Here is a 115,343-nt window from a genome sequence, read left to right as displayed (position 1 = left end):
ATCCCGGCGATGGCCCGCTTCACGGCCGGGTCCATCCGAACGGTCACGGACACCCCGGCCCCGCCGGCCAGTGCCGCGGAAACCGGGGCATGGCCGTAGTGGGCCGAAACGAACCGGCAGAGCACCCGCCCGCCGGCCTGGACACGCTTGAGGGTGGACAGGGCGTCGGTGATCAGGCGTTTGGCGCCGCGGGCCGAGTTCGCGGCACCCTTGCGCAACCGCTGGGTCAGGATGACCGGGGCGGTGTGTCCTTCGTGGAGGCGGTGGCCAGCAGGGCGTTCAGCCTGCGGACCCCGGAATACCCGAAGCCGGAGCCCTGCTTGGCGTAGCCGTGGACCTCGATGATCGTTTCGTCAACATCGACGAACACGAAGTCCTCCGCGCCAGGGGTTCCCAGCAGCGGGGCCCGGGTGGCCAGGTTTCCCAGGAAGCGGGACGCGACCGCGTCCAGCTGCCGCACGTGCCCAAACGTGACCTGCGCCGGCCAGCTCGTGCACACCGGCGTCCCGGGCCAACGTCATCACCGGCAGCAGCCCGGCAGCCGACACGAGATTCGGCTCGTCAAAAGAAACTGACACCGCGGACGGCTTGGGAGAACCTTGCATCTACGAGATGCCCTCTTTTCGGTCGTCAATGTGCTCTAGACAAGCTCCATTTTCCGTGAAAAGACGGGCATTCTCGGTTTATAACGCCGAGGACGATCCAACCATCATCGGTGGATCAAGGCTAAGGCCGAAGCCAAGCACGTCAGGGCCGACCCGCGGGGACCCGCCGGGTTTTAGGGTGCCGCGGTGCCGGACGCCTGGGCCCCGGCCTGGGCTTGGGCTTGGGCCCCGGCCTGGACTTGGGCTTGGGCTTGGGCTTGGGCTTGGGCTTGGGCTTGGGCTTGGGCTTGGGCTTGGGCCAGGGCATCTTCGGCCGCAACCCAGGAGATCATGGCGCACTTCACCCGGGCGGCGTATTTGGAAACACCTTCAAAGGCAGAAGCGTCGCCGAGGATTTCGGGATCCGCGTCGAGCTTCCCCCGGGACCGCAGGACGTCCCGGAAATGGTCAATAACCGCAGTAAAGCTCCCGACGTCCATCCCTTCGGCAAGATCGGCGAGCACCGAGGCCGAGGCCATGGAAATCGAACAACCCTCGCCGTCCCAGCGCAACTGGGCGACCTTCCCGCCAGACACCGCCACGCGGACCGTGATCTCATCCCCGCAGACGGGATTGAGCTGGTGGGACTGCCCGGACAACGCCCCGGCGGGAACCGGCGTCTCCGCCAGCCCGCTGCCGGTACGCAGTTTCGCGTGTTCCAGAATGATCTGCTGGTACAGCTGTTCAAGGCTCATGCGGAAAAGTCCTTAGGCTCCAAAGTAGGCTCGGACCCCGGCGACAGCCTCAAGGAACGTATCCACTTCAGACGTTGTGTTGTACAGGTAGGTGCTGGCCCTGGTGCTGGCCGTCAGGCCCAGCCGCCGGTGAAGCGGCTGTGCGCAGTGGTGGCCCACCCGGACGGCAATTCCCTTGCTGTCCAGGAACTGTCCGACGTCGTGCGCGTGCACACCGGCGACGTCGAAGGACGCGAGGCCGATCCGCTCCTCCCCGGGAGCCGGCCCGAGGACGCGGATGCCGGGAATCGACGAGAGGCCTTCGACGAGGCGCTGCCCGAGCTGGGATTCCCAGGCGTGGATGCGGTCCATGCCCGTCTCGGTGAGGTAGTTCGCCGCCGCGGCGAGTGCGATGGCCTGGGAAACCTTCTGGGTCCCCGCTTCGAAGCGCTGCGGGGCAGGCAGGAAGGCGGCACGCTCCATCGTCACCGTGGTGATCATCGATCCCCCGGTGAGGAACGGCGGCAGCGCATTCAACAGTTCTGACCGGCCATACAGCACGCCGATTCCGGTGGGCCCCAGCATCTTGTGGCCCGAGAGGACCGCGAAGTCGACGCCCAGGTCCTTCACGTCCAGGGGCAGGTGCGGCGCGGACTGGCAGGCGTCCAGCACGGTCAGGGCACCGACCCTGCGGGCCATTGCCACGAGGGTCCTGACCGGGTTGATGGTGCCCAGGACATTCGAGGCGTGGCTGAAGGCGAGGACCCTGGTGGCCGGGCCGATTATGCCGGCGGCAGCGTCGAGGTCCAGCACCCCGGCATCGTCGACGGGGATGAACCGAAGGGTCGCACCGGTACGCTCCGCGAGCTGCTGCCACGGGATGAGGTTCGCGTGGTGCTCCATCTCGGTGACGACAATCTCGTCGCCGGCTCCCAGAGCGAACCGTGCCGCCGGCCCGGCGGCGCCGGGCAGGGACGAGTTCAGGAATGCGTAGCTGAGCAGGTTCAGGCCCTCGGTGGCGTTGGAGGTCCAGATGATCTCGTCGGCGCCCGCGCCCACGAAGGCAGCCAGGGTCTCGCGGGCGTCCTCGAAGGACTCCGTGGCTTCCACGGCCAGCAGGTGCGCGCCGCGGTGAACGGCGGCGTTCCGCTGCTCATAGAACTCCTGCTCGGCCTCAATGACGCTGATCGGATTCTGCGAGGTGGCCCCGGAGTCGAGGTAGATCAGCGGGTGCCCGCCCATGGTCCTGGAGAGGATGGGGAAGTCGTTGCGTATCCGCAACACCTCGCCCTCGGTCAGGGCAGGCGAGAGCAGGGCCCGGGACTCTGACGTCGGCACAAAAGCCACGCTGGCCTCCTCGGATAGGGTGAAATGGACGAATTCCCATCATCCCACGGAACGGAGTACCCGATTCTGCCGGGGGTTCCGCCCGCCCCCGGGGTATCCCGGGGTGTCTCCCGTTGTCCCCGTTGTCCCCGTTGTCCTCGTTGTCCTCGTTGTCCGCGTGGTCCCTCCGGGGGGCTCAGTGCTCGTGCGAATCGCCGCCGGTTTCGATGAGGTCGACCCGCCGGCTGACGCCCAGTTTGGCGAACACCCGGTAAAGGTGTCCTTCCACGGTCCGCTGGGACACGCAGAGCTGCCTGGCTATCTCCGCGTTGGTGGCTCCGCCGGACACCAGATCCAGGATTTCGGTTTCCCGGGCGGTGAGTTCCGCATCCTGTTCAGGACGGACCAGGTCGATGTGGGCAGACATGCCGGCAGCGGTCATCCGGTTCTGGATCTTGCGCTGGACAGCCAGCAGTTTCCGCTTGTCGGTGCTTTCGACGAGGCATCGTTCCGCTTCCTGCGCCGCTTCGAGAGCCAGCAGCACATAGCCGGCCCGCAACGCCCTGTCACTGATCCTCACGAGTTCGGCGTCGTCAGCATGGAGCACCGCGAGCGCGTAGTCGTGCAGCATGCCGGCCTCCCGCCCCTCAACCGCGAGGCTGCTCCGTGCAAGACCGTCAGCGGCGGCAGTGTCCCCGCGGCGCACGGACAGTCGCCTGATGTCCGTCTCAGTCCCCCGCAAACCCTGCCGTCTGGCCTCCTCCGCCAGGCCGCCAAGCCTCTTGCTGACCTCGGCAACACCGCCCGGAGCCCCGTCGGCCGCGGTCGAGTACGCCTCGGCGAGCAACGGGAGTGCCCCCGGCCCGCGGTACCGGGACAGCCGGAAAGCGGTCGCGTGCTCCTCGGCCTCCCGCGCGTGACCCACCGCGGAGGCGGCGTATGCTGCGACCGAATGGGCGAAGGGCAGTAATTCCCAGGGATCGGCAATCGTGAGATCCTCGACGCCGAGAACGAGTTCGGCAATTCCCTCCGGCATGCGCCCCTGGCGGACACGGGCGAGGCCCCTCATCAGGTGCAGGATGCCGCCGCTGAGCGGCAGCCGCGAGGGATAGTCCGACTCATACTCGTCGAGGGCCGCGGCGAGAGATTCCCATTCCCCTGCCCAGTTCAGGCTCAGGCTGTAGCGCACCAGGAGGTCTTCATACACCAGGGGCAGCGCCTCGCTGGCGCTTCGCGCCCCCTGCCAGGCCTCGCGGGCCAGCCCCAGTCCGTCCACCACCCGGCCCTTGGCACAAAGCAACTCGGCGAGCAGCGACTCAGCCGGGATCTTGATCTCCTGCCGATCCCCGGCGGCCACCACCAGCCGGCTCAGCCCGCCCTCACGGTCCTCCTGGCCGTCGTTAAGGTGGCACGCGGTCGGCGGACTGGCGGCGGTCCCCGCCGCCAGTTCGATCGCGGCCAGATCCAGCCACGACGGCCCCGCCCCGGCGTCGCTGCGGAAAGCCCGTTGGCCGATGGCCGGACGCCCGACGTCGGACGGTCCGGCGGAAGTTGCGGCTCGGTCCGTTCCGGCCCGGTCTGCTGCGGCGGGTTCTGTTCCTGCAGCGTAAGTTCTCGGGGCGTCTGTTCCGGCAGTGCCTGTTGCGGCGGGAGCACCCCTGCGGTCCGGCGCCACGCCGGTCCCCGGCGCCGTTGTCCGTCCCGTCAGCCGGGCTGAGAGCAGCGCGGCCAGATAGCGGGTGTTTTCGTTCGGCATGGGATCCGCGAGCTGCAGGAGTTTTGCGGACTGCTGGCGGTCGCCCAGCAGGTACCGCGCGTAGGCCATCTGCAGCCGGGCCTCGGGCAGCTTCGCGTCATCGGAAACGGCTTCCGCGGTCCGCATCGCGGCGCCTGCATCGAGGGCGGCGTTGGCGGTGCACGCCGCTTTGAGCAGCTCCTCCGGCGGCACGGCGGCTCCGCAGTCCAGCGCCCACCGAACCCGGTTCAGGAATGCAGCCGCCGGCACGGGCCCTCCCGGAGGAAGTGCGACAAAGCTGGCACGCAATCCGGCGCTTTTTCCCGCCGGGACCCAGCGGCGAATGATTTCTCCGATCAGCGGACTCGCGGGACGGACCGTCCGGTCGGCGCCTCGTGAGACGCTGATGATCCCGGCCCGTTCCAGTGCATCGACAGCCTTCGGGCCACCGAACCCCAATAATTGGCCCAGCGGCAGCGGTCCCGCCAGGGCCACTATCGCGGCGGCCGTCCTTTCCTCGGGTGACATCGACCGGAGTTCATGGCCGATCAGGTCAGCTACGGGAATATCGGCCAGGCCGGGAGATGAGACGAGAAACCAGATGCCGTGACGCAGCGCCAGCGCCCCTGTGTTGCGGGCGTGTTCGATGAGGGACAGCAGCATGAACGGGTTTCCGGCGGAAGCATCGGCGAACAGCGCGCTGGCCCACGGCGAGACATCGGCGCGGAGCACTTGCTCGCAGAGCTGGTGCACCTCGGTTCGGGTGAGCGCCTCGAGGTCAAACTTCGCAACGATCCCGTCATCCCAGAGGGCCAGGAATTCCTCGGGAATAAGCAAACCCGGCCGGCATGTGGCCAGGATGCTGGCAGCACCTGTCGCGACCGCTTGCGCAACAAGCTGCGTCGTCCCGCGGTCCAGGAACTGGGCGTCATCGATCACGAAGAGCGGCTTGCTGGTCTGGGACTTGATGCTGTCTGTCACGGCTTTAACAACGGCGGCAAAGGAATCCAGGTCGCGGGCGGGCAGTTCGCCAAGGTAGGGCGAGAGCGCGCCGAAGGGCACGGCAGACAGGGCCGGTGTTGCCGTGAGCCGGATCATGGCGGTGTGGGGCCGGAGTTCCCGGATGACCGCCCGGGAGACGGCGGTCTTCCCGGTGCCCGGGTTCCCGACGATGAGGGCGCCGGACATCCCGCCGTCGCGAAGGCATCTGATGATGTCCTTGACGACGCCGGTCCGGCCAACCAGGGTGGCGGACTCAGTCAGGCCTTCCACCCGTTGTCCTCCCTGCGGCCGCACGTCGGCTCCCGGGCCGACCGGAGACGAGGGCGCCGGGTCCGCCCGGACCGCCCCGACCGCTCAATAGTGAGAGCGCCGGGTCGGTCAGCCCAGGCGGGCGTGTTCGACGGGTCCGGAGATGACATCTTTGAGTTCCGACCTGCTCGCGACGTGGAGTTTCGCATACACCTGGTAGAGGTGCCCCTCAACGGTGCGGACGGAAACGTGCATCTCGTCAGCGATCTTGCGATTGGACGTACCTGTGGCCGCCCTGACCGCCACCTCCGATTCCCGGGCGGTCAAGGTGGAGGTCAGCAGTGAGAGCACGCCGTTCCTGGGGTTGCCGAACCGGTCTTCCAGGGACTGCTGCGTGCGCTGGGCCATCCGGAGGGAGATGCGGTTACCGGCGTCGTTGGCACAGCTGACTGCTTTTCTGGTCACGTCCCTGGCGAAGACCGCGTGGCCTGCCGCGTCGGCGTCCTTGGACGTCGCCAGCAGTTCCTCGCTGTCGGCATCCGCCAGCCCTTCCGCCAGCCGCGAGCACAGACCGGCGAAGTGCCCGGTGACCTGTCCCGCAAGATCACTGAGTTTCTGGCTGGCCTGGCGGTCTCCCAGCCGGGCTACCGCTGAGAGGAACTGCAGGCCGGTGGCAAGCGCCGACGCGTCCGTGTCAATGTCCGCTTCCAGCTTCAGCGCGCGGAGGGCCTCGGTCTTCTGGCCGATTTCCGCCTTGGCGGACAGCTCAAAGTACCGGGTGATGCGGTTCACGAGCCACGATGCCCGGGGCTGCTGCTCCTCGACTTCTACCAGCAGGGCGCCAGCCTTTTCCTCATCGCCCTGAAGCGCGAATGCATAGGCACAGGCTGCGGTTGCGAGTCCGGAAACAGCATCCGGATCGTGCATGCTGAGCTGCCAGACCCCGGACTGCAGCCGCTGGAGTGCCCCCGTGAGGTCACCACGATGGAGGTCCACGATCCCCTGGCCGATCTCAAACATGCCGCCCAGCCGGGCTTGCTGGTCCGAGGATTCCGAGGTCTCGGAGAGGAAGCCTGCTGCCTCCCGGAACTTCGCGGACAGCAGCAAAAGCATCAGGAACCGCCCGCGGATTTCCCGGATCGAAGCGTCGGGAAGGTCGAGGGCGCCAGCGGCAAGAATGGCTTGCCTGCCGAGCCCCACCGCTCCCAGGATGTCGCCGGTGACGGCCTTCGCCTCACACAGCAGGCTCGCGGCGATGACCTTTGCTTCGCTGCCGAGGTCGGTGGAATCCGCGTCCTCGAACATTTGCAGAACATCGCCATACCGGCCTTCGAAGGCGGCCAACTGGGCATAAGCCAGGCGCACCCGCTCGGCCAGCGGACCTGGCGCCGCCCCGGCGTCCCCGGTCACCGTGAGCCGCAGTTCAATCTCCTGCAGCCTTGCCAGTGCGCTGGCCGGGGCTGCGGGGCTGCGCCTGTCCAGTTCAGCCCACAGCAGCTGCAACGAGGCCCACTCATCCAGTGCCAGCCCGTCACCGGCCCGCCGTTCAACGTCAGCCAGGATGCGGCGGGCGGCGTCGTCATTGTGCAGGGCGATGAACGCCCGGGCAGATTCGAGAGCCACTTCCGCCAGTTTCTCCCCGCCCGCGATTTCCCGGGTAAACCTCAGGGCGGACTGCGGGTCGGATGCCTTGTTCGCCATGCGGGCCGCCGCCAGGGCCAGCCTGGGGTCCACCTCTTCCCCGCAGTCCAGTGCCCACGAGACCGCCGTGGACCCCGTGAATTCGTCGATATCCTGGTCCTGGAGTACAGCTCCCAGCCGGCGGCGAAGCTCAGCACTGCGACCGGGCGGCACCACGCTGGCCACGATTCCGGCCGTGACCGGGTTGGTGATGCTCACCATGGGTGGATGGTCATGGCTGACGCGGATCAGCGCCCGCTCCTGCAGCGTGTCAATGTCTTGCGCCCGCGACACGCTCATCAGGGTCTGCAGGGGCAACGCTCCGGCGAGTGACAAGAGCTCGAACACATCGCGCTGCCCGGGGCTAAGCCGGTTCAGGCGGGCCTTGAGCACATCCCGGATCTCACCGGCCAGAGCCACCGGTTTGTCCCCCAAAACCCAGGAATCCTCGTGGCGGACAATTGTTCCGACCCTGATCTGCTCCCGTGCCAGAGAATGCAGGAAGAGCGCGTTGCCGCCGCTGGCGTTCCAGAGGGCGCGTGCCGCGGTGTGAGAGAAGTGCCCGCCGTACTCCAGGGCAAGACTGTCGGCCGTTTCGCGGAAATCGAACGGGCCAAGGTCCACACGGCGCAGCAGATCGTCCTTCCAGAGTCCCATGATGTCGCTGCCCAGATTGGGCAGGTCAACGCACGCTGCAAGCAGCAGGACGTGTCCGCCGGCGCAGAGCTGGGCAACCATCATGGTGGAGAGCTCATCGAGGTCATGGGCGTTATCGACGAAGAGTACAACGCTGCGGCCCTGGGCCCGGGTATGAAGGAGCTGGGTCAAACCCCGCAGCACCATCAGCGGGTGTTCAAGGTGGGAGGCATCGAGTTCGTTGAGCAGGACGCTCAGGGCCCCGTACGGGAGTTTGGAGGAAATGGAGCTGCCCCGGACCTGGACGACCAGGTACTCATCCCCCAGCTGTTCGAGGGCCCGCTGGGCAACAAAGGACTTTCCAGCCCCGTGTTCCCCCACAAGTACTGCCCCGCAACCCGATCCCGACGTCAGAGACGCGACCACGTCGTCGACGGTTTTGCGCCGTATGTAGCGCTTCTCGAGCCGCCCCTTCCCCGGACGTTGGACGACTGACATGACATCTGATCTGCCGCTGCCCGCAGGCGGGCCGGCTTCTTGCTGAAACATGAGAGAGACCTTCGCAATCAAAGTTATGACTACCGATACGTCCAACTTATTGACGAAAGGAAAGTTCCGGATGCGTAAGCACTACTCGACTACCAGTGCGGGGGCGGGCCCTGGGCTACGTGGATGTACTCAGGATGCGCGGGCCGGAATGCTGTCTTAACCAAGTAGTCGGCGCCGGCCCGGCAGTCCGGTGGCGCGGGCCGCTGCCACTCGGGCATACGTACGGCCGAGGAACTGGGAGGGCTTCCGCGCCAAGGCGTGATCCTGCTCCCTACCGTCACAGTCCTGGCACGGCCGCCCGGTGAACGGGCGGCCGAGCCAGGACTGGGGCCACTGCCAATCTTAGGGGAGCCGACGGCGGCTGGGGGGAGGAACCTCGGTCTCAGAAGGTTCCGACGCCGTCGGCTCCGTCAAAGGGGTTCACGCAGAATGCGCGAACCATTCGGGAGACCATTTCGGAGGGTTTTTAGGGTGTACTGCACCAGTGCGGACCATCATTCCCCACGCGGGCGATCCTGGCTGCTTCTTCGGAGTGCCCGGGCCGCTTCCGCGTTGATGGCTTCACGTTCAAAGTCCTTCGTTGTGTGGTTTTGTCGGGTGGTTCCTGGTGCCTGATTACAATTTAGCGAACCGGACACCGACCGCGCACCGGTAGTCCGTACTCGAATTCGTGGTGGGTTCGGATCGGGCCCGTGGTCGAGGGTACTTGTCACGGCGGCCGGTTGGGGACGCTTGTGCGGTCCGGCTACGCGGTCCCGATACCCAAGCGGTCGGGTGCCTACTTGCAGGCCCGCCCGGAGCCACGCGCCGCGGCAGGGTGAAAGGGAGTGATGCCTGCCCCGCGCCGGGCCACCACGGGCAACAGGGGCTGGGGTCCGGCAAAGGGCCGGGCCGGAGAAAGCCCGGGACCAGCTAGGAGGTGGATACTCCCGGGAGCTGGTCCCTGCCTTTGACGTTGAGTTTGGCGTAGCTGCGGTAAAGGTGGCCTTCGACTGTTCGGATGGACACCTGCAACTCGGCGGCAATCTGTCGGTCGCTCAGTCCGCGCACCGCCAGTGCGACGATGTCGCGCTCCCGGCGCGTCAACAGGCCAAGGGCGTCGGCGTCGGCTTCCTGTTCCTGGCCGGCGATGCTGTCTGCCCGGGCCAGGCACCGCTTCCGCTGGGACGTCGCCATGCGTTCCCGCAGGGTGTCGCCGGCCGCCCGGTACCCGGTCGCAGCGGCATCGTAGGCGAGCGCCGCGAAGCCCCACAGCTGGGCGTCTTCGCAGCTCTTGCCCGCTTCCAGATAGTCGGGAGCCAGGTCGGCGCGGACCGCCGCGGCATAGTGGCAGACCGCGGCGGGCCTGGGGCCTTCCAGCTGGGGTTGCAGTTCAAGCAGCCGGGTGGCCGCGTCCCGGTCTCCGAGGGCCAGGCAGAAAGCAAGCGAGTCGAACTCCAGGCCTGCTGTGGAATCGTCGCCGTGGGGCCGGCCCAGCGCCCTCAACTCGTCGACGGCGCCCGGGTAATTGCCCAGGCGGGCCTTTCCGTAGTTGACCGCCATCTGCGAGAGGATGCGCAGGTAGCGTGACACCGCGGGCGGAGCGGCTTCGTAGTCGGCGAGGAACGCCGCAGCCTTGTCCTTGGCGCCGACTTCGGCGGCGGCGGCGAAGGCCATCGACGACGTCAGGGCGAAGAGCTGCTGGGGATCCGCGAGCCGCAGTGATTCCAGGGCCACGCTGAGGGTCTTCAGGGCCTGGGCTGCCCTGCCCTGGTACAGCAGGATGATCCCGTGTGCGGCATGGAATCCGCCGCCGAACGAGGTGGGGTTTGGTCCCGGTCCGGCGGCTACACCGGCCAGGAGGCTTTCGGCGGCTTCCCAGTCGCCGCCGTGGATCAGGGCCGCTGCTGCCCGCCCCACGAGGAAATCGGCGAGGAAGTACAGTTCTTCGGATCCGGCGCCCGCGCTTTCCAGAGCCTCGGCCACCGCAGCGAACGACTGGACCGCTTTGCCCTGCACAAGAAGCCGTTCCGATGTCAGCGCCAGCCTGAACGCAGTCTCCAGGGCGTTGGCCGGCGGAGGCTGCGCGCCAGCCCCCGATTGGGCCTCCGTGCCCGCACTGTCCGGGTATTCCCCCGCCAGCGCGAACACCATGGCGTGAATGGTCGCGTAGCGTTCCCGGGTTGCCGCGAGGATTCGCTCGGCATCATCCGGGTTGTTCCGGGCCAGCTGCTCCCCTGCCTCCAGGAGGGCTCCGGCGCGGTCCATGATGTCGGCCGGCGCCTGGCCCAGTGCAGCCTGCACGGCAGCCCACATCATCGTTCCCGTGAGAAGGACCGCCACGCTGAGGCCCTTGGCGAAGTCGGCGTCGAGGATGTCCCGGGCGGACGCGTAGTCCGAGGTATTGAAGTAGGTCCGTGCCATCACGGCCCGCGCAGCCACCTGCAATTCGGGGTCCTTGACCAGTGCGGCGGCTTTGCGTGCCAGTTCATCCTTGTGAAGCCGGCTGGCCAGGACGGCGGCGCGCAGCAGCTGCCGGTCCTCGACCTCCGCTCCACATTCCATCGACCAGCTCACCTGGCGCAGGAGGCCTTCTGCCGACGTCGGTTCGTTGTCCATGAGCCGCAGGAGGCTCTGCCGGAGCTGGAGGCTGCGGGCCGGTGAAATCAGGTTGCGCAGCGTGTCGCCGAAGATGGAGTGCCAGAGCCTCAATTGCGGGTGCGGTGCCGGCGTAACCCGGATCATCTCGTGTTCGATGAGGGCCGCCACCGGGTCTTCGCCTACCGTGGCCTCAATCAAGTCGCGGGACACCGGCTCGGCCAAGGCAATGAGGTTCAGGGCCTGGCGCTCTTGCGGGGAACGCCGAAGCAACTTCCGGCGCACGACGTCGGTCAAGCTTTCCCCGTGGCTGTTAAGCGGACGGGCGAGAAGCCACACTCCGTTGCGTGGCAGCAGCGTGCCGTCGTTCTTCGCGTCGTCGATGAGACAGCTGAGCAGCAGCGGGTTGCCCTCGGAAGCTTCCCAGAGGATTTCGGCAACGCTCGGCAGGACCTGGGGACCCAGCACACTTTCGAGGATGTCGTAGGTCTGCTGCTGGGTCAGTGGACGGAGGTCAAGGCGTTCCGCCATGCCCTCAAACCACAGCTGCAGCAGCGGTTCCGGCAGCCCCGGCCGGGTGGACGAGGCAACCAGCAGTTTCGCCCAGCCGGCCGCGGCGAGTTCCACCAGGATTCCGGCGGTCGATTCGTCAAGGTCATGGGCGTCGTCGACAACCAGCAGCAGGGGCTTCTGCGAAGCGCGGCGCTCTTCCTCCAGCCCCGACCAGAAGGTCCTGAGCACCGCCAGCTGCGAGGTGGCCTCCTGTGCGGGCAGCCCGACAATAAAGGGACCCAGCACCCCGTACGGCACATTCGCCAGCGACGGGCTGCCGTGGATGCGGACGGGCGTCACGGCCGACTGCAGTTCGTTCACCACAGCGTCCAGAAGGGTGGATTTGCCGATCCCGCTGTCACCGAGCACCAGTACCGCAACGTGGGTGTTCCCCAGGATGGCCTCCACCGCCGACCGCAGGTCCTCCGCCCGCCCGGCCAGGGCCCTGGGTGCTTCCGCCGCCGCGGGGGCGGCCGCGCGGTTCCTAGATGAGTCCAAGCAGATCACTTCGCGAAGAAACTCCCAGCTTGGTGAACACCTGGTAAAGGTGGCCTTCCACTGTCCGCACAGAAATGCCGATGGCCAGGGCAATGTCCTTGTTGGAGACCCCGTTGCCGGCGAGGGTGGCAATCTGCCGCTCCCTGTCCGTGAGCAGAGGCCCCTTGTTCCGGGGGATGATCGGCAGCGCAGGCAAGGAATCCGCGAGGCCCTCAAGGATGGCATGGGCGGCGCTGGCCTTCCCGCTCAGCCCGCAGGCCTTGGCGAAGTCGAAAGCGAGGGCGGCGCATCTGGCCTGGACTGCGTCGAGTTCCATGGCCGCGGCCTGGCTGGCGGCCTCCAGCATAACGGTGGGATCCTTCTTGCGGCTGCCCACGGCAATGGTCCGGGACAGCTCCGCGAGGGGCCCCTGCCGCAAAGCCGCGATGTCCTCCAGGAACTGGAAGTCCTTGGTGGTGCCGTTGACCGTCGCGCCGAGCATGAAGATGCCGGCCAGGGTGTACCGGCCCGACCGGTAATGATCCTCGGCCGCGCGCACCAGCCGGTCCTTGGCCTCCGGATCCCCCAGCCACCGCGAGGCCATGTCCATGCAGAAGTCCGCGGAGCTTCGGACCGCGAAACGGGCGGGGCCGTCCGCTGACCGGGCGCGGTCCAGATAGACCGTGGCCTGCACGGAATTCCCGGTCTGGGCGTAGGCAAAGGCGGCGGCTGCGTAGGCCTGCCGCAGAGAGTGCAGGCTGGCCCGGACTTCGAGCTGCGCGATCGCGGCCAGGAGGGGGTCCAGGGCCATGTAGCCGCGGCCCGCGTACACGTAGGCAAGGCCGACAGCCAAATCAGTGGGCGCGCTGCCGGAATGCAGACCGTGGCCGGCCCGGCCGCTGGCATCCTTGAGCATGTCGATGCTCTGGCGCCAGTGTCCCGACAGGAGCAGCACGTTGAAGGATCGCCACGCGAAGTTTTCCCGGATCCGCGGAACGTTGGACCATTCCCCCAGCTGTCCGCCGATCTCCCGCATCAGCCTGCGGGCCTCCACCTCCTTGCCCGTCATGCAGAGGGCCTCCATCAGAATGATGCCGGACCTGAGCCGGTGCACCGGATCGACGTCGTCCACGTCCAAGGAGGCCGCGGCACGGAGCCGGTCCATCATGGGCGCGTAGTCGCCGACAAAGGACAGGTAGTTGAATTCGCAAAGGTCCAGGCAGAGCCCGGCACGGGTCAGCCCTTGCGGTGACGCCGCCGGCAGCTCCCCGGCGAGCTCACGGAGCCGCAACCGGGCCTGCCGGAGCAGCTCAGGGACCTCACCGGACCGGTCCTCGAGCCAGGACATGCAGTCCGCCTTCGCGGCAATCAGATCCGCGTAAGCCTCCGCGCCGAGGGCGCCGAGCTGTACCTCGGACACATCGTCCAGGGCCGCCATGGCCTGCAGGGGAAGCCCCAGCTGAAGGTACGCGGCGGATTTCTGCAGCTGGCCCTCGGCCCACTCCGGGTCCTTCGTACTCAGGCTGCCGGCGCATTTGAGCGCGAATTTCGGGTCAAAGAGTTTGACTGCGGCTCCGGCAGCCGCCACGGCGTGGGCAGGCGCCAGGGGCGCATCACAGTCGTGCGTCCACGCCGCGTAGGCCAGCAGGTCCTCCACGGCCAGGTCGTTGAGCTCGTCCTGATGATGCCCCGGCACCATGTCCCGCAACTCCAGCCTGCGCTCCACACTGAGCCAGTTGCGGACGATGTCGCCCAGATACCGGTCCCCGAGTGTAACGAGGTGCCGGCCCGTCCGGTCGACTACGATCTGACCCGCATCTTCCATGTCCGCGATGACGCCAGGGCTGTACATCCGCGCGAGCCGGGCCAGCGGCAGGCTCCGGGCACAGGAGAGTACCTCGATGAGTTCCCGTGCCACCGGCGTCTCGCGGGCGTACCTGGCCCGGACGATGTCTTCCAGCGCAGTGCGCCCGTCAAGCTCCACCTCATCGACCAGGGTCCAGACGGATCCTGAGAGCACGAGGTTTCCCCGTTCGATCTGCTCCGAGACCACGGCCTGCAGCAGGGTCGGGCTGCCGCCCACCAGATGGTGCAACTGGCTGGCCAGGGCGGTGGACACCCTGTGCCCCAGCGCTGCCTGGAGCACGTCGAGGGTTTCGACCTCCGTGAGGTTGGCGAGCGGGACCTCCGCCAGCTGCCCGGAGGTAAGGAGCCAGTAGAAGTCCGGCGGAAGGTCCGTTGTGCGCTGGACGGTAGCGACGAGCCGCGCGGTCCCGGTCTGCACCAGGTTGAGCAGCACCCCCGTGCTCAGTTCGTCCAGGGCTCCGGCGTTGTCCAGCAGAATGACGCACTTGCGTCCGCCGGCGTCGTCGCGGATCAGGGACGTGATGCCGTGCAGGATGGCCGTCGGCGAGCCAAGGGAGCTTTGCGGCAGGCGGGCGAGCGTGAAGGCCAGGCAACCATAGGGCGTGGCCGAGCCCGGTCCCGAGCTGCGGAGCTGAAGCGTGTAGACGTCGGGTCCGAAGCCTGCGACCGCGGCGCGTCCCACCTGGGTTTTGCCCACCCCGCGCTCACCGGTGATGACGACGCCCACGCGGCCCTCCGCCAGCAGTGCGCTGCGGACCCGGTCGGCGTCGGCGCTGCGCGCGAGGCCTGACCACCTGTGCCGGTCCAACGGACCGGTTACAGTCCCTTCTTCGGCGGGTGCCAATGTAGTGGAAACATTCCCCCAGCCCAGCGATTCCCTCGACATCTTGTTTCCTTCATACCGCTTTGCGGACAGCAAACCTGAGACCGTCCGCTTAGAAGTTGCGTATCCCTATCCCCCGACATGAGAGTAGAGCGATCATATCCGCATTTCAGAAAGCGTGGAAGAAATTCGAAGGTCTGCCCCGGCGCATGGCGCGGGGCGCCGCGCCGGAAGCTCCCGGGTTTTGCCGGCTACGGCGTCTTCGCCGGGTGGAACTGCTGCTGCGCCGCCAGCAGGCCGTCGCGGACCAGGGCTTCCGCGGCGTCCGCCGCGGTGTCGATCAGGAAGGGCAGTTCCTTCTTCTCGGAACCGGAAAAGTCCTTCAGCACAAAGTCAGCGGTGTCCATCCTGCCCGGCGGGCGTCCCACGCCGACCCGGACCCGCAGGTACTCCTTGGTGGCGAGGGCCTTGGAGATGTCGCGCAGCCCGTTGTGGCCCCCTTCGCCGCCGCCCAGCTTCAACTTCACCGCGTTAAAAGGGATGTCGATCTCGTCGTGCACGGCGATGACGTGGCCGGGCTCGATGTCGTAGAACCTGCAAAGCGCCGAGACCGGGCCACCGGAGACGTTCATGTAGCTCAGCGGCTTCGCCAGCACCACGCGCGGGCCGCCGATGCCAAGGCGGCCTTCCAGCACCTGGGCCCGGGACTTGTGCGACTTGAAGCCGCTCCCGATCCGGGAAGCAAGTTCGTCGAGGACCATCTGTCCGACGTTGTGCCGGTTGTGGGCGTACTCGGCTCCGGGGTTCCCGAGGCCTACGATCAGCCAGGTGTCAGTCATGGATCAGTCCTTTTGTGGGGCAGTCCGGGTCGGGCGGCAGGTGGGCAGGCTGTGCAGACGACGGCGGCCGGGCCCCATTGGGACCCGGCCACCGAAAATCGCCGGAACTACTCGGCTGCGACTGAGACCGAAGAGCCTTCGGTGGTGTCGGCGGATGCTTCTTCCTCGGAGACCTCGGTGGCCTCGGAGATGTGCACAACGAGGGCCTCGGCGTCGGCCAGCAGGACGGCGCCCTTCGGCAGGACCAGGTCGGAAGCGTGGATGTGCTCGCCGGCGGTGCGGCCCTCGATGCTGACCTCGATGCCGGTCGGCAGGTGGGTCGCCTCGGCCTCGAGGGAGACGGTGGTCATTTCCTGGTTGAACACGCTGCCCGGGGCAAGTTCGCCGGTGACGTGCACGGGAACGTCGACGGTGACCTTTTCGCCGGTGCGGACGGTCAGGAGATCGAGGTGCTCGATGATCTGCTTGATCGGGTCGCGCTGGATGTCCTTGACCAGGGCGAGGTGCTGTTCGCCGTTGATGTCCAGGGTCAGCAGCGCGTTGGCAACGCGGACGGCCAGGGTGGTGGACTTGGACGGCAGGGTGATGTGGATCGGCTCGGCGCCGTGGCCGTAGATGACGGCCGGAATCAGGCCTTCCATGCGGGCGCGGCGGGCGAAGCCCTTGCCGAATTCGGTGCGTACTTCTGCTGCGAGCTTCTGCTCAGACATGGGTATCTCCTAGTGGACTAGCGGTTGATAGCAAGGGCGGAGGTCTGTTTGCGACCTTCAACGCCGGGTGGCCGAGCGGCCGCCCTTCCGAAGGGAGATTCAGACCCAGTCGATAACGGAGACCAGCAGTCCGGTTAGCCGTAAATACGGGTCACCGGTGCTCTCCCTCGCCAAGGTTTCGGTTCAAGGTTACCAGTGCGGGGCCGCAATCATAAAAACGGTCCCGCACTGGCGGACGGTGGAGCAGGCTCAACCGTCTTCAACAGGGGAGGTCAGGCGTTGCCGTCGAACAGGCTGGTGACGGAGCCGTCGTCGAACACTTCGCGGATGGCGCGGGCGATCAGCGGTGCGATGGACAGCACGGTCAGTTGCGGGAAGCGCTTGCCGGGGTCAATCGGCAGGGTGTTGGTGACGACGACCTCGCGGGCGCCGGACTCCGACAGCCGCTGGGCCGCGGGGTCGGAGAAGACGGCGTGCGTGGCGGCGATGATGACGTCCTTGGCCCCGGCGTTCTTGAGCACCTGGACCGCACCGGAAATGGTGCCGCCGGTGTCGATCATGTCGTCGATCAGCACGCAGGTGCGGCCTTCGACCTGGCCGACGACCGTCTTGGAGATGGCCTGGTTCGGAACGGTCAGGTCGCGGCTCTTGTGCACGAAGGCCAGCGGCGCGCCGCCAAGGCGCTCGGCCCACTGTTCGGCCACCCGGACACGGCCGGTGTCCGGGGATACGACCGTGATGTTGTCTGCCGCAACGCGGGTACGGATGTAGTCCGCCAGCAGCGGGATGGCCATGAGGTGGTCCACGGGACCGTCGAAGAAGCCCTGGATCTGCGAGGTGTGCAGGTCCACGCTCATGATGCGGTCGGCGCCGGCGGTCTTGTACAGATCGGCGATCAGGCGCGCGGAAATGGGCTCACGGCCGCGGCCCTTCTTGTCCTGACGGGCGTACGGGTAGAACGGCGACACCACGGTGATGCGCTTGGCGGAGGCCCGCTTGAGCGAATCGATCATGATGAGCTGTTCCATCAGCCAGTTGTTCAGCGGGGCGGGGTGCGCCTGGATGACGAAGGCGTCGGTGCCCCGCACGCTTTCCCCGGCCCGGACGTAGATCTCGCCGTTGGCGAAGTCATAGGCATCCAGGGGCAGCAGCTCGGTGCCGAGCTCCTTGGCGATTTCCCTCGCCAGCTCAGGATGCGCGCGCCCAGCGGCGAGCACCAGCTTCTTCTCGCCGCGTGCCGTAATTTCGCTCATTATTGCTAGCCCTCTTCTGTAGATGCCGGAGTACTGGAGGAAGTTGTGGTGGCGCCGGCGGCCGCGGCCACGGACGCGGAAATCGAGTCCGGGCGGTTCGCCAGGACCCAGCCTTCGGTGTTCTGCTGCCGGGCCAGGGAGAGGACCAGGGCGCCGGGGGGCACGTCGCGGCGGATCACGGCGCCGGCACCGCTGTAGGCGCCGTCACCAACCTGGACGGGAGCAACGAACACGGTGTTCGAACCGGTGCGGACGCCGGAACCGATGACCGTGCGGTGCTTCTTCTCGCCGTCGTAGTTCGCGGTGATGTTCCCGCAGCCGATGTTCGTGTCTTCACCGATCTCGGCGTCGCCGGCGTAGCCGAGATGGGACAGTTTGGAGCCGCGGCCGATGGTGACGTTCTTGGTCTCGTAGAAGGCGCCGATCTTGCCGGTCTCGCCGAGGACGGTGCCGGGGCGCAGGTAGGTGAACGGGCCGACGCTCGCTTTGGCGCCGATCGTGGCGCCGGAACCGTGCGTACGGATCACTTTGGCACCTTCCCCCACCTGGACGTCGGTGAGGGTGGTGTCGGGGCCGACGACGGCGTCGCGCGCCACCGTAGTGGCGCCGTGCAGCTGGGTGTTGGGCAGCAGCCGCACGTCCTCGTCGAGGGTGACGGTGGCGTCGATCCAGGTGGTGGCCGGGTCGACGACGGTGACACCGGCCCGCATCCAGGCTTCGACGGTGCGCCGGTTGAGTTCCGCCCCGAGTGCCGAGAGCTGGACCCGGTCGTTGGCGCCCTCGACCTGCCAGCGGTCTTCGGTCACGACGGCGGCAACGCGGCCTCCGGCGGCACGGGCCAGGGCCAGCACATCAGTGAGGTACTTCTCGCCCTGGGCGTTGTCGGTGGTGACGTGGGCCAGTGCATCGCGGAGAACTGCGGCGTTGAAGGCGTAGATGCCGGAGTTGACTTCCCGGATTTCACGTTCGGGGCCGGTGGCGTCCTTGTGCTCCCGGATCCCGGTGACCGTTCCGTCCGCAGCCCGCAGGATGCGGCCGTAGCCGGTGGCGTCGGCCAGGACGGCGGTCAGGACGGTGACGGCGTTGTGCCCGGCCTCATGGCTGGCGACGAGGCCGGCGAGCAGCCCGCCGGTGAGGAGCGGGACGTCTCCGTAGGTGACGACGACCGTTCCGCTGAGCTTGCCCTGGGGGTGGAGCGCGTCAAGGGCGTCAAGGGCAGCCTCGACGGCGCGGCCGGTGCCGGGCACCTCGTCCTGGTCGACGATCAGGGCGGCCGGGTCGACGGCGGCGATGTGGGCGGCAACGAGGTCGCGTTCATGCCGGACGACGAGGGCCAGCTCCTGCGGCCGGATAGTGCGGGCGGCATGCAGCGCGTGGCCGACGAGGGACCGGCCGCCGATCTCATGGAGGATTTTGGGCGTACGGGACTTCATCCGGGTACCGGCGCCTGCTGCCAGGACGATGACGGCGGCGGGGCCGGTCTTCTCGGGGCTCACGTACGGGCTCTCCTTGCTCAGCGGCTTGGCTCATGCCGCTGCTTGGTGGATCTGGGTGGCCGGCGGCTGAGGCCAGCTGGGCACCTCGGTTGCCGGATCCGCACGGCTTGGGCGGGCCAGACTTCGGTCACGGCACCGCATTCATCCTACTGGACTCCCACCGGGCCGCGCCTGGCGGGTGCCATGTCCCGGCCCCGCAACGCACGGCAGTTCCGCCCATAGGACTCGAACCTATACTCCACGGCTCCAAAGGCCGGGGTGCTGCCATTACACCAGGGCGGACCATGCCAAGGCATTGAGCCTGTGGCACGAGAATCAATTCTGCCATACTGCGTTGCCCCCATGTGCTGGCGTCGCGGACGGGGCCCGGCGGCACTCCCCGGTGGATGATGTGGGGCATGATGGAGCTGTGAGCAACAGCACGGGGGCGCCCGGAGCGGCGGCGGGGCGCAGCGGCAGGGCGCTGCGGTCCGCCGGCCACGTACCCCGGGTCCGGATGACGGGACCCCAGCGCCGCAGCCAGCTCATCGGCATCGGCCGGGGCCTGTTCGCCCTGCGCGGTCTGGACGGGACCACGATCGAGGAGATCGCGGCCGCCGCAGGCGTTTCCAAACCGGTGATCTACGAGCACTTCGGCTCCAAGGAGGGCCTGTACAGGCAGGTCGTTGACTGCGAGTTCCACATCCTGCTGGGCTCCATCAGTGACGCCCTGTCCGACGAAGCGAAGCCTCGCGTCCTGGTCGAGCGGGCCGCCCTGGCCCTGCTGAGCTACATCGAGGACCGCACCGATGGCTTCCGCATCCTTATGCGTGACGCCCCGCCGACGCAGCCCGAAGGCGCCTTCTCCACCCTGCTCTCCCACGTCACGGCCCGCGTGGAGTACATCCTGGCAGACGAGTTCGCCCGCCGCGGCTTCACCTCGGCCGACGGCGCCATGTACGCGCAGATGCTGGTCGGAATGGTGGCGATGACGGGCCAGTGGTGGCTGGACAGCCGAACCCCGGACAAACGCGAAGTCGCGGCCCACCTGGTCAACCTCGCCTGGAACGGCCTCACCGGCCTCCAAAAAGACCCCGGACTCCGCAGCGACGGCTAATGCCCGCGGGCTGGCCGGACTTCTCCTGCGGCACCGGGACGGGGCCTGGGGGCTCTGGCGCCCCCGGGGGGACATGCCCTCCCCCGGCACCAAAGAATGGGCACAACACCACCATGTCCAGCCAGCGCCTGCACGAATGAACATGTCCCGAGGAATCTGAGCCGGCCAAGGGACATGTCCAGAGGAATCTGAGCCGGCCGGGGGACATGTCCAGCCAGGGCCAGGTTCTGGGGAGATGACGAAGCTCGCCCGGCGGCGGATTAGCTAAGCGCCCCGGGGGACATGCCCTCCCCCGGCCCCAAAGAATGGGCACAACACCACCATGTCCAGCCATCGCCTGCACCAAGGGACATGTCCCGAGGAATCCGAGCCGGCCAAGGGACATGTCCAGCCGTGCCGCAACACACTGGGCATGTCCCCCGGGTCCAGGCGGTTACTCGCCGAGGACTTCGAGGGCTCCCAGCCATTCGAGTTCGAGGGCTTCGCGTTCGACGGCGAGGTCCTTGAGCTTCTTGTTGAGCCCGGCGAGTTCGCCGGTGGCGGAGGGGTCAGCGGCGGCCGCGGTCATCTGGGCGTGGATCTTGTCCTCCTGCTGCTTGAGCTTGCCCAGCTGGCGGTCGATCCGGTTCTTGGCCTTGCGGGCGTCCCGTTTCTCGGCTTCCGAGGCTCCCGCTGCGGCGGGGGCGGAAGGGCCGCTGGCGGCAGTGACCGGGTTGCCGCCGCCGGTGATGGTGGAGCCTGCAAGCGCCGCTTCGCGCAGTTCCAGGTACTGGTCCACACCGCGCGGCAGGGCACGGATCTTTCCGTCGCCCAGGAGCGCCATCTGGTGGTCGGTGACGCGTTCCAGCAGGTAGCGGTCGTGGCTGACGACGACGAGCGTGCCCGGCCAGCCGTCCAGCACGTCCTCGACGGCGGCCAGGGTGTCGGTGTCGAGGTCGTTCGTGGGCTCATCGAGCATCAGCACGTTGGGCTCCCCCACCAGCAGGCGCAGGAGCTGCAGGCGCCGGCGTTCACCACCGGAGAGGTCCTTGACCGGGGTCCACTGCTTCTCGTTGGTGAAGCCAAGCTGCTCCACGAGCTGGCCGGCGGTGAATTCCTTGCCGCCGACGTCGAAGGAGCGCTTTTCGCGCTCGATCACTTCGATCACGCGCAGGTCCGAGACGTCATCGAGTTCCTTGACCTCCTGGGTGAGGACCGCAGTGACAACCGTCTTGCCGCGCTTGACCTTGCCGGAGCTGGGCTGGATCTCGCCGTTGAGGAGCTTCAGCAGGGTGGTTTTGCCGGCGCCGTTGACGCCCACCAGGCCCAGCCGTTCACCCGGGGCGAGCCGCAGGGTGATGTTGTCGAAGAGTTTCTGCCCGGGCTCGCCGCCGAGGAAGTCGAGGGAGACGTTCTCCAGGTCCAGGACGTCCTTGCCGAGCCGGGCGGTGGCCATCTTGCTCAAGGCCGTCGAGTCGCGCGGCTCGGGGACATCCGCGATCAGGGCGTTGGCCGCCTCGATCCGGAATTTGGGCTTGGCGGTGCGGGCCGGGGCGCCGCGCCGGAGCCAGGCGAGCTCCTTCTTCACGAGCATCTGGCGCTTGCTTTCCACCACGGAAGCGGAGCGGTCACGTTCGGCGCGGGCCAGCACATAGGCGGCGTAACCGCCGTCGAACGGGTCCATGATGCCGTCGTGGATTTCCCAGGTCTTGGTGCAGACCTCGTCGAGGAACCAACGGTCGTGGGTGACCACGAGGAAGGCGCCCTGGTTGGCCCGCCAGCGGGTCTTCAGGTGCCGGGACAGCCACGCGACGCCTTCGACGTCGAGGTGGTTGGTGGGCTCGTCGAGCATGATGACGTCGTGGTCCTCGATCAGCAGCTTGGCCAGCGCCACACGCCGCTTCTGCCCGCCGGAGAGGGCGTGGACGTTGGCGTGCCAGTCGACGTCGGACACGAGTCCGCCCATCACTTCACGGATCTGGGGATTGCGCGCCCATTCGTAGTCGGCCTGGTCCCCGACGATCGCAGCGCCGACGGTGAGGTCGCCGTCGAGCACGTCGCTTTGGTCCAGGTAGCCGATGTTGACCTCGCTGCGTTTGGTCACCCGGCCGGAGTCCGGGGTGGCGCGCATTGCCAACAGGCGCATCAGCGTCGACTTGCCGTCGCCGTTGCGGCCGACCATGCCGATCCGGTCGCCCTCTTCGAGCCCGAGGGTGATGCCGTCAAGAACGGTACGGGTTGCATACGAGACTGTGAGGTTCTCGCCGCCGAGCAGGTGTGCCACTGGGAACTGCTTTCCTAGAGAAAAATTATGCCGTGCAAATGAGCTTAGGCTTGATCGACCCAAGCCCACTGACGTCGTGCTGATCACGACAGTCCTATTAAAGGAGCGTATCGGAGATGATGCGCGCCCCGTGAACCGGGCCGTGCACCGACATCGCATCGAGGCCGTGGTGCCGGAGGTCCTCGGCCAGTCCCTCGGCGGCCGCCGGGCTGTGCGCCAGCAGCGCGACTGTGGGTCCGGAGCCGGACACGATTCCGGCGATCGCCCCCAGGGATTCACCGAGCCCGAGGGTGTCCCGCAGGCTCGGCGCCAGCTCAATCGAGGCGCGCTGGAGGTCATTGACGAGCACCCGGCTCAAGGCATCGGCGTCGCCCGCCCGCAGGGCCTGGAGGATCATCGGGTCCACCGCCGAGGGTTCCCCGATCTCCGCTTCTTCGGCCGCGCGGAGCCGGTCCAGGGTCCGGTAGACCTCCGGGGTAGGCAGGCCGAAGTCCGCGGCCACCAGGACCCAGTCGGTCTGGGCCTTGACAAGTGCCGGAGAGAGTTCGTCGCCGAGACCAAGCCCGACAGCGGTGCCGCCAAGCAGGGAGAAGGGCACGTCGGCGCCCAGTTCCGTGGCCAGGTGCGCGAGCTCCTCGCGTGAGAGCCCGCTGTTCCACAGCGCGTCACAGGCCAGCAGGGTGGCGGCCGCGTCCGCCGAGCCGCCGCCCATGCCTCCGGCCACAGGCACCCGCTTCGTAATTTCGAGGTGGACGCCGGTGGAGTGTTCCGAGACATCAACCATGATCGCGGCGGCTTTGTAGGCCAGGTTGCGCTCATCCAGGGGAATGTCGGCGCCGTCGAGGTCCAGGGTGCTCGCCGGGCTGATGCTGACGGTTATTTCCCCGGTGTCCGTGCTGGTGGCGGCGACTTCCTCGTAGAGGGACACCGCGAGGTAGACGCTGGCGACCGAGTGGTAGCCGTCGGCGCGCAGTGGCCCGACATCCAGTGAGACGTTTACCTTGCCGGGAGCCTTGACCCGGACAGTCCTCGCGGAAAAGGGCCCTCTCACTGCGTTCATGGCTCCACGCTATGGCATGGCAGGGTCAGGCTCCAAGCACAGCCCCGGTCCGGCGCCATCGATCCGGGGTTGGAGCCGGGGTCAGGGAGCCGGCCGCGTTTGGGCTTCGGCGATCCGGGAAAACGCCGCGATGTCGATGACCTCGCCGCGGGCGGTGGGATCGACACCGGCGGCCCGCAGGCACCGCTCGGCCTCCGCAGCGCTGCCGGCCCATCCGGCCAGGGCGGCGCGCAGGGTCTTGCGGCGCTGGGCGAAGGCGGCATCGATGACGGCGAAAACCTGTTCGCGGGTGGCCATGGTGACGGGCGGCTCCCGGCGGGTGAACGCCACGAGGCCGGAGTGGATTTTGGGCGCGGGCCAGAAAACGTTCATACCGATGACCCCGGCCTTGCGCATGCTGCTGTACCAGGCGCCCTTGACCGAGGGAACGCCGTAGGTCTTGGACCCCGGCCCGGCGGCAAGCCGGTCCGCCACCTCATCCTGGACCATGACCAGGCCGTGGCGGAGGCTCGGGAAGTGCTGCAGCAGGTGCAGGACCACCGGCACGGCGACGTTGTACGGAAGATTCGCCACGAGCGCGGTGGGCTCCACGGGGAGTTCGGTGACCCGCATGGCGTCGGCGAGGACCAGGTGGAAGTTTCCGACAGCGTCCGGGCGCCACTCGGCGACGGTGGCAGGGAGTTTGCCGGCGAGAACCGGATCGATCTCCACGGCGACGACCGAGCGTGCGGCGTCGAGCAGGCCCAGGGTCAGGGACCCCAGCCCGGGCCCGACTTCCAGGACGGTCTCGTCCGGGTGGATATCCGCGGCGGCGACAATCCTGCGGATCGTGTTGCCGTCGATGACGAAGTTCTGGCCGAGGGTCTTCGTGGGACGGACCCCGATCTCCTCAGCCAGCCTGCGAATGTCGGAGGCCCCCATCAGGGGTGGGGGCGCGCTTGCCGGCGTGCTGCTTGGCGCACTGCCTGGCGCGGAGGGGGTCGGTTCAGTCACCTAGGTATCCTATCCCGCTGGCCAGCCCGGGCACGGCGAAGGCCGGGTCCGAAAACCGGACCCGGCCCTGGCCGGGCATCCGCTGCCGTGGTCAGCGGCTGCGGAAACCCTGCGATTTCATTGCCTCGCCACCTCACCCTCAGCCGGGGCTGGGGTTCCGGTGTGGCTGCCCTAGCGGGAGGCTGCCCAGCCGCAGCCCCAGGGCTGCAGGCCGCGCTGCGCGTAGACGCGGTTGGCGATGTCGATCTGCTGGGCCTTGGTGGCCAGGCTGGCGTTCGGGGCGTACGTGCCGCCGCCTGCTCCGAGCCAGGTCCGGATGTCGAACTGCAGTCCGCCGTAGTAGCCGTTGCCGTTGTTGATGGACCAGTTGCCGGTGGACTCGCACTGCGCGATCTTGTCCCACATGGCCTCGTTCATCATGGCGGGGGCGCCGGCGCCGGTGTTGGCACCGGCCTGGGCCGCCGGCTTCGGCTCCGGCTTCGGCTCCGGCTTCGGCTCGGACTTCGGCTTTTCTTTGGTGCCGACGGTGACCTTTTCGGTGACCGGCTGGGCGCTGACGGACTCGGACACCAGGGTGCGGGTGGCAACGCGACCGTCGACGAGGACGAGCTTGAAACTCTTGCGGATGGTTCCGGCCACGCCCGCCTGGGTGACCTTCTTTTCACCCTTGGCCAGGCCGGCGTCCTCTGTGGTGAGAGTTTCAAACGGCACGGCTTCGGCCGCTTCTGCGCTCTGGCTGGCGTCCACGCGGGACACCTTGATCACCATGTCGTTAACGACCGGCGCGTTGCCCGGCTGTGAGACCCGGTCGCTGGCCCCCGGCGTGATGCCGGCATCGGCGAGGAGCTGGCCGACGTTGGCTGCGGTCGTGGTGGTCTTGTCGGCCTTGCCGTCCGCGACGATACTCACGGTCTTCGGTGTGGAGATGGACACGAAGGAACCGGACACGGCAAGCTGCGCGTCTTTCGGAACGGACACCCCGGAGGCGCTGGCGACGCCGAGTTCGGTCACAAGAGCCTCGACCGTGGGCGAGGTGGTGCTGACGGTCCGCTCTGCACCGTCCAGGCTGACCTTGACGGCCTTGGCGAGGTTGACGTTGATAACGGAACCGTCCCGGACATGGGAATCAGCAGCCGGGGTGATCCGGTCGGAGGACTGGAGTTCAAGGCTGGCGCCCTTCACGACCTGGCCGACAGTGCCGCCGTAGGTCTGGACTGAACTCACTTTGCCGTCGACGTTGAGGGTGACTGTCTTGTTGTTGCCGACGAAGGCGACGAGCCCCAGCACCAGGGCCACGAGCACCACCAGTTGCGTCCCGACCTTGACGAAGCTGAACTTGCCATCCGATGTAAAGAACTTGACCACGATTGCCCATATCTTTTGGACCATCCGGGCACGGGGAAAAGCGCACAGTTTTACCCGCCGCGGACAGCCCTGAGGCCGCACCGGAAGGGTGCGTTGTGTCAGCGGATGCTGTGTGCACTGCCACACTCACAAACGAGAGCGCGCATATGGTTCGTTCGCCACAATGCGCGCCCTGCAGGAGTGAAATTATCCGAAGGCCTTCCCCGACCCCGGCTAACAGTTGTCCACTGTAACCGGAGCGTTATAAAGCAGCCAACAAATTGTGCATACCGGGTATCTATCCACGTGAGGGTATTTCCGCTCCCTCAGTCCCAGGATCCGTATGCCCGCAGGGTATTTGCGGCGATCCGGGAACACATTTCCGAGAGCTCCCATCCTGTCAATTCGGCCATGGCCCGGACGGTGTAGGGGACCATATAGCTCGCGTTGGGGCGGCCCCGGTGCGGGTGCGGGGTGAGGAACGGGGCATCGGTTTCAACAAGGATCCGCTCCGGCTCCGCGATGGCCAGGGCGGCCCGCAGATTGGCGGCGTTCTTGAAGGTCAGCGTCCCGGCGAAGGACATGTACCACCCCTCGGTGTTGCAGATCCGGGCCAGTTCCTCCCCGCCGGAGAAGCAGTGGAACACCACCCGATCCGGGGCGCCCTCCTCCCGCAGCACCTGGACGACGTCGTCGTGGGCGTCGCGGTCGTGGATCTGCAGTGTCAGCCCAAGGCGTTTGGCGATATCGATGTGGCGCCGGAAGGAATAGCGCTGATGGGCCAGGCCCTCACCCTCGGTGCGGTAGAAATCCAGGCCGGTCTCGCCGATGGCCCGGATCCGCGGGTGGGCTGCGAGGGTTTCGATCTCCGCCAGCGCCTCCTCCAGTTCGCCGCGGGCGGCGTAGGCAGGCGCGTCATTGGGATGGAGGGCGACGGCGCCCAGCAGCCGCGGATCCAGCTCGACCGCCTGCACGGTGAACCGGGAGGATTCCAGGTCGCACCCCACCTGCACGGCACCCTGGACCCCGACGGCTCCGGCGGCATCCAGGGCCTCAGCGATGCTGACTGTTACGTCGACGTTTGCGTGGGCGAAATCCAGGTGGGTGTGGTTGTCCATGACCGGCACCGGGAGAGGTTCCGGCGCCGGCGGATATCCCTGCCTGCCGGTGCCATCACTGCCGGGCGCACGGAACGGGAGGGGCGTCAGGGGGGTGATCATCTTCCAACCTTATCGGCGGTGCCGCGGCCGCATGAACCGGACCGGGCCGCGATTTAACGTGACCATGCTATCTCCGGGCCGCAGGACCGGCGGAGATTTCCACGGAACTCTCTGTCAGACGCGGCAGTTGTGTTAGTACTCTGTTGTAAAGACTGGCTTTTCCGACAACGAAATCATCACGGGCCAGGAACTGATGGCCAGGAACGAACGGCTGGGACTTACTGGGACTTAACGGCCAGGAACACAGGCATACACCCGACGAGTGGCCCGGCAGGGACCCTGCCGATCCGCCCCCGGCAACCACCAGGGCTGAAAGGCTACCGATGGACTACCACCGCATCTCCCTAGACGACGCCCTCCCCGACGGGCAGGACCGCAGGGAAGATTCCGCCGCGGCCGGGCTCCCGCTGACCCGCCGGCCGCCCCAGCCGCCCGCGGCGATGGACGCAGAAGCGTTCCGTTCCGCCAGCGGGCGCATCCTGACCGCCATCAACACCGTGATCGACGGCAAAGCCGAAGCGGCCAAGCTGGCCCTGACCGTGCTCCTGGCCCAGGGCCACCTGCTCCTTGAGGACGTCCCCGGGGTCGGCAAGACTCTGCTGGCAAAGACCCTGGCCCGCACCATCGACTGCTCGGTGAGCCGCATTCAGTTCACCCCCGATTTGCTCCCCTCCGATGTCACCGGGGTGTCCATCTTCAACCAGGCGTCGCGGTCCTTCGAGTTCCGGCCCGGGGCGGTGTTCGCCAACATCGTCATCGGAGACGAAATCAACCGCGCGTCGGCCAAGACCCAGTCGGCCCTGCTGGAGTGCATGGAGGAACACCAGGTCACGGTGGACGGCACGTCCTACCGGCTCGACGAGCCGTTTATGGTGGTGGCCACGCAGAATCCGATCGAAATGGAGGGGACCTATCCACTGCCGGAGGCGCAGCGGGACCGTTTTATGGCGCGGATCTCCATGGGCTACCCGGACAGGGAGGCCGAGATGGAAATGCTGGAAACCCATCAGGCCACGTCCCCGCTGGCAAAGGTCACCCCCGTCGTCACCGGCGGCGAGGTCGCGTCCATGATCGCCACAGTGCGGCAGGTCTACGTCTCCCAGTCGATCAAGGAATACACCGTGTCCCTGGGCCGCGCCACGCGGGAAAGCGGGATGCTCCGGCTCGGCGCGAGTCCCCGGTCCATGCTCCAGCTGCTGCGCGCGGCCAAGGCCACGGCCGCCCTGGACGGCCGGGACTTTGTGCTGCCGGACGACGTCGTCAGCGTGGCTGAATCCGTCCTGGCCCACCGGATCATCCTGGACCGCAAAGCCGCGAGCGCGGGCGAGACCGCCCAGAGTGTGGTCCGTGCCGTCCTGGCGAAGATCCCGGTCAGCCCGGACCTGGCGGCCGCCCCGGCTGCCGCGCTGCCGAATCGCCGCTAGGGGTGTCGCGGGCGTGGCGCTGACTGATCGGTTCCCGAGACACATCTTCACGACCCGCGGCTGGGGCCTGCTGGGTGCGGGCACGGTGTTCCTGCTGGCAGCGCAGGTGATGGGGCGCCGGGATGTGCTGGTGCTGGCCGTCCTGCTGATTGTCCTGCCGCTGCTCTCTTTGGCCGGGATCCGTGTGCTCAAGCCCAACTTCAGCGTCTACCGGGAATTCAGCCCTGCCAGCGTCGAAACGGGGGCAACGACGACGGTCCGGCTGGCGGTCGCCCACACCGGCACCGGGTCCGGCTACGCGCTGATGGAGGAGCGTCTGCCCTCCCGGTTCGGGGAATCCCCCGTCTTCGCGTTCCCGTCGCGTTCGGCCGCGGGCGGGACCAGCCGCTACGAATACCATCTGCGGTCCGGAAAACGCGGCCAGTTCCTGATCGGGCCGGTCACGGCTGAGTTCAGCGACCCCTTCGGGCTGTCCCTGCACCGCCACGCCATCGACGGCGGCGACGTCCTCACCGTGACGCCCGCCGCCGTCGGACTTCCCGCCACCGGCCTGGCCGGCGCCAGGGGGCACGACGGCGTCACCGCCACGCGCATCCGGGCCAACCCCAGCGACGACGACGTCATGACGCGGGAATACCGTCACGGTGATCCGATGCGCCGCGTGCATTGGGCGGCGACGGCGCGGCAAGGGGAACTGATGGTCCGCCAGGAGGAGTCCGTGACCACACCGGAGGCAACCATCATCCTGGACCAGCGGCTCGCGGCCTTCACCCGCGGAGCCTTTTCTGCCGGCTCAACGTCGCCCGCCCGCCGCCCCTTCGGCCCGGGAACCGATCACCGCGGCGACCCCGTTGCGGCCGGCCACGAACTCCAGACCAGCGACACCTTCGAATGGGCGGTGACGGCCGCGATGTCCATTGGTGCGCATCTCGCCGAGCGCAACTACGCGCTGCGATTCCTCGACGCCGCCGGCGAGCCGGCGTTCCGGCATTCGCCGTCCGCCCCGGAGCCGGAGGCCGACGAATACAGCGGGGCGTCCGGGCTGCAGTCCGTCGCCGAGAGCCTGGCCGCGATCCAGCTCGCCGGGCACCACCACCACCGCAGGGGGGAGGCGGTTACTGCAGGGGCGCCCGGCCGGCGGCACCCCCCAGGGGCGGAGACCGGCCCGCAGCCGTTCGACGACCGGCTCATGGACAAGCTGGCCGCCCACCGGATGCGGGGCCCCGTACTGGCCATCCTGGGACACCTTACGCGGGCCGAGGCCCGGGCACTGTCCCCGGCCGCCGGCTTTGCGGCCAACGCGTTTGCCCTGGTTGTCACGGAGCGGGCCGGGGAAGCCGATGAGGTGCTCGCAGCCCTCCAGCTCGGCGGCTGGCGGGCCGTAGCCGCCTCGCCCTCGACGCCGCTGCCCGCAGCCTGGAGGGCCTTCGACGGCGGCGGGACCGCACCGCTGGCAGCCGGAGACGATGTGCGGCGTGGATCGGGGGTCCGGCGATGACACTGACACCGCAGCGAAGCGCCGGCCGGTCCGGGGCGGCCGGGGACCCCGGCCCGGGCGCCCCCCGTCCGGGATCCCCGGGGACGCCGACTGCCCGGAAGAAGACCGGCGCACAGCCGTGGCTGATGGCCCTCGCGGTGGCAGTCGCCGTCGCCGGTGCGGCACTGGGCCTCAATGGTGTGCTGCGGGGATGGGCGTGGTACTCCCCCGTCCTCTCGACGGTCCTCACCGTGGCGTTCACCATGGCAGGACTCCGCGCGCTCCGGTGGCGCAGCTTCTTCGTGACGGCCGGCGCTGTGGCAGCGCTCGTGCTGATCCTGACGTTCACCTTTTTCCGTCCGAACGCCGTCCTGGGCTTCATTCCCTCCGGCGCCACCATGACGGCGTTGGGCCGTTACCTGCGCCGGGCCGGTGAGACGGTCCTGGCGGAAAGCGCCCCGGTGGCCCCCAATGCCGGCATCGTCCTGATGGTTTGCGCCGCCCTGGGGCTGCTGGTGATCCTGATCGATGCCCTCGCCTATCCTTTGGCCCTGCCGGCGACGAGCGGACTCGGGATCCTCGCCATCCTCATCGTTCCTGCCATGATCAAGCCCCAGAGCGTCGGCGTGCTGGGCTTCGCGGCGGCCACCGCGGGTTACCTCCTGATCCTCGGCTGCAGCCACCGGTTCGCGCCCGACCCGCGGACCGGAGCGGACACCGCACGCAACCCGGGCCGGTTCCGGCGCGGCGCCCTGACCGGCGCCGTGGCACTGACCGTTACCCTGCTGCTCCAACTCGTGATCCCGGGCTTCGAGCAGGGAACGTTCCCGCAGGGCTCGCGGCTGAATCCCTTCGGCCCGGCCTCCGGGCTCAACCCCATGATCAGCCTGGGCAACAGCCTGCGGAGCCCCACCGGTGACGGCCGGATCACCTTTGCCACCAACGCGGCCAGCACCCCGTACCTGCGCTCCGTCACGGTGGACAGTTTCAACGGGGACAGCTGGGCTCCGGATGATCGCAATAACACCCGCCGGCTGGGCACCGGAAGGATGGATGCGGGCTTCGAGTCCGCCGCCACCGAAGTCCGCGTGGTCACCGCCATCAACACCGGCCAGTTCACCAGCCCCTATCTGCCGGCGCCCTACGCCCCGGAGGCCGTCAACGGCCTCACCGGCCGCTGGAGCTGGGATCCTGCCACGCTGAGCATCAAGGGCGTCGACGCCAATTCCCGCAACCAGCAGTACGTGGTGCTCTCGGCCGCCCCCCAGCTCACCCCGGACCTGCTGGCCCGGGCCACGGGGCCGGCGCAGGACGTCCCCGAACAATTCATCCGGACACCGGACAACGTCCCGGAAATCGTGCGCAGCACCGCCGGGGCCGTGACCGAGGGAAGCACCACAGCCTACGCACGCGCCATGGCCATCCAGCAATACCTGCGCTCCGCCGCGTTCACGTACTCACTGCAGTCTCCGGTGCAGGGAGGCTACGACGGCAACGGCTTGTCCGTCCTGGCCGACTTCCTGAATGAGAAGAGCGGCTACTGCATTCATTTCGCTTCGGCCATGGCGGTGATGGCGCGGCTGGAAGGAATCCCCAGCCGCATTGCCGTCGGCTACGCCCCGGGCCGGCCCACCGGCGCGACGGTCTCGATCGGGGGCCAGGGTGCCCTGCCGGAGTTTGAGGTCGATGCCCGGGACGCGCACGCGTGGCCGGAACTGTATTTCCAGGGCCTGGGCTGGGTGCCCTTCGAGCCAACCCCCTCGCGCGGCGTGGTTCCGTCCTATGCCACGGAGGGCCAGGCCCGCAGCGGCGCCAGCACGAATGAAAACAACGAAGGGCTCATTCCGGGCAACAGCCCCCTCCCCACACCGCCGCCCAGTGGTGCGCCGCTGCCGCTCCCGGGCGCTGCAGCACAGCCGGATGCGGCAAGCGCGTTGCTGCCCGTGCTGTTCGGCGCCGGTGCAGTGCTGTTCCTCGGGCTGCTGCTGGCGTCACCGCACCTGGCGCGCAGTGCTCTGCGCCGCCGCCGGCTGAGTAGTTCCGGGGCCGGCAGCGCGGCGGCCTCGCAGGCCTGGGCGGAACTGCGCGACCTCGCCACGGATTACGGCGAAGCGCCGCAGGCCAGCGAGACGCCACGCCACTTCTCCGAACGGCTGCGCCTTGCGGGCGCCCTCGGGGAACCGCAGGGACCGGATGCGGACGGCCACCAGGCTGTGAGGTCCTTGACTGCGGACTTCGAGCGCCAGCAGTACGGCCGCCCGCCGTCCTGGCCCGGGGGCGACGGGGTCCCGTCCGGCGCCGCACGGGACGCGGGGAGTACCGCCGGTACCGGCAGTGCCGGAGCGCCGGCCGGGCCACTGATCGCGGCGGTCCGCAGTTCTCTTCGCGCCCATGCCGGCCCGCTCGTGAGGTTCCGCGCGGAGTGGCTGCCGCCGTCCATCCTGGCCGTCTGGCGGCGTGCGGCCACGGCGCCGTTCCGCGCCGCCCGCCGCGCAGCACAGCGCACCCGGCGCAGCCTCGCCACCGCCCGGTCAAGGGCCCGCGGGGCGCTGCGGCGGGTGCGCCGGGAGCGGTGGCTGCGCCGGAGCTGAGAGCGCTCCGGTGTGCCGGGCTTCTTCAGCCGGCGTACGGGTCGGCGATGCCGATGTACTGGGTGTAGAGGTATTCCTCGATGCCTTCGAGGCCGCCTTCACGGCCCAGGCCGGACTGCTTGACCCCGCCAAAGGGGGCCGCGGCGTTGGAGACCACACCGGCGTTCAGGCCCAGCATGCCGGTTTCCAGGCGTTCACCCATCCGGATGCCCCGGTTCAGGTCCCGGGTGAAGACATACGCAACCAGCCCGTACTCGGTGTTGTTCGCCAGCCGGATGGCCTCGTCTTCGGTGTCGAAGGTGATGATCGGCGCGACGGGCCCGAAGATTTCCTCGGACAGGATCCGGGTGCCCTCGGTGACGCCCTTGAGGATGGTGGGCTGGTAGAAGTAGCCCGGACCCTCGACGGCGGCGCCGCCGATCACCGCGACCGCACCGGCGGACACGGCGTCGGAGACCAGTTCGTGGACCTTGTCGCGGCTCTTCGCATCGATCAGCGGGCCGACCTTGGACTCGGCCTCGGTGCCGCGGGCGGTGGTCATGTCCGCCATCTTCGCGGCGAACTTCTCCGCGAACTCGTCCGCGACGGACTCGTGCACGATGAACCGGTTCGCGGCCGTGCAGGCTTCGCCCATGTTCCGCAGCTTCGCCAGCATCGCCCCGGCGACGGCGGCATCGACGTCGGCGTCCTCGAAGACCACGAACGGGGCGTTTCCGCCGAGCTCCATCGAGGTGCGCAGCACGTTTTCGGAGGCATCCGCGAGCAGCCGGCGGCCGACCTCGGTGGAACCGGTGAAGGAGAGCTTGCGCAGCCTCGAGTCCTTGATCAGCGGCCCCGTGGTGGCACCGGCGGTGGACGTCGGGATAACGTTCAGGACCCCGGCCGGCAGCCCGGCCTCCATCATCACGGCTGCGAAGAGCTGGGAGGTCAGCGGTGTCAGGTTCGCGGACTTCAGCACCATGGTGCAGCCTGCGGCGACGGCTGGGGCGACCTTGCGGGTCGCCATGGCCAGCGGGAAGTTCCACGGCGTGATCAGCAGGCACGGGCCCACCGGTTTCTTCGTCACCAGCAACCGGGACTTCCCGTCCGGGGACACCGAGTAGCGTCCGAAGGCCCGCACGGCTTCTTCGGAGAACCAGCGCAGGAATTCCGCGCCGTAGGTGACCTCGCCGCGGGCCTCGGCCAGCGGCTTGCCCATCTCCAGCGTCATCAGCAGCGCGAAGTCCTCCGCGCGGGCCGTGACCATCTCGAAGGCCCGGCGCAGGATCTCCCCGCGCTCACGGGCCGGGACCTTCGCCCAGGACTCCTGCGCGGCAGCCGCCGCGTCCAGGGCGGCCGCCCCGTCCTCGGGGCCTGCGTCGGCAAGCCTCAGCAGGACCTTGCCGGTCGAGGGGTCCTCCACCTCAAAGGTCTTCCCGGACACGGCCGGGCGCCACTGTCCGCCGATCAGCAGACCGGTGGGAACAGAGGCCAGCAGGGCGCTCTCGCGCTCCGCAGTAACAATGGGCAGGGCAGTTACAGTCACGGTTGACTCCCTCGTCAGCGATGCGGGGTGGATGGGATCGGGTTCAGCGCTGTCCCACAGCCGTTGGAAACGTGACTCGGAGACGCACCGGATTACTGCCACGGTACCGCCGCGTTCTCCGCACTGTCTACGCATCTCCGCACTACGTAGGGCGGGGTTCGCTGTGCAGCTGCACAGCGGCGGGTCGGCCCGGAGACCGCCGCCCTAACGGGCTGCGAGCACCGCGGAATACAGTTCCCGTTTGCTGACCCTGGCGTCCTCCGCCACGGCCGCGACGGCTTCCTTGAGCCGGATTCCCTGCGCAATGAGCGCGTTGACGGCGGCCACGTGGTCTTCCGGTGTGCCCGGCTCCCGCTCGGGGGCGCCGCCCACGACGACGGCAATCTCGCCGCGCACCTCGTTGGACTCGGCCCACTCCAGCAGTTCCCGCAGGGTGCCCCGGATGACTTCCTCATACGTCTTTGTCAGTTCCCGGCAGACGGCGGCGCGGCGGTCCGCGCCGAAGCGCTCACGCAGCGCGCGGAGCATCGGCTCCAGCCGGTGCGGGGCCTCGAAAAAGACCATGGTGCGCCGCTCGGCGTCGAGGTCTGCGAGGCGGGAGGCTCGTTCCCCCGCCTTGCGGGGCAGGAACCCCTCGAAGCAGAAACGGTCGGTGGGCAGGCCGGAGAGCGCGAGTGCGGTCAGCACCGCGGACGGTCCGGGGGCGGCGGTGACGGTCAGTCCGGCGGCCACGGCCCCTTCGACCAGGCGGAAGCCGGGGTCCGAGACGGACGGCATACCGGCGTCGGTCACCATCACGAGGATCTTTCCGGACCGGACCTGGTCCAGGAGCTCGCCGGTCCTGGCGGCCTCGTTGTGCTCGTGGTAGCTGATGATCCGGCCGGCGACGGTGATTCCCAGGTTCTGGACCAGCCGGTGCAGGCGCCGGGTGTCCTCGGCTGCGACGATGTCCGCCGTCGTCAGCAGCTCGACGAGCCGGTAGGTGGCGTCTCCGACGTTGCCGATCGGGGTTGCCGCCAGCACGATCCGGCCGGGTCCGCCACTCTGGGGAGCCGGCTCCGGGTTTCCGCCGGGTCCGGGACCTGCGCCACCCTCGAGGTCGTCCGCCAGGCCGGAGTCGTCGCCGGAAAGATTCGGGGAGGTGCTGAGTTTAGGGTCCACCTGACCAGCCTAACTGCTGGCACCGAGAGCGGGCCGACGGGCCGGGCCGGCAGGTCCGGGGACCACAGCCGCAAAAGGTAGCATGGGCATCGTGACGCAGACCCCCACGCGGCCCGCCGAAACCGGTTCCACCGGATCGGCGCCCCCAGCCCCCAGCCGCGGACGCAACCTGGAGGGGCACCCGTGGGTCAGCCGCCCGGCGGAGGCGTTCACACCTGACGCGCTTAAGGACCGCCTGATCGGCAGCATCCGGAGCTGGCGGGACTATCCGCCCTCGTTCCGGCTGTGGTTCTGGCTCATTCCGGCCATCACCGCGGCCCTGGGCGGCGTCCTGCGTTTCGTCCGGCTGGATACGCCCCGCACCCTGGTCTTTGACGAGACCTACTACGTCAAGGACGGCTACTCGTTCCTGATCAGCGGCTACGAACGGGCCTGGCCGGACAAGGCCAATGACGCGTTCATCGCCGGCAATCCCGGGGTGCTGCTGGAGAGCCCCGAGTACGTCGTCCACCCGCCGGTCGGAAAGTGGATGATTGCCGGCGGGATGTGGCTCTTCGGACCGGACAATCCCTGGGGCTGGCGGTTCGGGGCGGCACTGACGGGCACGCTGTCCATTTTCCTGCTGGCCCTCATCGCCCAGAAGCTCTTCCGCTCGCTCACCCTTGGGGCCGCTGCCGGGGTGCTGCTGGCGGTGGACGGACACCATCTGGTGATGTCCCGAACCTCCCTGCTGGACATCTTCCTGATGTTCTGGATCCTCGCCGCGTTCGGCGCCCTCCTGATGGACCGCGACGACGGCCGCCGCCGGCTTGCCGAGCGGCTCGGCCGGCAGGCCGCCACCTCCCCGGACGGGCGTCCCGGCCTGCTCCAGCTGGTGTCCGGCCCCTGGCTGGGCATCCGCTGGTGGCGGCTCGCGGCCGGGGTGTGCCTGGGTCTGGCGGTCGGCACAAAGTGGTCCGCTCTGTTCTTCCTGGCCGGATTCGGGCTGCTGACAGTCTTCTGGGACCTGAGTGCGCGCCGGATCGCCGGAATCCACGGCTGGATCAGCGGCGGGATCCTCAAGGACGGGATTCCCGCGTTCCTCAGCATCGTCCCGGTGGCCGCCCTGGTGTACGCCGCCACCTGGACCGGCTGGTTCCGGTCCACGGACGCGTACTTCCGGAACTGGGCCGGGACCGTCCCCTCGGCGGAGTGGGGCTGGCTGCCGGACGCCGTCCGGTCCCTGGCGCACTACCATCTGGAGGCCTACAAGTTCCATCAGGGGCTGAGCGCGGAGCACCCGTACGAGGCCAGCGCCTGGAGCTGGCTGGTGCTCGGCCGGCCCACGTCCTTCTTCTATGAATCCCCCACACAGGGCAGCCCGGGATGCGGGACCGCCAGCTGCACCACAGCGATCCTCTCCGTGGGCAACCCGCTGGTCTGGTGGGGCGCCGCTGTAGCCCTGGGGATTCTGCTCTTCTGGTGGGCCGGGCGGCGCGACTGGCGTGCCGGGGCCATCCTCGCGGCGGTGGCGGCCGGGTACCTCCCCTGGTTCCTGTACCCCGAACGCACCATGTTCTTCTTCTACGCCGTGTCCTTCGAGCCCTTCCTGGTGCTGGGCCTCGTGTACTGCCTGGGCCTCGTTCTTGGTCAGCGCACGGATCCGCCATGGCGGCGGCGTTCCGGGCTCTCCCTCGTGACGCTCTTTGTGGTCACCGCCGTCGTCGTCTCGGCCTTCTTTTATCCTGTCTGGACCGCCGAGACCATCACCTACCAGGATTGGCGGTTCCGGATGTGGATGCCGTCCTGGATCTAGGGCAGGATTGCAGGGGACGTCCACCGGCACCAGGCGGACCCGGATCGGAGAAACGGCTGTGAGAGAAGCAAGCACCGGACTGCTCGTCGAGCTCGATCCGGGCAGCAACGTGACGGACCTTTTGCTGGAGCAGCACGGCAAGGATCCCGTGCATGCGCTGTACTCCCGCAAAGGGCCGGCCGGCTGGGCCGACGTCTCCGCGCAGCAGTTCCTGGACCAGGTCCGGGCTCTGGCCAAGGGCCTGATCGCCGGCGGCATCACGCCCGGGGAAACCGTGGCGGTCATGTCCGGCACCCGCTACGAGTGGACCGTCGTGGACTTTGCCATCTGGTTCGCCGGGGGCGTCCCCGTTCCCATCTATGAGACGTCCTCCGCCGGCCAGGTCGAATGGATCCTGAACGACTCGGGCGCCCGGCGCATCTTCGCGGACAACGAGGCAAAGGCAGGGCTGGTCCGCCAGGTCCTGGACAGCTCCGGCCTGCTCGGTGGCACCGTGCTTCCGGTGGTGCGGATGGACTACGACGGCGCCGCCCCCAACCTCGCCAGCCTGGCCGCAGCGGGCACCGGAGTCGGCGACGCCGAACTGGAACGGCACCGGTCCACGGCCGGGCTCGCGGACGTTGCCTCCCTCGTCTACACCTCCGGCACCACCGGCCAGCCCAAGGGCTGCGAAATCACGCACGGGAACTTCGCCCTGCTCGCCAAGAACATCGTGCTGTTCCTGCCTGAGATCCTGTGGCAGCCCCGGACCAGGACGCTGATGTTCCTCCCGCTGGCCCATGTCCTGGCCCGTGCCGTCCAGGTGATCTGCCTCAGCGCCGGGACCACCCTGGGCCACACCGCCAGCGCCAAGGAGCTGCTGGAGGACCTGGCCAGCTTCAAACCCACCTTCCTGCTGGTGGTGCCCCGGATCTTCGAGAAGGTTTACGCCGGCGCCGCCCACAAGGCGGCCCTCGCCGGGAAGGAACGCCTGTTCGGGTCGGCGGCCGCCGCCGCGATCGACTACTCCCGGGCCCTCGACGCCGCAGCCCGGGGCACCGGCCCCGGCCCCGGATTGGTGAACCGCACCAAACACGCCCTCTTCGACCGGCTGCTGTACCCCAAGCTGCGGCAGGCCTTCGGAGGCCAGTTGGGCTACGCCGTCTCGGGGGCCAGCCCGCTGAGCTCCCGCCACGCGCACTTTTTCCGCGGCGCGGGCATCCCCGTCCTCGAAGGCTACGGCCTCACCGAAACTACGGCCCCGTGCACGGCCAACACTCCGACACGGACCAAGGTGGGAACGGTAGGCATCCCGGTGCCCGGGACCACCATCCGGGTCGCCGAGGACGGCGAGATCCTGGTCCGGGGCATCGGCGTCTTCAAGGGGTACCACAACAACGCGGCGGCCAACGCGGAGGCGTTCGTGGACGGGTTTTTCCGCACCGGCGACCTCGGGTCCCTCGACCCGGAGGGCTTCCTGACGATCACCGGCCGGAAGAAGGACCTGCTGGTCACCGCCGGCGGCAAGAACGTCGCCCCCGGTCCGCTGGAGGAGAAGATCCGCGAGCACGAACTGGTCCTGCAGGCGGTGGTGATCGGGGACGGCAGGCCGTTCGTGTCAGCCTTAATCAACCTGGACCCGGAGGGCCTGGAAAACTGGTGCACCGTGCACAAGGTTCCCGCCATGAGCCCGGCCGAGGCCTGCGGGAACGACTTGGTCCGCGGTGCCCTGCAACGCGCGGTGGACGAAGCGAACGCCCTTGTGTCCCAGGCCGAATCCATCCGCAGCTTCGTTGTGCTGGACGCCGACTTCACGGTGGAATCCGGGCACCTGACACCGTCGCTCAAGCTCAAGCGTGCCGCCGTGGTGCGTGACTTCGAGGCGCAGATCAACCGGATCTACGGCTGACGCCGCCTCACCCCTGACACAAGGAAGCGGCCGGCACCGTGGTGCCGGCCGCTTCCGCGTGTCTGTGGTCCGCCGGATCCGGCGCCCCTAAACGGCGCTGGAGTGTCCCCGCGCGGGGGTGCCGTTTGTCCCGGTGTCCCCGGTGGCGGAGCTTCCGGCTGCTGTATCCTCTGCGTCAGCGTCGGCCGTGGCGGATACCGTCGCAGCACTTTTCCCGCCGGCTTTGCCTGACCTGTCCCGCCGGAAGAGCGAGCGCTTCGCGGGGGCAGCCTCCTTGGAGGCAGCCTCGGTGGAGGTGGCTTCGGTGGCCTTGTTCCCGGCCGGGGCGCCGGCCGCTGCGCCGCGCTTCGGCAGTCCGCGGCGCTTGCGCGTCGGCCAGGTGAGAATCAGGGTGACGAGCGAGGCGAGAAGCACCAGGACGGCGATCACAATCCCGCCGTCGACCCAGAACTGGGCCGGGAAGAGCCGGATCAGGGTGTCCTGCAGGGAGAACGTCCACGTGCCGCTGGCAAAGAAGACGCTGTGGAACTGGGCAAAAAACTGCTCCCAGCCCAGCACCGCCAGCACGCCGAGGCTGATGATGATGACAAGGCTGACAATCGACCCGGCGAACAGGCCGCGCCGCACTCCCCCGGGGCTGCGGCGCCGCAGGTAGATCACGGCGATCAGGCTCAGCAGGATGAGCAGGACGCCGGCGCCGAAGGCGGACAGAATGACGAGTTTGACGTCGGCCATGTGGCTGACTTCGCCGTCCTCAAACAGCCTGTCGCCGCTGCGGTGGACCAGTCCGCCCAGGTACCGCGGTCCCGCCCAGTTGCTGAGGTAGTCCACAGCATAGGAGCCGTAGGTCATGCGGTCATCGGTGCTGAAACCGTAGCCGTCGCCCGGAAATCCGGGCCGGTTGTACTCCACCCAGAGGAACAGGGGGCTGGCGACGGCCCGGACGGCCAGCACCAGCAGGATCACCGGGAAGCACACGGCGAGCAGGACCTGCATCACGCGCGGGGCCACCGGTTTGGCATTCAACGCGTGTTCACGTTCGGCGTTGCGGCGCTGCACTTCCGCCTCCGGGGGCCGGACCTGCAAGGCGGAGGTGGGAAGCGGCTCTCTGAAGTGGGTGCCGTTGTCCTTGGGCGCCGGTTCGACGGCGGCTTCCGCCGCCTTGCGGCCGGCGCGCGACAGGGTCCCCGGAGTGCTGCCGGCAGCCCGTGCGGCCGTGCTGTGGGAGGCCGTGCTGTCGGAGGCCGTGCTGTCGGAGGCCGTGCTGTCGGAGGCCGTGCTGTCGGAGGCTGCGCTCTCGGAGGCTGCAGAATGCTGCTCCGCGGACTTCGGCGTCATCCAGTCGAACGCGGGCTCGTCAGTGTCATCGGCCGGATCCAGCTGCGGATCCGGCCGGTTCGGAGGGGTGGGACTTGAGTCAGTCACTGCAGCTTCGCTTCCGTAGGTGTCCGCGCCGCCGGCCGGGGCCCGGCAACGCTACATATCTGCGTCCGAGCCTACCGCCAGAGCCTGGGCGTGGGCGTGATGCCACACCCCGAGGGACGGGGAATCAGGACGGGGAATCAGGACGGGGAATCAGGACGGGGAATCAGGACGGGGAATCAGGACGGGGAATCAGGACGGGGAATCAGGACGGGGAATCAGGACGGGGAATCAGGACGGGGAATCAGGACGGGGAATCAGCACGGGGAATCAGGGGAAGTACCGGTGCGGCCGGCCGCCGGCGTCCCGGTCACCGCTTCGCGTACTGTGCCCAGGGGATGTTCCAGTCGCCGAAGCCTTCGAGCGGTTCCACGGCCGGGGCCCCGGTGTTGAGGGTCTGGACGACGTCGCCGGTCTTCATGTTGTTGAAGAACCAGGCGGCGTCCGCCGGAAGCAGCCCGACGCAGCCGTGCGACACGTTGGACTTGCCCACCGCACGCCAGGCCGATTCAAGGGCCTGGTGGACGTACACGCCGGAGCTGGTCAGGCGGTTGGCGTACTCCACGGTCAGGGGAGGGTAGTAGCCCTTGTCGCCGGGTTCGAGTCCGATGCTGCCGGCGTTGAAGTCCGAGTGGCGTTCCTGCTCCATGATGACGGCGTAGCCGGTTGGGGAGAGCCAGTCAGCGTCGCCCAGAGTGACCGGAGCCGTCTTGACGAGTTGGCCGTCGAAGTAAACGTTCATGGTCTTGGTGATGTCATCAACGACGGCCAGGCGCTGCGGTCCGACCTTGAAGGAGACTTTGTTGTCGGAATTGCCGATCATCTTGTTGCCAAAGTCGACGCCGAAGAGTTTCAGGTCCACGGTGATCTCGCTGTTGGCGGCCCAGAACGCTTCGGGGCGAATCCGGACCCGGCGGTCCGAGTACCAGCGCCACGCCATGGCCTGGCCGGAGGACGCCGTGACGGTCACGGCCTTCTCCATGGCCTCCTTGTTCAGGACGGGCTCGCTGAAGACGATTTCGATGGGCTGTCCGGCGCCGACCGTGGTGCCGTTGAGCGGATAGACGGCGGCGTCCGCCTCGTTGGCTGCGGCCACGGTCGCGAAGGTCTGGGCCTTTTTTGTCTCGCGCCCGGCCTGGTCGACGATGGTGAAGCTGTACTTGTACTTCGTGTCGAATTCCAGTGGATCCCCGGCGGTCCAGGTTGAGCCGTCCGGGCTGGTGGCTCCCGGCACGGGGTCGCCGCCGGCGGCCGGGACCAGCACGACGTCCTTCACGACGCCGTTGACTGCCTTGACTGAGGGGGCGGCGGCGGGGTTGACACCTTTGGCGCCGTCGGTCGGGGTCACTCCGAGCTCAACAAGCTTCACGACGGGGGCGGCGAGGCCGGGCGCGTTCCGCATCGGCGCCGAGGCCTCGGAGGGCATGCCGGGCCGGGCCCAGCCCGGTGATGTGGCGACGCCGATCCCGCCGGCCGCGACAACGGCGCAGATGGCAAGGGCCGCCAGTATTTTCCCGGTGTTGCGGGGACGGTGTCCCGGCTGCCGGCGTCGATGCCCGCTCTCTTCAGTCATGGCCACTTCCTGTGTTCCCTCACGGATTCTGCCTTCAAGCCCACATCGGGGCTCACGATCTCCCTCCTGCCAGCATAGGCGAAGCGTCCCGTCGGCCCGCCCCGGCACCGCCACGGCCAGATCACAAAGGGAGCCCCGGACACTTGGTCCGGGGCTCCCTTCCTGCGGGAACGACGGGACCTTTGGCGGCCCGGGCCGCTGCCCCAGGCGGTTCCTAGTAGCGGTAGTGGTCCGGCTTGTACGGGCCGGAAACCTCCAGGTCCAGGTACTCGGCCTGTTCCTTGGACAGCTCGGTCAGTTCGACGCCGAGGGCATCCAGGTGCAGTCGGGCAACCTTCTCGTCCAGGATTTTCGGCAGCACGTAGACCTGCTTGTGGTACTCCCGTTCCCCTTCCGGCTGGTCACGCTTGGTGAAGAGCTCGATCTGCGCGATCGTCTGGTTGGCGAAGGAGTTGCTCATCACGAAGGACGGGTGTCCGGTGGCGTTGCCGAGGTTCAGCAGGCGCCCCTCGGACAGCACGATAATGGATCGGCTGCCCTCTCCCGTGGCGGGGTCTTCCGCGAAGACCCACTCGTGCACCTGCGGCTTGATTTCAACCTTCGTGATGCCGGGGATCCGGGCCAGCCCGGCCATGTCGATCTCGTTGTCGAAGTGGCCGATGTTGCCCACGATCGCCTTGTCACGCATCCCGGCCATGTGCTCGGCCATGATGACGTCCTTGTTGCCGGTGGTGGTGATGAAGATGTGACCCTCGGCCAGGACGGACTCCAGCTTCGCAACCTGGTACCCGTCCATGGCCGCCTGGAGGGCGCAGATGGGATCGATTTCGGTGACAATAACGCGCGAGCCCTGGCCGCGGAAGGCCTCCGCTGCGCCCTTGCCGACGTCGCCGTAACCGCAGACGACGGCAACCTTGCCGCCCATCAGGACGTCGGTGGCGCGGTTGATGCCGTCCGGCAGCGAGTGGCGGATGCCGTACTTGTTGTCGAACTTGCTCTTAGTGACGGAATCGTTGACGTTGATCGCCGGGAACAGCAGCTTGCCCTGCTCCGCGAGCTGGTAGAGGCGGTGCACGCCGGTGGTTGTTTCCTCGGTGACGCCCAGCAGGCGGGAGCCGATCCGGGTCCACTTCTGCGGATCCGCCTGCAGCGAGGCGCGCAGCACGTCAAGGAAGACCCGCCCCTCCTCGGACTCGTCGTCGGCGGTGGCCGGGACAGCACCAAGCGCCTCGAAGTCGGCGCCCTTGTGGACCAGCATGGTCGCGTCGCCGCCGTCGTCGAGGATCATGTTCGGGCCGAGGTCCGGGTTGCTGTCCGCGCCGGGCCAGGTCAGGATCTGCTCCGCGGTCCACCAGTAGTCCTCCAGTGTCTCGCCCTTCCAGGCGAACACCGGAACACCCTGCGGGTCCTGAACCGTTCCGCCGCCGACCACCACGGCGGCGGCGGCTTCGTCCTGGGTGGAGAAGATGTTGCAGGAGGCCCAGCGGACCTCCGCGCCGAGTGCCGTGAGCGTCTCGATCAGCACGGCGGTCTGCACCGTCATATGCAGGGATCCGGCGATCCGGGCGCCCTTGAGCGGCTGGCTGGCACCGAACTCCTGCCGCAGGGACATCAGGCCGGGCATTTCGTGCTCGGCGAGGCGGATCTGGTGCCGGCCTGCCTCGGCCAGGGAGATGTCCGCAATTTTGTAATCGAGAGTCATAAGAATCCTTTGCTGTGGCCGGCGGTCAGGTCCGGGACCTGGCTGCCTCGAACTAAAGTAGAGGGCTGATCAGTCGCTGGAAAGTACTTCGGAGCCGAGCGGCGCAGCGATGGGCCGGCATCCTAGCCGGCGGGGCGCGGGGACGCGGCGTCGTGCTGGAAGGCGGGGGCCGCTGCGGCGGCCGGGAGCAGTTCCGGCGGCAGCAGCAGGGGAATGCCGTCCTCGATCGCGTAACGCAGCTTCACCCCGTCGGGGCCGGCCGCAGTGGTGATGAGATCCTCGCCGTCGAGAACCAGCGGGGACCCGGTGACGGGGCATCTCAGGACAGACAGGAGTTCGGGACTGATCTTCGGCATGGTGAACGCTCCCTGGTGGACGCCGCAGCAGGCGCCGGTGGCTTACGGATTTTGCAGTTCCCAGCCTACCGCCAGTTGCAGCTTACGAAGGTTCGCGCAGGACGCGCAGATGCCCCCGCCGGATGCCCTCGGTTGCGGCCGGAGCTTCAAGGGCGGGGTGGGCGCCGCGCTGGCCCTGGCCGGATTCCGGTTCGGCGGGCCGTGACGCCGCCTCCCGGACGGCGTTGGCCAGGTCGAGGAGGTCATCGGGGCCCGGACCTGCGGGGCCGGCCGGCATTGCCAGCCGGAGCACTTCCCAGCCGCGCGGGACTGTCAGGGACCCGGCGTGCTGTTCACACAAGTCGTAGCAGTGCGGCTCGGCGTAGGTTGCCAGCGGCCCCAGAACGGCGGTGGAGTCGGCATAGACGTACGTCAAAGTGGCCACCGCTGAGTTGCGGCAGGCTGACCTTGAACAAAGACGAATAGCTCCCACGACTTCACAGACTACTCCCCCGGGCCGCAGGAGGCCGGACGGCGCGCTGGCGGCGGGTCGGACGGCCCATATCGCGTAAACCATGCGGCGGGTTTAGAGTCGAGATATGCAGTCATCGCACCAAGATCCGGGTTTCACGGTCCGCTTGGCTGAAACCGACGCCGGACGTCTCGACGCCGCTTCCACCGCGGGCGGTTCCGGCAGCGCCGCGGCGCCGAGGGGCTTCCGCCAGCGGCGGAGGAACCGGCACGGCCGCGGACTCCGCGGCGAGTTGATGTTGCCCACGCTGCCCGGTTACCGCACCCGCTCGGACCGTTTCGACGACTTTGTCCTGGACTCGGCTGAGCGGCTCCACGACATTTGGGGCAAGCCGCTGGACGCGGTCCGCTTCGCCGTCGATGAGATTCCGCCGGGGCTCGAACAGCTCGTGGCGGACCGCACTCTCGCCCCGATGGGCTCCTACTCCCCCGCCACGGCGGAGGAGGGACCGGTGATCACCCTGCACCGCCGGGTCGTCGAGCAGGCCTGCGGCAGCAGCGAGGAACTCCAGGACCTGGTCCATGACGTCGTGGTGGAGTACACCGCCGAGATGCTGGGAGTGCCGCCCGAGTCACTCGATCCTGTGTACCGCCGCCGCTACTAGAACCGATCCGAAGAATCCCCGGCCGCAGGCACGCCTGCGGCCGGCACCGCGGCGCATCCGGCCGCCCGGCAACCGGGAGCGCTCAGTAACCGAGGGTGACCGGGACCTGTTCCTGGCCAGCCGCCCCAGGGGCAACGGCGATCGTTGAGATGTCCTGCCTGCCGTCCTGTTGCAGCAGGACCGCCCCGTAAGCGGGATCCCCCGCAGCGGACACGAGGTAGCCAACCAGCTGCGAGCCCGCGACGTCGACCGGGATCTTGATAAGAGCGGTGGTGCCGCCGGCAATGTCGGCGGCTGAGGCCGCGTGAACCTTGCCGTCTGCCGTGACCGGGGTATAGGAGATGGTGGCCCGGCCTTCGGGAGCACCGAAAATCAGGTAGCGGTCTCCTGCCCCGGGGACCGGAACAACGTGTTGGCTTCCCAGCCTCGCCGAGGCCGGTGACCACGCAAAGTCGGAGGCATCCCCGGCCGTCAGTCCCCTGGTGACGCGCGCCGCCGCCGTGAAGGAAACGTCCGAGCTGACGGACACCGTGTAGGGCCCGGCCGGCACGCCGGCGAGGGGGACCTCAGTGACGGATCCGGCCTTCGCCGTGACCACTCCACCGCCGGGCAGAGCCTTCTGGCCGTCCCGTCCAAAGACTTTGATAGCGACGACGGCATCGGCGGAGCCCGGCACCGTCAGCTGCAGGGCCGGTCCGGCATCCCCGAAGCCGGGCTGGCCGGTGAGTCCCGCCATACCGCCGGGGTCCTGGATGTCGACACCGGGGATCACCTGGCGGAGGGCCGGGGCCGCGGCCGGAGCGATGAACTCGACGCCGCCGGGCGTCAATCCCCGCAGCACACTTTGCTGGATATGCGCGGCCACCGGCCCGCCGGCGCTGCGCACCCGGACGCTGAGCCGCTCCTGCCCCGGGGCGAGGCCGGCCAGGATAACGGAGCGGGTAGTGCCCGGCGCGACGAGGAGTCCCCGGCTGCCCGGGGCCTGGATCCGGCCTTCGGCGCCGAAGAGTTCAAGGCTGACCGTGGCGGGGCTGCTGGAAGCGTTGCTGAGCTTCAGCACGGCCGTCCGGCCGAGCGCGGTGTTTGCCCCGACAAGCCAGAGGTCGTTGCCGGGTTGCTGGCAGGCTGCGGCCGCCGAACCCCGGAGGTCACCATCCTCGGCGGTGTAGCGCAGAACGGCTCCCGCGGAGGGCTGGCGGTCCGCCTGCGCATCAGCGCTCAGGACCGTGACGCCGTCGACGCCCTGCCGGGTCACGACACCGGCCACGGGCACCGCGGCGGGCCTGGCCGTGGCCGGACCGTCCGAAACCGGTGCGGCCTTGGCAAGTTCAACCAGGGTGCTGCCGGTCAGCGAGGCGAGCCTGCTGCCGGGCAGGACACCGGCGCTGGAGCCCAGCACCACGGCATTGACGTCGCTCCGGGCGGTGGCGGACTCCGGGCTGAACTGCGGATCGGTGCCCACGGGGGCACCTTCCAGGAGCCGGGCCGGCCCCGGGCAGACGCCCACGCTGCTTCCTGCGGGGACCGCCGCCAGCGGCACCGCGATGGGCCGGCTGCTGCCGGGACCCTGCGGAGTAAGCGCCGTGGCGGAAACAAGTCCGCCGCCGGCAGCGAGGAGGACGACGGCGGCGAGGACGCCGCCCAGCCGTCGGGCGCGCGGAGGAGCCGCAGGCGCCGGGAGCAGCGGCACGGCCGGGCCGTGCCCGGTCCGGCCGGTCGGCGGCGTCGGTGCGCCGGCGCTGCTGGCTGCATCGTCGGAAGCGTCGGCGGCGTCGTCCCCGGTGTCGGGGGCATGGTTGGCGGGTTCGTCGGGGATGTCGTCCCTAGGCATGTTGGTGTTCCTTACGCAGGGAGCCTTCGTCCCTGGAGAGGCCGGTGTTCGGCCGACGGGCAGGCATGGGGATGGCCAGCAGGATGGTCAGGCCAATGATGACGGCCTGGGTAATGCCCGTCCAGACGGCCCAGGGCGCTTCGTAGCGGAGACTGAATTGCCCGCCCTGGGCGGGCAGGGTGAAGGCCTGCGCCCAGCCGGAGGTGCTGGCGGTGAGACGGCGGCCGTCGAGCCAGGCGCTCCAGCCCGGATCGGCGCGTTCGGCGAGCACCACGAGCCGTCCTTCCGGCCCGGCGGGCACCGCGGCATCAGCGGACCCCGCCCGGGACGGGACCAGACCCACGGTTGCGCCCGCGCCGTCAACGATCCGCACGCTGTGGGCCACGTCGGCGGCCGCGATGACGGGCTGGTTCAGCGGGCTGATCCGCCAGAGCCAGCCGACGTCGGTCTTGCCGACGGCGACGAGGCCGGGGACGGCGTCCATCCGGCTGGCGGTCAGCTGGGCCGCGGTATCGGCGGACCGTAGGACCACGAAGCCGACGCCGAGCTGCTCCAGCTCGGCGCGCGGATCGACGCCCTGGCCGGCCACGATGGTGGCCACGACGTTGCGCAGCGAAGCCACGACGGCGTCGTCGTCACGAACGCTCTCCCGGCCGGGCTCCCCCATGATCGGGCGGGCGGCGGCAATTGTTGACAGGGAGTCGAGGGTGGTGCCGGCGCCGCGCATGAGCGTGGCGCCGAACGTTCCGTTTTCGCCGGTGGAGATGATGAGGGTGCGGGACTGTTCGGGTCCTTCGCCGCGGTCGATGGCCGTTGCGGGCAGGGTCCTGGACTCGGCCGGTTGCACCAGCCTCGTGGCGCCCAGGGAATCGGTGCCGGTCGCGCCGGCAGCCGGGGTGGCCTGCGGCTGGACGTTTTGCGCGGCCCATACCGTCAGGCCCGCCACCGGGCCGGCCAGCAGCAGGACCATGGCCGTGATCGCGGTGCCGCGGGTCAGGATCCTGCGGCCCGTCGTTGCGGCGGCGGCCCGGTCGGCGGCGTCCAGCAGGGACGCCGCGCCGATCAGGGACGCCCCCAGGAGGGCAAAGGCCGCGGCCGACACGGCCGGTCCGGCAAAGGGAGTGACCAGGACGTCGGTGCTGGCCCCGGTGGCGACCTGGCTGCTGAGCCAGCCGCCGGCCAGCAACAGCAGTGCCGCGGCCCAGAGGGCGCGGGCAATCCGCGGCGGACGGACCGGCAGGAACAGGGCCGCCACGGCCAGGAGCAGGACGGGCAGTCCGATCAGCAGGGCAAGCAGGAGCGCCCACGGGAGGGCAGAGTCTGCGCCGAACACCGGAAGGCCGGTCAGGCCGCCGTCGGCCGCGAAGCGCAGGGGCTGGCCCAGGGCTTGCTGCCACAGCGGTGCCGCGTCAAAGCCCAGCGGCAGGCCGGGGTCTGCGAGCAGGGCGCGGGGCCGTTCAATGGTGGAGGCCAGGAACGGTACGAACAACGCCAGGGTGGGGAGCAGTGCCCACCACACGGTGCGGCCGCGGCGGCCCAGGAGCGTGCCGCACAGTGCCACGAGCACAACGCCGGGCAGCAGCAGCGAGGGGGCTGCCGCGGTCACGACGGCCAGCGCCAGCCCGGCCGCGGCGGCCGCTGTCCAGGAGGGGGCGCCGTTGATTCCGGGTTTCACCGGGGGCGCTTCGGTGAACCGCCGCTCGCCGGGGGCAGGGACAGCGAAGCGCCCGCGTCCCGCGACGCTGCCGGTGGCCCGCAGCAGGGCCAGCACCAGCAGGGGCATCATGATGTGGGCGACCAGGGCGCCTACCCGTCCCTGGTTGAGCGCCACCTGCAGGGCGGGCGCTCCGGCCCAGAGGAGGGCGGCGGCCAGCCGGAGCCGGCGCCGCTGGGTCAGCGCGCCGGCGGCAAACCAGGCGAAAAGAGCGCAGAGCGGCATGGCCAGGAGGAGCAGCCCGCCCAGTGCGGTGTTGGCGTTGCCTCCGCCGAGCACACCGAGGACCCACAGGACGTAGCCGAAGGGGTCCCCGCGGCCGGGAAGTCCTGCGCCAAGGGTGATCCACCAGCCGGAGGCCTGGTTCCAGATCTCGCCCAGCCCCAGCGAGAGGGGAATGATCGCGCCGCCGGTGACAGCTTCGGCCCGGAACAGGCTCAGCAGGCCGATCAGGGAGGCTCCCGTGGTGAGCAGGACAGCGAGCAGGGCGCCGTTGCCCACCCAGCCCCGCTCGGAGGTGGTCAGTGCGGCGAAGTCGTCCGCCGAGTCGCCGGTGGGCTGTTCGGCCAGCGGGTCGATTCCGCCCAGGTTTTCCCCGGCGTCGTCCGCCCCGAGGGCTTCCATCAGTGAGCGGCGGTGCGCCCAGACTTCACGCCGCGGGGTCTGCAACCCCTTGATGACGGATCGCCGGATGCGGCGCGTCCGGGCAGCGTTGCGCCGGCCGCGGGCCACGGCCGCAGGACGTGAAAGTGCGCCGAAAGTAGCCAGGAGCTGCGACACACCGTGTCCCGGGTCCTTGACCGCGATGCTCAGGACCAGCTTGAAGATACTGCCGAGCAGGGCTCCGGCGGCGTGCAGCGGCACCTTCCAGGCGGGGGCGTGCTTGAGCCTCAAATGCACCTGGGCCTTGCGGGCCGCCGCCGCGTTGCCCAGGGCGTGCGGGCGGTGCGGGACGTGGAACATCCCGGCGCTGGGGACCACCACCACACGGTGTCCGGCCACCCGGTTGCGCCAGCAGAAGTCGACATCGTCGCCGCTGCCCGGCAGTGCCGGGTCGAAGCCGCCAAGGTCCTCCCAGACGTCGCGGCGGACCAGCATGCCGGCGGAGTTGACGGCGAAGGTGTCGCTGCGCCCGTCGTACTGTCCCTGGTCGAGCTCGTCGGCTTCGATGAGGGTCAGCCGCTCGGCCCAGCGGCTGGTGGAGAGCCCGACGTCGATCAGCCGGCGCCCGGAGTGCCAGTCCAGCTGCTTGCAGCCCGCCACTGTGACCGACGGTGCGCGTTCGACGGCACGGAGCAGTTCGGCGAGGGCCTCGGGTGCGGGGGCAGCGTCGTCGTGCAGCAACCAGATCCACTCGACCACGGGGCGGCCGGCGGTTCCCGTGCCGGACGTGCCGGCGCCGCCCCAGGGGGCGAGGGCGCTGAGGCCTGCCTGCACCGCCGCGCCCATGCCGCTGCGGGGCTGCTCGAAGACGGTGACGTTGGCTGCGCCGAAGGCCTGCTCGAGGAGGGCCGCCGAATGGTCGCGGGAGCCGGTATCAACCCCGATGCAGGTGTCCGCGGGGCGGCTCTGAGCCGCCAGCGCCGCGAGGGTTCTGGGGAGAAAGTCACCGCCGTCGTGGGAAACCACGACGGCGGTGACTTGTACTTCTTGAAGAATTAGATCGCTCGCTTCCTAAGCCGGCGCCGCTCGCGCTCGGAGAGGCCACCCCAGATGCCAAAACGCTCGTCGTTGGACAAGGCGTATTCCAGGCACTGCGAGCGGACGTTGCACGCACCGCAGACCTTCTTGGCGTCGCGGGTCGAGCCACCCTTCTCGGGGAAGAATGCCTCCGGGTCGGTCTGCGCGCAGAGCGCGTCCGTCTGCCAGCCCAGCTCGCCTTCGTCGTCGAAGTCCTGCTGGGAGGGCAATCCGATCCATACCGGCTGCGTGGTGGTGCCCGCGTGGAGGGTCTGGAGTTCCATCGGCGGATCGTGAAGATCGTTGTCCTGGTCCGGACCGGACAGAAGTTCGTCGTGCGCCGCGAGGAAGGCGGTCGCCTGGTCCTGCAGCGTGTCTTTGGTATGTTCGTTGAAGCGGTCTGCCGCGTCCGGATCGGCCGGATCGACATACCAGTCGCTCGGCACCCCGCGTGACCGGTATTTAGCCGTGGCCTGCCCAGCAACGACGGCCTCTTCATGGATACGCTCTGCTAGCCCCATTGGCGTTCCTCTCTGATTTGCAGCCTTTGCCTAACCTGGGACACTCGGTTGAGTGCCGGTTTCCGCTCATCGGCTTTCGAATACCTAATTACACGTGTGTAAGTACCCTCAGTCAAGCCACGGGGGCGATACTAATCAACGCGAGGCCCAAAAGCGGGGCACGCCACGCCCGGGATTTTTGGGCGACACCCCGGAGAATGCGCGGATTTTCTCAGCGCACTGAGTACTTAGGAGAAATTTTGCTGAATTTACGGGGAACTTCCCGGTATAGGGCGGGATACCTGTTTTTGGACGCCCGAATACCTATGCCGCAGATCACACTACTGGCCGCCGTGGCAGGATGACTCCATGAGTATCCCGGCAATCGAACTGATGACAGCCCTGCGTTCCGGCCATTCCACCTCCCCCCGGCTGACCTGGTACGGTCCCGGGTCCGAGCGGGTCGAGCTCTCCGGACGGGTGCTGGACAACTGGGTGGCGAAGACCAGCAACCTCCTGCAGGACGAGCTCGACGCCGAACCGGGGACGAGGCTGCGGCTGGATCTTCCGGCCCATTGGAAGTCCGTGATCCTCGCCCTCGCCGCCTGGCAGCTCGGCATGGAGGTCGTGTGCGACGATGCGGAGGCCGAACTGCTGGCCACCGCCGACCCGGGACCCGGGGCGGCGCAGGGGGCGTTCGACTCCGTCCTGGCAGTGGCACTGCCGGCACTGGCAATGCGGTGGCAGGGCGAGCTGCCCACCGGCGTTGTGGACTACGCCGCCGAGGTGCGCTCCCACGGGGACGTCTTTATGCCGCACGTGGATCCGGAAGCGTCGCGGCGGGCCATAGCGGCCGCCGCGGGGACGGAACACACCCACACTGACCTGCTGGCGGGCTTCGCGGCCGCGCACGACGACGGCGTCCGGCTGCTGGTGACCGCCGGTGACGGCCTGGAGGCCGCACTGGCCCAGTGCCTGGGTGCCTGGAAGAGGGACGGTTCGGTGGTGCTGGTGCACCCCGGAGTCTCGGTCACGGAGAAGCTGCTCGCGGACGAGCGCATCAACGGCAGCTGAACGCCCCCCGGCATCGTGGGGTGCGGAGCCTGCCGGCTCTACCTAGGCCGGCGGGCCCGGCAGCTCCGGGCCCTTGACGGCGCGGCTGTTCCCGACGGCGGGGCTGGGGTGCGGGTGCCGTTCGATGATTTCGTGGTCGTGCGAGAACTCCGGCTCTTCGTCGAGTTCCTTGTTGAAGACCAGGAATCGGTAGGCGAAGAAGCGCACCACGGTGGCCACCAGGATGCCAACAACGCCGGCAGCGAACAGCGTGTTCTTGTCCGTGACGCCGAAGCCGTACTTGGCCAGGGCGGTGAGGCCGGTGGAAATGCCAATGCCGATGCCGTTGATCAGGATGAACATCCCGAACTCCCGGAGCACATTGTCCTGGCGGCGGTGGCGGAAGGTCCAGAAGCGGTTCGCGATCCAGGAGAAAACCGTTGCGATGCTGGCGCCGACAAAGCGGGCCTTGGCCTCGCTGTCGGTCATCGGGCCGTGCATCAGGTAATACGTGAGGCCGTTGTCAATGATGAACGCGACACCGCCCACCGCACCGAATTTGGCCACTTCGCGCCAGAAGAGTGAGGCGAGCCCGCGCAAGCGCTCGCTGAGTGTAGTAATCATGACCCTCCGTGGCCTTTTTGAACTGTCGGCCATTGGGCCAACGGCCCATTTTAGCGCCGATTGCCCGCGGCCCGCCCCGGAGGCCGGTCCGCCGGGCGCAACTGCGCACCCCGGACGCCGTCCGGACGCCGGTCAAAATGTCCGGGACTGCCCTCGACAACTGAGCCAAAAAAGGGCCCGCGGCCGCCCGGAACCCGCACCGGGAGGTCCAAAAGCCGGGATATGGCGAGGTTTTCGGTAGGCTGGGACTTGTGACTTTTCCTGTGATCGGTGTGGTTGGCGGCGGCCAGCTCGCCCGAATGATGGCCCCTGCGGCCACCGCCCTGGGCTTCGAGCTCCGCGTCCTTGCCGAAGGTAAGGACGTCTCAGCCGTCTCAGCCGTGGCCAATGCCCCGGTCGGTGACTACACCGACCTGGACCATCTCCTCGAGTTCTCCCGCGGCCTGGACGTGCTGACGTTCGACCACGAGCACGTCCCCACCGAACACCTCCGTTCCCTGCAGCGGGCCGGCGTGAACGTCCATCCCGGACCGGACGCGCTGGTCAACGCCCAGGACAAGCTCGTGATGCGGGCGGCCATCGACAGACTGGAACTGCCCAATCCGCGCTGGGCCGCGGTCGACGACGTCGCCGGGCTGGTCGCGTTCGGCGAGGACATCGGCTGGCCGGTCGTCCTGAAGACCCCGCGCGGCGGCTACGACGGCAAGGGCGTGCGGATCGTGGACTCCGCGGCGGATGCCGCGGACACCGCGGCCTGGTTCGAGGCGATGTCACCGCTGCTCGCGGAGGCGAAGGTGGAATTCAGCCGCGAACTCTCCGCCCTGGTGGCACGGACACCGGACGGTGAGGCGCGGGCCTGGCCCGTGGTGCACACGGTCCAGGTCGACGGCGTCTGCGACGAAGTCATCGCCCCGGCGCTGGACATCCCGCTCGAGGTCGCGGCCGCGGCCGAAAATGCCGCCCTCCGGATCGCCAGCGAACTCGGCGTCACCGGCGTGATGGCCGTCGAGCTGTTCGAAACCCCCGGACACGGAGCGGGTTTCCTGATCAACGAGCTCGCCATGCGCCCGCACAACACCGGCCACTGGACCCAGGACGGCTCGGTGACCAGCCAGTTCGAACAGCACCTCCGTGCCATCCTCAACCTGCCGCTTGGCGCCACGGACCTGCTGGGACCCGTCGTCGTGATGAAGAACTTCCTGGGCGGCGAGAACCTGAATTTGTTCTCCGCCTATCCCGCAGCCCTTGCCAGCGAACCCGCCGCGAAGGTCCACTGCTACGGCAAGGCCGTCCGGCCCGGCCGCAAGATCGGCCATGTCAACCTCGTCGGCGGCTCTGTGGCCGACGTCGAGTCGGTGCGCAAACGCGCCGCCACGGTCGCCAACATCATCCGGAACGGAAGGGCCCAGTCCCGCACCGCAGCGGGAGCACCCGAGGAGAACGCATGAGCAGCAGCAGCACAGTCCCGTCCACGGACGCCCGGCTCCCGGCAGCCGCGGACGGCGGTGCCCCGATCGTCGGGCTCGTCATGGGCTCGGACTCCGACTGGCCCGTGATGGAGGCTGCTGCCGAGGCCCTCGCCGAATTTGGCATCCCCTTTGAGGCCGATGTTGTCTCCGCACACCGGATGCCGCTGGAAATGATCCGGTATGGCCAGAGCGCCCATGAGCGCGGGCTGCGTGTCCTCATCGCCGGCGCCGGCGGCGCCGCCCACCTGCCGGGCATGCTCGCCTCGGTCACGCCGCTGCCGGTCATCGGAGTCCCGGTGCCGCTCAAGACCCTCGACGGCATGGACTCCCTGCTCTCCATCGTCCAGATGCCCGCCGGGGTTCCGGTCGCGACAGTATCCATCGGCGGGGCACGGAACGCCGGTCTGCTGGCGGTGCGCATGCTGGCCTCCGGAACGGATCCGCTGGCCGCCCAGCTCCGCGCCGAACTGGTCACCTTCGCCCAGGAGCTCAATGACGCCGCCACCCGGAAGGGCGCAAACCTGCGGCGCAAGGTGAGCGAAGTCTTCGCGGACGCTAACGTCGTTGCCCGGGGCAGCCGTTAAGGATCGCCAGATGACCAAGAGTTTTGCCCCGTCCAGCCAGACTGCGCCACGGAACCGGACGGCCGCTCCGTCCCGCACGGATCCTGTCCGGTATCCCTCGGGAGCAGCCGCGCCGGTCCTGACCAAGCGTGCCTTCCTGCTGGTCCTGATGACACTGCTGGTGCCCGGCAGTGCCCAGATTGTTGCCGGCAACCGGAGGCTGGGGCGGAAGGCACTGAGAGTCACCCTCACCGTCTGGCTGCTGGCCATCCTCGCAGCGGTGCTCCTCCTGGCATCCCGGCCAACGCTGATCAACCTGATCACCAACCCGCTGACGTCACTGCTGCTGGTCATCGGCCTGGTCGCGCTGGCGATCGGCTGGGCAGCGCTCTTCCTCAACACCCTCCGGCTGATCCGTCCCGCGCTGCTGGCGCCCGGTGTGCGCCCCGCCGTCGTGGGCGCCCTGGTGCTGGCCATGATCCTCAGCAGCGGGTCGCTGGGCTACGCCGCCTACCTGCTCAACGTCAGCCGCGGCGCCATCGGCGACATCTTCTCCAACGGACCGGCGATGGAGCCCTCGGAGGGCCGGTACAACTTCCTGATGATGGGCGGCGACGCCGGCGCGGACCGCACCGGCCGCCGTCCGGACAGCCTCTCGGTGATCAGCGTGGACGCAGAGACCGGCCAGACCGCCATCATTTCGGTGCCCCGCAACCTCCAGAACGCGCAGTTCAGCAAAGACTCACCGATGCGCAAGATCTACCCCGACGGCTACGACTGCGGCGATGAATGCCTCATCAACGCCATCAACACCGAGGTCACCAACGAGCACCAGGACCTCTACCCCGGTGTTGCCGACCCGGGCGCGCAGGCCACGATGGAGGCCGTGTCCGGGAGCCTGGGCATCACGGTCCAGGCCTATGTGCTGGTGGACATGGAGGGCTTCGCCAAACTCATTGATGCCATGGGCGGCATCCGGATCAAGGCCGGCGGCTGGGTCCCGATCAGCGGCGCAACCATCGACGAAGCCAATGGAATCCACGGCATGCCGCTGGGCTGGATCCCGGCCGGCGACAACACGCTGGACGGCCATCATGCCCTCTGGTACGGCCGCTCGCGTGAATTCGTGGACGACTACGCCCGGATCGCCCGGCAGCAGTGTGTCCAGCAGGCCATGCTCAAACAGCTGGATCCGGCGACCCTCCTGACCAAGTTCGAGGACATCGCCAGCGCCGGCACCAAAGTGGTCGACTCCAACATCTCCGCCGGCCAGCTCGGCAGCTTTGTGGACCTGGCGATGAAGGCCAAAGGCCAGGAAATGAGCCGGCTGACCATCGGACCGCCCGACTTCAACGCGTCCTTCTCCACAGTCCCGGACTTCGACCAGATCCACCAAAGGGTCCACGCGCTCCTCGGACCCGCTCCCGAGGCAGGTCCCGCCGACGACGGCTTCCGCCAGATGGACGCCGCACCCGGCCCGCTGTCGGCTGCCGGCTCGGTGCCCCGCGCCCTCCCCGGCACCCAGCCCGCGCCGTCGACGTCGGACTTTACCCCGGTGACCACCACGCCGGACGGCGAGCCGATCACCGTCGAGATGCTCAACCAGTTCAAGCGCAACGGCGATGAACAGTCGATCCGCGACCTGGTGGCCACCAACGGCCAGTGCGCGCCGCTGTAGTTCCTTCCGACCAGTCTTTCCCCGCAGCCTTCCGTAACAGATAGGGACACCCGGCAGTGTACGAACTTCAAAATGTCCTTCGGCCCTATGCCTGGGGTTCCACAACAGCCATCGCCGGGCTCCTCGGCAGGGTGGCCTCCGGCCGGCCGGAGGCGGAGCTGTGGATCGGTGCGCACCCGGACTCCCCCTCGGTGGCGCTCAGTCCGGCCGGCGGCGCCGGATCGACGGGCGCCCACGCCGCGGTCGCGGACGACGGCGGACGACGGGCCCTGGATGCGCTGATCGCGGAAGATCCGGAGCACCACCTGGGCAGCGACAGCGTGGCCGAATTCGGCCCCCGGCTACCCTTCCTGCTCAAGGTCCTGGCCGCCGAGAGCCCCCTCTCCCTCCAGGTGCACCCGACTCTCGAGCAGGCCCGGGAAGGGTTTGCCCGTGAGGAGGCCGCCGGTGTCGACCGCGCGGCGGCGGAACGCAATTACAAGGACGCCTTCCACAAGCCGGAGTTGATCCTGGCGCTGACACCGTTCGAGGCGCTGTGCGGCTTCCGGCCGGCACCGGAGGCCCGTGCCGTTTTCCAGGTGCTGGTGGCTGATTTTGAGCTGGCAGGCCTGGAACTGCCGCCGCTCGTTCCGCTGCTGCTGGAGGATCTGGCGCAGCACGATGAGCCCACGGCCCTCCGCTCGGCCTTCGAACGGCTGATCTCCGGCGGCGGGGACGTCGCGGAGGCGACGGCCGCGATTGTGGCGGCGCTGGTCTCCGGTGCCCCGACTGCGCCGTACCAGGCGGAGCTGTCCACCGTCGTCACGCTCCATGGGCAGTACCCGGGCGATCCGGGCGTGCTGATTTCACTGCTGCTCAACCGGATCTCGCTGGCGCCGGGCGAGGCTGTCTATCTGCCGGCCGGCAATATCCACGCCTACCTGCACGGCCTCGGCGTCGAGGTCATGGCCTCCTCGGACAACGTGCTGCGCGGCGGGCTGACCCCGAAGTTCGTGGACGTGCCGGAACTGCTCCGCACCGTCGCCTTCGAGGCCGTCGCCGTGCCGACGCTCAGTCCCGAGACGACGATGCTGGGACAGGAAGTCTTCCGGCCGCCGTTCCGGGAATTCCAGCTGCAGCGCGTCGAGCTCAAGCCCGGCGCGGAGCCCGTCCCGCTGGCGCAGTCGGGGGCCGCCGTCATCCTCGTGGTCTCCGGTTCTGTACTCCTGGACTCTCCCAAGGGTGAACTGCGGCTGGATCGCGGCGCGAGCGCTTTCCTGCCCGCGGCCGAGGCGCCGGTCAATGCCCACGCCGCAGCCGGTGCCACCGGGACCGCCCTGGCCTTCGCCGTCACCACCGCATTGAAAGCCTGAGACCGTGGACCACTTCCTGCAGAGCCCCGCGTGGGCCGGCTTCCAACGTGCCCTGGGGCGGACCGTGCACGAGCGCTCGGGCCCCGGCTGGAGTTTCCTGGCCATCGAGGAAAGCAACCCGGCGGGGAAGCTGCTCTACGCACCCTACGGCCCGGTGGCCGCTTCACTGGCCGCGTTCGACGCCGCCCTGGCGGCACTGACGGAGCTGGCCCGCAGCTGCGGGGCCGTGTTTGTCCGCATCGAACCGGTCGACGCCGGCTTGACGGCCGCCGACGCGGATGCGTTCCTGCGGATGCGCGGCCTCCGCCCCGCCCCGGCCAACCAGCAGCCGGAACTCACCTGGGTCGTGGACCTGGACCGGGATTTCAAGGACGTCCTGGCGGATATGAAGCCGGCGAACCGCAACCTGTACCGGAACATCCACAAGAAGGGCGTGACGTTCCGTTCCAGCCGGGACCCGGAGGAGATCCCGGTCCTGCTGGGATTCCTGCAGCTGACGGCGGCGCGCAGCGGTTTCAAACCGCAGAGCGACGACTATCTCACCCAGGTCGCCCGCTCACTGATGCCGGCAGGTGCCGCGACACTCTTCATCGCCGAGTTCGAGGGTGAGCCGATTGCTGCGGCTCTCGCATACGACTCCGCGGACACCCGCACCTATGCCCACGCCGCGCTGGATGACGCGCACCGGAAGCTCAGCGCCGGGATTCCGCTGCTGGTCACCCTGATGGCCGATGCCAAGGACAAGGGCCTGAAGCAGGTGGATCTCTGGGGTGTGGCCCCCGCGGACCAGCCCGACCACAAATGGGCGGGGTTCACTTCCTTCAAGAAATCCTTCGGCGGGCGCGAGGTCGCGTATCCCGGGACCTGGGACCTGCCGGTGCGGACGGTGCGCTACAACGGATACCAGCTGGCCCGGAAGGGCGCGCAGGCCGCCCGCCGCGTCGTCGTGGCGGCCCGGTCGCTGCCCGTCCGGCTGCGCGGCGCGCTCCGCCGCTAGCCTTCCCCCACCGGACATGTCCCGCGTCAGCCCTGACCGGTGGACATACACCCATCATGTCCACACCCGGGCCCCGGAAATGGACATGTCCCGCGTCAGCCCTGACCGGTGGACATGTCCCCCGTCGGTGATTCAGTCCTGCGCCTCAGCACTGGACATGCCCCGCGGTGGCAGCGCATTCCTGGGTACAGCCACAGGGCATGTCCCGCGTCAGCCCTGACGGATGGGCATAGACCCACCATGTCCACTCCCGGGCCCCAGCACGGGGCATGTCCCCCGGGGCTCCTAGTGTCCGGCGGAGGCTTTCTTCTGCGCCTCGTAGGCGCTGGCGACCATGTCCTCGACAGAGTGCCGCATCTTCCAGTCCAGATCGCGTCCGGCCAGGGAGCCGTCGGCCACAATCCTGTCCGGGTCTCCCTCCCGGCGGGGCCCGATCTCCGGCTCGAAGTCCACACCGGTGACCGTGGCCATCGCCGTCATGATCTGACGGACGGAGAGCCCGTCGCCGGACCCCAGGTTGTAGACGCGTTCCAGCGCCGTGCCGGCGGCGAGTGCCTGGGCGGCAGCGACATGGGAGGTCGCCAGGTCGGCCACATGCACGTAGTCGCGCACGCAGGTGCCGTCGGCGGTGTTGTAGTCGGTGCCGTTGATGCGGGGGGTCTTCCCCGCGGTCAGTGCTCGGAGCACGATCGGGAAGAGGTTGTGCGGGCTCGAGTCGTAGAGTTCGGGTGAGCCGGAGCCGACGACGTTGAAGTAGCGCAGCGAAGTGTGCTTCAGTCCCCGCGCCCTGCCCTGGTCGCGGATCAGCCACTCGCCGATCAGTTTGCTCTCGCCGTAGGGGGATTCCGGCCGGGTCGGGGTGTCTTCCGTGACAATATCCCCGGCGGGGGTGCCATACGTGGCGGCGGAGGAGGAGAAGACCAGCTTGTCGACCTCGGCGAGTTCCATGGCCTTCAGCAATTCTGCCGTGCCGGTGACGTTCTGCTCGTAGGTGAGCAGCGGCTCCTGGACCGAAACGCCGGCGAACTTGAAGCCGGCGAGGTGGATCACGCCGGTCACCCCGTGGTCCAGCATGGTGCGGGCCACCAGTCCCGAGTCGAGGATGTTGCCGTGCACGAACGGAACGTCGTCCGGGACGAACTCGCGGTGCCCGGTGGAGAGCGAATCAACCACCACCGCCTGCATCCCGGCCCCGCGCAAAGCGGAAACCACGTGAGAACCGATATATCCTGCGCCACCTGTTACGAGCCATGTCATGGACCCACCCTACCCAATGCCGTGCCGCCCAACCGCTGGAAACGGCGGATCCCGGGGCGCGGGACGCGCCCCGGGATCCGGAGGTTCAGCCTGCGAAAATGCTAACCCCTGCGGGCGTAGCCTTCCCACTTGCTGGCCTGGTGCTCGCCATCGACAAAGCGGATGGTCCCGGACTTGGAACGCATCACGATGGACTGGGTAAGGACCTTGTCCTTGGAATAACGCACACCCTTGAGCAGATCGCCGTCGGTGATGCCCGTGGCGGCGAAGTAGCAGTTGTCGCTGGAGACGAGGTCGTTGGTCGACAGCACCCGGTCCAGGTCGTGGCCGGCGTCGATGGCCTTCTGCTTCTCGTCATCGCTGGTGGGCCACAGGCGGCCCTGGATCACGCCGCCGAGGGCCTTGATGGCGCAGGCCGTGATGATGCCTTCCGGTGTTCCGCCGATGCCCATCAGGGCGTCCACTCCGGTGCCCGAGCGGGCCGCGGCGATGGCGCCGGCAACGTCGCCGTCCATGATGAACTTCGTCCGGGCACCGGCCTCGCGGATTTCCTCCACGAGCCCCCGGTGCCGGTCGCGGTCCAGGATCATCACGTTGAGCTGGTTGACCTTGACGCCCTTGGCCTTGGCGATGAGGTGCAGGTTCTGCTTGACCGGCAGGCGCAGGTCAACCATGTCGGCGGCTTCCGGTCCGGTCACGAGCTTCTCCATGTAGAAGACCGCGGAGGGGTCGAACATGGAACCGCGCTCGGCAACGGCGAGGACGGCCAGGGCGTTGTTGATGCCCAGGGCAGTCAGCCGCGTCCCGTCGATCGGGTCGACGGCGACGTCGCACTCGGGGCCGGTGCCGTCACCGATGTGCTCTCCGTTGTAGAGCATCGGGGCTTCATCCTTCTCGCCTTCGCCGATGACAACAACACCGTTGAAGTGGACGGTCTGGAGGAAGGAGCGCATGGCGTCGACGGCGGCGCCGTCGGCCTTGTTCTTGTCCCCGTACCCGACCCAGCCGCCGCCGGCGATGGCGGCGGCTTCGGTGACGCGGACCAGTTCCAGAGCAAGGTTGCGGTCCGGCTCGTCGATGCCGACGGCGAGGGACGGCGAAAGCGTGGAGTACTTCTGGGTCATTGGCGCTGGTGTCACGTGAACCTCTTCTTCGAGTGGCGATCATTGAATCCGTACGGACAGGATCGATCCGTCGCGATGATTCTTAGTTTGTGATCTCGTCTGGTACTGATCATAGTCGCGGTGGAAAGCTGCGTCTTGGATTGACCGTTCCGTGAACGGCCTGCCCGGCACCGCCGAATGTGAGATCGGCCCGGAATGGGCGACTATAGAGGGGTGAGTGAATTGCAGGAAACGCCCCCCTCAGCCCCCGCTTCCCCCGCCGGCACTGCCGGACCGGAAGCACCCCGCACCGCCGGCCAGCCGCCCGTCAAGCCTGTGCTGAGCGCCGGAGCGGCGAAGCGCGCAAACGCTTCGGTGATCGGCATGATCGTTGCGCTGGTCCTGAGCATCGCCGCGTTCCTGCCCATCGTCCTGATGAACCCCGCGCCCAAGACTGACGGCTACCGGCCCAACATTGACGTCAGCTCCGTGGCGCGCAACGCCGCCGATGTGGCGGGATTCACACCGTCCGCCCCCTCTGCCGGCGACGCATTCCGTGCAAATTACGCCCGCTGGGAATCCGGGACGGGCAGCGGCGTCCCGACGTGGGAGGTCGGATACCTCACCCCCAGGGAGTCCTTCATCGCCTTGGTCCAGACGCGGCAGTCCAATCCGACCTGGCTGCTGCAGCAGGTGAAGAGCGCGCCCGTGACCGGCACCCGCAGCGCCGGCGGACGGGACTGGGAGCTCCGCGACACCGGCAAGGGCGAGAAAAGCATGGTGCTTGCCAACGCCGCCGGCACCACCGTGATCCTGACCGGATCCGCCCAGCTGGACGAATTCACGGTGCTGGCAGCAGCAGTGGTCAAGGACCTCGAGAGCAACTCCGGCACGGCCGGCACCGCGGCGCCCGGAAACACCTCGGAAGCGACAGTTTCGCCCTCCCCCGCCACTTCACCGTAAGGTAGGCCTGTGGCCACCTATCTCACTCCCGCACTTGCCTGGCGCCGCCTCCGCGAAGGTAACGAGCGTTTCGTCTCCGGCAACTCGTCCCATCCCAACCAGGATGCGTCCCGCCGATCCTCCCTCGTCGAGAACCAGCACCCTTTCGCGGTGATCTTCGGCTGCTCGGATTCCCGGCTCGCCGCTGAAATCATCTTCGACCTGGGACTTGGTGATGCCTTCGTGGTCCGCACCGCAGGACACGTGATCGACGACGCCGTCCTCGGCTCGCTCGAATACAGCGTCAGTGTCCTGGGCGTGCCGCTGATCGTGGTCCTCGGGCACGACAGCTGCGGCGCGGTCACGGCCACCAAGAACGCCATGGAGACCGGGCAGATGCCCGTGGGCTTTATGCGCAGCCTCGTCGAGCGCATCACCCCGTCGGTGCTGACCTCGCTGCGCAACAACCAGAGCGATGTCAACGACATGGTGGTGGAGAACGTCAAGCAGACGTCGCAGCGGCTCGTGGACAGCTCGCGGGTGATTTCTGATGCAGTCGGGGGCGGCCGGGCGGCGGTGATCGGCCTCGCCTACAGCCTGGCCGACGGCAGGGCGGACCTCGTTTCCGGAATCGGCCAGCTCTAGGTTCCAGCGGCTGCCGGGTAGTACGGCCTTCACGGTTTTCGGTGGGACGCCTCCGCCCAATAAGCTAGCCCCATGACTTCCACAGAAGAGTTGAACACCGAAGAGTTCCGCATTGAGCACGACACGATGGGTGAGGTCCGGGTTCCCGTGAACGCCCTGTACCGTGCCCAGACGCAGCGTGCCGTCGAAAACTTCCCGATCTCCGGCAAAACCCTGGAGCGCGCCCACATCGAAGCCCTCGCCCGGGTCAAGAAGGCCGCCGCGCAGGCCAACGCAGAACTGGGAGTGCTCGACGGCGAGCTCGCCCAGGCGATCGCGGACGCTGCCGATGAGGTCGCCGCCGGAAAGTACGACGGCGACTTCCCGATCGACGTTTTCCAGACCGGCTCCGGCACCTCGTCCAACATGAACACCAACGAGGTCCTTGCCGAACTGGCGACCCGCGCACTCAAGGCCGCCGGCAGCGACAAGGTGGTCCACCCGAATGACCACGTCAACGCCTCGCAGTCCTCCAACGACGTTTTTCCCACCTCGGTCCACGTGGCCGCCACGTCGGCGCTGATCAACGACCTGATCCCCGCGCTGGGCTACCTCGCGGAGTCCCTGGAGCGCAAGGCCGTCGAGTTCAAGGACGTCGTGAAGTCCGGCCGAACCCACCTCATGGATGCCACCCCGGTGACGCTGGGCCAGGAGTTCGGCGGCTACGCAGCGCAGGTCCGCTACGGCGTCGAGCGCGTCAACGCCTCCCTTCCCCGCGTCGCTGAAGTTCCGCTCGGCGGCACCGCCGTCGGCACCGGCATCAACACCCCCGCCGGCTTCCCGGAGCGCGTCATCGAGCTGCTCGCCGCCGACACGGGCCTGCCGCTGACCGAGGCCCGCGATCACTTCGAGGCCCAGGCCAACCGTGACGGCCTGATCGAGGCCTCGAGCCAGCTCCGCAACATCGCGATCTCCTTCATGAAGATCAACAACGACCTGCGCTGGATGGGCTCCGGCCCCAACACCGGCCTCGGCGAAATCTCGATCCCGGACCTGCAGCCGGGCTCCTCGATCATGCCCGGCAAAGTCAACCCGGTGATCTGTGAGGCGTCCATCATGGTCTGCGCCCAGGTCATCGGCAACGACACCGCCATCGCCTGGTCCGGCACCAACGGCGCCTTCGAACTCAACGTCGGCATCCCCGTGATGGCCGCCAACCTGCTCGAATCCGTGCGTCTGCTGGCCAACACCAGCCGCGTCATGGCCGACAAGATGATCGACGGCATCACCGCGAACGTCGAGCGTGCCCGCTTCCTGGCCGAGGCTTCCCCGTCGATCGTCACGCCGCTGAATAAATTCATCGGCTACGAGAACGCCGCCAAGATCGCCAAAAAGGCCGTGGCCGAGGGCCTCACCATCCGCGAAACCGTGGTGGCGATGGGCTTCCTGGAACGCGGCGAACTGACCGAGGAGCAGTTGGACACGGCCCTGGACGTCATGTCCATGACCCGTCCGCCGCACAAGGCCTAACCCGGTCCCAGCCGCCGAGTCCCCTGGCCGCGGCAGGCTCCGACGGCGGCCGGCACCTTTCCAGCGAAAGGTGCCGGCCGCCGTCGTTGTTTAATGCCGGCACCTTTTAGCGCGGCGGCACCTCTCCCCCTGCGGCCCGCCGCTCCTCAGCGGTGTAGGCCGCGGCGGAGGCGGCGTCCGCCATGCTGGCACCGGCCAGGCGGGCCTCCCGCAACCTGCGGGTCTTGGCCGACTGCCCGGAAAAAGCCGCGTCCACATTGCCGGCCGCGTATGTCAGCGCATCTTCGGCCCGGATACCGAGTCCCTCCGCCGTCAGCACGGCGTCCTGGTTGGCGCCCAGGTACGTGAACTGCCAACCCCACTGGCTCTGCTGCCGCTCCACGAGGGCTTTCACCATGGGCCCGGTCGCCTCCCTGGAGGCGTTCTCGTGGCCGTCGGTCAGTACGGCCACCAGCACCGTGCCCGGGCGCTGCTCTTCGGGGAGGGCGGCCAGTTCCTCCCCGGCCTCCCCGATCAGCCGGACCATGGCGTCGTGCAGGGCGGTGCTGCCGCGCGGCTGCAAGTCCAGCGGCGGAACGTCCCGGATGTCCACGGCAGCGTAGACCCGGTCGTAGACGTCGTCGAACTGTGCCAGGGACAGCCGGCAGCGGCCCGGTACCGACTGCTGCTCCCGGACGAACGCTGCAAATCCGCCCACGGTGTCGTCGGCAATGGCACTCATGGATCCGGAGCGGTCCAGAAGGACGTACACGTGCGTCAGAGCTGAATCTGTCATGTTTCCCCATTCCCGGTCCGGGCGCACCCGGACCAACCTTTCCCAGCGGCTGGCTGGACAGGAGCAGGCTATGGCCGGGCACCGACAAAAAGCGCGAACATCACGTCGGCGCAGGTGTCCGGGCTCCTAAGCAATGTCAACAACGGCGCCCGCGCGGACCCGTCAGGCCGGCAGGAGCACCATGGCCGCGGCCGTGCCGGCCAGCATGAACGGCCCGAAGGGGATGCTCGATTTCAGCGTGCCCTGCCGCGAAACCAGCAGTGCCAGGCTCCACAATCCGCCCAGGAGGAAGGCCGCGAAGGTCCCGGCAAACACATGCGGCCAGCCGAGGAACCCCAGGTACATGCCGAGCACGCCTGCCAGCTTGACGTCGCCAAACCCCATTCCCGGCGGGTAAACGGCCCGCAGCAGGAAGTAGAAGAGCCACAGCGCCGCCCCCCCGGCCACCACACGCAGCCCGGGCACCCCGAAGAGTCCGGCCCCGCCGTCGGGCACGGCCGCCGCGGCTGTGGCTCCCGACACTGCGTGGACCGCGACTGCGCCGAGCAACAGCACCCCGGCGACGGCGTAGGCCGGAAAGACGATCCGGTCCGGCAGCAGATGGTGCCGTATGTCGATGACCGTGAGCCGGACGGCCACGACCGCCAGGTAAACGCACGCCAGAAGCACCAGCCAGTAGGCCAGCGGAGTCACTTCGCCCAGACCGCCGAGTCGATGGATCACCCTCGGATGCTACTGGAAATTCCGGCGGCCGGTGCCGGGCCCGCGCGTAAACTGTGGCTATGGCCGCATGGGACAACTCGAACCCGCACTCGAACCCGCGCGGGCCGGGCACGCCCGGGGACCCCGCGGGACAGACGGCGGCATTCCGGCACCTGTGCCGTTCCTCGCCGTGGAAGTGGCAGTCGCTGCGCTTTGAATACCTGGACCGGCCCCTCGCCGTCGATCCCGCGGGAACCGAGACAGCGCCGCCTCCGGATCTGGTCCGGGCGTGGCTGCGCCGCCCTGGCGCCCTGCGGCTGGAGACAGCGGACGGGCTGGTCCTGCAAAGCACGACCGGCATCAATGATTCCCGTGACGTGTTTTATGTCCGCTCCACCAGGAAATCCTGGTTGCTGCCGCCCCACCTCGTCACCCCGGTCTACGACGACCGCGGCCTGGTCCGGCGCCGCCCCGAAGCAGCCTACGGCGAGCCCGGCTTCGGCAACGGCCGATTCGCCGCCGCCCTGGACCCGGTGGAACTGGCAGGCAACGCCCCCGTGCCGCTCGAATTCCCCAACGCCAATGCAGTGGAGCTGGGCAGCATCACCGAAGTGATCCACGAGGGCCGCCCCGCCCTGGAGGCGACCGTCACCCCGAACCCCGGCTACCGCCCCAGCCACCCCGGCGCGCCGCTGTGCCGCCCGGGCCGCACGCTGGTGAGGGTCGACGCCGGCACGGGCGTGTGCGTCGCCAGCCGCTGGCTGGACGGTGGCGAGGCAGTCCCCGCAAGGGAAGGGGAGGCCCGGGAAGGGGAGGCACGGGAAGGGCACGGGCCGGGAGCGTATGGTCACTGGCTCCGGATTCTGGGCGTGGACGAGTACATGCTGGATGACCTGTTCCTCGCCGAGTCCATGAACCTCACGGACGTCCGCCGGCACATCAGCTGGGAACTCCCGGCGGGCTGACGGCGCGTGGAACCGGCCGGGCGCCGTCCGCGCCGCTAGGCTTCCCGGATGACTGAGCTCGCCCGCTGCTGGCCGCCCTTTGGCCTTGCCCTGACCACACCGCGCCTGGTGCTGCGGCCCATCCGCGACGAGGAGATCCCGGCGGCGGTGGAGGCGGCCCTGAGCGGCATCCACGAACCCGGCCGCAGCCCCTTCAGCAGACCGTGGGCGGAGGCGCCTGCCGAGGAGCTCGGCCCGAACATGGCGCAGTGGTACTGGCGGTGCCGCGGGACCATGTCGCCGCAGGATTGGACCCTGCTGCTGGGCATCTGGCACGGGGGCGAGTTCATCGGCTGCCAGGACATCGAGGCCAGGGACTTCGCCACGCTCAAGACGGTCAGCACGGGCTCCTGGCTCCGGCAAAGCGTCCACGGCCGGGGATTTGGCAAGGAGATGCGCGCCGCCGTCGCCCTCTATGCCTTCGACTGGCTCGGCGCTGAGGTCGCGGAATCCGAGGCGGCCACCTGGAACCAGCAGTCGCTGGGTGTCTCGCGTTCCCTCGGCTACGAACTCAACGGCGCCACCCGCGCCGCGTGGGGCGGCCAGCGCCAGGAGGCCCAGAGAGTCCGCCTCACCCCCGAGGCTTTCAAACGCCCCGACTGGCAGCTGAATGTGGCAGGCCACGACGCCACGGCGAACTACCTGGGGATCGAGGCCTAGGACCTTCGGCACCGGCTTTTCCCAAGCGCGGAATGCTGAAATGGCCCCATGTCCGCGACCGAGCTCCAAGCCAAGCCAGCCCCCCGCGGGAAACGCCGGCGTCTTATGCTCATTCCCGTCGCCCTGCTGGCCACCATCGGGGTTGCCCTGTCGTACCTGTTCCTGACGGCGCCACCGGAACCGAGCGTCCCCCTGGGCGCTTCGGCTGCCATCCCGGGCGGAATGGCCAGCATCGGCGAGATCGTCCCGGTCGAAGACGATGGCTGGGAACCGGACGGCAACGACGACGCACTGAACGGCGCCCCGGCAAAAGGCAGCCACAGGGTACGGCTCCTGGTCCGGATCACAGCCCTGGAGCCCGACGGCGTGCAGTTGGATACCCGGGACTTGAGCATCTCCGGTCTCGGCCGGGAACAGTTCCGACCCATCTGGGAATCGCCGTCGGTCGCGGACCTTGAACAGGGCCAGTCAGTCGGCGCGACGCTGATCTTCGAGGTTCCGGACAAGGCAGTCGCCCTGGTCCTTGAGGGCCCGGGCGATTGCCGGTTGTCCTTGGGCCTGTCGCACCACACCGGCTAGCACCGCAACACGAAGGGCATGGGCGCGGTCCCCGGAGGCCGCGCTTTCCGGCAATCAGTCCGTAGGTTTTTCCAACGTCCGCGGCTCACCCTGACAGACAAGACAGTGATGGTGAAAGGACGTTGGTAAAAATGTCACTAACACGGCGGCAAGCACTCATCCTCGGCGGCATCGGAGTGGTCGGGGCGGGCATCGTGACGGTGCCCATCTCCGGCGTCAGCGCAAAATCTGCCAGCAAGCTCAGTAAGAGCGACATGCCGCGGCCCTACGGGACGCCGCTCACCATCCCCCCGCCGCTGGTCTACCAGACAACCGTCGGCACCGACGGTGTCACAACCCGCCACTACACCTTGACGCAACGGCTAAGCAGCGCCAAGATGCTCTCCCGGCTGACCACTCCTATCCTGGGCTACAACGGCATCTTCCCCGGCCCCACGATCCGGATCGACCGGGGAACCCGGACCGTTGTGCGGGTCCGCAACCAGCTGCCGGCCAAGCACCCGATGTTCGGCCATGCCCTGCCCACCTCGACCCATCTGCACGGCTCCGCATCCCTGCCGCAGTTTGACGGCTACGCGAACGACCTCACGCTCCCCGGCTTCTACAAGGACTACCACTTTTCGAATGCCCAGCCTGCGCGGTCCCTCTGGTACCACGATCACGCGGTGCACTTCGCGGCGCAGAACGTCTATTCAGGCCTGGCCGGCCAGTACCTGATCAGCGATCCAGTCGAGAAAGGGCTGCTCCCCCAGGGCGCTTTCGATGTCCCCCTCACCATCAGCGACGCCATGTTCGCGGCCAACGGCGCACTGGGCTTTGACGACCGCGAGCACTCGGGCCTGTGGGGCGACGTCATCCTGGTCAACGGGAAGCCCTGGCCGGTCATGCAGGTACAGAAGCGCGTTTACCGTTTCCGGATCCTCAACGCCTCCGTGTCCCGGTCCTACAACTTCAAGCTCAGCACCGGGGACCCGGTCACCGTCGTGGCCACCGATGCTGGCCTGATGCCGGCGGCTCAGACGGTCGGGTCCTGGCGGCACAGCAGCGCCGAGCGCTACGAGATCCTGATCGACTTCCGCAAATACGCCACCGGCACCCGGATCGAGCTGCGCAATTCGTCGAACGAGAACAACCGCGACTTTGACAACACCGGAAAGATCATGGCGTTCGACGTCATCGGCGCCGCCGTCAACACGGCGGACCCCACCTGGAATTCCATCCCCACCACCCTGGCCTCCAGCCATCCCATGAACCTCAAGGGGGCAGATTCCACGAAGACCCGCAGGTTCCGGGTCAAGCGCGACGACAAGACCAACATGTGGACGATCGACGACCTGACGTGGGAGGAAGTCATTGCGAGCGGTTTTAAACGGGTGATGGCCGATCCGGCGTTGAACGCCGTGGAAATCTGGGAGTTCGAAAACAGGTCGGGAGGCTGGTTCCACCCCATGCACATGCACCTCGTGGACTTCCAGGTCCTCAGCCGCAACGGCAAGGCCCCGTTCGCCTACGAGAAAGGCCCCAAGGACGTGGTCTACCTCGGCGAGCACGAAACCGTGCGGCTGCTGGTCCACTTCGGACCACACCGGGGACGCTACATGGTCCACTGCCACAACCTGAGCCACGAGGACCACGCCATGATGCTGCAGTTCCGGGTGGGGCTAGGAGCAAACGAGGCGGATCCAAACGATCCGATCACGGCGGCCCCGGCTGTCTGGGATCCCGACCAGGGCTGAGCCCGATGCAATGGCGCGCCGTCGCCGGCGCCGCCCTCTGCCTGGGCGGACTGCTGGCGCTCCGGCTCTGGGTGGTCGAACCGATCACGGTCAGCTCCGACAGCATGGAGCCGACCGTGGCGGCCGGCAGCATCGTCTGGCTGAACAAGGCCGGCCCCCGGCTCGCCGGGGTCCAGCCTGGCCAGCTCGTCGTATTCAACGGACCCGACGACGGCGAGATGCCCAACGAAGCCGTGCTGCTCAAGCGCGTGGTGGCAATTGAAGGACAGACCGTCGCCATACGGGACGGTGTCCTCTTTGTGGACGGAGCCGAAGCCAACGAGCCCTTCGTCAACCAACGCACCATGGACGGCGTCTACTTCGGCACCGTGACTGTCCCGTCCGGCCGGCTCTTTGTCCTCGGCGACAACCGCGAGAACTCCGTCGACTCACGGGACTTCGGCCCCATTCCCGTCACCACAATCCAGGGCACAGTCCTGGGACAGTGACCCGGAAGGACGGCAGCGATGTGCCGTGGCCCGGCGAAACGGGCCACGGCACCTCGGGACTCTTAGATCTCCGCCCCTTCCAGCAGCTCCGTCACCAGGGCCGCGATCGGCGAGCGCTCCGAGCGGGTGAGGGTGACGTGGCCGAAGAGCGGATGTCCCTTGAGTGTCTCGACGACGGCTGCAACGCCGTCGTGCCGGCCGACCCGGAGGTTGTCGCGCTGGGCGACGTCGTGGGTCAGGATGATCTTGGAGTTCTGACCGATCCGGCTCATCACGGTGAGCAGCACGTTTTTCTCAAGCGACTGGGCCTCGTCCACGATCACGAAGGCGTCATTCAGTGAGCGCCCCCGGATGTGCGTCAGCGGCATGACCTCGAGCATGCCGCGGTCCATCACTTCCTCCACGACCTCCTGGCTGACCAGGGCCCCGAGCGTGTCGAAGACGGCCTGCGCCCACGGGTTCATTTTCTCCGCCTCGGAACCGGGCAGGTAGCCGAGCTCCTGCCCGCCCACCGCATAGAGCGGCCGGAAGACGATCACCTTGCGGTGCTCCTGTCGCTCCAGGACCGCTTCCAGTCCGGCGCACAGGGCCAGCGCGGACTTGCCCGTGCCGGCCCGCCCGCCGAGGGACACGATCCCCACGGAAGGGTCCATCAGCAGGTCGATCGCGAGGCGCTGTTCGGCCGACCGCCCGTGCAGGCCGAACACGTCGCGGTCACCCTTCACGAGCCGGACCTGCTTGTCCGCGCCCACCCGGCCCAGGGCAGATCCCCGCTGGGAGAGGATCACCAGGCCGGTGTTCGTCGGCAACTCGGCCGCCTCCGGGATGAAGACCGGCTCGTGGCCGTAGAGGGTTGAGACGTCCTCCTCGCTCGCGTCGATCTCCGCGACGCCGGTCCAGCCTGAATCCTTGACGAGTTCGTTGCGGTACTCGTCGGCCTGCAGCCCCATGGCCGAGGCCTTGACGCGCATCGGCAGGTCTTTGGACACCACCGTGACGTCGCGGCCCCCGTTGGCGAGGTTCTTGGCGACAGCGAGGATCCGGCTGTCGTTGTCCCCGCCGCGGAAGCCGGCGGGGAGCACGTCGGCGGAGATGTGATTCAGCTCCACCCGGAGGGTGCCGCCTTCGGCGCCGAGCGGGATGGGGCGGTCGAGCCCGTTGTGCTCCACCCTCAGGTCATCGAGGAGACGGAGCGCCTTGCGGGCGAAATAGCCCAGCTCGGGGTCGTGCCGCTTGCCCTCGAGTTCGGTGATGACGACGATCGGCAGGATCACCTCATGCTCTGCGAAGCGCAGCAGGGCCCGAGGGTCCGAGAGCAGCACCGAGGTGTCGATCACGAAGCTCCGGGCCGGTTCCTTGGTTGCTGTCCCTTCCCCGGAAACAGCAAAACCGGCCGCAGCGTCAATCTCCGCTGCACCGGCCTCTGACGTGGCTCGCTTGGCGCGAGAGGTAGCTTTCTGTCCCTGGTCGTTCACGACGTCGGGCAGTTGTTCAGAATTAGCCACATCGACTCCAGCCCCGGGGCACATGCCCGGAATTGTTAGTGGTGAGGCGGCTCGGCCGTGAGGCCGGACGCGGCCTCCCATACACCCGGTGCGAACTTCCGCTCCATGTACTGGCCTCCCCGATCAACCGGCGGTCTGCCTGCTGATGAGACCAACGTACGCCCCGGTGCGGCGATTCGGCGTCTATCCTCCAGCGATTCTTGTTGCCATCAGGTGAACCCTAAGCGAACGCCTCAGGAGCCGTAGCGGCGCTGCCTGCCGGCGTAGTCGCGGAGGGCCCGGAGGAAGTCCACCTTCCGGAACGCGGGCCACAGGGCTTCGCAGAAATAGAACTCGCTGTAAGCGCTTTGCCACATCAGGAAACCGGAGAGCCGCTGCTCCCCGGAGGTGCGGATCACGAGGTCCGGATCGGGCTGGCCGCGGGTGTACAGGAAGCGCGAGATGTCGTCGACGCTCAGCCCGTCGGCCAGTTTCCCGATGTCCGTGCCGCGGGCGACGGCGTCGCGCAGCAGTTCGCGGACGGCATCGACGATTTCGCGGCGTCCGCCATAGCCGACGGCGACGTTGACGTGGAGTTTCTCGCGCGTCGGGGTGCGGGCCGTGAGCCGGTTGAGCCGGGCGGCGAGGTAGTCGGGAAGCAGTTCCGGGGCGCCCATGGCATGTACCGAGATTTCGGCGTCCTCGTCCAGCCTGTCCAGCGTGTTGGCGATGATGCCCATGAGCAGGTCGAGTTCTTCGCCCGAGCGGTTCATGTTGTCCGTGGAGAGCATGTAGAGGGTGACGACCTTGACGCCGAGTTCCTGGCACCAGCCGAGGAATTCGTGGATCTTGTCAGCCCCGGCCTGGTGCCCCTGGCTGGTCGGGGCGTTGAACTGCCGGGCCCAGCGGCGGTTGCCGTCCACCATCACGCCGACGTGCCGGGGGATGCGTTCGGGGTCCAGGGACCGCTGGAGTCTGCGCTCGTAGAAGCCATAGAGGAGCCCGGGCATTTCCATCCGGAGATTCACCTGGCTTCCTTGTACGACTGCAGTGCACGTCCTAGGCTACCCGCCGGAGCACAGCCCGGGGCGCAGGGACGTGACGATTTTACCCTCCAGATCCTATTACTCGCGGGTAACTTACTGGACCGTAGGTTATTATTGCGGCATGGAAAGCAACACCCCCGAGCCCCGGCCCGAGCAGCCTGCGGACCGTCAAACCGGTCCGATGGACGACGCCGCAGTCCGGCTGGCGGAACTCCTGATGATCAAACCGAGATGGCGCGGCTGGATCCACACCGTGACGGCTCCGCTGGCGCTGGCCGCCGGGCTGGTGCTGGTCATTCTGGCCCCGACGCCGGACCTGAAGATCGCCTGCGCCATTTACGCCTTCACCGGGGTCCTGCTCTTCGGCATCAGCGCCATCTACCACCGGGGCAACTGGTCCCCGGGCGTCAAGATCGTGCTGAAGCGGCTGGACCATACGAACATCATGCTGGTGATCGCCGGAAGCTACACGCCGCTGGCCTGGGCCCTGCTGGACCGGCCCAAGGCCGAACTGCTGTTGTGGGTCATCTGGTCCGGTGCCATCCTCGGCGTGCTGTTCCGGCTGCTGTGGACCGAGGCACCGCGCTGGCTGTACGTGCCGATTTACATCGCCCTGGGCTGCGGCGCGTTGTTCTATCTGCCGGACTTCTTTGCCGCCAATGTTGCCTCCGCCGTCCTGATCTGCGTGGGGGGTGCCCTCTACATCACCGGCGCCGTCTTCTACGCGCTGAAGAAGCCGAACATCAGCTACTCACACTTCGGTTTCCATGAGCTGTTCCATGCGCTCACGGTCTTCGCCTTCGCCGCGCACTACATCGCGATTGCCATCGCCGTCCTGGGCTGATCTCCCCGCCTCTTCGCCCGGAACACCTGCCTGCCTGCCTGCCTGCGCGCCTGCCTGCGCGGATTCTCCCCACCTTTGAGACAGCATCGCCGCGACTCACCGGCTCTTCTGCCCGCCACACCGGGCGCCGGCTTCAAAGGTGGGGAATTTCCGGCGTCAGGACCCGCCTGTCAGCCCCTTCCGGCCTCGATAAGACCAGACAGCTGCCGCATGTCGTGGAACACGGTGGTGCCGGGGCCGGCCAGCCGCTCCGCCGGGGTCACGCCACCGGCGTACACGAAGACATGCATCCCTGCCGCCTGGACGCCTGGACGCCTGGACGCCGTGAGTGCTGTCTGCGACGACCGCGCAGCGCTCCGGTGCGGTGCCGGGCGTCCCGGCGGCGTGCAGGAACAGGTCCGGGGCGGGTTTGCCGGTGGCGACGTCCGTTGCGCTGAAGATCCGGCTTTCGAAGCGGTGCCACAGGGCGGTCTGCCGGAGCGTCCGCTGCATCCTGGCGTGGCTCCCGCTGGAGGCCATGCAATGCGGGAGGCGGATCCCCTCCAGCGCCTCCACGACGCCGTCCAGCTCCAGCTCCAGCTCCCAGCCGAGGTCTGCGAGCACCAGCTGGTCCACCCGCACGGGGGCTGGCAGCGGGCGGGGCGGTAGCAGGGTGCCGCCGTCAGCGGCCTCCGGGTCCTGCATCACCGTTGGCGTCCGGACGGGCGCCGGGCCGGCCGGCGGGATCCTGGGCCCCGGGGTTCCCCGCCCCGGTGGTCCGAAGATCACCCTCGCCGGCGGCAGCCGCACGCTCCTCCTCCACCTGGGCGCGGTAGCGGACGCGGCGGATGCGCCGGACCATGTCCACAATCAGCAGCGCTGTCAGCACCACGATGAAGGCGGTCAGGAGAAAGCCCAGCAGGCCGGGCGTCACCTGGTCCTGGGACAGTCCGGGGCGCAGCGACGGGGTGGGGGTTGGCGCCGGGGTGGTTGCCAGGGCGAGGAGCAAGGAATGCACGGTTTGGACCTTCTATGGGACTGGATGGCGGCCCGACGGGGGCTGGCCGCGGAGCTGCGGTGAACTGTTTCCACAACGTCTTCTACGCGTCATAGAAATGGCCTGTTGGGTCTATCTTAGCCCGGCGAAGAAGTCCTTTTCGGGCAGTTCGGCCGGGACTCTTGACTGGATCAGGGAGTAGTCCTCCCACGGCCAGACGCGGCGCTGCATCGCCGGCGAGACGGCGAAGAAGAAGCCCTCCGGGTCGACCTGGGTGCGGTGTGACCGCAGTGCGTCATCACGTGCTTCAAAGAAGTCCCCGCATTCGATCTGGGTGGTGGTCGGGTGGGTCGGCGCGGGCGGGGTGTGGCCCTCGGCGTCGGCTTCCAGCCAGGCAGCGAGCCGTTCGGCATAAGGCGAGCGGAGACCCGATTCCTCCAGCGCGAGGTGCAGGGCACGGAACCGTTCGGGGCTGAAAGCGCGGTCGTAGTAAAGCTTGCCCGGTGCCCAGGCCTCGCCGGTTCCGGGGTAGCGGGCCGGGTCCGCGGCGGCTTCGAAGGCCTCGACGGCGACGCGGTGCGCCATGATGTGGTCCGGGTGCGGGTACCCGCCGTTCTCGTCGTAGCTCAGGATGACCTGGGGCTTGAACTCGCGGACCAGCCGGACCAGCGGGGCGGCCGCCCGCTCCAGCGGCAGTGTGGCGAAGGAACCTGCCGGCAGCGGCGGCAGCGGATCGCCTTCAGGCAGCCCTGAATCGACGAAACCCAGCCAGCGCTGGCGGACGCCCAGGACCTTGGCGGCGTGCTCCATCTCCAGCCGGCGCGCGCCGGCCATGTCGCGCTTGGGGTGCGGCTCGCCCTCTACGGCAGGGTTCTGGATATCCCCGCGGGAACCGTCGGTGCAGGTGGCAACCAGGACGTCGACGCCGGACGCGGCGTACATGGCCATCGTGGCGGCGCCTTTGCTGGATTCATCGTCGGGATGAGCATGGACAGCCAACAGCCGAAGCGGCGCTGACGGGCTGGTGGACGCTGTCATCGTGGGACGGCTCCTCTTTCATTTACAGGTTCAGATTTCATCAACAGGTACAGGACTTTTTGGCAGGCGTAGCGGGCCGGATCGGCGCCGCGGCAAATACCCGTCCCGATCCACACTAAACTGGAATGGTGACTTCCAAGGATCAGCCTGCCGCGCCCGCGCCTGCATCTCCCAGCCTAGCCAATCGTTACGGCGGTCAAAAGCGGACGCTGAGCGGCAAAGCCAAACGCACCATCCTCGTCCTTGGCCTCGCGGCCGGGATGGCCTTTATGGCCTGGATCTCAACCTCGAACGCGACGGAAAGCGTCACCTTCAAGGACATCGGCTACAGCACCCCGGACGCCACCCTGACGGAAATCGATTTCCAGGTCACCAAGGACCCCGCCACCGCCGCCAAATGCTCTGTCAAGGCGCTTGATTCCAAATTCGCCGTCGTCGGCTGGAAAGTCGTGGACATCGCCCCCAACGCCGCCGACGCCGGATCCGACGGCGGGCGCACCACTGCCCACCGGGCGACGGTGCGCACCGAGTCCCCGGCCGTGTCCGGCATCGTCGACAGCTGCTGGATCCCCGACGCCGCCAAATAGCGTCGCGGCTGGGCAGAAGATGCCACGGAACCGGCTGCGGCGCGGCACCATGGTGTGATCCACGCCGCAGCCTTCTTTGGTATATCCGCAGGATTGACTACAATGGATCAATACCTTTCCCCCGCTGAGCTGGTTACTGAGTCCCAAAAGTGGCCACCGTGGCGGGGTCTTTGCTTGTTTGACCACAAAGGAGAAGTCCGTGTCTACCACCAACAGCGCAACTGCAGCTTGGCTTACCCAGGAAGCTTTTGACCGCCTGAAGGCAGAGCTGGACCACCTCTCCGGCCCCGGCCGGGCGGAAATCGTCCAGAAGATCGAGGCGGCGCGCCAGGAAGGCGACCTCAAGGAGAACGGCGGCTACCACGCGGCCAAAGAGGAGCAGGGCAAGATCGAGGCCCGCATCCGCCAGCTGACCGCGTTGCTCCGGGACGCCCACGTGGGCGAGTCCCCGGCCGACGACGGAATCGTCGAGCCCGGCATGATCGTCGTCGCCAGGATCGCCGGCGATGAGGAAACCTTCCTGCTCGGTTCCCGGGAAATTGCCGGCGACTCGGATCTGGACGTCTTCAGCGAGAAGTCACCGCTGGGTGCTGCCATCGTCGGCCACAAGGCAGGCGACAGGCTCAGCTACACCGCCCCGAACGGCAAGGACATTCCGGTGGAGATCATGTCCGCCAAGCCGTACGTCGGCTGACACCAGGCACACTCTCACGCAGGAACGACGCCGGCCCTCCCCACGCGGGAGGGCCGGCGTCGTTCTTGCTGCTGCCTGCCGGCGGAGATTGGCGCTGCTTACCTGGTGGGCAGCGTTCCGGCCCGCGGCGCGCTCAGCAGCAGTGCTGCGAGCACTCCGCCGATTGCCCCGCCAAGGTGCGCCTGCCAGGACACGTAGCCTGCGACCGTGGGCAGAATGCCGAACAGGATCCCGCCGTAGGTCAGGAACAGCACCACCGAGAGCAGGATCTGCCACCAGTTGCGGTTGAAGAAGCCGCGCACCAGCAGGAACGCGAAGAGGCCAAAGACCAGGCCGGACGCCCCCACGGTGATACTGAAGCCGCCGATCAGCCACACCACCACCCCGGAGGCGAGCCAGCTCAGGGCCAGGGTGGTGAAGAACACCCGGCGCCCGGAGAGCAGCACCAGGAAGCCGAAGATGATCAGCGGCAGTGTGTTGGAGAACAGGTGCGCCAGGTTGGCGTGCAGCAGCGGGAACGTCAGGATGTCCAGGATGCCGTCGAGGCTGCGCGGGCGCAGGCCGAACGTGCCGTTGAGCGAACGGAGCATGAGGGTGTTGACGAGCTCGATGACGTACAGCGCCAGCACAAACAATCCCACGACCAGCAGTCCCTTACGGGCGCGTGCCCCCGCGGTGTCACCGGCGCGCGGGCCGCTGTTCCGGGTGGAGTCAAGCATCGCGGTCCCCTAGTGCACTACGATCGGCTGGAAGCCCTCGGCCCGGAGCGCCGCGAGGACCTGCTCGCAGTGTTCGTGGCCCTTGGTCTCCAGGTTTATGGTGATGGACACGTCTCCCATGCTGATCGATCCGCCCACCCGGGTGTGGTCAAGTCCTGTCACGTTGGCGTCGTTCTCGGCGATGATCCGGGCGATCGTGGCCAGCGAGCCGGGACGGTCGTCCAGCATCATCCGCACGGTCATGTAGCGGCCGGCGGCGGAAAGGCCGCGCTGGATGACCTTGAGCATCAGCATCGGATCAATGTTGCCGCCGGAGAGCACCACCGCGACGGTGCCGGGATTTTCGATCTTGCCTTCCAACAGCGCCGCGACGCCGACCGCGCCGGCGGGCTCGACGACCATCTTCGCGCGTTCCAGCAGGAAGATCAGCGCCCGGGCAAGGGCGTCCTCGCTGACGGTGACGACGTCGTCGACGAGCTCCCGGATGATGCTGAAGGGCAGCTGCCCGGGCCGGCCCACGGCGATGCCGTCGGCCATGGTGGAGACGCGTTTGAGCGGCACGAGGGCGTCCGCGGCGAGCGAGGGCGGGTAGGCGGCCGCGTTTTCGGCCTGGACACCGATGATCCGGATCTCCCGGCCCAGTTCCTTCGCCCGGGCCTTCACTGCCACGGCGACGCCGGCAAGAAGTCCGCCGCCGCCAACGCCCATCAGGATGGTGTCGACGTCGGGGACCTGTTCCAGGATTTCCAGCCCGACGGTGCCCTGGCCGGCGACGACGTCGACGTCGTCGAAGGGGTGGACAAAGACCGCTCCGGTCTCGTCGGCGTAGCGTTTCGCCTCGGCGAGGGCCTCGTCGACGTTGTGGCCATGCAGCACCACTTCGGCCCCGTGGCTGCGGGTGGCGGCGAGTTTGGGCAGGGCGACGCCCAGCGGCATGTAGATCCGGGCTTTGATGCCCAGGCTCTTGGCCGCGACGGCCACACCCTGGGCGTGGTTGCCGGCCGAGGCCGCCACAACGCCGCGCTTCTTCTCATCAGGGGACAGCTTGGCCATCCGGGCATAGGCGCCACGGACCTTGAAGGAACCGGCCCGCTGCAGGTTCTCGCACTTGAGGAAGACCTCGCCACCGACCATGCTGCCCAGCGCACGGGAGGATTCAACCGGCGTCCGCGTGATAATCCCGTCGAGCAGCTTCTGCGCCTCCAGGACATTGTCCAGCGTGACGGGCAGGCTCTCCAGGGTGTTCACGAACTAGTCTCCTTTTTCCGATCATTCGTCGGCGCAGGGTGGATCAGGGTGTGGATCGGGCACCGGCGCCCCGTCCGGCATCACTGCCGGGGGGAACCGCTGCCGGGTGCGGCATCGTCGCTGCGGCCGGAAGTGGCGCCCGGCAGGCGGGCGTCCTTTCCGGAGTTGTCGGCACCTGGCGCGAGGGCCCTGACGTCCGGGCCCGCGGTCGCCAGCGCACTTTCATGTTCCCACGTTCTGCCGGCAATGTAGCGAATCGACGAGTTTGCTACGGCCAGGATGGGCACGGAGAACAGGGCGCCGGGAATTCCGGCGAGATAGGAACCGGCGGCAACCGCCAGGATGACGGCGACCGGGTGCAGCTTGACCGCCTTGCCCATAATCAACGGCTGGAGGATGTGGCTCTCCAATTGCTGGACCAGCAGGACGACGCCCAGCATGATCAGGGCGTTCACCCAGCCGTTGGCGACCAGGGCCAGCAGCACTGCGACGGCGCCGGTCACCAGGGCTCCGACGATCGGGATGAAGGATCCAAGGAACACCAGCACCCCCAGCGGAAGCGCCAGGGGCACGCCGAGGATCGCCGCCCCCACCCCGATGCCGACCGCGTCCACGAAGGCGACGAGCATCTGGACCCGGACGTAGCTCACCATGGAGGACCAGCCCACCCGGCCCGCTCCGTCCGCCGCGGTACGGGCCTTCCTCGGCAGCAGCCGCACGAGGAAGGACCAGATGCGATCCCCTTCCAGCAGGAAGAAGATGACGATGAACAGCGCCAGGATCAGGCCGGTGGCGAAGTGACCGGCGGTGCTGCCGAAGGAAAGCGCACCGCTGAGAATGCTGCTGCTGTTGTTCTGCAGCGCGTCGGTGCCCTCTTTCAGGTACTGGTCGATCTGGGCCGCCGTGAGGTGCAGGGGGCCGTCCGCCAGCCAGACCTGGATTTTCTGGATTCCGGTGAGCGCCTCGCTCCACAGCTCGGAGAAGCCGGCCACGAGCTGCCGGCCCACGAGGGCCAGTGCCCCGCCAACCAGGCCAATGAAGCCCAGGATGGTCATGGCGACGGCGAGCCCGTTGGGGACGCGGTTCCTCCTGAGCCAGTTCTTCACCGGTGACAGCAGCCCGGCCAGCAGCGCGGCGACCATCACGGGGATCAGCAGGAAGCTGACCTGGCTGAGCAGCCACACGAGCGCGCCGGCCATCAGAATGATGAGTCCGAGGCGCCAGGACCAGGACGCGGCGATCCGCACGCCGTAAGGAATGTCCTGCTCAAGTTCCCGGTCGGTGACGGCCCTCCCCGGGGCTGCGGGCCGTGCGGCGGCGTTGTGTTCTCGCGGGGCGGCATCGTCAGCTGGCGTCATAACCCAATGATTCACCAGCGCCGCCCGGATGTGAAACCGTCCGCTTTCTCAGCGCTCAAGGGACGCGCTGATCCCCCACGTCATGGCGAACCGCTCCCCCGGATCCAGCCAGCGGAGGCCGTCGCCGCTGTTGAAGGCGTTGGCCGGACCGGTCATCGGCTCAATCGCCACCGCCCTGGTGCGGCCCGGGAACTTGGTGGTGACAAAAACATGGACGTAGCCGCAGTTTTCGTCCTGCCACAGGCTCACGCTCCGTCCGTCCGGTGTGCTCAGCGTGTGGCGGGCGATGCCGGCGTCGAACTCCAGGTCCGTGTAGGCCGAATCGAGGTCCTGTGCGCCCACGGGCCGCCCGGCGCGGAGGTCGAAGTCGCCGCCCACCGGTTCCGCGCCGCGCGGGATCAGCCGCTCGTCCGTCACGAGCCTGGTGCCGGCGTGGACGGTGACCGTCAGCTCCTCACTGGGCACCTCCCCCAGCCGGAGGTAGGGGTGGGCGCCCAGGACGAACGGTGCCCGCTGCTGGGAGTCGTTGATCAGCAGCTGCCGGACCACGAGGCCCAGGTCCTCGGCGAGTTCGTAGCGCACGCGGTGGCGCAGCAGGAAGGGATAGCCGTGCTGCGGGAACACCGCCGCTTCCAGGGTGACCGAGAATTCGGATTCGTCGACAAGCGCATACGAGGCATTGCGCAGCAGCCCGTGGCTGGCGTTGTTGCGGGACACCTCCGTGATGTCCAGCTGCTGCTTCTCACCGTTCAGGTACCAGACACCGTCCTCCACACGGTTCGCCCACGGGGCCAGCGTGATGCCGGCGGCGCCCGGCGAAATCTCCGCGTCACCGTAGCTTTCCGTCAGCTGCGTGCCGCCGCGGCTGTACAGCCTCAGGCCGGCGGCCAGTTCGGTGACGACCGCAAGGGCGTCGCCGCGCCGCAGCTCATACTGCCGGCCCGACGCATAGCGCCGGGCGGAAGCGTCCGTGCCGTCGCCGAGGCTGTCGCTGGCAGGGGAATCCGGGGAGGTCTGTCGCGGCAGGTTCATGATCACCACCGTACCTAGCCGCAGCCCACGGCGTATACCGTGGATCCATGACCCGCATTTCCAGGACCGCCCCCGCCGGCAGCACGGCATGACGCTCCCCCTTGACGCCCGGCAACTGGCGGCCCGCTTCGCTTCCGTCTTCGGCACGGCGCCCGACGGCGTGTGGCAGGCGCCCGGCCGCGTCAATCTGATCGGCGAGCACACCGACTACAACGAAGGCTTCGTGTTGCCGTTCGCGATCGACAGGACGGCCAGGGTGGCCGTCCGCCAGCGTCCGGACTCCGCCATCCGGCTGCTGTCCACCTTCGGCAACCAGGGACTGACGCTGGCGGATGCCGGGTCCCTGGACCGCGCCACGGCGAAGGGCTGGACCAAGTACCCGCTGGGTGTTGTGTGGGCGCTCCAGCAGCGCGGCGTCCCGGTGCGCGGCCTGGACCTTCTGCTGGATTCCGATGTCCCCCGGGGCGCCGGGCTGTCCTCGTCCCACGCGATCGAATGTGCCGTGATCTCGGCGCTCAACGAGCTCACCGCGGCGGGCCTGGACGCCCGGGACATGGTCCTGGCCACCCAGCGCGCCGAAAACGACTTTGTCGGAGCGCCCACCGGCATTATGGACCAGTCCGCATCCCTGCGCGGGGCGGCCGGGCAGGCCCTCTTCCTGGACTGCCGCGACCAGGGCTTCCGGCTGGTCCCCTTCGATGCCGAAGCCGCCGGGCTGGTGCTGCTCGTGATCGACACGAAGGTGTCGCATTCCCATGCCGGCGGCGGCTACGCCTCCCGGCGGGCCTCCTGCGAGCTGGGGGCCGAGGTGCTCGGGGTGAAGGCCCTGCGCGACGTCGGGCTCGGCGACCTGGAAGAAGCCAGTGGGCTGCTGGATCCGGAGACGTTCCGCCGGGTGCGGCATGTGGTCACCGAGAATGACCGGGTTTTGCAGGTGGTCGAGCTCCTCGGCAGAGCCGGGCCGGCGGCGATCGGCCCGCTGCTGGATGCATCCCATGCCTCCATGCGGGATGACTTCGAGATCTCCTGCCCCGAGCTGGACCTCGCCGTCGGGGCCGCCCGGACTGCCGGCGCCATCGGTGCCCGGATGACCGGGGGCGGCTTCGGCGGCTCGGCGATCGCGCTCACCCCGGTGGCGGCCGAGCAGCAGGTGTGTGCCGCCGTCGAAGGTGCCTTCGCGGAGGCAGGGTACGGGGCTCCTGGGATCTTCCGCGTCCGGCCCGCGGCAGGCGCGATGCGCCTGGCATAGGCCGCGCAGCCGCGGACGGCCTCTGCATGGGCTGCGCCGAGTCCACCCCGGTGCGGGCAGCCCCCGGTGCGGGCCCACAAAAAGGGGAGCCCCGCCGGGGCTCCCCTTTCTTCTTCCGTTACCGGCCGGTTGTTGGAGCTGTTACTCGTCGCCGCGCAGGATCGCGAGCAGCCGGATGATCTCCACGTAGAGCCAGACCAGGGTGACCGTCAGGCCAAAGGCGGCGGTCCAGGAGAAACGCTGCGGGGCGCCGCTGCGGACGCCGGCTTCGATGCTGGTGAAGTCCATGATCAGGGCAAAGGCGGCGAGGCCGATCGCCAGCACGCCGATGAAGACGCCCAGCGGGATGCCGAAGATCTCCATCGAGGTTCGCAGGCCGAACGGGGAATCGACAGCGCCGGTCCACATCATGACCATGTTGATGAGCGCGAAGACGGCGTAGCCGATGGTTGCGATCATAAAGAAGCGCATGGCCTTCGGTGTCGCCCGGACCTTGCCGCTCCTGAAGAGCACGAGGGTCACGGCGAACACGGAGAGCGTGCCGATCACGGCCTGCAGGCCGACGCCCGGGTACAAGTTGTCGAGGATCCGCGTCAGGCCGCCGAGGAACAGACCCTCGAGGCCCGCGTACGCGAGGATGAGTGCCGGTGAGGGCTGCTTCTTGAACGTGTTCACGAGAGCCAGCACGAAACCGCCCAGCGCACCGACGATCATCAGCAGGTAGGCCAGGCCCTCTGCGACCACGAGGGTGACGGCCGCGCCGGCGACGACGGCGCCAAGGCAGGCCGCGGTCTTCATGATGACGTCGTCATAGGTCATGCGGCCGGTGTCAGCGGCTCCGGCAGCGGGCCGGTTGTACATGTCCTGGAGCTGGTCCTGGGTCATGCCCTGCTGGGCAGGGTTCCAGCCGGTCTGGGTCTGGCTGGACTGGGCCTGGCCGTAGCCGGTCTGGCCGTAAGCGCTCTGACCGTAAGCCTGCGGGGCAGGCGGTGCCTGGGTTGCTCCACGGAAGTTCTTTCCGTTGAAGACTGGGTTTCCGCCAAGTGCCATTGCGGGTGTCCTCCAAATAAAGGGGGTGAGTGGTGATTCGGTAGTGAACTTATAGTGCCTGGTTACACCACGCTACCAAGTTCAACAGCCGGCGGGCACTGTTAGTTCCCGGGAGGCCGTTGGCGCAACCCAACCGTGACCTGCAGGCCACGTTCCAGGACTTCGTTTCCCGGCCGGGGACATCGACTGTTTAGGCATACTCCGGATCAACAAAAGTTTACTTAAGGAGAGGTAAACAGCCATGCCGGCCCGGCTTCACGGTTGTTACCCGATCGCGACGTTAAGCCTGCTCGCGAGGGCATTCATTGCCGCGAACGGGCTGTAACATGGGCCAAGCAGGGTGACGGATATCACAAGCGTTACCGCTCCACCGCATCGCACCAGGCACCACCCCGTCACCCTGACTGTTCGCAGCGGTTGCAACGGCGCAACCCACACCACCCCCATGTGGAGGTTTCATTTTGAGAAGCACACCGAGAGGCCTGTCGCAAAGACGGCGCAGCAGACTCCTGAGCGTTGTGGGGGCTGTTTTTGCCGCCGTGGCCGCGCTACTGCTCATCGTCGCGCCGGCATCCCAGGCCACGAGCCCCTCGCCGACACCATCCCCGTCGGCCACCACGTTCCAGAACAGCATCAGCGGCTTCCTGCGCGGCGATGACCGCGCGCCGATCGCTGATGTCACCATCACGGCCAAGAACGGCGACTTCACCGGAACGGCGAAGTCCAGCGCCAACGGCGCCTGGACGATCGGGGTGCCCACCCAGGGGACCTACGAAGTTGAGCTGGATGAATCCACGCTTCCGGAGGGCATCAAACTCGCCGACGGCCAGGAGAACCCCCGTCAGGTCACCTTCAGCCAGACCTCCAACCTCTCGGTGATCTTCGCCTTCGGCGAGGGCATTGTTGTGCAGCAGCAGGATTTCGGCCAGAACCTGATCAACCGCCTTGTGGCGGGTCTCAGCTTCGGTCTGCTGCTGGCCCTCGCATCAGTTGGTCTCTCCCTGATCTTCGGCACCACGGGGCTGACCAACTTCGCCCACGGTGAGATGGTCACCCTCGGCGCCGTCCTGGTCTTCGCCTTCAACGCCATGAACCTTCCGTTCTGGCTGGCAATCCTGCTCGCCCTGCTCGGCGGCGGTCTATTTGGCTACGTCCAGGACGCCGGGCTGTGGAAGCCGCTCCGGCGGCGCGGAACCGGCCTGGTGCCGATGATGATTGTCAGCATCGGCCTCGCCCTGGCCGTCCGCTATATCATCCAGTTCTTCTTCGGCGGCGCCACCCAGCAGCTGCCATACGCCCAGAGCGCTGAAATCCGGCTCGGCCCGGTCTCCATTTCACCCAACAACCTCTGGTCCCTGGTGATCAGTGCGGTGGTCATTGCCATCCTCGGTATCGTCCTGCTCAAGACCCGGCTCGGCAAAGCCACCCGCGCGGTCGCCGATAACCCGGCGCTGGCAGCGGCCTCAGGCATCGACGTCGATGGCGTCATCCGGATTGTCTGGGTCACCGGCGGCATGCTTGCCTCCCTCGGCGGCATCCTGTGGGCGTACTACCGGCCCGGTGTCACCTTCGACATGGGTTCGCAGATCCTGCTTCTCATCTTCGCCGGCGTCACCCTTGGCGGCCTCGGCACAGTGTGGGGCGCCCTGATCGGATCCATCATTGTCGGTATCTTCGTGGAGCTGACCACTGTGTTCGGCCTCGCCGCCGACCTCAAATACGTGGGAGCACTGTTCATCATGATTATTGTCCTTCTGATCCGGCCCCAAGGTATCTTGGGCCGGCGCGAGCGCGTGGGTTAGGAGACAGCCATGGACTTCGGATTCATATTTTCCAGTGCTGCCGGTGAACTGTTCAGCCCGACGACGGCCGCCTACGCCCTGGCCACCCTCGGCCTCGCGGTTCACTTCGGCTACGCCGGCCTGCTGAACTTCGGCCAGGCCGGCTTCATGGCGGTGGGAGCCTACGGGTTCGCCATCGCCACCCTGACATTCGGTGTTCCGTTCTTCGTCGGTCTGCTGATCGCCATGGTCTGCGCGGCAATCTTTGCGTTGCTGCTGGGTATTCCCACCCTCCGGCTGCGGGCCGACTACCTGGCCATCGTCACGATCGCGGCGGCGGAAATCGTGCGCTACATCGTCACCACCAACCAGCTGACCGGGGTCACCGGTTCGGCCAACGGCCTGGCCGCTTTCGAAGGCGGGTTCTATTCGATGAACCCGTTCCCGGAAGGCTCCTACATGGGCATGAACAACCGCGACTTCTTCATCCGCGTTGTCGCCTGGGCCCTGGTCGCTATCTGCTGCCTCCTGGTGTGGCTGCTGATGCGCTCTCCCTGGGGGCGTGTCCTCAAGGGCATCCGCGAGGACGAAAACGCCGTCCGCTCGCTTGGCAAGAACGTGTACGCCTACAAGATGCAGGCCCTGATCATCGGTGGTGTGCTTGGCGCCCTGGCGGGCATGATCTTCACCATTCCCCGCGGCGCGGTCCAGCCGGCGAACTACGGCACCGAGCTGACGTTCTTCCTCTACACCTGCCTGCTGCTCGGCGGTCTGGGCACGGTGCTGGGGCCGGTCGTCGGCGCCATGATCTTCTGGGTCGTGCTGTCCCTCACACAAGGCATCCTCTACGGCCTCATCGAATCCGGCACCATCACCTGGCTGAACACTGTCCAGGCCGGCCAGCTGCGTTACATCCTGGTGGGTATCGCGTTGATGCTGCTGATGATCTTCAGGCCTCAGGGTGTCCTCGGCAATAAGAAGGAGCTGGCGTTCGCATGAGCACACAGAGCGAAGAAACTGGCATTGACTACATGACGGACACCCGTCCGATTGCCGCCGGGGAGATTGCACCCGGCTGCAAGAAGCGCGATCCGATCGTGGTGGCGGAAAACGTCACCCGCAGCTTCGGCGGCATCAACGCCGTCGACGTCGGGTACCTTGAGATCCCGCGGCACAAGATCACCGCGCTGATCGGCCCCAACGGCGCCGGCAAAACCACCCTGTTCAACCTGCTCACGGGCTTTGACACGCCCAACTCGGGCACGTGGCAGTTCGAAGGCAACAGCCTGGCCGGGGTGTCCTCGTACAAGGTGGCCCGGATGGGCATGGTCCGCACCTTCCAGCTGACCAAGGTCATGGGCAAGCTCACGGTGATGGAGAACATGCGCCTCGGGGCCTCCCGGCAGTCCGGCGAGCGGCTCTCCAAGGCCCTCTTCAAGGGCATCTGGGGCGGCCAGGAAAAGAAGATCACCGAGGAAGCCAACGTACTGCTGGAGAAGTTCAAGCTGGACGCCAAGAAGGACGACTATGCGGCGTCCCTCTCGGGCGGCCAGCGGAAACTGCTCGAAATGGCCCGCTCGCTCATGGTCCGGCCGAAACTCGTCATGCTCGACGAGCCGATGGCAGGCGTCAACCCGGCCCTGACGCAGTCGCTGCTGGACCACATCAAGAATCTCAAGGCCGAGGGCATGACCGTATTGTTCGTCGAGCACGACATGCACATGGTCCGGCACATCGCCGACTGGGTGGTGGTCATGGCCGAGGGCAAGATCGTGGCCGAGGGCCCGCCTGCCGAGGTCATGAAGAACCCTGCCGTGATTGACGCCTACCTGGGCGCCCACCACGACGTGGACCTCGGCGACTCGGAAGGCATCAAGGAGCTGGCCGCCGAACTGGTCGCCGACGAGGAATCGATTGTCGGCACTGAAAACGCCGGGATCATTTCGCTCGACGTCGTCGCCTCGGAAACGGATGAGCGGACGGGCCCGGACGGCACCAGTGGGGTGCGCGGCCGGCGCACCGCCGAGGAGCCGAACCGTACAGAGAAGGACACACAATGAGCGCCACCAGCGCGGCTCCCGCCGCTAACCCCCTGCACGATGAGGATTCGGTCGTCAAGGTCACCGATCTGGTGGCCGGCTACATCCCCGGCGTCAACATCCTCAACGGCTGCAGCATCGAGGCCCGCAAGGGCGAGCTGATCGGCATCATCGGCCCCAACGGCGCCGGCAAGTCCACGCTGCTGAAGGCGATGTTCGGCCTGGTCAAGGTCCACTCGGGCTCCGTTGTGGTCCGCGGCCAGGACATCACCGGGCTCAAGGCCAACAAGCTGGTCAGCCGGGGCATCGGCTTTGTGCCGCAGAACAACAACGTGTTCGCGGCCCTGACCATCGAGGAGAACCTCCAGATGGGCATGTTCCAGCGCCCCAAGGACTTTGCCCAGCGCTTCGACTTCGTTACGGGCCTCTTCCCCGAACTGGGCAAGCGGCGGGCGCAGCGCGCCGGATCGCTCTCCGGCGGCGAACGCCAGATGGTGGCAATGGGACGGGCCCTCATGATGGACCCGGCCGTGCTGCTGCTCGACGAGCCCTCCGCGGGCCTCTCCCCGGTCAAGCAGGACGAGGCCTTCCTCCGGGTCCATGAGATCAACCGCGCAGGCGTCTCGGTCATCATGGTGGAGCAGAACGCCCGACGCTGCCTGCAGATCTGTGACCGCGGCTATGTCCTGGACCAGGGCAAGGACGCGTACACGGGCACCGGCCGGGAGCTCATGAAGGATCCCAAGGTCATCCAGCTGTACCTGGGCACCCTCGCCGACACCGTCGAGTAGTTCCCCGGCAACACGCCAGCAGCAGAAGGGCCGTCACCAGTGGCGGCCCTTCTGCGCGTCCGGGGCGCTTCCTGTGGGGTCTTCTGTCCGCCGGGCGCCCGGCGACGACGGCGTCACGCGGCGCAGGGTTCCGGCCCGGCCGCCGGTGCGCAGGGCCGAATTCCCGCCGCCGGATGCCCCCGCACGGCCCAAAAGCCTGCCGTACGTGACGCGCGGGCCCCCACCACCCCGCTGTCCCCCCGCTGCCACCCCGCTGCCCCCGGCATCTGGTTTCACCGGGCGCCCGGCGACGACGGCGTCACGCGGCGCAGGGTTCCGGCCCGGCTGCCAGTGCGCAGGGCCGGATTCCCGCCGCCGGATGCCCCGGCGCGGCCCAAAAACCTGCCGTACGTGACGCGCGAACCCCCACCACCCCGCTGTCCCCCCGCTACCACCCCGCCCCCGGCACCTGGCTTCACCTGGCTTCACCGGGCGCCCGGCGACGACGGCGTCACGCGGCGCAGGGTTCCGGCCCGGCTGCCGGTGCACAGGGCCGGATTCCCGCCGCCGGACGCCCCCGCACGGCCCAAAAGCCTGCCGTACGTGACGCGCGGGCCCGCTACCACCCCGCTACCACCCCCCCTGCCGCCGCCGCCCCGGCCGCCCGGCTGCCCCACCGCCCGACCTCCCGCGTACGCAAAAGACCCCCGTCCGGAGCGGACGGGGGCCTCCTGGTGGCTAGGGAAGGGCGAGCTTACAGCTTGCCGAACTCTTCCTTGGATGCCTTGTAGGTGTTGTCATCCTGGTACTCGTAGATGCCGACGTAGGCTTCCGTCGGGTCACCGGCTTCGGAGAACGTCACGGGGCCGGACTGGCCGTCGTAGTCGATGTCCTTGCCGTTGCGGAGCAGGGTGACGCAGGTCGCGAAGTCGCTGCACTTTTCGCCGCCCTCAGAGACTGCCTTGAGCTGCGCGGCGATGTCGACGCCCTTGGTGCTGTTGGCAGCTTCGGAGGCCAGTGCAATGAGGTTCACGGCGTCGTAGGACTCGCCTGCGTAGCTGTAATCCTTCAGTGCGGGATCGATCGCCAGGAGCTTCTTCTTGAAGTCATCCTTGGCGAAGGTGCCCGGGATGGTGCCCTGGGCGCCCTTCAGGGTGCCGGCCTGGAAGTCCTTGCTGTAGTCGGACATGTTGCCGTCCACGAGGAACAGCTGGGTGGGCTTGATGCCCTTGCCCGTCATCAGCGGAACGATGCTCTTGGCCTGGTCAAAGGTGATCAGGGCAATCGCGTCCGGCTTAGCGGCGATGACCTTGTCAACCTGGCTGCTGAACTGCGAATCGCCTTCGTTGAAGAGCTCCTCCGCCACGATCTGGCCGCCTGCCGCCTCAAACGCAGCCTTTACGTTCTTCGCCAGGCCGGTTCCATAAGCGTCGTTCAGGACGATCATGCCAACGGTCTGCGCGCCACAGGTCGCCATGTAGTTGCCGAGGACCTTGCCCTGGAGCACGTCCGAGGGGGCGGTGCGCCAGTAGAGGCCCTTGTCGTCCCAGTCGGTGAAGTCCGGCGAGGTGTTGGCCGGGGAGAACTGGACGACGCCTGCACCGGTGATCTGGTTGATCACGGTCTTGGAAACGCCGGAGGAGGCGGCACCGATGATGGCGCCGACGCCCTGGCCCAGCAACGCCGTGGTGGACTGCGTCGCAATGTCGGTCTTGGTGTCACCGGAGTCGCGGTGGATGACCTCTACAGGCTTGCCCAGCACGCCGCCGGCGTCGTTGATTTCCTTGATGCCAACGTTGACACCCGCGATTTCGGGCGGGCCGAGGAAGGCCAGCGACCCGGTGGTCGGCAGCAGCGAGCCGATCTTCAGGGAGGTCTCGGTGGTGCCCTTGGAAGCGGGGACTGCGCCGGTATTGGTCGCGGCCGACGTGCCGGCTCCGGCTCCAGCGCTGGGGGCCGGGCACGCGATGCCTGCGGCGTTGGCTGTTGCGGATCCGGACGTCGCGGCCGGGGTGGACGCGCCACCACAGGCCGTAGCCAGAAGGGCGACGCCGATGCTAAGCGCTGTGAGCTTTGCGATGCGGGGTGCCACCTGGGGAAGTGAAGTCATTTACAATCTCCTCGATCTAAAGGTGCGAACGGCGCCTTTGATGCGAAAGATCAGGTGTTCCTGATTTACCCTTCAAGCTAGTGCACTTCCGGCCCGATCCAAAGTGACTACGGTCACATCCTTATAACACTCGTTGCATAGAGGAAATCTGTCCGCCGGACCGGCGGACCCCGCAAAGTGTGCCCCAGGTGGGACTCGAACCCACAACACGCGGATTTTAAGTCCGCTGCCTCTGCCAATTGGGCTACTGGGGCGCCCGGTCCATGCTATCCCCTCCGGCAGCCGGCGCCGCGCTGCCGAACGGCTTGGCGAAGCGGAATGTCCCGCTGACGCCGCCCGGCCAGACCGCCAGCGGCAACAGCTGGAAATGCACGCCCCAGGCCGGGTCGGGGGCTTCCACGCCGAGGGAGGTCGACGCCACGAAGCCGAAGCGCGAGTAGTACTCCGGATCGCCCAGCAGCGCGATGCCCCGCTCCCCCGCGGCATTGGCCCTGACAATGGTTTCCTTCATCAGCGCGCTGCCGATGCCGTGGCGCTGCAGCCTCGGGACCACCCCGATCGGGCCCAGGCCCAGGAGCTCCAGCTCCCCTGCCCAGCCGCGGGTGCTGATCACGTGCCCGACGATCCCGCCGTCGAGCTCCGCGACGATGCTGAACTCCGGCAGGTATTCCTCGCAGTCGAAGAGCGCCGCCAGGAGCGGCACTTCTTCGGGCTCGCCCTCGACGGGGAGCCCGGTGACCGGGGAGACGGCATAGGCTGCGGCGGTGAGGGCAAGGATGGCGGTCCGGTCCCCGGGCTGTTCGCTGCGCAGCACCAGCTCCGGGGCGGGCTTGTGCTCCCCGCTGGCGTCGACCAGTTCGTGCAGCACCTCGAGCGCCCGGTCAGCGTCAGCGACCGGGACCAGGAGATGGTCGTGGTGGAAGCCGGCCAGGACATTGCAGCTGATCTTGGCCTCCGTCAGGGCGGCGCTGACTGCGGCCGTCAGGCCAATGGCCTCGAGCGGGGAATGCACCTGGAGGGTGATCCAGGCGCCGACGAAGTCGTAGGACAATCCGAGGCTGTCGGCTTCGGACCGTGGCAGTACGACCGTCAGCCCTTCTGCTTCACGGACGGCGGCTGCGACCGCCCCGGCGAGGGGCCGGCCGTGCGGCCAGAGGACGTAGACGAACTCCCCGGCGCGCCTTTCCGGGTGCATGGTGGCCAGCAGGGTGTGGAGGTCCTTCTCAGAAGTCATGGTGCCAGTCTAGGTCCGGCCCGCGGCAGGCTCCGGACCGCGACAGCGAAGCGGCGGCCGACGGCGTCTCGTTGCGGCGGCACGCTACGCCGGGCACGGAGGCGCCGGGGGCGTCCCGCAGTCCCAGTCCCAGTCCCAGTGACCCAGTCCCAGTCCCAGTCCCAGGCCGAGTCCCGCCAGGGTCTACGGGTGGGGCCCCTTCCCCGACACGAACATCGACGTATGGGGGAACTCCATGACCTGACCGAAAGCAGTCTTCCTTGCCCTGTTCGGTGCCACGCTCCTGGCGGCGGCCTTCGGAAGCGACATCAGCCCCGCAATGAGGGGAATGTTCGGCTGCTTCGGGCTGATGGCGGAGACATCACTGGGGCTGGTGGAACGGCGCAGCACCGTGGACCCTGCAGACCTGGACCGGAAACTCCGGAGTTCCAGCAGCTGGTGGATTCCGCAACCAGAATTGCCGGAGTTGTTGGTTCGCTTGCCTTGGCGGCATGCGGCGGTTTTATGATTGCCGCCGTCCTGCTGCGCGAGGTGCCACGCTCCGCATCCTTCTGGATGGTCCCCTTTGGCATCCTTGCCCTGCTGTTCTTTGGCTACACTGCGGCGCTCTGGACTTCGAGCTTGGTCAGCAACGCGCCCGGAACGGCTGAGGTGAACGAAAAGGGGATCAGCGATCACAACCGGTACCACTCGCTGATCAACCGGGAAGAGATCCACCATTACGCGGTGGCCACCAGCGGCCTCCAGCTTCACCTTCATGACAGGGAAGCATTCCGCGGATCCCGTGTGGTCCGGTTCTGGGACCGCATCAGCAGAGCGATGGGTAACGCCGACGGCGGCCGCTCCCCCGCAGGGGAACAGCCGCCGTCGAATACTGCAGCAGGCTACTTGGCGTCGGCCGAGACTGACTGCTTTCCTGCACCCGGGCTGGCCTCTGCCGCCGGCTTCTCCACAGCGTGAGCCGCGGAGGCCGCGGCCGGCCTGGGAGCCGGCGTCGCAGCGGCAACGAATGCGCCGCGCGGGTTGTCCAGGTCGATCAGCTGGGTGGTGTCGCGGCCCATGAAGAAGGCCAGGATCCAACCGAAGATGACCCGGATCTTGCGTTCCACGGTCGGCATGGCCAGGCCGTGGTAGCCACGGTGTGCCAGCCAGGCCAGCGGGCCCTTGAGGCCGATGCGGCCCAGCAGATTGATGTTGGCCACACCCTTCCACTCGCCGAAGCCGGCCACGGCGCCCAGGTTTTTGTGCTTGTAGTCCTTGAGCGGCTTGTCCCAGCGGGAGGCCCACAGGTTCTTGGCCAGGCGCTTGGCCTGGCGCAGCGCGTGCTGGGCATTCGGGACGCAGGTGCCGTCCGGCAGGCCGCTGCCCGTGAGGTCCGGAACCGCCGCAACGTCGCCGGCCGACCAGGCGTTCTCGATGATGCCTTCGTCGCCGGCAATGCGCAGATCCGCGAGGACACGGACGCGGCCGCGCGGCTCCAGCGGGAAATCAGTGGAGCGGACCATCGGGTTTGCCTGCACACCGGCAGTCCAGACCAGGGTGTCAGCCTCGAATTCCTGGGCCGCGGACTTGTCCGGGAGGTTGATGAGCTTCAGGGAGCCCTCAGCGCTGTCCAGCGAGGTGTTGAGCAGGACCTCGATGCCTCGGCTGCGGAGGTGCTCGACGACCCACTCAGCCTGGCTGGCAGTCACCTCGGGCATGATGCGGCCCATGGCCTCCACCAGGACGAAGCGGACTTCCTCCTGCTTGACGCGGGGGTTGTTCTTGACCGCGGCGCGGGCGAGATCTTCCATTTCGGTGATGCACTCGATGCCGGCGAAGCCGCCGCCGACAACAACGAAGGTCAGGGCGCGGGCGCGTTCGGCCGGATCCGTCATGAGCGAACCGGCTTCGATCCGGTCGAGGAGCTTGTTGCGCAGGGCCACAGCTTCCTCGATGGTCTTAAGGCCGATGCCCTTGTCCGCGAGGCCCTTGATCGGGAAGGTGCGGGTGATGGCGCCTGCAGCCACGACGACGTCGAAGTAAGGGACCTCGAAGTTCTCGCCGCCGTCGGACGGGGCAACCACAGCGGTGCGGTTGGCGTGGTCGATCGCGGTGACGCGGCCCTGGATGAGCTCGGTCTGCTTGAGGTGCTGGCGGTGCGAGACGACGGCGTGGCGTGCCTCGATATTGCCGCCGGCAACTTCGGGGAGGAAGGGCTGGTAGGTCATGTAGGGCAGGGGATCAACGACGGTGACGATGCCACCGGCCTTCGCGATCTTCTTCTGCAGATTGAGGGCTACGTACAGGCCGACGTACCCGCCGCCGACGACGAGTACCCTGGGACGGTCCTGGAGCTGAGGGGAGAATGCCATTCCCCAAGAATACCGTAGTTTGTGAAAACCTTCACTAACTACGGTTTCCCGTTGGAATCCGCCGGATCCGGCGCTCCGGTGTCCGGCGCTGCCGGGCCCCCGGGGCCTGTGGCTGGGGCCGGCCGTAGGGCACGCCGGAGCTGGAAGACGGCGGCCCCCACGATGCACAGGAGCAGTCCGCCGAAGCCCAGTACCACCACGGCCGGCACGGCCGCGTCCAGCTCGGACGGGGGCTCCGCGACCGGGACGGTGGCCTCCGGAACGGTGGGGGCCGCACTGGAGGGGGCCGCACTGGAGGGGGCCGCTGAGGGCGCGGCCGGCGAGGTGGCCAGGTTTCCCCGCCGGTGGACCCGGATCCAGTCGGAGATTGAGCCCAGCGGATTGACCCGGGCCTCCGGAACGTCGTCCTTCAGGGCCGCCTCGGCGTCGAGGATCCCGAACCCGTACAGCGGGTCCTTCCCCGCGGCGCCGGCGTCCTTCGCGGTGCTGACGATTCTGTTGATGACCTGGCTGGCCGACATTTCCGGCCATTTGGAACGGATCAGGGCCGCAACACCGGCCACGATGGGGGTGGCGCCCGAGGTGCCGGCCCATTCCGCGTAACCGCCGCCGGGCAGGCCCCCGATCAGGTTCTCCGCAGGGGCCGCGACGCCGATGCTGATGCCCTGGGAAGAGGAATCGATGCTGGCGTTTCCCTGGCGGTCCAGCCCGGCGACGGTCAGCACCCCGGGGATGGTGGCCGGAGCCCCGACCTGGACGTTGCCTCCCCCGCGGTTGCCCGCGGCAGCGACGATCACCACGTCCTTCTGCTCGGCGTACAGGAACGCAGCGTCCCAGCTTTGCGGCCATTCCGGCGAGGTGCTGCCCAGCGAGATGTTTATGACGCGGGCCCCGTTGTCGACAGCCCAGCGGACGGCCTGGGGTATCTGGTCCTGGTCGCTTTTACCGCCGGGGTTCTCAGATCCGAGCCACGTGGAAACGGACAGCAACTGCGATTCGGGGGCCACCCCGACAATCCCATCCGGCGCGACGGACGGGCCTGCGCTGGGGCTGGGCTCGGCCGTGGAGTCGGCGGGCTGGTGGCCGCGGCCTGCCAGCATGGTGGCGACCAGGGTCCCGTGCTCGGGCTTCGCGCCGATGCTCTTCTGGCCGTCCGGGCTTCCGGCGCCGGAGGCGTCGACGCCGCCGGCCAGCACGCCGGCCAGGTCCGGGTGATTGCCGTCGACGCCGCTGTCGATCACGGCGACCTTGACGTTGGCGCCCCTGGAAACCTCCCAGGCCTTGGTGATGCCGGATTCGGCGAGCCAGTACTCCTTGTCGCGCCAGTCGTCGGCGTGCGCGGCGGGGGCTGCAGTCAGTGCGGCCGTCAGAGTGCTGCCTGCGAGAGCCAGGGCCACCAACGCGGAGGCGGTCCGGCGGCGCCGGGCTGTTGCTCTGGTCATTTTTGGGTCCTATCGGCGGGACAGCTCGTCGCGCTGTGTCTTCGGTGGCGCTGTGTCTTCGGTGGCGCTGTGTCTTCGGTGGCGCTGGGGAACGCCGGGAGGGAGCTGCGCGGGGAGGTGAGGATCGGGCGGCGGCCGGCGGGGCGTCCGGCGGTCACACAGTCCGGCCGGCCTGCGGCCTAGCCGATGCTCAGGGCAATTCCGTCAAGAATATCGTGTTCGCTGGTGACGGCCGACGCGACCCTGCGGTCGGTCACCTCGGCCAGCCGTTCAAGGACGCGCCGCCAGACGAGGGCGCCCGCTCCGATCACGTCCACCCGGCCCGGGTGCATGTAGGGCAGGGCGGCGCGTTCGGCGTGGGACATCTCCAGCAGTTCCGTGCAGGCGCGCCGCACGGCGTCGAGCGAGAGTTCAGTGCCGTGGATTGCCGCGGCGGAGTACTCCGGCAGCGCAAGGGCGTGCGCCGTGATGGTGGTGATGGAACCGGCGACTCCGACGACGGCGGCACTGTGGTCCAGCGGCACCGTCCGGGCCGCCAGGTCAAGGGCAGCGTCGACGTCGGCCTCCGCCGCGGCGATCTGATCCGCCGTGGGCGGGTCGCTGCGCAGGTGGCGTTCGGTCATCCGGACACATCCAATGTCGACGGACTTGGCGGCGATGACGCCGTCGGCGTTGCCGAGCACGAACTCCGTGCTGCCGCCGCCAAGGTCCACCACCAGGACAGGGTCCGCGCCGCGGGAGGGCAGGACGCTGCTGGCGCCGGCGAAGGACAGGGCGGCTTCCTCGTCCCCGGTGATGACCTCGGGTTCGACGCCGAGGAGCTCGCGGATACCGTCCACGAAGAGCTGCCGGTTGTTCGCGTCGCGGGTGGCGGAGGTCGCGACGAAACGCACCCTGGTGGCCCCGTGGCCGTGGATCTGCCCGGCGTAGTCCGCCGCGGCGGCAAAGGTCCGGTCCAGGGCCTCCGGGGCGAGCTCGCCGGTGGCGTCCACGCCCTGGCCGAGCCGGACAACGCGCATTTCGCGCACAACGTCCTTCAACCGGGGCGCCGTGCCGTCCAAGTCCAGATCGGCGATGAGCAGGCGGATCGAGTTGGTACCGCAGTCGACGGCGGCCACGCGGGTCACTGGCCGGCCCCTGTGGAGCCGGCGGAGCCTGTGGTGCCGGCGGTTCCTGTGGGTCCGGCGTCAGCGGTGCTGCCGGGGTCCCCGGTGCGCGGCTTCCGGACCGGGGCAGGTCGTCCCACGATCTCCGGAAGCCCCTGCGGTCCGTGCCTGCTGAGGTCCTGCGAGGGGACCTCGCCGCCGGTGTCCCAGGCGCCATCGCAGTAACAGCGGTCCGGGGTCCACCATTCGCTGATGGCTGCGATCGCCTCGTCGCCGAGCGGGTTCACACCCGGTCCGGCGGCGAGCGAATGGCCCACCAGGACGTGCAGGCACTTGACGCGGGTGGGCATTCCGCCGGCGGAAATGCCGTCGATTTCGGGCACGGCGCCGATCCCGGATCTGGCCCCGATCTCCGCGCGGGACGCCAGGTAGGCCTCGTGGGCGCCGCGGTAGTCCCCCGCCAGGGCCCCGTCGTCGCCGAGCCGCCCGTTCATCTCGTTCATCAGGCCGGACGCCTCGAGCCGCGACACCGCGGACGTGATCACCGGGTGCGTGAGGTAAAAAGTCGTGGGGAAGGGTGTGCCGTTGCTCAGCCGCGGGGAGGTGGCCGCCACCAGCGGGTTGCCGCAGACACAACGGGCCGGGATTTCCACGACGTCACGCACCGGGCGCCCCAGTTGCCGGCTCAGGACATCGAGGTCGTGCGGCGAAGGCCGGCGGGATTCCGCCAGGTAACGGGCCAGTTCCGGGGTTTCCGGGTTTTCTGCGCTCGGGGTCGCTGCCGTGGGGGTCTCGTCCACTCGGTTCTGGTCCATGGGGCGGCACCTTCCTGCCCTGTCTGGGTTGTCCGGCGGACAACCCTGCGGCGGGCGCCGCTTCTAGTCTGTTGCCGAGCGCCGGATGGAGTCCCAGAGGGAGTCAACCCAAGGCAGCTCGGCCGGGTCCTGAACTGATCCTGATCCTGCACCGGCTTCGCCGCTGGAGGAACCGGCGGGAAGATCGCTGCCGAAGACCCAGTAGCCCGTCTCGCCGGGCATAACCATGTTAATGCGGTCCCGGGCCTGTTGTTTCACGTAGTTCGGATCCTGCCACCGGGAGACCTGGCGCCGGAGCTCGTCCTGCTGAACCTGTTTGGCGGAAATGTCCGCCTGGAGCGCGGCGATTTCGGCCCGCTTTTCGAAGAATATCTTGACCGTGGGCGCCAGCATGATGGTGATCGCAATCATGACGACCAACAGCGCCAGCATGCGTCCGGAGAAGGCCTTGGCGGGGACCGGGTCGAGGTTCCCGGCCGCCGGTGCAGTGCCGTCCTTGGACTGTTTGGCCGTACCGCGTGTGGCCGCGCCCTGTGGGGCGTTCGGCGGGGCTGCGTTCTTCGCAGCGGCGGCCGACGGAGTGGGAGCCGGCGCGGCTCCGCCCGGCCGGGCCGAACCGGCGTTGCCGCCGTGCTGGCCGGCTGCCCTGCCGGGAGTCCGTGGGCCGGGCGCGGCGTTGCCTGACGCGTGGGCCTGGAACCCGCGGGAACCGCCGAAATCAGCCTGGATGACGTCGCCGCCGTCGCCGGTGTCCGGAGACTTCGGGGCCGCAGGCGTGGCCCGGGGAACCTTGGGTCGGCGGGTAGCCATGTCACTCCTGTAATGCCAGGTTCTCCCCCGGCTGGCTTGCTGCGTTCAGTGCTGATCCCCGTGGCCTGGGCCGGGCACCGACGTGGAGCCGGCTGCGCGGCACCACAAACGGTGCCACAACATCGGTGCCACACTAACGGTGCCAAAAAGGGACCGGTGACCATGGTCTTTCAACCATAGCCACCGGTTCGCAGTTCGTGCGGTTACTAGCCCTTGAAACGCGGGAAGGCGCTCCGGCCGGCGTAGCGTGCGGCGTCGTCGAGTTCCTCTTCGATCCGCAGCAGCTGGTTGTACTTGGCAACGCGCTCGGAACGGGCCGGGGCGCCGGTCTTGATCTGGCCGGCGTTGGTGGCAACGGCGATGTCAGCGATCGTGGTGTCCTCGGTTTCGCCGGAGCGGTGCGAGGTGATGGTGGTGTAACCCGCTCGCTGGGCGAGGGAGACGGCATCCAGGGTTTCGGTCAGGGAACCGATCTGGTTGACCTTCACCAGCAGTGAGTTGGCGGTCTTCGAATCGATGCCGGTCTGCAGCCGCTCAGGGTTCGTGACGAAGAGGTCGTCGCCCACGATCTGGACCTTGTCGCCGATGGCGTCGGTGAGTGTCTTCCAGCCCTCCCAGTCGTTCTCGTCCAGCGGGTCCTCGATGGACACCAGCGGGTAGTCGGCAACGAGCTCGGCGTAGTAGGCGCTCATCTCGGTGGAAGTGAGGGACTTGCCTTCGAACTGGTAGGCGCCGTCCTTGAAGAACTCGGAGGAGGCAACGTCCAGGGCGAGGGCGATGTCCTGGCCCGGGGTGTAGCCGGCGTTCCGGATGGCTTCCTGGATGAGGTCCAGGGCTGCACGGTTGGACGGCAGGTTCGGCGCGAAGCCGCCTTCGTCGCCCAGCCCGGTGGACAGGCCCTTGGCCTGCAGGACCGCCTTGAGCGCGTGGTAGACCTCGACGCCCCAGCGCAGGCCTTCGGAGAAGGTCTCTGCACCCAGCGGGACAACCATGAATTCCTGGATGTCGACGTCGGAGTCGGCGTGCGATCCGCCGTTGAGGATGTTCATCAGCGGCACGGGCAGCACGTGGGCGTTCGGTCCGCCGAGGTACTTGTAGAGCGGCAGGTCGGCGGAGGCCGCGGCTGCGTTGGCGACGGCCAGGGACACACCCAGGATGGCGTTGGCGCCGAGCTTGCTTTTGTTGGCGGTACCGTCCAGGTCGATCATCGACTGGTCGATGCTGCGCTGGTCGGTGGCGTCGAAACCGATCAGGGCCGGGGCGATCTGGTCGATGACCGCGTCGACGGCCTTCTGGACGCCCTTGCCGAGGTAACGGCCCTTGTCGCCGTCGCGGAGTTCAACGGCTTCGTGCTCGCCGGTGGAGGCTCCGGAGGGAACTGCTGCGCGGCCGATCTGGCCGTCCGAGAGCAGGACTTCAACTTCTACGGTGGGGTTGCCACGGGAATCGAGGATCTCGCGGGCGTGGATGGCATCGATAAGCGCCATGGATAGGCTCCTTTGGGTGAAGCGATCTGCTGGGAATCTGATGGGAAAACAAGCCGGGAATGAAGCTGGAAACCGACGTCCTCGTCGCTACCCAGCCTAGTCGAGAGCGGGATAAGTTACAGAAACCTGCCAGTTCCCGGACGTCATTTGGGCGGATCACGGCGACGGCGGCGTGGGCGGGCCCTCCTGGAAGCGGCGGTTGGCGCCGCGGAGGGCACGTTCGGCGTCGAGACCCCGGTCCCGGGCAGCGGCGGCGATGGCAAAGAGCAGCTCCCCGAGGCCCTCTTCCGAGGCGGGGACGTCAACGGGCTCAGGGAAGGCCGGCAGGCCGGCCCGTTCGGCGCGGTCGAGGAGCTTCTGGGCCCGGGCCAGCGCCGGCAGGGCGGCGGGCACGCCGCCGAGTGATCCCGGCCGGGAAGAATCAGGGCGGGAGGGATCAGAGCCGGAGTCAGCGGCCCGGGAAGGCAGGACCTGCTCCGAGCGTTTGACGGCGTCCCACGTCTGGACGATTTCCTCCACCGTCGCCGGGAAGGACTCCTGCAGTGAGCCGTCGGGACGGAACACATGCGGGTTGCGCCGGATCATTTTGGCGCTCAGGCCGCGGGCGACGTCGTCGAGGTCGAAGGCGCTGCGTTCCTGGGCGAGCCGGGCATGCAGGACCACCTGGAGCAGGACGTCGCCGAGTTCGGCCTTCAGCTCGGCGTCGCCGCCGGCCGTCTCGATGGTCTCCGCCACCTCAAAGGCCTCCTCGAGGAGGTATTCCACGAGCGACTCATGGGTGAGTGCCCCCATCCAGGGGCAGTGGGCGCGCAGACCGGCAATCACGCCAACAAGCGCGCCCACCTCGCAGGCTCGGCCGGGGACCCCGGCTGCCCTGGGCCCACCGGCAAGCGCGCCCAGCGCGCCCGCTGCATTGGAGTCCTTGTTAGCCAAGGTCGGCGTAGGCCTCGTTAATGTACTCGACGAGGGCCTCCTTCTCCTCAAGCGGCAGGAAGGCGGCCTCGGCTGCGTTCAGCGTCAGCTCCAGCAGGTCGTCGAGGTCGTAGTCGAAGGTCTCGACCAGCAGTTCGAACTCGTCCGTGAGGGTCACGCCGCTCATCAGCCGGTTGTCGGTGTTGATGGTGACGTTGAAGCCCAGCTGGTAGAGCATGTCCAGCGGGTGGCTTTCGATGCCCTCGCCGAAGCCGGAGATGGCGCCGGTCTGCAGGTTGGAGGAGGGGCAAATCTCCAGGGCGATGCCGCGGTCGCGGACCCAGCTGGCGAGCTCGCCGAGGGTGACCATGCCGATGTTGTCGTCGACCTCATCGCGATCGCCGTCGGCGTCGTCGTCTTCGTTGAATTCAACGGTGACGTCCTCGGCAATCCGGACCCCGTGGCCCAGGCGCAGGGCGCGGCCGTCGACCAGCGCGGACTGGATGCTTTCGAGCCCGGCTGCTTCCCCGGCGTGGACCGTGGCCGGGAAGTTGTGCTGGGCCAGGTAAGTGAAGGCGTCCTTGAACCTGGCCGGCAGGAAGCCGTCTTCGGCACCGGCAATGTCGAAGCCGACGGCGCCGTTGTGGCGGTGGCGGACCGCCAGCTCGGCGATTTCCTGGCCGCGGTCGGCGTGCCGCATGGCGGTGATCAGCTGGCCGACCTGGATATCCCGGCCGGTCTCGGCGACGGCGTCGACGCCGGCCTCAAGGCCCGCCTGCACGGCCTCGACGGCGTCATCCAGGCTCAGGCCCTGCTGGAGGTGCTGTTCGGGGGCCCAGCGCACTTCACCGTAGACGACGCCGTCGTCGGCAAGGTCTTCGACGAATTCCCTGGCGACGCGAAAGAGGCCTTCCTGGGTCTGCATCACGGCAATGGTGTGGTCGAAGGTCTCGAGGTAGCGGACCAGCGAACCGGAGTCGGCGGACTCACGGAACCACTCCGCCAGGGCGACGGGGTCGGTGGAGGGCAGGGTGTGTCCCACGGACTCGGCAAGTTCAATGATGGTGGCCGGACGGAGTCCGCCGTCCAGGTGGTCGTGAAGGGAAACCTTGGGGAGGCCCTTCAGGTCGAAGTCGAGGTCAAGGGCAGCGTCAAGAATTATCTCAGTCACCTTCCAACCTTAGGGTTGGCGGCCCGGCAATACCAGCCGGGCAGCCGGCAAACGCGCCGGAGGGCGGGATCAGGCCTCGACGTCCGCTGGTGCCGTCAACGGTGCGGGCACCGGTGCGGTGCCGGAGGCATGCCGGGGCGCGGACGCAGCGGGCTTGGCCTGCGCGTTCTTGGCGTGAACTGCCTTCGCTTCGGCAGCCATTGTGGCGGCCCGGCCGGCTGCCGCGGCGCCCCGGGTGTCGCGCCAGCGGTGCAGCCAGGTCAGCAGGTGGTCGATTAGGATGCCGAGCACGATGGCGAACGCGATGGCGATGCCGACCCCGAGCAGCGGGTGTTCGTGGACCCAGTTACCGGCGATGATGCCGACGCCGGCCGAGTACGCGACCCAGGTGAGGGAGGCAAAAATGTCGAGGATGACGAAGCGCCGCCGCGGGTACGCGGTCGTGCCCGCGATCCAGTTCACGGCCACGCGGCCCACCGGGATGTACCGGGCCGTGAAGATCAGCATGGCGCCGCGTTTGTCGAGTTCATAGCGCGCCCAGTTCAGGGCACGGCTGACCTTGGGTTTGCGCATCCAGCGGAAGCGTTCGACGCCGACGCGGCGGCCCAGCAGATAGGCCATGTTGTCACCGGCAATGGCCCCGACGGCGGCGGCGGCCATGACAAACCACATGTTCGGCTGGCCGGACGTGACGGACAGTGCACCCAAGGCGACGATCAGGGTTTCACTGGGCAGAATCGGAACGAAACCGTCAATGAAACAGAAGATCGTGAGGATCGGGTAAATCCACCATTGCCCCGCGGCATGGAGAATAGCCTCATTGATGAATTCCACGCGGGCTGTGCTCCTAGGAAAGTGACGAAAAGCGCTCCTCAGTGTCCCACGACCGTAAAGGATGCGCTACGGGCATCCGGACGAATCTGCCGCAGCATCTGCTGCAACAGAAGTCTCCGGTGTCAGGAGGGCTCCGAGGGCGGGACAGGGTGTTCGGCGTCCCCGGGAAGCCCGCGCCGCAGCCTGCTGATGGCGAGGTCCACCAGGATGCCCAGGCCGATCGCGCAGATGACGGCGACGATGACGCCGAGCAGGTGGTTCTCTTCAAACCACTGGCCGAAGAAGGTGCCGATCGCCACGGAGTACGCCGCCCACAGCAGCGCCGAGAGCACCGTCATCCCCACGAAGCGGGACCGCGGGAAGCCGGTGGCACCCGCGGTCAGGTTGACCGCCACCCGGCCGATCGGGACAAAGCGCGCCACCAGGATCAGCGACGCCGGCCGCTTCCGCAGCTCCGTGCCGGCCCAGCGGAAGGCCCGCTGCATGCGGTGGCCGCGCATCCAGGCCCAGCGCCGGATTCCGGCGCGGCGGCCGATCAGGTAGGCGATGTTGTCGCCCAGGAACGCCCCCGCGGCGGCGATCGCGGCCAGGAGCACCGGGTTGGGGACGCCGGCGGTGGCGGCCACCGCGGCGAGCCCGACGACCACTGACTCGCTCGGAACGGGCGGGAAGAAGCCGTCAACGACACAGCACACGAAGACCAGGATAAGGACCCAGGGTTGCCCCGCGGCGGCCAGGATGAAATCGTTGATTGCCTGCACGGTTTCCTAACAGCTTGCAGCGGGCGGACGGCTGTCGTGCCAGTCTACTGCGGGCCGCCCCGCGGTTTGCCCTATCACTTGTGGCGGCTTACCCGGACTTTTAGCCACCACAAGTGATAGGGCAACGGGGAGTCAGGCGATGCGGTCGATGATGAGCTGCTGCGCCGGGCGGGAGCCTTCAGGGGCAATCACCACGGCGTGCTCGAGGGCCTCCCTGGCCCGTTCGAACTTCTCCGGGGTGTCCGTCAGGAGCGTCATCAGCGGCTCGCCGGCCCTGACCAGGGCGCCAGGCTTGGCATGCATCCGCACCCCGGCGCCCGCCTGGACCCGGTCCTCCTTGCGGGCACGCCCGGCGCCGAGGCGCCACGCGGCGACGCCGACAGCCATCGCGTCGAGTTCCACCAGCACACCATCGGCCGGCGCATAGATAACTTCGGATTCCCTCGCCACCGGGAGCTTGGCGCGCGGATCCCCGCCCTGCGCCTGAATCATGCGGTTCCAGACGTCCATGGCCCGGCCGTCCCGGAGCGCGGCCCGGGGGTCGGCGTCGTGGACCCCCGCGCAGGCAAGCATTTCCTCCGCGAGCCTGACAGTGAGTTCGACGACGTCTTCCGGGCCTCCCCCGGCCAGCACCTCCACCGATTCCTCAACCTCGATCGCGTTGCCCGCGGTGAGGCCCAGCGGGGTGTTCATGTTGGTCAGCAGGGCCACCGTGTTGACGCCGGCGTCCTTGCCCAGGGCCACCATGGTCTCGGCGAGTTCCCTGGCGTGTGCCTCGTCCTTCATAAAGGCCCCGCTGCCGACCTTGACGTCCAGCACCAGCGAACCGGTGCCTTCGGCGATCTTCTTGCTCATGATCGAGGACGCGATCAGCGGGATGGCCTCGACCGTGCCGGTGACGTCCCGCAGGGCGTAGAGCTTCTTGTCCGCCGGGGCCAGTCCGGCGCCGGCAGCGCAGATCACCGCGCCGACGTCCTGAAGCTGGGCCAGCATTTCCTCGTTGCTCAGCGCGGCGCGCCAGCCCGGGATCGCTTCAAGCTTGTCCAGGGTGCCGCCCGTGTGGCCGAGGCCGCGGCCGGAGAGCTGCGGCACGGCAACGCCGAAGACCGCGACCAACGGGGCCAGCGGCAGGGTGATCTTGTCCCCGACTCCGCCGGTGGAGTGCTTGTCGGACGTGGGCTTCACGCTGCCGTCGGGGCGGCGCAGGCTGGAAAAGTCCATCCGCTCGCCGGAAGCGATCATGGCCGCCGTCCAGCGCGAGATTTCGGCGCGGTCCATGCCGTTGAGCAGGATCGCCATGTTCAGCGCGGCCATCTGCTCGTCGGCGATCGCGCCGCGGGTGTAGGCGTCGATCGTCCAGTCAATCTGGGCGGGGCTGAGCACGCCCTTGTCCCGCTTGATGCGGATGATGTCGACGGCGTCGAACGCTTCGGTCAGCGTGGGGTTTTGTGTCACCGGGGTTCCTCCAGGTGTTGGGGGCCAAAGGCATCGGGAAGGACCTGGTCCATGGTCTTGATTCCCTGCGTGGTCATAAGCTCCATGTCGGGAGCGCGGAATTCGTAGAGCAGCTGCCGGCAGCGTCCGCACGGCATGAGGACGTTGCCGGCGGCATCGACGCAATAGAAGGCGCGGAGCAGGCCGCCTCCGGTCATGTGCAGATTGCCGACCAGCGCGCACTCGGCGCACAGGGTCAGCCCGTAGCTGGCGTTTTCGACATTGCAGCCGCTCACGATCCGGCCGTCCGCGGTGAGGGCTGCTGCCCCCACCGCAAACTTCGAATACGGCGCGTAGGCGTTTTTCATGGCGGCGGCCGCGGCGGCCGCCAGGGCGGCCCAGTCGACGTGGGTGCTGTCCATGGTCAACCCTTGACGTACGGTATGCCGTCGGCGGCCGGAGGCCGGGACCGGCCGACCAGTCCGGCGACGGCGAACACGGTCACGAGGTAGGGCAGCATCGCCATGAACTGGCTCGGCACCGGGGTCCCGATGATGGTCACGATGCTCTGCAGGTTGTCGGCGAAGCCGAACAGCAGCGCGGCGAAGAACGCCCCGATCGGGTTCCAGCGGCCCAGGATCATGGCGGCGAGGGCGATGAAGCCGCGCCCGCCCGAGATTTCCTTCGTGAAGCTGTCGATCGCCACGAGGGTGAAGAATGAACCGCCGATCCCGGCGACGGCGCCGCCGATGGTGACGTTCCAGAAACGGGTCGCGTTGACCTTGATGCCCAGGGTGTCGGCGGCCTGCGGGTGTTCGCCGACCGAGCGGACCCGGAGGCCCCACTTCGTCTTGAACAGCCCGATCCACAGCACAATCACGGCCACGTACATCAGGTAGCCCACTACGGACTGCTTGAACAGGATGGGGCCGAGGACCGGGATGCTGGACAGGACCGGGATTTCGATGATGGGCAGCCGGCCCGGGGAGTTGAACATTTCCTTGTTCGCCTGCATCACGGTGCTGAACAGGAAGCCTGTGAGGCCCGAGATCAGGACGTTGAGGACCACTCCGACGATGATCTGGTTGACCACGTACTTGATACTGAAGACTGCCAGCACCATCGAGACGAGGGCGCCTGCGACGGCCGCCGCGAGCAGGCCCAGGTAGGGGTTGTCGGTCATGCTGGCGACGATCGCGGCAGTGAAGGCGCCGCCCAGGAGCTGGCCCTCAATGGCGATGTTCACGACGCCGGCGCGTTCGCACAGGACCCCGGACAGGGAGCCAAAAACGATCGGCACGGCGAGGGTCACGGACCCGGCGATGAGTCCCGCCAGCGAGATACTGGGCGTCGCGGCGCCGCCGACGATCCAGACCAGGAAGGCCACCACGAACAGGACCGTGAAGACGGCCGGCAGCCAGCGCGGGGGGCGGACGTTCTTCGTCTTCAGGAACATGGCATAGCCGGCGAGGCCCAGCATGAGAACGGAGAGCACCATCCCGGTCTGGAAGGCGGGCACCTCGATCGCGGGGAGCTGGAAGAAGTCCCCGCCGGAGGAAATGCCGAACTTGGCTCTCTGCTGCGGGCCCATCAGGCCAAAGAAGATGAACGCGACGACGGCGAGCGCCAGCAGCGTGACCGGCAGCTTCCAGGTCACGGGCTTCGCGGACACTGTGTGCTTGCGGTTCTTGTCCGCGTGCGGGGTGCCCGGATGGGGCTGGAAAGGTTTTCCCGGGACGGGTGGGGTTGCTGTTGTGCTCATGCTGCACCTCCGGCGGCTGCTGCCTTCTGGGACGTCGCGGCGGGTGCGGCCTTCTTCTTGCGCGGGTTGAGTCCGAAGATCGCCCGGACCAGCGGCGGCGCCGCGATGAACAGCACAATGAGCGACTGGACCACCAGCACGATGTCGATCGGGGTTCCGGTCTGGATCTGCATCTGGACCGCACCGGCGCGGAAGGCGCCGAACAGCACGCCGGCCGCGAAGGTGCCCCACGGCGTCGAACGTCCAAGCAGCGCCACGGTGATGGCGTCAAAGCCGTAGGTTGCCGCGACTCCGTCGGTGAGGACTTTTTCGGTGCCTGCCACCTGCGCGACGCCGGCCAGCCCGGCCAGGCCGCCGGCGATGGCCATCACCAGGATGGTGGCGCGGGGAACGTTGATCCCGGCGGTCAGGGCCGCCTGGGGGTTGGCCCCCACCGCGCGGAACTCGAAGCCGATGGTGGAGCGGTTCAGCAGCCATGAGACAAACACTGTCGCGGCGATGGCCAGCAGGAAGCCGATGTGCAGACGGTACTGGCTGCCGAAGATCTGCGGATACACGGCGGACGCGTCCAGGATCGGGGAGATCGGTGTGGTCTCGCCCGGCCGCTGGAACGCCGGGGTGTCAAGGAGGTAACGGACCAGGTAGAGGGCGATGTAGTTGAACATGATGGTCACGATGACCTCATGGGCTCCCGTCTTCGCCTTGAGCAAACCCACCAGGGCGCCCCAGACGGCGCCGCCGATGATGCCTGCGACCAGGACCAGCAGCAGGTGGAGCCCCATCGGCAGGTCCAGCGCGAAGCCCGCCCAGGCGGCCAGGATGCCGGCCATGATGATCTGGCCCTGGGCACCGATGTTGAACAGGCCCGCGCGGAAGGCCAGGGCGACGCCGAGACCGGCGGTAATCAGCGGGGTGGCGATGGTGAGGGTCTCCAGCAGCGGGGCGAATTGTCCGCCCACCCCGTTGCCGCGCGGGTTGAAGACCGAGCCCTGGAAGAGCGCCACGTAAGAGCCGGTGGCGGCTGACCAGACGGCGGCGAGGAAATCGCCCGGCCGGGCGAGGAAGTACGTAGACGTGGCGGCGACCACCTTGTCCGTGCTGGCAATGAGCAGTCCGCCCAGGATCAGGGCGAGGAGGACGGCCAGGATGGTCACGATGCCGTTGCCGGTGAAGATCTTGCGCAGCACCGAGTCCGTGTCCTCGGTGCCCGGGAGGGTTCCGCTCTGGGCCGAGACGGGAACCGCGGACGGCCGTATCACCCCGCCGGCCGTGTCCAGCGAGGTGACAAAGGCGGCGTCCTCCGCGGGCGCCAGGTCATCCGCTTCCCTGGACTGCGCTTCCCTGGACTGCGGTGCCGGGGACTGCGGTGCCGGGGACTGCGGTGCCGGGGACTGCGGTGCCGGAATCCGGTCCGGATCCGGTTCCGCCGGGCGTCGCGGCTCGTTGTTCTCACTCATGGTCGTCTCCTACGGCGCCGGGGCGGGACTCCTGCACGGGCTGGGCGGCAGGCGCCTGGTTCAGCGATTGGTTCAGTGATTGGTTCAATGATTCGGGTTCGGCGGGGTTTTCCTGGGGGGTGCCCGAGGGGCCCGGTGCCGGCTGGCTGCCCGCGGTACCGCCGGGGGCGTCCTCCGGGGACAGTCCGGCCATCATCAGGCCGAGGACGCCGCGTCCGGTGCCGGCCGGGACGATCCCGACCAGCTTGCCCTTGTAGAGCACGGCAATCCGGTCGGCGAGGTCAATCACCTCGTCCAGTTCGGTGGACACGATCATCACCGGTGTGCCGTGGTCGCGCTCAGCCACGATCCGCTTGTGCAGGAACTCGATGGATCCGACGTCCACGCCGCGGGTGGGCTGGGAGGCGATAAAGAGCCGCAACGGCCGGGAGAGCTCCCGGGCCATCACCAGTTTCTGCTGGTTGCCGCCGGAGAGCGTGCCGGCCGCCAGCGAACCTGACGGGGTGCGCACGTCGAACTCCTCGATCCGGGTCTTGGCGTTCTCCAGGACCTTTGCCGGGCTCATGCTGATGCCCTTGGCGAACGGGGCCTGGTCATAGCGGTCAAGAATCAGGTTTTCGGCGATCGAGAAGGTACCGATCAGCCCGTCGACCGAGCGGTCTTCGGGTACGAAGCCAACGCCGGCGTTGAGGACTTCCTTGACGCTGCGGCCGAGGAGTTCCTCGCCGTCAAGCAGGATGGAGCCGTGGACGCGGTCCTGCAGGCCCAGGATGGCCTCGGTCAGTTCAGTCTGGCCGTTGCCCTGGACGCCGGCGATGGCGAGGATCTCGCCGCGGGCGATATCGAAGCTGATGCCGTCCACCACGTGCTGGCCGCTGGGCGCGATCACCGTGAGGTCCTTGACCTGGAAGGTTCTCTCCTGGGGCTTGGCCGGGGCCTTGTCCAGCGTCAGGTTCACGGCCCGGCCCACCATCATGGACGCCAGCTCCGTCGTCGAGGCGCCGGGATCGGCGGTGCCGACCACCTTGCCGCGCCGGATCACCGTGATGGTGTCCGAGACGGCCTTGACCTCGCGGAGCTTGTGCGAAATAAAGACGATCGAGGTGCCGTTGCTCCTGAGCTGGCGCATGATGTCCAGCAGCTCATCGGTGTCCTGCGGGGTCAGCACAGCCGTGGGTTCATCGAGGATAAGCACCCTGGCGTCGCGGACCAGCGCCTTGATGATCTCCACCCGCTGCTGCACCCCGACCGGGAGGTCCTCGACCATCGCGTCGGGATCGACGTCGAAGCCGTACCGGTCCGAGATCTCCTGGATCTTCCGCCGGGTGTCATCCAAGTTGAGGAATCCCCCGGCCGTGGTGGTTTCCGCCCCCAGGGCGACGTTTTCGGCGACCGTAAAGACCGGGATCAGCATGAAGTGCTGGTGCACCATGCCGATGCCCGCGGCCATGGCGTCGCCGGGGCCGCGGAAGGTGACGGGTTTGTCATCGATGAGGATCTGGCCCTCGGTGGGCTCGTACAGTCCGTAGAGGACATTCATCAGCGTGGACTTGCCCGCGCCGTTCTCGCCGAGCAGACAGTGAATCTGCCCGGGTTCAACAACCACATCGATGTGATCGTTGGCTACCAGGGAGCCGAAGCGTTTGGTGATCCCCTTGAGTTCAAGTTTCAAAACTCTGACCAATCTCGAAGTGTCCGGTAGCCGTGGCCCGGACGGATGATGGGGCTGCAGGATCAGCCTAGTGCCTGCAACCGGAGGCGGAGTCAGCCCGCTCAACGAAAAGCGCCACGGCCCGTGCGGTGGATGACCGGACGGGCCGTGGCGCTTGGCGGAGGGAGTTAGGCCTTCGGGCTGGCTGCGGATTCAACCTTCAGCGTGCCGGCGGCAATGTCCTTCTTGATCTGGTCCAGCTCGGTTTTCAGCTCGGCCGAAACGGCGGAGTCCAGGTCGTGGAACGGAGCCAGCTGCACGCCGTCGTTCGCGAGGGTGCCAACGTACGGGGTGTTGCTGAACTTGCCTTCCTTGTCCTGCTTCACAACGGCCTCCACGGCCTCGCCCATCTGCTTCATGACGGAGGAGAGCATGATGTCCTTGTAGTCCGGTGCCGTGAGGAAGCCGTCGGAGTCAACCCAGATGAGCTTGACGTCCTTGCCTGCTGCCTTGGCTTCCTTCAGGGCCGCGCCGGCACCCTTGCCGACCGGACCGGCGACGGGCATCACGATGTCCGCGCCCTGGTCCAGGAAGTTCTGGGTGAACTGCTTGCCCTTGTCCTGCTTTTCGAAGTCACCGGTGAAGGAACCGTCCTGCTTGGCCTTGTCCCAGCCAAGGACCTTGACGTCGGTGCCCTTCTTCTCGTTGTAGTACTTGACGCCGTCGGCGTAGCCGTCCATAAAGATGGTGACCGTGGGGATCTTGATGCCGCCGAAGGTGGCGACCGCTCCGGTCTTGGTGGTGCCGGCGGCGAGGTAGCCGGCGAGGAAGGCGGCCTGGGCCGTGTCGTAAATGATCGGCTTGACGTTGCTGATCGGGGTCTCGTAGCCGAAGTCGATGATGGCGAAGTGGCTCTCCGGGTTGGCCGTGGCCTGGGCCTTGGTGGCGTCACCGAGCAGGAAGCCGACCGTGACGGTCAGGTCGCAGCCGGCAGCGACCATGGCGCGCAGGTTGGGCTCGAAGTCGTTGTTGGTCTTGGACTCGGCCTCATTGACCTTGATGCCCAGATCCTGCTGAGCCTTCTTCAGCCCCTCGTAGGAGGACTGGTTGAATGACTGGTCGTCGAATCCACCCGAGTCGGACACGATGCAGCCTGTGTAGTCGCTGGCCGTGGCGGTGGCAGTGCTGCTGGGCGTCGGTGCGGCCCCGCAGCCGGTCAGCAGCAGGGCAGCCGCACCGGCGGTGGCGACTCCGGCCATTGAACCGCGCTTGAAGGGTGCACGCAGAGAGTTCTTCAATTTTCCTCCAGGAAGAAAGAGATAGGCGCTACGACGGGAGCTCAATGAGTGTCTGTTGGCGGGGTTGCCGCTGAAACGCTGTTTTCACTGATGGATTTCGCAGCACTGCGCCGAGGCGCGCTTATGGAAGCCACTTTAGTGTCCTGGAACACGTCCACGCAGCGCAGTTCACAGCGATTCCACAGATTGTTGAGAATTTGTTACCAAGCGGTATAGACGGAACGCCCCGCACCGGGCGTTCCGGTGCGGGGCGTTCTGCGTGCGGGTGGGAGGTGGATCAAGGCTTAGAGCCGAACGAGCATTTTGCCGGTGTTGGCGCCGTCCAGCAGATTCATAAAGGCCTGCGGGGCGTTCTCCAGTCCGTCCACGATGGTCTCGTCGTAACGCACGGCGCCGTCAGCGAGCCAGCCGGACATGGCCTCGATGAACTCGGGCATGTGCTGCCAGTAGCTGCCGACGATGAAGCCTTTGAGGGTCAGCTGCTTGCCGATGGCCAGCATGAGGTTCCGCGGAGCCGGGGTGGGCTCGGTGGCGTTGTACTGCGAGATGGCCCCGCACATCGCCACCCGGCCGCCGACGGTCAGCGCTGACAGCGCCGCTTCAAGGTGTTCCCCGCCGACGTTGTCGAAGTACACGTCGATTCCGCGGTCGCCCGCTGCTGCGGCGAGCTGTTCGGCGACCGGGCCGTCGTGGTAGTTGAAGGCCGCGTCGAAGCCGAGCTCCAGCAGCCGTGCCACCTTTTCTGCGGATCCCGCGCTGCCGATGACGCGGGAGGCGCCCAGGGCCTTGGCGATCTGCCCCACCAGGGATCCGACGGCGCCGGCCGCGCCGGAGACGAAGACGACCTCCCCGGCCTTGAAGTTGGCCACCTTGAGCAGGCCTGCGTAGGCCGTCAGGCCCGTCATGCCCAGCGCGCCGAGGAACGCCGGCGCGGGGGCCAGCTCGGTGCGGGCCGGGGTGGTGGCCCCGGCGTCGAGCACCGCATATTCACGCCAGCCCAGTGCATGGACGACAGTCTCGCCCACCTGGCGGTCAGCGGCACGGGACGCTATGACCTCACCGACGGCGCCGCCGTCGAGCGCGGCGTCCAGCGCAAACGGCGCGGAGTAGGACTTGACGTCGTTCATCCGGCCCCGCATGTAGGGGTCCACGGACATAAAGAGGTTGCGGACCAGGACCTGGCCTTCCTGGAGTTCGGGAAGTGCCGACTCAGCGAGGCGGAAGTTCTCCGGGACCGGCCGTCCGTGCGGCCGGGATGCCAGCTGGATCTCACGCGTGGCGGCGGGCAGGACGGTGGTTTCGGTGTGGGTGCTCATGCGGCGGCCTCCAGAAGGGTGATGTTGACATTAATGTTGCCACGGGTGGCATTGGAATAGGGGCAGACTTCATGGGCCTTGGCCACGAGGGCCTCGGCCGTTTCCCGGTCCACGGCGGGCAGGGCGACTTCGATTTCCGCGGCGAAGCCGTAGCCGGATCCGTCGCCGAGGGCGCCCAGGTGGACCCTGGCCGCGACGGCGGAATCCGTCAGGTCGGCCTTCTGCTGGCGTCCGACGAGGCGCAGGGCGGAATGGAAGCAGGCCGCGTAGCCCGCAGCGAAGAGCTGTTCAGGGTTGGTGCCTTCGCCGCTGCCGCCGAGTTCCACCGGGTTGGCCAGGACAACGTTGAGCTTGCCGTCCGTGGTGACGGCGGTGCCGTCCCGGCCTTCGCCCGAAGCCAGAGCCTCGGCTGTGTAGAGAGTCTTCATGGGAGATCCAATCTGTTGCGTTGCAGGGGAAGTCAGTGGGAGCCGTGCAGTGCGGCGGTGAGCCGGGCCAGGGTCTCGCGGAGCTGGTCGAGTTCAGCGGGCGAGAGCCCGGCGGCGTCGGCGAGACGCTGCGGGATGCCGGCGGCCCGGGCGCTGAGCGCGGCGCCGGCGCCGGTCAGGAAGACCTCAACCCGGCGCTCGTCCGCGGCGGACCGGCGCCGCTCCACGAGGCCCAGGGCCTCAAGCCGCTTGAGCAGCGGGGAGAGTGTGCCGGAGTCGAGGCCCAGCTCCTCCCCCAGCTCGCGGACGCTGCGCGCTTCGCCTTCCCAGAGCACCAGCATGACGAGGTACTGCGGGTAGGTCAGGCCGAGCTCGTCGAGCATCGGCCGGTATGCCGCTGTGGCGGCCCGCGATGCCGAGTACATGGCGAAGCACAGCTGCCGGTTCAGGCGGGGGGCGTTCGAACCGGCAGTGCGGGTTCCCTCTGGCGTGGTCATGGATCCATCGTACGCCAGAATTCAATTGTGCACAATTCAATTGTGCACAACCTTCTGGGGCATTCTGCAACCACGCGCACCCGCCGGATTTCCCCATGTTCGCTGGGCGCCGACGGCGTGTCGGCCCGCACCCCCGGCGCGTCCCGGCGTCGCTCCGGCAAAGGTGGGGAAACCCGGCGCAGCGTCCAGGCCGGCTAGAGGTCGCGCAGGGTGCGCAGTGCGGCTGCGGTGAGGACCTGGATGCCCAGGCCCAGGGCGCGTTCGTCCAGGATGTAGTCGCCACGGTGCAGGTCGTACTCCTCGCCGCCGGGGGTCTTGGTGCCCAGGCGCATCATGGCGCCGGGGAGGTCCGCGAGGAACCAGGCGAAATCCTCCCCGCCCATGGACTGCGGGGTCAGGACGACGGCGCCCTCGCCGATCTCGGCGCGGGCCGCGGCTTCGATCAGGGCGGTCTCGTGTTCGGAGTTCACCACGGGAGGCACGCCGCGGGTGTGCTCCAGGTGGACGTCGACGCCGTACGGCGCGGCGATCTGCTGGATGACGTCGTCGAGGATCTCACCGGCGCTGTGCCAGGCGTCGCGGTCCAGGCAGCGCAGGGTGCCCGCCATGTAGCCGCTGGCCGGGATCGCGTTGGGGGCGGACCCGGCGGAGATCTGGCCCCACACGACGGACACGCCGCTGCGGACGTCAACGCGGCGGGACAGCACAGCGGGGACGTTGACCGCGATCTGCGCCAGGGCGAAGACGAGCTCTTCGGTCAGGTGCGGGCGTGAGGTATGGCCGCCGCGGCCGGTCAGTTCGATCTTGATCGTGTCCGAGGCGGAGGTGATGGCGCCAATCCGGGTGCCGACCTTGCCCACCTCGATCCGCGGATCACAGTGCAGGGCGAAGATCCGCGGGACACCGTCGAGGACGCCCTGCTCGATGCAGCTCTGGGCGCCGCCGGGCATGGTTTCCTCGGCTGGCTGGAAGATGATCCGGACGGAACCGTGCAGCGGCGACTTCTCGTGCATCCGCTGCAGGACCAGGGCAGCGCCCAGCATGGTCGTGGCGTGGACATCGTGGCCGCAGGCGTGGGTGACGCCGTGGTGCTTCGAGGCGAACGGCAGCCCCGACTCCTCGATGATCGGGAGGGCATCGATGTCCCCGCGCAGGGCGGTGGCGATTGGACCGTCTCCGATGTCCACCGTCAGGCCGGTCCCTTCGAGGCGTCGGGGCTTGAGCCCCGCTTCCTCCAAGCGCTTTGCGAGCTTGTCCGTGGTGCGGAACTCCTTGAAGGACAGCTCCGGGTGCGCATGCAGGTCCCGGCGGAACGCAATCAGCTCCGGCAGCAGGGGCTCGAGCCACGGCCCCACCAAGGAGGTGGGCTCAGCTTCAGTAGAGTAGTTACGCACAGAATAACTCTAGCGAGCGCACCATAAATAGCGGCATCGCGGACGTCGCGTTACGGATCGGCGGACATTGCCTGCCGCCCCGGCGCGGGCGGCAGACCCTGAAGACCGCCGCACGCTAGAGAACGTCGGTGTCGCCGCTGGCCTTGAGGGCGTCCACGGCCTGCTTCACGCGCTGCGAGTGCTCCTTGTGCATCACGAGTAACGCGTCAGGGGTATCCACCACCACAACGTCCTTGATCCCGATCAGCGCGATGACGCGCTTGGTATCGGAAACCACGACGCCGCTCGCGTCCTCGGTGAAGACGCGGGCGCCCTCACCGATCACGGTGACGTCCTTGACTTCCTTCGCGCTGTTGAGCCGGCCCACCGAGGCGAAGTCCCCGACGTCGTCCCACCGGAACGTACCGGGAACGACGGCGACGTCGCCGGCGACGGCAGCCGGTTCGGCCACGGCGTAGTCAATGGCGATCTTGGGCAGGGTGGGCCAGATCCGGTCCCGGACCTCGTCGCGCTGGGGGGTGTCCCAGGCCTTGGCGATTTCCTGCACCCCGGCGAAGAGTTCGGGCTGGTTGGCTTCGAGGTGCTTGAGCATCAGCGCGACGGGAGCAACGAACATCCCGGCGTTCCAGACATATTCGCCGCTGTCGAGGTATTCCTGGGCGACTTCTTCGCTGGGCTTCTCCACGAACTCGACGACGGTCTGGGCACTGGGGGCCCCGGGCACGCCAAGGTTCTTTCCGCCCCGGATGTAACCGAAGCCGGTGGAAGGATGCGTGGGCTTGATGCCGATCGTGACGATCTTTCCGGCCGCGGCCGCGTGGATGGCCTCCCTGACGGCGTCATGGAACACCCCGTCCGGGCTGATCACCTGGTCCGCGGCGAAGGAGCCCATGATGGTGTCCGGGTCGCGCTCGTGCAGGATGGCCGCGGCGAGGCCGATGGCGGCGCCGGAGTCCTTGGGTTCGCTCTCCAGCACCAGGTCGGCGTCCTCAATCTCCGGCAACTGGCGGCAGACCGCGTCACGATGGACCTTGCCGGTCACCACAAGCATGTGCTTGCCGGCGAGCGGCTCCAGCCGGTCGTACGTGGATCTCAGCAGGGTACTGCCCGAACCCGTGAGGTCGTGCAGGAACTTGGGGGCTGCGGCCCGCGACAGAGGCCAGAGGCGGGTCCCCACACCGCCCGCCGGAATCACAGCGAT

At 68.0% G+C, this 115,343-nt stretch carries 93 protein-coding genes, 2 tRNA genes and 2 pseudogenes (2 of these 97 only partly in view); 30 read left to right on the top strand and 67 right to left on the bottom strand.

All coding sequences use genetic code 11. From position 1 onward, the window contains the following. From ACZYX4_RS07120 to ACZYX4_RS07065, 12 genes and pseudogenes are all read right to left on the bottom strand, one after another. Window positions 1-605 (bottom strand): annotated as a pseudogene (locus ACZYX4_RS07120) (IS1380 family transposase) (it extends 604 nt beyond the left edge of the window). Between the two features lie 290 nt (window positions 606-895). Further along, window positions 896-1,339: pseudogene (sufU, locus tag ACZYX4_RS07115) on the bottom strand (Fe-S cluster assembly sulfur transfer protein SufU); the annotation flags it as partial. Window positions 1,340-1,351: 12 nt separating this feature from the next. After that, the gene (locus ACZYX4_RS07110; RefSeq protein ID WP_463874831.1) at window positions 1,352-2,656 is read right to left on the bottom strand and encodes a SufS family cysteine desulfurase; all 1,305 of its coding nucleotides are present in this window, start codon (window positions 2,654-2,656) and stop codon (window positions 1,352-1,354) included. A 184-nt stretch (window positions 2,657-2,840) separates the two neighbouring features. Beyond that, window positions 2,841-5,651, bottom strand: a complete 2,811-nt coding sequence (locus ACZYX4_RS07105; protein WP_463874777.1) for a LuxR C-terminal-related transcriptional regulator — start codon at window positions 5,649-5,651, stop codon at window positions 2,841-2,843. A 108-nt stretch (window positions 5,652-5,759) separates the two neighbouring features. Then, entirely contained in the window at window positions 5,760-8,444 is a 2,685-nt protein-coding gene (locus ACZYX4_RS07100) for a LuxR C-terminal-related transcriptional regulator (protein WP_463874776.1), read from the bottom strand. A gap of 963 nt (window positions 8,445-9,407) precedes the next feature. Beyond that, window positions 9,408-12,122: a LuxR C-terminal-related transcriptional regulator gene (locus ACZYX4_RS07095; protein ID WP_463874775.1), complete on the bottom strand. Its 2,715-nt coding sequence runs from the start codon at window positions 12,120-12,122 to the stop codon at window positions 9,408-9,410. Then, window positions 12,109-14,775 (bottom strand): helix-turn-helix transcriptional regulator, encoded by a 2,667-nt coding sequence (locus ACZYX4_RS07090; protein ID WP_463874774.1) that lies wholly within the window; start codon window positions 14,773-14,775, stop codon window positions 12,109-12,111. Before ACZYX4_RS07090 ends, ACZYX4_RS07095 begins: the two co-directional genes overlap by 14 nt. A gap of 266 nt (window positions 14,776-15,041) precedes the next feature. Beyond that, complete coding sequence (pth, locus tag ACZYX4_RS07085; protein WP_463874772.1) at window positions 15,042-15,629, bottom strand: aminoacyl-tRNA hydrolase; 588 nt, start codon at window positions 15,627-15,629, stop codon at window positions 15,042-15,044. A gap of 107 nt (window positions 15,630-15,736) precedes the next feature. Then, window positions 15,737-16,339, bottom strand: coding sequence for a 50S ribosomal protein L25/general stress protein Ctc (locus tag ACZYX4_RS07080; RefSeq protein WP_463874771.1), 603 nt, complete (start codon window positions 16,337-16,339; stop codon window positions 15,737-15,739). Window positions 16,340-16,611: 272 nt separating this feature from the next. Next, on the bottom strand, window positions 16,612-17,592 hold the full coding sequence (locus ACZYX4_RS07075; RefSeq protein WP_463874769.1) for a ribose-phosphate diphosphokinase: 981 nt from the start codon (window positions 17,590-17,592) through the stop codon (window positions 16,612-16,614). 5 nt (window positions 17,593-17,597) lie between these two features. Beyond that, window positions 17,598-19,088, bottom strand: a complete 1,491-nt coding sequence (glmU, locus tag ACZYX4_RS07070) for a bifunctional UDP-N-acetylglucosamine diphosphorylase/glucosamine-1-phosphate N-acetyltransferase GlmU (protein ID WP_463874768.1) — start codon at window positions 19,086-19,088, stop codon at window positions 17,598-17,600. A gap of 210 nt (window positions 19,089-19,298) precedes the next feature. After that, window positions 19,299-19,370 (bottom strand) — tRNA-Gln (locus tag ACZYX4_RS07065). A 214-nt stretch (window positions 19,371-19,584) separates the two neighbouring features. Here ACZYX4_RS07065 and ACZYX4_RS07060 point away from each other — a divergent pair. Further along, window positions 19,585-20,184 carry a TetR/AcrR family transcriptional regulator gene (locus tag ACZYX4_RS07060; protein WP_463874830.1) on the top strand — a complete coding sequence of 200 codons (600 nt, stop codon included), beginning with the start codon at window positions 19,585-19,587 and terminating at the stop codon, window positions 20,182-20,184. 433 nt (window positions 20,185-20,617) lie between these two features. Here the strand turns inward: ACZYX4_RS07060 and ACZYX4_RS07055 are convergent, their stop codons facing one another. The 5 genes from ACZYX4_RS07055 to ACZYX4_RS07035 all read right to left on the bottom strand — a co-directional run bounded on the left by ACZYX4_RS07055 (window position 20,618) and on the right by ACZYX4_RS07035 (window position 27,064). Continuing rightward, on the bottom strand, window positions 20,618-22,447 hold the full coding sequence (locus tag ACZYX4_RS07055; protein WP_463874767.1) for an ABC-F family ATP-binding cassette domain-containing protein: 1,830 nt from the start codon (window positions 22,445-22,447) through the stop codon (window positions 20,618-20,620). A gap of 97 nt (window positions 22,448-22,544) precedes the next feature. After that, entirely contained in the window at window positions 22,545-23,507 is a 963-nt protein-coding gene (locus tag ACZYX4_RS07050; RefSeq protein ID WP_463874765.1) for a 4-(cytidine 5'-diphospho)-2-C-methyl-D-erythritol kinase, read from the bottom strand. An 81-nt stretch (window positions 23,508-23,588) separates the two neighbouring features. After that, window positions 23,589-24,500 carry a 16S rRNA (adenine(1518)-N(6)/adenine(1519)-N(6))-dimethyltransferase RsmA gene (gene rsmA, locus ACZYX4_RS07045; protein WP_463874763.1) on the bottom strand — a complete coding sequence of 304 codons (912 nt, stop codon included), beginning with the start codon at window positions 24,498-24,500 and terminating at the stop codon, window positions 23,589-23,591. A gap of 171 nt (window positions 24,501-24,671) precedes the next feature. Beyond that, complete coding sequence (locus ACZYX4_RS07040) at window positions 24,672-25,889, bottom strand: transglycosylase family protein (RefSeq protein ID WP_463874762.1); 1,218 nt, start codon at window positions 25,887-25,889, stop codon at window positions 24,672-24,674. Between the two features lie 281 nt (window positions 25,890-26,170). After that, window positions 26,171-27,064, bottom strand: coding sequence for a TatD family hydrolase (locus ACZYX4_RS07035; protein WP_463874761.1), 894 nt, complete (start codon window positions 27,062-27,064; stop codon window positions 26,171-26,173). 323 nt (window positions 27,065-27,387) lie between these two features. On the opposite strand from ACZYX4_RS07035, the gene ACZYX4_RS07030 reads away from it, so the two are divergent. From ACZYX4_RS07030 to ACZYX4_RS07020, 3 genes are read left to right on the top strand one after another with little or no spacing between them, the layout of a single operon-like run. After that, window positions 27,388-28,488, top strand: coding sequence for an AAA family ATPase (locus ACZYX4_RS07030; RefSeq protein ID WP_463874760.1), 1,101 nt, complete (start codon window positions 27,388-27,390; stop codon window positions 28,486-28,488). Window positions 28,489-28,501: 13 nt separating this feature from the next. Next, on the top strand, window positions 28,502-29,986 hold the full coding sequence (locus tag ACZYX4_RS07025; RefSeq protein WP_463874759.1) for a DUF58 domain-containing protein: 1,485 nt from the start codon (window positions 28,502-28,504) through the stop codon (window positions 29,984-29,986). Next, on the top strand, window positions 29,983-32,556 hold the full coding sequence (locus tag ACZYX4_RS07020) for a transglutaminase TgpA family protein (protein ID WP_463874758.1): 2,574 nt from the start codon (window positions 29,983-29,985) through the stop codon (window positions 32,554-32,556). The genes ACZYX4_RS07025 and ACZYX4_RS07020 overlap by 4 nt, the downstream gene beginning before the upstream one ends. Before the next feature lie 25 nt (window positions 32,557-32,581). Here the strand turns inward: ACZYX4_RS07020 and ACZYX4_RS07015 are convergent, their stop codons facing one another. Together ACZYX4_RS07015 and rsmI are read right to left on the bottom strand one after the other, a co-directional pair. Beyond that, on the bottom strand, window positions 32,582-34,081 hold the full coding sequence (locus ACZYX4_RS07015; protein WP_463874757.1) for an NAD-dependent succinate-semialdehyde dehydrogenase: 1,500 nt from the start codon (window positions 34,079-34,081) through the stop codon (window positions 32,582-32,584). 204 nt (window positions 34,082-34,285) lie between these two features. Further along, on the bottom strand, window positions 34,286-35,107 hold the full coding sequence (gene rsmI, locus ACZYX4_RS07010; RefSeq protein ID WP_463874829.1) for a 16S rRNA (cytidine(1402)-2'-O)-methyltransferase: 822 nt from the start codon (window positions 35,105-35,107) through the stop codon (window positions 34,286-34,288). 217 nt (window positions 35,108-35,324) lie between these two features. Here rsmI and ACZYX4_RS07005 point away from each other — a divergent pair, with 217 nt between their 5' ends. Together ACZYX4_RS07005 and ACZYX4_RS07000 are read left to right on the top strand one after the other, a co-directional pair. Further along, on the top strand, window positions 35,325-37,037 hold the full coding sequence (locus ACZYX4_RS07005) for a dolichyl-phosphate-mannose--protein mannosyltransferase (RefSeq protein WP_463874756.1): 1,713 nt from the start codon (window positions 35,325-35,327) through the stop codon (window positions 37,035-37,037). A 58-nt stretch (window positions 37,038-37,095) separates the two neighbouring features. Further along, a complete protein-coding gene (locus ACZYX4_RS07000) occupies window positions 37,096-38,925 on the top strand; it encodes an AMP-dependent synthetase/ligase (RefSeq protein WP_463874755.1) in 1,830 nt (609 codons plus the stop codon). 87 nt (window positions 38,926-39,012) lie between these two features. Here ACZYX4_RS07000 and ACZYX4_RS06995 read toward each other — a convergent pair whose 3' ends face one another. After that, window positions 39,013-40,263, bottom strand: a complete 1,251-nt coding sequence (locus ACZYX4_RS06995) for a TIGR01906 family membrane protein (RefSeq protein WP_463874754.1) — start codon at window positions 40,261-40,263, stop codon at window positions 39,013-39,015. Here ACZYX4_RS06995 and ACZYX4_RS06990 point away from each other — a divergent pair. Then, window positions 40,172-40,369, top strand: a complete 198-nt coding sequence (locus ACZYX4_RS06990) for a hypothetical protein (RefSeq protein ID WP_463874753.1) — start codon at window positions 40,172-40,174, stop codon at window positions 40,367-40,369. The two genes, ACZYX4_RS06995 and ACZYX4_RS06990, sit on opposite strands and share 92 nt — an antisense overlap. Before the next feature lie 288 nt (window positions 40,370-40,657). Here the strand turns inward: ACZYX4_RS06990 and ACZYX4_RS06985 are convergent, their stop codons facing one another. From ACZYX4_RS06985 to ACZYX4_RS06970, 4 genes are all read right to left on the bottom strand, one after another. After that, window positions 40,658-41,920: a L,D-transpeptidase gene (locus tag ACZYX4_RS06985; protein ID WP_463874752.1), complete on the bottom strand. Its 1,263-nt coding sequence runs from the start codon at window positions 41,918-41,920 to the stop codon at window positions 40,658-40,660. Window positions 41,921-42,134: 214 nt separating this feature from the next. Then, complete coding sequence (gene ahcY, locus ACZYX4_RS06980; protein ID WP_463874751.1) at window positions 42,135-43,622, bottom strand: adenosylhomocysteinase; 1,488 nt, start codon at window positions 43,620-43,622, stop codon at window positions 42,135-42,137. A 122-nt stretch (window positions 43,623-43,744) separates the two neighbouring features. Further along, window positions 43,745-43,978 carry a Trm112 family protein gene (locus tag ACZYX4_RS06975; RefSeq protein ID WP_463874750.1) on the bottom strand — a complete coding sequence of 78 codons (234 nt, stop codon included), beginning with the start codon at window positions 43,976-43,978 and terminating at the stop codon, window positions 43,745-43,747. A gap of 82 nt (window positions 43,979-44,060) precedes the next feature. Further along, on the bottom strand, window positions 44,061-44,450 hold the full coding sequence (locus ACZYX4_RS06970) for a DUF3499 domain-containing protein (RefSeq protein ID WP_463874828.1): 390 nt from the start codon (window positions 44,448-44,450) through the stop codon (window positions 44,061-44,063). A 106-nt stretch (window positions 44,451-44,556) separates the two neighbouring features. Between ACZYX4_RS06970 and ACZYX4_RS06965 the strand changes: the two genes are divergently transcribed. Beyond that, entirely contained in the window at window positions 44,557-45,093 is a 537-nt protein-coding gene (locus ACZYX4_RS06965; RefSeq protein WP_463874749.1) for a metallopeptidase family protein, read from the top strand. A gap of 82 nt (window positions 45,094-45,175) precedes the next feature. Here the strand turns inward: ACZYX4_RS06965 and ACZYX4_RS06960 are convergent, their stop codons facing one another. Genes ACZYX4_RS06960 through ACZYX4_RS06950 form a run of 3 tightly spaced genes read right to left on the bottom strand, consistent with a single transcriptional unit; the run spans window position 45,176 to window position 50,839 of the window. Then, window positions 45,176-46,924 (bottom strand): DUF5719 family protein, encoded by a 1,749-nt coding sequence (locus ACZYX4_RS06960; protein ID WP_463874748.1) that lies wholly within the window; start codon window positions 46,922-46,924, stop codon window positions 45,176-45,178. Further along, window positions 46,917-50,267 (bottom strand): glycosyltransferase, encoded by a 3,351-nt coding sequence (locus tag ACZYX4_RS06955; protein ID WP_463874747.1) that lies wholly within the window; start codon window positions 50,265-50,267, stop codon window positions 46,917-46,919. Before ACZYX4_RS06955 ends, ACZYX4_RS06960 begins: the two co-directional genes overlap by 8 nt. A gap of 29 nt (window positions 50,268-50,296) precedes the next feature. Next, entirely contained in the window at window positions 50,297-50,839 is a 543-nt protein-coding gene (locus ACZYX4_RS06950; protein WP_463874746.1) for a WhiB family transcriptional regulator, read from the bottom strand. A 348-nt stretch (window positions 50,840-51,187) separates the two neighbouring features. Here ACZYX4_RS06950 and ACZYX4_RS06945 point away from each other — a divergent pair, with 348 nt between their 5' ends. Beyond that, a complete protein-coding gene (locus ACZYX4_RS06945) occupies window positions 51,188-51,892 on the top strand; it encodes a TIGR03089 family protein (protein ID WP_463874745.1) in 705 nt (234 codons plus the stop codon). A 42-nt stretch (window positions 51,893-51,934) separates the two neighbouring features. Here ACZYX4_RS06945 and ACZYX4_RS06940 read toward each other — a convergent pair whose 3' ends face one another. Continuing rightward, window positions 51,935-52,495 carry a GtrA family protein gene (locus tag ACZYX4_RS06940; RefSeq protein WP_463874744.1) on the bottom strand — a complete coding sequence of 187 codons (561 nt, stop codon included), beginning with the start codon at window positions 52,493-52,495 and terminating at the stop codon, window positions 51,935-51,937. A 299-nt stretch (window positions 52,496-52,794) separates the two neighbouring features. Here ACZYX4_RS06940 and ACZYX4_RS06935 point away from each other — a divergent pair, with 299 nt between their 5' ends. The 5 genes from ACZYX4_RS06935 (at window position 52,795) to ACZYX4_RS06915 (ending at window position 58,554) form a co-directional block, all read left to right on the top strand. Continuing rightward, complete coding sequence (locus ACZYX4_RS06935; protein ID WP_463874827.1) at window positions 52,795-53,943, top strand: 5-(carboxyamino)imidazole ribonucleotide synthase; 1,149 nt, start codon at window positions 52,795-52,797, stop codon at window positions 53,941-53,943. Window positions 53,944-54,023: 80 nt separating this feature from the next. Then, on the top strand, window positions 54,024-54,548 hold the full coding sequence (gene purE / locus ACZYX4_RS06930; RefSeq protein ID WP_463874826.1) for a 5-(carboxyamino)imidazole ribonucleotide mutase: 525 nt from the start codon (window positions 54,024-54,026) through the stop codon (window positions 54,546-54,548). A 10-nt stretch (window positions 54,549-54,558) separates the two neighbouring features. Then, on the top strand, window positions 54,559-56,205 hold the full coding sequence (locus ACZYX4_RS06925; protein ID WP_463874743.1) for an LCP family protein: 1,647 nt from the start codon (window positions 54,559-54,561) through the stop codon (window positions 56,203-56,205). Between the two features lie 56 nt (window positions 56,206-56,261). Then, on the top strand, window positions 56,262-57,557 hold the full coding sequence (gene manA / locus ACZYX4_RS06920) for a mannose-6-phosphate isomerase, class I (RefSeq protein WP_463874742.1): 1,296 nt from the start codon (window positions 56,262-56,264) through the stop codon (window positions 57,555-57,557). A 4-nt stretch (window positions 57,558-57,561) separates the two neighbouring features. After that, window positions 57,562-58,554, top strand: coding sequence for a lipid II:glycine glycyltransferase FemX (locus tag ACZYX4_RS06915; RefSeq protein ID WP_463874741.1), 993 nt, complete (start codon window positions 57,562-57,564; stop codon window positions 58,552-58,554). A gap of 285 nt (window positions 58,555-58,839) precedes the next feature. Here ACZYX4_RS06915 and galE read toward each other — a convergent pair whose 3' ends face one another. Together galE and glpX are read right to left on the bottom strand one after the other, a co-directional pair. Further along, window positions 58,840-59,811 carry a UDP-glucose 4-epimerase GalE gene (gene galE, locus ACZYX4_RS06910; RefSeq protein ID WP_463874740.1) on the bottom strand — a complete coding sequence of 324 codons (972 nt, stop codon included), beginning with the start codon at window positions 59,809-59,811 and terminating at the stop codon, window positions 58,840-58,842. Window positions 59,812-59,912: 101 nt separating this feature from the next. Next, entirely contained in the window at window positions 59,913-60,935 is a 1,023-nt protein-coding gene (gene glpX / locus ACZYX4_RS06905) for a class II fructose-bisphosphatase (protein ID WP_463874825.1), read from the bottom strand. A gap of 195 nt (window positions 60,936-61,130) precedes the next feature. Here glpX and ACZYX4_RS06900 point away from each other — a divergent pair, with 195 nt between their 5' ends. From ACZYX4_RS06900 to ACZYX4_RS06890, 3 genes are all read left to right on the top strand, one after another. Further along, entirely contained in the window at window positions 61,131-61,877 is a 747-nt protein-coding gene (locus ACZYX4_RS06900) for a DUF4245 domain-containing protein (protein ID WP_463874739.1), read from the top strand. Between the two features lie 9 nt (window positions 61,878-61,886). After that, on the top strand, window positions 61,887-62,501 hold the full coding sequence (locus ACZYX4_RS06895; RefSeq protein ID WP_463874738.1) for a carbonic anhydrase: 615 nt from the start codon (window positions 61,887-61,889) through the stop codon (window positions 62,499-62,501). A 72-nt stretch (window positions 62,502-62,573) separates the two neighbouring features. Further along, complete coding sequence (locus ACZYX4_RS06890) at window positions 62,574-64,010, top strand: class II fumarate hydratase (protein ID WP_463874737.1); 1,437 nt, start codon at window positions 62,574-62,576, stop codon at window positions 64,008-64,010. Window positions 64,011-64,116: 106 nt separating this feature from the next. On the opposite strand, the gene ACZYX4_RS06885 is transcribed toward ACZYX4_RS06890, so the two are convergent. Continuing rightward, entirely contained in the window at window positions 64,117-64,785 is a 669-nt protein-coding gene (locus ACZYX4_RS06885; protein WP_463874736.1) for a VWA domain-containing protein, read from the bottom strand. Between the two features lie 162 nt (window positions 64,786-64,947). After that, the gene (locus ACZYX4_RS06880; protein ID WP_463874735.1) at window positions 64,948-65,508 is read right to left on the bottom strand and encodes a prepilin peptidase; all 561 of its coding nucleotides are present in this window, start codon (window positions 65,506-65,508) and stop codon (window positions 64,948-64,950) included. A gap of 59 nt (window positions 65,509-65,567) precedes the next feature. On the opposite strand from ACZYX4_RS06880, the gene ACZYX4_RS06875 reads away from it, so the two are divergent. The 5 genes from ACZYX4_RS06875 to lepB all read left to right on the top strand — a co-directional run bounded on the left by ACZYX4_RS06875 (window position 65,568) and on the right by lepB (window position 69,954). Next, window positions 65,568-66,452 (top strand): hypothetical protein, encoded by an 885-nt coding sequence (locus tag ACZYX4_RS06875; protein WP_463874734.1) that lies wholly within the window; start codon window positions 65,568-65,570, stop codon window positions 66,450-66,452. A gap of 48 nt (window positions 66,453-66,500) precedes the next feature. Then, window positions 66,501-67,151: a GNAT family N-acetyltransferase gene (locus ACZYX4_RS06870; protein ID WP_463874733.1), complete on the top strand. Its 651-nt coding sequence runs from the start codon at window positions 66,501-66,503 to the stop codon at window positions 67,149-67,151. Between the two features lie 48 nt (window positions 67,152-67,199). Continuing rightward, the gene (locus tag ACZYX4_RS06865) at window positions 67,200-67,730 is read left to right on the top strand and encodes a hypothetical protein (RefSeq protein WP_463874732.1); all 531 of its coding nucleotides are present in this window, start codon (window positions 67,200-67,202) and stop codon (window positions 67,728-67,730) included. A 131-nt stretch (window positions 67,731-67,861) separates the two neighbouring features. Beyond that, window positions 67,862-69,466 (top strand): multicopper oxidase family protein, encoded by a 1,605-nt coding sequence (locus tag ACZYX4_RS06860; RefSeq protein WP_463874731.1) that lies wholly within the window; start codon window positions 67,862-67,864, stop codon window positions 69,464-69,466. 5 nt (window positions 69,467-69,471) lie between these two features. Next, on the top strand, window positions 69,472-69,954 hold the full coding sequence (gene lepB / locus ACZYX4_RS06855) for a signal peptidase I (protein ID WP_463874730.1): 483 nt from the start codon (window positions 69,472-69,474) through the stop codon (window positions 69,952-69,954). A 62-nt stretch (window positions 69,955-70,016) separates the two neighbouring features. On the opposite strand, the gene ACZYX4_RS06850 is transcribed toward lepB, so the two are convergent. Both ACZYX4_RS06850 and ACZYX4_RS06845 read right to left on the bottom strand, forming a co-directional pair. Beyond that, entirely contained in the window at window positions 70,017-71,459 is a 1,443-nt protein-coding gene (locus ACZYX4_RS06850; RefSeq protein ID WP_463874729.1) for a PhoH family protein, read from the bottom strand. 233 nt (window positions 71,460-71,692) lie between these two features. Beyond that, entirely contained in the window at window positions 71,693-72,454 is a 762-nt protein-coding gene (locus tag ACZYX4_RS06845; protein WP_463874824.1) for an isoprenyl transferase, read from the bottom strand. 211 nt (window positions 72,455-72,665) lie between these two features. On the opposite strand from ACZYX4_RS06845, the gene trhA reads away from it, so the two are divergent. After that, on the top strand, window positions 72,666-73,328 hold the full coding sequence (trhA, locus tag ACZYX4_RS06840; RefSeq protein WP_463874823.1) for a PAQR family membrane homeostasis protein TrhA: 663 nt from the start codon (window positions 72,666-72,668) through the stop codon (window positions 73,326-73,328). A gap of 156 nt (window positions 73,329-73,484) precedes the next feature. Here trhA and ACZYX4_RS06835 read toward each other — a convergent pair whose 3' ends face one another. The 3 genes from ACZYX4_RS06835 to mca form a co-directional block, all read right to left on the bottom strand. Beyond that, window positions 73,485-74,012, bottom strand: coding sequence for an HAD family hydrolase (locus ACZYX4_RS06835; protein ID WP_463874728.1), 528 nt, complete (start codon window positions 74,010-74,012; stop codon window positions 73,485-73,487). Next, window positions 73,990-74,325 carry a hypothetical protein gene (locus ACZYX4_RS06830; protein ID WP_463874727.1) on the bottom strand — a complete coding sequence of 112 codons (336 nt, stop codon included), beginning with the start codon at window positions 74,323-74,325 and terminating at the stop codon, window positions 73,990-73,992. The genes ACZYX4_RS06835 and ACZYX4_RS06830 overlap by 23 nt, the downstream gene beginning before the upstream one ends. A gap of 111 nt (window positions 74,326-74,436) precedes the next feature. Continuing rightward, window positions 74,437-75,342 (bottom strand): mycothiol conjugate amidase Mca, encoded by a 906-nt coding sequence (mca, locus tag ACZYX4_RS06825; protein ID WP_463874725.1) that lies wholly within the window; start codon window positions 75,340-75,342, stop codon window positions 74,437-74,439. 128 nt (window positions 75,343-75,470) lie between these two features. Between mca and ACZYX4_RS06820 the strand changes: the two genes are divergently transcribed. Further along, window positions 75,471-75,929: a DUF4307 domain-containing protein gene (locus ACZYX4_RS06820; RefSeq protein WP_463874723.1), complete on the top strand. Its 459-nt coding sequence runs from the start codon at window positions 75,471-75,473 to the stop codon at window positions 75,927-75,929. A gap of 199 nt (window positions 75,930-76,128) precedes the next feature. Next, complete coding sequence (gene greA / locus ACZYX4_RS06815) at window positions 76,129-76,623, top strand: transcription elongation factor GreA (RefSeq protein WP_463874722.1); 495 nt, start codon at window positions 76,129-76,131, stop codon at window positions 76,621-76,623. 98 nt (window positions 76,624-76,721) lie between these two features. On the opposite strand, the gene ACZYX4_RS06810 is transcribed toward greA, so the two are convergent. From ACZYX4_RS06810 to ACZYX4_RS06795, 4 genes are all read right to left on the bottom strand, one after another. Next, window positions 76,722-77,342: a rhomboid family intramembrane serine protease gene (locus ACZYX4_RS06810; protein ID WP_463874720.1), complete on the bottom strand. Its 621-nt coding sequence runs from the start codon at window positions 77,340-77,342 to the stop codon at window positions 76,722-76,724. A 9-nt stretch (window positions 77,343-77,351) separates the two neighbouring features. Continuing rightward, window positions 77,352-78,590: a threonine ammonia-lyase gene (ilvA, locus tag ACZYX4_RS06805; RefSeq protein ID WP_463874718.1), complete on the bottom strand. Its 1,239-nt coding sequence runs from the start codon at window positions 78,588-78,590 to the stop codon at window positions 77,352-77,354. An 80-nt stretch (window positions 78,591-78,670) separates the two neighbouring features. Next, on the bottom strand, window positions 78,671-79,948 hold the full coding sequence (locus ACZYX4_RS06800; protein ID WP_463874717.1) for an AI-2E family transporter: 1,278 nt from the start codon (window positions 79,946-79,948) through the stop codon (window positions 78,671-78,673). 48 nt (window positions 79,949-79,996) lie between these two features. Then, window positions 79,997-80,980, bottom strand: a complete 984-nt coding sequence (locus tag ACZYX4_RS06795) for an aldose 1-epimerase family protein (RefSeq protein ID WP_463874716.1) — start codon at window positions 80,978-80,980, stop codon at window positions 79,997-79,999. Between the two features lie 88 nt (window positions 80,981-81,068). On the opposite strand from ACZYX4_RS06795, the gene galK reads away from it, so the two are divergent. After that, the gene (gene galK, locus ACZYX4_RS06790) at window positions 81,069-82,229 is read left to right on the top strand and encodes a galactokinase (protein ID WP_463874714.1); all 1,161 of its coding nucleotides are present in this window, start codon (window positions 81,069-81,071) and stop codon (window positions 82,227-82,229) included. A 141-nt stretch (window positions 82,230-82,370) separates the two neighbouring features. Here the strand turns inward: galK and ACZYX4_RS06785 are convergent, their stop codons facing one another. Next, window positions 82,371-83,279 (bottom strand): Bax inhibitor-1/YccA family protein, encoded by a 909-nt coding sequence (locus tag ACZYX4_RS06785; protein WP_463874713.1) that lies wholly within the window; start codon window positions 83,277-83,279, stop codon window positions 82,371-82,373. A 518-nt stretch (window positions 83,280-83,797) separates the two neighbouring features. On the opposite strand from ACZYX4_RS06785, the gene ACZYX4_RS06780 reads away from it, so the two are divergent. Genes ACZYX4_RS06780 through ACZYX4_RS06765 form a run of 4 tightly spaced genes read left to right on the top strand, consistent with a single transcriptional unit; the run spans window position 83,798 to window position 87,890 of the window. Then, window positions 83,798-85,081 carry a branched-chain amino acid ABC transporter permease gene (locus tag ACZYX4_RS06780; protein WP_463874711.1) on the top strand — a complete coding sequence of 428 codons (1,284 nt, stop codon included), beginning with the start codon at window positions 83,798-83,800 and terminating at the stop codon, window positions 85,079-85,081. Window positions 85,082-85,090: 9 nt separating this feature from the next. After that, window positions 85,091-86,059, top strand: a complete 969-nt coding sequence (locus ACZYX4_RS06775; RefSeq protein WP_463874709.1) for a branched-chain amino acid ABC transporter permease — start codon at window positions 85,091-85,093, stop codon at window positions 86,057-86,059. Continuing rightward, complete coding sequence (locus ACZYX4_RS06770) at window positions 86,056-87,120, top strand: ABC transporter ATP-binding protein (protein WP_463874707.1); 1,065 nt, start codon at window positions 86,056-86,058, stop codon at window positions 87,118-87,120. Before ACZYX4_RS06775 ends, ACZYX4_RS06770 begins: the two co-directional genes overlap by 4 nt. Continuing rightward, a complete protein-coding gene (locus tag ACZYX4_RS06765; protein ID WP_463874706.1) occupies window positions 87,117-87,890 on the top strand; it encodes an ABC transporter ATP-binding protein in 774 nt (257 codons plus the stop codon). Before ACZYX4_RS06770 ends, ACZYX4_RS06765 begins: the two co-directional genes overlap by 4 nt. 733 nt (window positions 87,891-88,623) lie before the next feature. On the opposite strand, the gene ACZYX4_RS06760 is transcribed toward ACZYX4_RS06765, so the two are convergent. From ACZYX4_RS06760 to ACZYX4_RS06640, 25 genes are all read right to left on the bottom strand, one after another. Continuing rightward, window positions 88,624-89,979, bottom strand: coding sequence for an ABC transporter substrate-binding protein (locus ACZYX4_RS06760; protein ID WP_463874704.1), 1,356 nt, complete (start codon window positions 89,977-89,979; stop codon window positions 88,624-88,626). Window positions 89,980-90,159: 180 nt separating this feature from the next. Then, window positions 90,160-90,233: transfer RNA gene (locus ACZYX4_RS06755), tRNA-Leu, on the bottom strand. Then, window positions 90,224-91,213 carry an N-acetyltransferase gene (locus tag ACZYX4_RS06750; RefSeq protein ID WP_463874702.1) on the bottom strand — a complete coding sequence of 330 codons (990 nt, stop codon included), beginning with the start codon at window positions 91,211-91,213 and terminating at the stop codon, window positions 90,224-90,226. The genes ACZYX4_RS06755 and ACZYX4_RS06750 overlap by 10 nt, the downstream gene beginning before the upstream one ends. Window positions 91,214-91,396: 183 nt before the next feature. Then, window positions 91,397-91,972, bottom strand: coding sequence for a hypothetical protein (locus ACZYX4_RS06745; protein WP_463874700.1), 576 nt, complete (start codon window positions 91,970-91,972; stop codon window positions 91,397-91,399). A gap of 125 nt (window positions 91,973-92,097) precedes the next feature. Continuing rightward, window positions 92,098-93,567, bottom strand: coding sequence for an NAD(P)/FAD-dependent oxidoreductase (locus ACZYX4_RS06740; protein WP_463874699.1), 1,470 nt, complete (start codon window positions 93,565-93,567; stop codon window positions 92,098-92,100). A gap of 38 nt (window positions 93,568-93,605) precedes the next feature. Next, window positions 93,606-95,009, bottom strand: a complete 1,404-nt coding sequence (locus tag ACZYX4_RS06735; RefSeq protein WP_463874697.1) for a S8 family serine peptidase — start codon at window positions 95,007-95,009, stop codon at window positions 93,606-93,608. Window positions 95,010-95,188: 179 nt separating this feature from the next. Continuing rightward, complete coding sequence (locus ACZYX4_RS06730) at window positions 95,189-96,136, bottom strand: Ppx/GppA phosphatase family protein (RefSeq protein ID WP_463874695.1); 948 nt, start codon at window positions 96,134-96,136, stop codon at window positions 95,189-95,191. After that, window positions 96,133-96,930, bottom strand: a complete 798-nt coding sequence (locus ACZYX4_RS06725) for a DUF501 domain-containing protein (protein WP_463874693.1) — start codon at window positions 96,928-96,930, stop codon at window positions 96,133-96,135. The genes ACZYX4_RS06730 and ACZYX4_RS06725 overlap by 4 nt, the downstream gene beginning before the upstream one ends. 63 nt (window positions 96,931-96,993) lie before the next feature. After that, complete coding sequence (locus ACZYX4_RS06720) at window positions 96,994-97,740, bottom strand: FtsB family cell division protein (protein WP_463874690.1); 747 nt, start codon at window positions 97,738-97,740, stop codon at window positions 96,994-96,996. A gap of 206 nt (window positions 97,741-97,946) precedes the next feature. Further along, entirely contained in the window at window positions 97,947-99,227 is a 1,281-nt protein-coding gene (gene eno / locus ACZYX4_RS06715) for a phosphopyruvate hydratase (protein WP_463874689.1), read from the bottom strand. A gap of 156 nt (window positions 99,228-99,383) precedes the next feature. After that, the gene (locus tag ACZYX4_RS06710) at window positions 99,384-100,019 is read right to left on the bottom strand and encodes a MazG nucleotide pyrophosphohydrolase domain-containing protein (RefSeq protein ID WP_463874822.1); all 636 of its coding nucleotides are present in this window, start codon (window positions 100,017-100,019) and stop codon (window positions 99,384-99,386) included. A gap of 133 nt (window positions 100,020-100,152) precedes the next feature. Next, complete coding sequence (locus ACZYX4_RS06705; protein WP_463874688.1) at window positions 100,153-101,310, bottom strand: adenosine deaminase; 1,158 nt, start codon at window positions 101,308-101,310, stop codon at window positions 100,153-100,155. Between the two features lie 69 nt (window positions 101,311-101,379). Continuing rightward, window positions 101,380-102,144: a DedA family protein gene (locus ACZYX4_RS06700; RefSeq protein ID WP_463874686.1), complete on the bottom strand. Its 765-nt coding sequence runs from the start codon at window positions 102,142-102,144 to the stop codon at window positions 101,380-101,382. Window positions 102,145-102,266: 122 nt separating this feature from the next. Then, entirely contained in the window at window positions 102,267-102,905 is a 639-nt protein-coding gene (locus tag ACZYX4_RS06695; RefSeq protein ID WP_463874685.1) for a DedA family protein, read from the bottom strand. Between the two features lie 132 nt (window positions 102,906-103,037). Then, window positions 103,038-104,360 carry a thymidine phosphorylase gene (locus ACZYX4_RS06690; protein ID WP_463874684.1) on the bottom strand — a complete coding sequence of 441 codons (1,323 nt, stop codon included), beginning with the start codon at window positions 104,358-104,360 and terminating at the stop codon, window positions 103,038-103,040. After that, window positions 104,357-104,761 carry a cytidine deaminase gene (locus ACZYX4_RS06685; protein WP_463874682.1) on the bottom strand — a complete coding sequence of 135 codons (405 nt, stop codon included), beginning with the start codon at window positions 104,759-104,761 and terminating at the stop codon, window positions 104,357-104,359. The genes ACZYX4_RS06690 and ACZYX4_RS06685 overlap by 4 nt, the downstream gene beginning before the upstream one ends. 2 nt (window positions 104,762-104,763) lie before the next feature. Continuing rightward, window positions 104,764-106,101 carry an ABC transporter permease gene (locus ACZYX4_RS06680; RefSeq protein WP_463874681.1) on the bottom strand — a complete coding sequence of 446 codons (1,338 nt, stop codon included), beginning with the start codon at window positions 106,099-106,101 and terminating at the stop codon, window positions 104,764-104,766. Further along, window positions 106,098-107,558, bottom strand: coding sequence for an ABC transporter permease (locus ACZYX4_RS06675; protein WP_463874679.1), 1,461 nt, complete (start codon window positions 107,556-107,558; stop codon window positions 106,098-106,100). Before ACZYX4_RS06675 ends, ACZYX4_RS06680 begins: the two co-directional genes overlap by 4 nt. Continuing rightward, the gene (locus tag ACZYX4_RS06670) at window positions 107,551-109,230 is read right to left on the bottom strand and encodes an ABC transporter ATP-binding protein (protein ID WP_463874677.1); all 1,680 of its coding nucleotides are present in this window, start codon (window positions 109,228-109,230) and stop codon (window positions 107,551-107,553) included. The genes ACZYX4_RS06675 and ACZYX4_RS06670 overlap by 8 nt, the downstream gene beginning before the upstream one ends. 167 nt (window positions 109,231-109,397) lie before the next feature. Continuing rightward, window positions 109,398-110,507 (bottom strand): BMP family lipoprotein, encoded by a 1,110-nt coding sequence (locus ACZYX4_RS06665; protein WP_463874675.1) that lies wholly within the window; start codon window positions 110,505-110,507, stop codon window positions 109,398-109,400. 284 nt (window positions 110,508-110,791) lie between these two features. Then, window positions 110,792-111,823, bottom strand: coding sequence for an NADP-dependent oxidoreductase (locus tag ACZYX4_RS06660; protein WP_463874674.1), 1,032 nt, complete (start codon window positions 111,821-111,823; stop codon window positions 110,792-110,794). After that, entirely contained in the window at window positions 111,820-112,251 is a 432-nt protein-coding gene (locus tag ACZYX4_RS06655; RefSeq protein ID WP_463874672.1) for an organic hydroperoxide resistance protein, read from the bottom strand. Before ACZYX4_RS06655 ends, ACZYX4_RS06660 begins: the two co-directional genes overlap by 4 nt. Window positions 112,252-112,283: 32 nt before the next feature. Continuing rightward, complete coding sequence (locus tag ACZYX4_RS06650; protein ID WP_463874670.1) at window positions 112,284-112,748, bottom strand: MarR family winged helix-turn-helix transcriptional regulator; 465 nt, start codon at window positions 112,746-112,748, stop codon at window positions 112,284-112,286. Window positions 112,749-112,942: 194 nt separating this feature from the next. After that, entirely contained in the window at window positions 112,943-114,142 is a 1,200-nt protein-coding gene (locus ACZYX4_RS06645) for an amidohydrolase (protein WP_463874668.1), read from the bottom strand. Window positions 114,143-114,257: 115 nt separating this feature from the next. Further along, a protein-coding gene (locus ACZYX4_RS06640) for a mannose-1-phosphate guanylyltransferase (protein ID WP_463874667.1) crosses the window boundary here: on the bottom strand, window positions 114,258-115,343 show its 3' portion. 60 nt of this gene lie beyond the right edge of the window; only the last 1,086 of its 1,146 coding nucleotides appear in the window; its start codon lies off the right edge, out of view — the gene reads right to left on this strand; its stop codon occupies window positions 114,258-114,260.

It is taken from the genome of Pseudarthrobacter leeuwenhoeki (genome assembly GCF_055412885.1).
This window is presented reverse-complemented; position numbering and strand designations above follow the sequence as displayed.

Excerpts from the sequence above, each read along its gene's own strand:
- ACZYX4_RS07100 (WP_463874776.1), bottom strand. The coding sequence starts at position 8,444 with ATGTCAGTCGTCCAACGTCCGGGGAAGGGGCGGCTCGAGAAGCGCTAC.
- pth (WP_463874772.1), bottom strand. The coding sequence starts at position 15,629 with ATGACTGACACCTGGCTGATCGTAGGCCTCGGGAACCCCGGAGCCGAG.
- ACZYX4_RS07080 (WP_463874771.1), bottom strand. The coding sequence starts at position 16,339 with ATGTCTGAGCAGAAGCTCGCAGCAGAAGTACGCACCGAATTCGGCAAG.
- ACZYX4_RS07075 (WP_463874769.1), bottom strand. The coding sequence starts at position 17,592 with ATGAGCGAAATTACGGCACGCGGCGAGAAGAAGCTGGTGCTCGCCGCT.
- ACZYX4_RS07060 (WP_463874830.1), top strand. The coding sequence starts at position 19,585 with ATGACGGGACCCCAGCGCCGCAGCCAGCTCATCGGCATCGGCCGGGGC.
- ACZYX4_RS07050 (WP_463874765.1), bottom strand. The coding sequence starts at position 23,507 with ATGAACGCAGTGAGAGGGCCCTTTTCCGCGAGGACTGTCCGGGTCAAG.
- ACZYX4_RS07040 (WP_463874762.1), bottom strand. The coding sequence starts at position 25,889 with ATGGTCCAAAAGATATGGGCAATCGTGGTCAAGTTCTTTACATCGGAT.
- ACZYX4_RS07035 (WP_463874761.1), bottom strand. The coding sequence starts at position 27,064 with ATGATCACCCCCCTGACGCCCCTCCCGTTCCGTGCGCCCGGCAGTGAT.
- ACZYX4_RS07030 (WP_463874760.1), top strand. The coding sequence starts at position 27,388 with ATGGACTACCACCGCATCTCCCTAGACGACGCCCTCCCCGACGGGCAG.
- ACZYX4_RS07020 (WP_463874758.1), top strand. The coding sequence starts at position 29,983 with ATGACACTGACACCGCAGCGAAGCGCCGGCCGGTCCGGGGCGGCCGGG.
- ACZYX4_RS07005 (WP_463874756.1), top strand. The coding sequence starts at position 35,325 with ATGGGCATCGTGACGCAGACCCCCACGCGGCCCGCCGAAACCGGTTCC.
- ACZYX4_RS06995 (WP_463874754.1), bottom strand. The coding sequence starts at position 40,263 with ATGACGCCGAAGTCCGCGGAGCAGCATTCTGCAGCCTCCGAGAGCGCA.
- ACZYX4_RS06985 (WP_463874752.1), bottom strand. The coding sequence starts at position 41,920 with ATGACTGAAGAGAGCGGGCATCGACGCCGGCAGCCGGGACACCGTCCC.
- ahcY (WP_463874751.1), bottom strand. The coding sequence starts at position 43,622 with ATGACTCTCGATTACAAAATTGCGGACATCTCCCTGGCCGAGGCAGGC.
- ACZYX4_RS06975 (WP_463874750.1), bottom strand. The coding sequence starts at position 43,978 with ATGCCGAAGATCAGTCCCGAACTCCTGTCTGTCCTGAGATGCCCCGTC.
- ACZYX4_RS06965 (WP_463874749.1), top strand. The coding sequence starts at position 44,557 with ATGCAGTCATCGCACCAAGATCCGGGTTTCACGGTCCGCTTGGCTGAA.
- ACZYX4_RS06960 (WP_463874748.1), bottom strand. The coding sequence starts at position 46,924 with ATGCCTAGGGACGACATCCCCGACGAACCCGCCAACCATGCCCCCGAC.
- ACZYX4_RS06950 (WP_463874746.1), bottom strand. The coding sequence starts at position 50,839 with ATGGGGCTAGCAGAGCGTATCCATGAAGAGGCCGTCGTTGCTGGGCAG.
- ACZYX4_RS06945 (WP_463874745.1), top strand. The coding sequence starts at position 51,188 with ATGAGTATCCCGGCAATCGAACTGATGACAGCCCTGCGTTCCGGCCAT.
- ACZYX4_RS06940 (WP_463874744.1), bottom strand. The coding sequence starts at position 52,495 with ATGATTACTACACTCAGCGAGCGCTTGCGCGGGCTCGCCTCACTCTTC.
- ACZYX4_RS06935 (WP_463874827.1), top strand. The coding sequence starts at position 52,795 with ATGATGGCCCCTGCGGCCACCGCCCTGGGCTTCGAGCTCCGCGTCCTT.
- purE (WP_463874826.1), top strand. The coding sequence starts at position 54,024 with ATGGGCTCGGACTCCGACTGGCCCGTGATGGAGGCTGCTGCCGAGGCC.
- ACZYX4_RS06925 (WP_463874743.1), top strand. The coding sequence starts at position 54,559 with ATGACCAAGAGTTTTGCCCCGTCCAGCCAGACTGCGCCACGGAACCGG.
- galE (WP_463874740.1), bottom strand. The coding sequence starts at position 59,811 with ATGACATGGCTCGTAACAGGTGGCGCAGGATATATCGGTTCTCACGTG.
- glpX (WP_463874825.1), bottom strand. The coding sequence starts at position 60,935 with ATGACCCAGAAGTACTCCACGCTTTCGCCGTCCCTCGCCGTCGGCATC.
- ACZYX4_RS06900 (WP_463874739.1), top strand. The coding sequence starts at position 61,131 with ATGGGCGACTATAGAGGGGTGAGTGAATTGCAGGAAACGCCCCCCTCA.
- ACZYX4_RS06890 (WP_463874737.1), top strand. The coding sequence starts at position 62,574 with ATGACTTCCACAGAAGAGTTGAACACCGAAGAGTTCCGCATTGAGCAC.
- ACZYX4_RS06885 (WP_463874736.1), bottom strand. The coding sequence starts at position 64,785 with ATGACAGATTCAGCTCTGACGCACGTGTACGTCCTTCTGGACCGCTCC.
- ACZYX4_RS06875 (WP_463874734.1), top strand. The coding sequence starts at position 65,568 with ATGGCCGCATGGGACAACTCGAACCCGCACTCGAACCCGCGCGGGCCG.
- ACZYX4_RS06870 (WP_463874733.1), top strand. The coding sequence starts at position 66,501 with ATGACTGAGCTCGCCCGCTGCTGGCCGCCCTTTGGCCTTGCCCTGACC.
- ACZYX4_RS06865 (WP_463874732.1), top strand. The coding sequence starts at position 67,200 with ATGTCCGCGACCGAGCTCCAAGCCAAGCCAGCCCCCCGCGGGAAACGC.
- ACZYX4_RS06860 (WP_463874731.1), top strand. The coding sequence starts at position 67,862 with ATGTCACTAACACGGCGGCAAGCACTCATCCTCGGCGGCATCGGAGTG.
- lepB (WP_463874730.1), top strand. The coding sequence starts at position 69,472 with ATGCAATGGCGCGCCGTCGCCGGCGCCGCCCTCTGCCTGGGCGGACTG.
- ACZYX4_RS06845 (WP_463874824.1), bottom strand. The coding sequence starts at position 72,454 with ATGGAAATGCCCGGGCTCCTCTATGGCTTCTACGAGCGCAGACTCCAG.
- trhA (WP_463874823.1), top strand. The coding sequence starts at position 72,666 with ATGGACGACGCCGCAGTCCGGCTGGCGGAACTCCTGATGATCAAACCG.
- ACZYX4_RS06835 (WP_463874728.1), bottom strand. The coding sequence starts at position 74,012 with ATGCAGGACCCGGAGGCCGCTGACGGCGGCACCCTGCTACCGCCCCGC.
- mca (WP_463874725.1), bottom strand. The coding sequence starts at position 75,342 with ATGACAGCGTCCACCAGCCCGTCAGCGCCGCTTCGGCTGTTGGCTGTC.
- ACZYX4_RS06810 (WP_463874720.1), bottom strand. The coding sequence starts at position 77,342 with ATGCTTGACTCCACCCGGAACAGCGGCCCGCGCGCCGGTGACACCGCG.
- ACZYX4_RS06800 (WP_463874717.1), bottom strand. The coding sequence starts at position 79,948 with ATGACGCCAGCTGACGATGCCGCCCCGCGAGAACACAACGCCGCCGCA.
- ACZYX4_RS06795 (WP_463874716.1), bottom strand. The coding sequence starts at position 80,980 with ATGAACCTGCCGCGACAGACCTCCCCGGATTCCCCTGCCAGCGACAGC.
- galK (WP_463874714.1), top strand. The coding sequence starts at position 81,069 with ATGACGCTCCCCCTTGACGCCCGGCAACTGGCGGCCCGCTTCGCTTCC.
- ACZYX4_RS06785 (WP_463874713.1), bottom strand. The coding sequence starts at position 83,279 with ATGGCACTTGGCGGAAACCCAGTCTTCAACGGAAAGAACTTCCGTGGA.
- ACZYX4_RS06775 (WP_463874709.1), top strand. The coding sequence starts at position 85,091 with ATGGACTTCGGATTCATATTTTCCAGTGCTGCCGGTGAACTGTTCAGC.
- ACZYX4_RS06770 (WP_463874707.1), top strand. The coding sequence starts at position 86,056 with ATGAGCACACAGAGCGAAGAAACTGGCATTGACTACATGACGGACACC.
- ACZYX4_RS06765 (WP_463874706.1), top strand. The coding sequence starts at position 87,117 with ATGAGCGCCACCAGCGCGGCTCCCGCCGCTAACCCCCTGCACGATGAG.
- ACZYX4_RS06760 (WP_463874704.1), bottom strand. The coding sequence starts at position 89,979 with ATGACTTCACTTCCCCAGGTGGCACCCCGCATCGCAAAGCTCACAGCG.
- ACZYX4_RS06750 (WP_463874702.1), bottom strand. The coding sequence starts at position 91,213 with ATGACTTCTGAGAAGGACCTCCACACCCTGCTGGCCACCATGCACCCG.
- ACZYX4_RS06745 (WP_463874700.1), bottom strand. The coding sequence starts at position 91,972 with ATGAAGGTGAAGCTGGAGGCCGCTGGTGGCCACCGCGTAATGGTGGAT.
- ACZYX4_RS06740 (WP_463874699.1), bottom strand. The coding sequence starts at position 93,567 with ATGGCATTCTCCCCTCAGCTCCAGGACCGTCCCAGGGTACTCGTCGTC.
- ACZYX4_RS06735 (WP_463874697.1), bottom strand. The coding sequence starts at position 95,009 with ATGACCAGAGCAACAGCCCGGCGCCGCCGGACCGCCTCCGCGTTGGTG.
- ACZYX4_RS06725 (WP_463874693.1), bottom strand. The coding sequence starts at position 96,930 with ATGGACCAGAACCGAGTGGACGAGACCCCCACGGCAGCGACCCCGAGC.
- ACZYX4_RS06720 (WP_463874690.1), bottom strand. The coding sequence starts at position 97,740 with ATGGCTACCCGCCGACCCAAGGTTCCCCGGGCCACGCCTGCGGCCCCG.
- eno (WP_463874689.1), bottom strand. The coding sequence starts at position 99,227 with ATGGCGCTTATCGATGCCATCCACGCCCGCGAGATCCTCGATTCCCGT.
- ACZYX4_RS06710 (WP_463874822.1), bottom strand. The coding sequence starts at position 100,019 with ATGGGGGCACTCACCCATGAGTCGCTCGTGGAATACCTCCTCGAGGAG.
- ACZYX4_RS06685 (WP_463874682.1), bottom strand. The coding sequence starts at position 104,761 with ATGGACAGCACCCACGTCGACTGGGCCGCCCTGGCGGCCGCCGCGGCC.
- ACZYX4_RS06680 (WP_463874681.1), bottom strand. The coding sequence starts at position 106,101 with ATGAGCACAACAGCAACCCCACCCGTCCCGGGAAAACCTTTCCAGCCC.
- ACZYX4_RS06675 (WP_463874679.1), bottom strand. The coding sequence starts at position 107,558 with ATGAGTGAGAACAACGAGCCGCGACGCCCGGCGGAACCGGATCCGGAC.
- ACZYX4_RS06660 (WP_463874674.1), bottom strand. The coding sequence starts at position 111,823 with ATGAGCACCCACACCGAAACCACCGTCCTGCCCGCCGCCACGCGTGAG.
- ACZYX4_RS06655 (WP_463874672.1), bottom strand. The coding sequence starts at position 112,251 with ATGAAGACTCTCTACACAGCCGAGGCTCTGGCTTCGGGCGAAGGCCGG.
- ACZYX4_RS06650 (WP_463874670.1), bottom strand. The coding sequence starts at position 112,748 with ATGACCACGCCAGAGGGAACCCGCACTGCCGGTTCGAACGCCCCCCGC.